This is a genomic window from Aquirufa avitistagni, assembly GCF_042715545.1.
Classification (GTDB): Bacteria; Bacteroidota; Bacteroidia; order Cytophagales; family Spirosomataceae; genus Aquirufa; species Aquirufa avitistagni.
In genome coordinates this window covers 346,029-461,371 of the sequence record NZ_JBBKXZ010000002.1, presented here as the reverse complement: position 1 = coordinate 461,371, position 115,343 = coordinate 346,029, and the positions used below count along the sequence as shown (strand labels likewise).

General features: G+C 43.2%; 105 protein-coding genes and 1 tRNA gene (2 of these 106 cut by a window edge). 47 read left to right on the top strand and 59 right to left on the bottom strand.

Annotation, left to right across the window (positions count from 1 at the left end):
• A protein-coding gene (locus U0R10_RS07790) for a cryptochrome/photolyase family protein (protein ID WP_377983399.1) crosses the window boundary here: on the top strand, positions 1-1,334 show its 3' portion. Its footprint begins 106 nt before the window's first position; 1,334 of the gene's 1,440 nt are visible here — the last part of the coding sequence; the start codon falls outside the window, past its left edge; it ends in the stop codon at positions 1,332-1,334.
• On the opposite strand, the gene U0R10_RS07785 is transcribed toward U0R10_RS07790, so the two are convergent.
• The 5 genes from U0R10_RS07785 to U0R10_RS07765 form a co-directional block, all read right to left on the bottom strand.
• Positions 1,314-2,390 carry an FAD-binding domain-containing protein gene (locus U0R10_RS07785; protein ID WP_377983398.1) on the bottom strand — a complete coding sequence of 359 codons (1,077 nt, stop codon included), beginning with the start codon at positions 2,388-2,390 and terminating at the stop codon, positions 1,314-1,316. The genes U0R10_RS07790 and U0R10_RS07785 overlap by 21 nt on opposite strands.
• On the bottom strand, positions 2,390-2,683 hold the full coding sequence (locus U0R10_RS07780; protein ID WP_377983526.1) for a TIGR03643 family protein: 294 nt from the start codon (positions 2,681-2,683) through the stop codon (positions 2,390-2,392). The genes U0R10_RS07785 and U0R10_RS07780 overlap by 1 nt, the downstream gene beginning before the upstream one ends.
• Positions 2,658-2,795, bottom strand: a complete 138-nt coding sequence (locus U0R10_RS07775; RefSeq protein ID WP_377983397.1) for a DUF2256 domain-containing protein — start codon at positions 2,793-2,795, stop codon at positions 2,658-2,660. The genes U0R10_RS07780 and U0R10_RS07775 overlap by 26 nt, the downstream gene beginning before the upstream one ends.
• Before the next feature lie 287 nt (positions 2,796-3,082).
• Positions 3,083-4,285 carry an enoyl-ACP reductase FabV gene (fabV, locus tag U0R10_RS07770; RefSeq protein WP_377983396.1) on the bottom strand — a complete coding sequence of 401 codons (1,203 nt, stop codon included), beginning with the start codon at positions 4,283-4,285 and terminating at the stop codon, positions 3,083-3,085.
• Between the two features lie 65 nt (positions 4,286-4,350).
• The gene (locus U0R10_RS07765) at positions 4,351-5,319 is read right to left on the bottom strand and encodes an outer membrane beta-barrel protein (RefSeq protein WP_377983395.1); all 969 of its coding nucleotides are present in this window, start codon (positions 5,317-5,319) and stop codon (positions 4,351-4,353) included.
• 112 nt (positions 5,320-5,431) lie between these two features.
• Between U0R10_RS07765 and U0R10_RS07760 the strand changes: the two genes are divergently transcribed.
• The 3 genes from U0R10_RS07760 to U0R10_RS07750 are packed head-to-tail and all read left to right on the top strand — an operon-like array spanning position 5,432 to position 7,877.
• Positions 5,432-6,772, top strand: coding sequence for an alpha-L-fucosidase (locus U0R10_RS07760; RefSeq protein WP_377983394.1), 1,341 nt, complete (start codon positions 5,432-5,434; stop codon positions 6,770-6,772).
• 2 nt (positions 6,773-6,774) lie between these two features.
• The gene (locus tag U0R10_RS07755; protein WP_377983393.1) at positions 6,775-7,182 is read left to right on the top strand and encodes an SRPBCC domain-containing protein; all 408 of its coding nucleotides are present in this window, start codon (positions 6,775-6,777) and stop codon (positions 7,180-7,182) included.
• 2 nt (positions 7,183-7,184) lie between these two features.
• On the top strand, positions 7,185-7,877 hold the full coding sequence (locus U0R10_RS07750; RefSeq protein ID WP_377983392.1) for a hypothetical protein: 693 nt from the start codon (positions 7,185-7,187) through the stop codon (positions 7,875-7,877).
• On the opposite strand, the gene U0R10_RS07745 is transcribed toward U0R10_RS07750, so the two are convergent.
• Positions 7,867-10,359 (bottom strand): zinc-dependent metalloprotease, encoded by a 2,493-nt coding sequence (locus tag U0R10_RS07745; protein WP_377983391.1) that lies wholly within the window; start codon positions 10,357-10,359, stop codon positions 7,867-7,869. The genes U0R10_RS07750 and U0R10_RS07745 overlap by 11 nt on opposite strands.
• Before the next feature lie 133 nt (positions 10,360-10,492).
• Between U0R10_RS07745 and U0R10_RS07740 the strand changes: the two genes are divergently transcribed.
• Positions 10,493-11,779, top strand: coding sequence for a GntP family permease (locus U0R10_RS07740; protein WP_377983390.1), 1,287 nt, complete (start codon positions 10,493-10,495; stop codon positions 11,777-11,779).
• Here the strand turns inward: U0R10_RS07740 and U0R10_RS07735 are convergent.
• Positions 11,768-12,853 carry a Gfo/Idh/MocA family protein gene (locus U0R10_RS07735; protein WP_377983389.1) on the bottom strand — a complete coding sequence of 362 codons (1,086 nt, stop codon included), beginning with the start codon at positions 12,851-12,853 and terminating at the stop codon, positions 11,768-11,770. The two genes, U0R10_RS07740 and U0R10_RS07735, sit on opposite strands and share 12 nt — an antisense overlap.
• A 104-nt stretch (positions 12,854-12,957) precedes the next feature.
• Between U0R10_RS07735 and U0R10_RS07730 the strand changes: the two genes are divergently transcribed.
• Genes U0R10_RS07730 through U0R10_RS07700 form a run of 7 tightly spaced genes read left to right on the top strand, consistent with a single transcriptional unit; the run spans position 12,958 to position 25,625 of the window.
• Positions 12,958-14,418 carry a DUF1501 domain-containing protein gene (locus tag U0R10_RS07730; RefSeq protein WP_377983388.1) on the top strand — a complete coding sequence of 487 codons (1,461 nt, stop codon included), beginning with the start codon at positions 12,958-12,960 and terminating at the stop codon, positions 14,416-14,418.
• 3 nt (positions 14,419-14,421) lie between these two features.
• Complete coding sequence (locus tag U0R10_RS07725) at positions 14,422-17,196, top strand: PSD1 and planctomycete cytochrome C domain-containing protein (protein WP_377983387.1); 2,775 nt, start codon at positions 14,422-14,424, stop codon at positions 17,194-17,196.
• Between the two features lie 4 nt (positions 17,197-17,200).
• A complete protein-coding gene (locus tag U0R10_RS07720; protein ID WP_377983386.1) occupies positions 17,201-18,262 on the top strand; it encodes an NHL repeat-containing protein in 1,062 nt (353 codons plus the stop codon).
• On the top strand, positions 18,263-19,696 hold the full coding sequence (locus tag U0R10_RS07715) for a c-type cytochrome domain-containing protein (RefSeq protein ID WP_377983385.1): 1,434 nt from the start codon (positions 18,263-18,265) through the stop codon (positions 19,694-19,696).
• 58 nt (positions 19,697-19,754) lie between these two features.
• Entirely contained in the window at positions 19,755-22,073 is a 2,319-nt protein-coding gene (locus U0R10_RS07710) for a PSD1 and planctomycete cytochrome C domain-containing protein (protein ID WP_377983384.1), read from the top strand.
• A 1-nt stretch (position 22,074) separates the two neighbouring features.
• Positions 22,075-23,526 (top strand): DUF1501 domain-containing protein, encoded by a 1,452-nt coding sequence (locus U0R10_RS07705; RefSeq protein ID WP_377983383.1) that lies wholly within the window; start codon positions 22,075-22,077, stop codon positions 23,524-23,526.
• Entirely contained in the window at positions 23,526-25,625 is a 2,100-nt protein-coding gene (locus U0R10_RS07700) for a c-type cytochrome domain-containing protein (RefSeq protein WP_377983382.1), read from the top strand. The genes U0R10_RS07705 and U0R10_RS07700 overlap by 1 nt, the downstream gene beginning before the upstream one ends.
• Here the strand turns inward: U0R10_RS07700 and U0R10_RS07695 are convergent.
• Both U0R10_RS07695 and U0R10_RS07690 read right to left on the bottom strand, forming a co-directional pair.
• Positions 25,622-25,951 (bottom strand): hypothetical protein, encoded by a 330-nt coding sequence (locus tag U0R10_RS07695; protein ID WP_377983381.1) that lies wholly within the window; start codon positions 25,949-25,951, stop codon positions 25,622-25,624. The genes U0R10_RS07700 and U0R10_RS07695 overlap by 4 nt on opposite strands.
• A gap of 1 nt (position 25,952) precedes the next feature.
• Positions 25,953-28,622, bottom strand: a complete 2,670-nt coding sequence (locus tag U0R10_RS07690; RefSeq protein WP_377983380.1) for a c-type cytochrome — start codon at positions 28,620-28,622, stop codon at positions 25,953-25,955.
• Between the two features lie 177 nt (positions 28,623-28,799).
• Here U0R10_RS07690 and U0R10_RS07685 point away from each other — a divergent pair, with 177 nt between their 5' ends.
• On the top strand, positions 28,800-30,137 hold the full coding sequence (locus tag U0R10_RS07685; protein WP_377983379.1) for a PhoPQ-activated pathogenicity-related family protein: 1,338 nt from the start codon (positions 28,800-28,802) through the stop codon (positions 30,135-30,137).
• A gap of 35 nt (positions 30,138-30,172) precedes the next feature.
• Here the strand turns inward: U0R10_RS07685 and U0R10_RS07680 are convergent, their stop codons facing one another.
• From U0R10_RS07680 to U0R10_RS07655, 6 genes are all read right to left on the bottom strand, one after another.
• Positions 30,173-31,792 carry a sodium:solute symporter family transporter gene (locus tag U0R10_RS07680; protein ID WP_377983378.1) on the bottom strand — a complete coding sequence of 540 codons (1,620 nt, stop codon included), beginning with the start codon at positions 31,790-31,792 and terminating at the stop codon, positions 30,173-30,175.
• 121 nt (positions 31,793-31,913) lie between these two features.
• Complete coding sequence (gene bioD, locus U0R10_RS07675) at positions 31,914-32,534, bottom strand: dethiobiotin synthase (RefSeq protein ID WP_377983377.1); 621 nt, start codon at positions 32,532-32,534, stop codon at positions 31,914-31,916.
• Positions 32,535-32,541: 7 nt separating this feature from the next.
• Positions 32,542-33,879, bottom strand: a complete 1,338-nt coding sequence (locus tag U0R10_RS07670; protein ID WP_377983376.1) for a dihydroorotase — start codon at positions 33,877-33,879, stop codon at positions 32,542-32,544.
• The gene (locus U0R10_RS07665) at positions 33,876-34,826 is read right to left on the bottom strand and encodes an L-threonylcarbamoyladenylate synthase (RefSeq protein WP_377983375.1); all 951 of its coding nucleotides are present in this window, start codon (positions 34,824-34,826) and stop codon (positions 33,876-33,878) included. Before U0R10_RS07665 ends, U0R10_RS07670 begins: the two co-directional genes overlap by 4 nt.
• Positions 34,827-34,832: 6 nt before the next feature.
• Positions 34,833-35,684, bottom strand: coding sequence for a DUF6671 family protein (locus tag U0R10_RS07660; RefSeq protein ID WP_377983374.1), 852 nt, complete (start codon positions 35,682-35,684; stop codon positions 34,833-34,835).
• Between the two features lie 51 nt (positions 35,685-35,735).
• Entirely contained in the window at positions 35,736-35,903 is a 168-nt protein-coding gene (locus U0R10_RS07655) for a hypothetical protein (protein ID WP_377983373.1), read from the bottom strand.
• An 83-nt stretch (positions 35,904-35,986) separates the two neighbouring features.
• Here U0R10_RS07655 and U0R10_RS07650 point away from each other — a divergent pair, with 83 nt between their 5' ends.
• The gene (locus tag U0R10_RS07650) at positions 35,987-36,898 is read left to right on the top strand and encodes a LysR family transcriptional regulator (protein WP_377983372.1); all 912 of its coding nucleotides are present in this window, start codon (positions 35,987-35,989) and stop codon (positions 36,896-36,898) included.
• Positions 36,899-37,058: 160 nt separating this feature from the next.
• On the opposite strand, the gene U0R10_RS07645 is transcribed toward U0R10_RS07650, so the two are convergent.
• On the bottom strand, positions 37,059-37,493 hold the full coding sequence (locus U0R10_RS07645; RefSeq protein WP_377983371.1) for a QcrA and Rieske domain-containing protein: 435 nt from the start codon (positions 37,491-37,493) through the stop codon (positions 37,059-37,061).
• A 117-nt stretch (positions 37,494-37,610) separates the two neighbouring features.
• Between U0R10_RS07645 and U0R10_RS07640 the strand changes: the two genes are divergently transcribed.
• Positions 37,611-37,856, top strand: coding sequence for a 4a-hydroxytetrahydrobiopterin dehydratase (locus U0R10_RS07640; protein WP_377983370.1), 246 nt, complete (start codon positions 37,611-37,613; stop codon positions 37,854-37,856).
• Between the two features lie 20 nt (positions 37,857-37,876).
• Here U0R10_RS07640 and bla read toward each other — a convergent pair whose 3' ends face one another.
• Entirely contained in the window at positions 37,877-38,575 is a 699-nt protein-coding gene (gene bla, locus U0R10_RS07635; RefSeq protein ID WP_377983369.1) for a subclass B1 metallo-beta-lactamase, read from the bottom strand.
• Between the two features lie 149 nt (positions 38,576-38,724).
• Between bla and U0R10_RS07630 the strand changes: the two genes are divergently transcribed.
• On the top strand, positions 38,725-41,148 hold the full coding sequence (locus tag U0R10_RS07630) for a TonB-dependent receptor domain-containing protein (RefSeq protein ID WP_377983368.1): 2,424 nt from the start codon (positions 38,725-38,727) through the stop codon (positions 41,146-41,148).
• A gap of 78 nt (positions 41,149-41,226) precedes the next feature.
• On the opposite strand, the gene U0R10_RS07625 is transcribed toward U0R10_RS07630, so the two are convergent.
• Positions 41,227-41,673, bottom strand: a complete 447-nt coding sequence (locus U0R10_RS07625; protein ID WP_377983367.1) for a winged helix-turn-helix transcriptional regulator — start codon at positions 41,671-41,673, stop codon at positions 41,227-41,229.
• A 23-nt stretch (positions 41,674-41,696) separates the two neighbouring features.
• A complete protein-coding gene (locus tag U0R10_RS07620) occupies positions 41,697-42,569 on the bottom strand; it encodes a sugar phosphate isomerase/epimerase family protein (RefSeq protein WP_377983366.1) in 873 nt (290 codons plus the stop codon).
• Positions 42,570-42,778: 209 nt separating this feature from the next.
• Here U0R10_RS07620 and U0R10_RS07615 point away from each other — a divergent pair, with 209 nt between their 5' ends.
• Together U0R10_RS07615 and U0R10_RS07610 are read left to right on the top strand one after the other, a co-directional pair.
• A complete protein-coding gene (locus U0R10_RS07615; RefSeq protein ID WP_377983365.1) occupies positions 42,779-43,732 on the top strand; it encodes an alpha/beta fold hydrolase in 954 nt (317 codons plus the stop codon).
• A gap of 104 nt (positions 43,733-43,836) precedes the next feature.
• Positions 43,837-45,285, top strand: coding sequence for a CotH kinase family protein (locus tag U0R10_RS07610; RefSeq protein WP_377983364.1), 1,449 nt, complete (start codon positions 43,837-43,839; stop codon positions 45,283-45,285).
• A 21-nt stretch (positions 45,286-45,306) separates the two neighbouring features.
• Here U0R10_RS07610 and U0R10_RS07605 read toward each other — a convergent pair whose 3' ends face one another.
• The 3 genes from U0R10_RS07605 to U0R10_RS07595 are packed head-to-tail and all read right to left on the bottom strand — an operon-like array spanning position 45,307 to position 46,310.
• A complete protein-coding gene (locus tag U0R10_RS07605; RefSeq protein WP_377983363.1) occupies positions 45,307-45,597 on the bottom strand; it encodes a hypothetical protein in 291 nt (96 codons plus the stop codon).
• Positions 45,594-45,962, bottom strand: a complete 369-nt coding sequence (locus tag U0R10_RS07600; protein ID WP_377983362.1) for a DUF2200 domain-containing protein — start codon at positions 45,960-45,962, stop codon at positions 45,594-45,596. Before U0R10_RS07600 ends, U0R10_RS07605 begins: the two co-directional genes overlap by 4 nt.
• 42 nt (positions 45,963-46,004) lie before the next feature.
• Positions 46,005-46,310 (bottom strand): putative quinol monooxygenase, encoded by a 306-nt coding sequence (locus tag U0R10_RS07595; protein ID WP_377983361.1) that lies wholly within the window; start codon positions 46,308-46,310, stop codon positions 46,005-46,007.
• Positions 46,311-46,533: 223 nt separating this feature from the next.
• Here U0R10_RS07595 and U0R10_RS07590 point away from each other — a divergent pair, with 223 nt between their 5' ends.
• Genes U0R10_RS07590 through U0R10_RS07580 form a run of 3 tightly spaced genes read left to right on the top strand, consistent with a single transcriptional unit; the run spans position 46,534 to position 50,055 of the window.
• Positions 46,534-47,445, top strand: coding sequence for a hypothetical protein (locus U0R10_RS07590; RefSeq protein ID WP_377983360.1), 912 nt, complete (start codon positions 46,534-46,536; stop codon positions 47,443-47,445).
• 12 nt (positions 47,446-47,457) lie between these two features.
• Positions 47,458-48,354, top strand: a complete 897-nt coding sequence (locus U0R10_RS07585) for a sugar phosphate isomerase/epimerase family protein (protein WP_377983359.1) — start codon at positions 47,458-47,460, stop codon at positions 48,352-48,354.
• A gap of 3 nt (positions 48,355-48,357) precedes the next feature.
• Positions 48,358-50,055: a GMC oxidoreductase gene (locus U0R10_RS07580; protein ID WP_377983358.1), complete on the top strand. Its 1,698-nt coding sequence runs from the start codon at positions 48,358-48,360 to the stop codon at positions 50,053-50,055.
• Here the strand turns inward: U0R10_RS07580 and U0R10_RS07575 are convergent.
• Positions 50,050-51,366, bottom strand: a complete 1,317-nt coding sequence (locus U0R10_RS07575) for a Gfo/Idh/MocA family protein (RefSeq protein WP_377983357.1) — start codon at positions 51,364-51,366, stop codon at positions 50,050-50,052. The two genes, U0R10_RS07580 and U0R10_RS07575, sit on opposite strands and share 6 nt — an antisense overlap.
• A gap of 191 nt (positions 51,367-51,557) precedes the next feature.
• Between U0R10_RS07575 and U0R10_RS07570 the strand changes: the two genes are divergently transcribed.
• From U0R10_RS07570 to U0R10_RS07560, 3 genes are read left to right on the top strand one after another with little or no spacing between them, the layout of a single operon-like run.
• A complete protein-coding gene (locus U0R10_RS07570) occupies positions 51,558-54,548 on the top strand; it encodes a PVC-type heme-binding CxxCH protein (protein WP_377983356.1) in 2,991 nt (996 codons plus the stop codon).
• A 10-nt stretch (positions 54,549-54,558) separates the two neighbouring features.
• Positions 54,559-55,896: a glycoside hydrolase family 140 protein gene (locus U0R10_RS07565; protein WP_377983355.1), complete on the top strand. Its 1,338-nt coding sequence runs from the start codon at positions 54,559-54,561 to the stop codon at positions 55,894-55,896.
• Between the two features lie 20 nt (positions 55,897-55,916).
• Positions 55,917-56,417: a cupin gene (locus U0R10_RS07560; protein ID WP_377983354.1), complete on the top strand. Its 501-nt coding sequence runs from the start codon at positions 55,917-55,919 to the stop codon at positions 56,415-56,417.
• A 129-nt stretch (positions 56,418-56,546) separates the two neighbouring features.
• On the opposite strand, the gene U0R10_RS07555 is transcribed toward U0R10_RS07560, so the two are convergent.
• Positions 56,547-56,984, bottom strand: coding sequence for a DinB family protein (locus U0R10_RS07555; protein WP_377983353.1), 438 nt, complete (start codon positions 56,982-56,984; stop codon positions 56,547-56,549).
• Positions 56,985-57,116: 132 nt separating this feature from the next.
• On the opposite strand from U0R10_RS07555, the gene U0R10_RS07550 reads away from it, so the two are divergent.
• Both U0R10_RS07550 and U0R10_RS07545 read left to right on the top strand, forming a co-directional pair.
• The gene (locus U0R10_RS07550) at positions 57,117-58,706 is read left to right on the top strand and encodes a beta-N-acetylhexosaminidase (RefSeq protein ID WP_377983352.1); all 1,590 of its coding nucleotides are present in this window, start codon (positions 57,117-57,119) and stop codon (positions 58,704-58,706) included.
• Between the two features lie 16 nt (positions 58,707-58,722).
• Positions 58,723-59,238, top strand: coding sequence for a DinB family protein (locus tag U0R10_RS07545; protein ID WP_377983351.1), 516 nt, complete (start codon positions 58,723-58,725; stop codon positions 59,236-59,238).
• On the opposite strand, the gene U0R10_RS07540 is transcribed toward U0R10_RS07545, so the two are convergent.
• Positions 59,235-59,597, bottom strand: coding sequence for a hypothetical protein (locus U0R10_RS07540; RefSeq protein WP_377983350.1), 363 nt, complete (start codon positions 59,595-59,597; stop codon positions 59,235-59,237). The two genes, U0R10_RS07545 and U0R10_RS07540, sit on opposite strands and share 4 nt — an antisense overlap.
• Before the next feature lie 197 nt (positions 59,598-59,794).
• Between U0R10_RS07540 and U0R10_RS07535 the strand changes: the two genes are divergently transcribed.
• Both U0R10_RS07535 and kbl read left to right on the top strand, forming a co-directional pair.
• Positions 59,795-60,748 (top strand): NAD-dependent epimerase/dehydratase family protein, encoded by a 954-nt coding sequence (locus U0R10_RS07535; RefSeq protein ID WP_377983349.1) that lies wholly within the window; start codon positions 59,795-59,797, stop codon positions 60,746-60,748.
• Positions 60,749-60,752: 4 nt separating this feature from the next.
• Positions 60,753-61,949, top strand: a complete 1,197-nt coding sequence (gene kbl / locus U0R10_RS07530) for a glycine C-acetyltransferase (RefSeq protein WP_377983348.1) — start codon at positions 60,753-60,755, stop codon at positions 61,947-61,949.
• A gap of 24 nt (positions 61,950-61,973) precedes the next feature.
• On the opposite strand, the gene U0R10_RS07525 is transcribed toward kbl, so the two are convergent.
• Both U0R10_RS07525 and U0R10_RS07520 read right to left on the bottom strand, forming a co-directional pair.
• Positions 61,974-62,636, bottom strand: coding sequence for a hypothetical protein (locus U0R10_RS07525; protein WP_377983347.1), 663 nt, complete (start codon positions 62,634-62,636; stop codon positions 61,974-61,976).
• Positions 62,637-62,770: 134 nt separating this feature from the next.
• Entirely contained in the window at positions 62,771-63,115 is a 345-nt protein-coding gene (locus tag U0R10_RS07520; RefSeq protein WP_377983346.1) for a GldL-related protein, read from the bottom strand.
• A 39-nt stretch (positions 63,116-63,154) separates the two neighbouring features.
• Here U0R10_RS07520 and U0R10_RS07515 point away from each other — a divergent pair, with 39 nt between their 5' ends.
• Positions 63,155-64,066, top strand: coding sequence for an alpha/beta hydrolase (locus U0R10_RS07515; protein ID WP_377983345.1), 912 nt, complete (start codon positions 63,155-63,157; stop codon positions 64,064-64,066).
• Positions 64,067-64,076: 10 nt separating this feature from the next.
• Here U0R10_RS07515 and U0R10_RS07510 read toward each other — a convergent pair whose 3' ends face one another.
• Entirely contained in the window at positions 64,077-64,478 is a 402-nt protein-coding gene (locus U0R10_RS07510; protein ID WP_377983344.1) for a helix-turn-helix domain-containing protein, read from the bottom strand.
• Between the two features lie 154 nt (positions 64,479-64,632).
• On the opposite strand from U0R10_RS07510, the gene U0R10_RS07505 reads away from it, so the two are divergent.
• The 6 genes from U0R10_RS07505 (at position 64,633) to U0R10_RS07480 (ending at position 71,885) form a co-directional block, all read left to right on the top strand.
• Complete coding sequence (locus tag U0R10_RS07505; protein WP_377983343.1) at positions 64,633-65,343, top strand: membrane or secreted protein; 711 nt, start codon at positions 64,633-64,635, stop codon at positions 65,341-65,343.
• A gap of 33 nt (positions 65,344-65,376) precedes the next feature.
• On the top strand, positions 65,377-66,003 hold the full coding sequence (locus U0R10_RS07500) for a peptidoglycan DD-metalloendopeptidase family protein (RefSeq protein ID WP_377983342.1): 627 nt from the start codon (positions 65,377-65,379) through the stop codon (positions 66,001-66,003).
• A gap of 849 nt (positions 66,004-66,852) precedes the next feature.
• The gene (locus tag U0R10_RS07495) at positions 66,853-67,443 is read left to right on the top strand and encodes a helix-turn-helix domain-containing protein (RefSeq protein WP_377983341.1); all 591 of its coding nucleotides are present in this window, start codon (positions 66,853-66,855) and stop codon (positions 67,441-67,443) included.
• 89 nt (positions 67,444-67,532) lie between these two features.
• On the top strand, positions 67,533-68,231 hold the full coding sequence (locus U0R10_RS07490) for a hypothetical protein (protein WP_377983340.1): 699 nt from the start codon (positions 67,533-67,535) through the stop codon (positions 68,229-68,231).
• On the top strand, positions 68,228-69,457 hold the full coding sequence (locus U0R10_RS07485) for a hypothetical protein (protein WP_377983339.1): 1,230 nt from the start codon (positions 68,228-68,230) through the stop codon (positions 69,455-69,457). Before U0R10_RS07490 ends, U0R10_RS07485 begins: the two co-directional genes overlap by 4 nt.
• On the top strand, positions 69,444-71,885 hold the full coding sequence (locus U0R10_RS07480) for a hypothetical protein (protein ID WP_377983338.1): 2,442 nt from the start codon (positions 69,444-69,446) through the stop codon (positions 71,883-71,885). The genes U0R10_RS07485 and U0R10_RS07480 overlap by 14 nt, the downstream gene beginning before the upstream one ends.
• A 101-nt stretch (positions 71,886-71,986) precedes the next feature.
• Here the strand turns inward: U0R10_RS07480 and U0R10_RS07475 are convergent, their stop codons facing one another.
• From U0R10_RS07475 to U0R10_RS07450, 6 genes are all read right to left on the bottom strand, one after another.
• Complete coding sequence (locus U0R10_RS07475; RefSeq protein ID WP_377983337.1) at positions 71,987-72,751, bottom strand: hypothetical protein; 765 nt, start codon at positions 72,749-72,751, stop codon at positions 71,987-71,989.
• Positions 72,752-72,776: 25 nt separating this feature from the next.
• Positions 72,777-73,550, bottom strand: coding sequence for a hypothetical protein (locus U0R10_RS07470; RefSeq protein WP_377983336.1), 774 nt, complete (start codon positions 73,548-73,550; stop codon positions 72,777-72,779).
• 133 nt (positions 73,551-73,683) lie between these two features.
• The gene (locus U0R10_RS07465; protein ID WP_377983335.1) at positions 73,684-74,538 is read right to left on the bottom strand and encodes an alpha/beta hydrolase; all 855 of its coding nucleotides are present in this window, start codon (positions 74,536-74,538) and stop codon (positions 73,684-73,686) included.
• Between the two features lie 9 nt (positions 74,539-74,547).
• Positions 74,548-75,279 (bottom strand): hypothetical protein, encoded by a 732-nt coding sequence (locus U0R10_RS07460; protein ID WP_377983334.1) that lies wholly within the window; start codon positions 75,277-75,279, stop codon positions 74,548-74,550.
• 324 nt (positions 75,280-75,603) lie between these two features.
• On the bottom strand, positions 75,604-76,473 hold the full coding sequence (locus U0R10_RS07455; protein WP_377983333.1) for a carboxypeptidase-like regulatory domain-containing protein: 870 nt from the start codon (positions 76,471-76,473) through the stop codon (positions 75,604-75,606).
• Between the two features lie 170 nt (positions 76,474-76,643).
• Positions 76,644-77,111 (bottom strand): GNAT family N-acetyltransferase, encoded by a 468-nt coding sequence (locus U0R10_RS07450; RefSeq protein ID WP_377983332.1) that lies wholly within the window; start codon positions 77,109-77,111, stop codon positions 76,644-76,646.
• A gap of 221 nt (positions 77,112-77,332) precedes the next feature.
• On the opposite strand from U0R10_RS07450, the gene U0R10_RS07445 reads away from it, so the two are divergent.
• Positions 77,333-78,640 carry a hypothetical protein gene (locus tag U0R10_RS07445; protein WP_377983331.1) on the top strand — a complete coding sequence of 436 codons (1,308 nt, stop codon included), beginning with the start codon at positions 77,333-77,335 and terminating at the stop codon, positions 78,638-78,640.
• 123 nt (positions 78,641-78,763) lie between these two features.
• On the opposite strand, the gene U0R10_RS07440 is transcribed toward U0R10_RS07445, so the two are convergent.
• From U0R10_RS07440 to U0R10_RS07425, 4 genes are all read right to left on the bottom strand, one after another.
• Positions 78,764-79,396: a hypothetical protein gene (locus tag U0R10_RS07440; protein ID WP_377983330.1), complete on the bottom strand. Its 633-nt coding sequence runs from the start codon at positions 79,394-79,396 to the stop codon at positions 78,764-78,766.
• 34 nt (positions 79,397-79,430) lie between these two features.
• A complete protein-coding gene (locus U0R10_RS07435) occupies positions 79,431-79,811 on the bottom strand; it encodes a helix-turn-helix domain-containing protein (RefSeq protein ID WP_377983329.1) in 381 nt (126 codons plus the stop codon).
• Between the two features lie 113 nt (positions 79,812-79,924).
• Positions 79,925-80,431: a GNAT family N-acetyltransferase gene (locus U0R10_RS07430; RefSeq protein WP_377983328.1), complete on the bottom strand. Its 507-nt coding sequence runs from the start codon at positions 80,429-80,431 to the stop codon at positions 79,925-79,927.
• Between the two features lie 463 nt (positions 80,432-80,894).
• Entirely contained in the window at positions 80,895-81,710 is an 816-nt protein-coding gene (locus U0R10_RS07425; RefSeq protein ID WP_377983327.1) for an SDR family oxidoreductase, read from the bottom strand.
• 108 nt (positions 81,711-81,818) lie between these two features.
• On the opposite strand from U0R10_RS07425, the gene U0R10_RS07420 reads away from it, so the two are divergent.
• On the top strand, positions 81,819-82,181 hold the full coding sequence (locus tag U0R10_RS07420) for a MerR family transcriptional regulator (protein WP_377983326.1): 363 nt from the start codon (positions 81,819-81,821) through the stop codon (positions 82,179-82,181).
• A 91-nt stretch (positions 82,182-82,272) separates the two neighbouring features.
• Here the strand turns inward: U0R10_RS07420 and U0R10_RS07415 are convergent, their stop codons facing one another.
• From U0R10_RS07415 to U0R10_RS07395, 5 genes are all read right to left on the bottom strand, one after another.
• A complete protein-coding gene (locus U0R10_RS07415) occupies positions 82,273-82,605 on the bottom strand; it encodes a carboxymuconolactone decarboxylase family protein (RefSeq protein WP_377983325.1) in 333 nt (110 codons plus the stop codon).
• A gap of 119 nt (positions 82,606-82,724) precedes the next feature.
• Positions 82,725-82,798: transfer RNA gene (locus U0R10_RS07410), tRNA-Asn, on the bottom strand.
• A gap of 76 nt (positions 82,799-82,874) precedes the next feature.
• Positions 82,875-84,254, bottom strand: a complete 1,380-nt coding sequence (locus U0R10_RS07405; protein WP_377983324.1) for an efflux RND transporter periplasmic adaptor subunit — start codon at positions 84,252-84,254, stop codon at positions 82,875-82,877.
• A gap of 105 nt (positions 84,255-84,359) precedes the next feature.
• On the bottom strand, positions 84,360-85,814 hold the full coding sequence (locus U0R10_RS07400; protein WP_377983323.1) for a TolC family protein: 1,455 nt from the start codon (positions 85,812-85,814) through the stop codon (positions 84,360-84,362).
• A 92-nt stretch (positions 85,815-85,906) separates the two neighbouring features.
• Positions 85,907-86,575 carry a M15 family metallopeptidase gene (locus tag U0R10_RS07395; RefSeq protein ID WP_377983322.1) on the bottom strand — a complete coding sequence of 223 codons (669 nt, stop codon included), beginning with the start codon at positions 86,573-86,575 and terminating at the stop codon, positions 85,907-85,909.
• A gap of 46 nt (positions 86,576-86,621) precedes the next feature.
• Between U0R10_RS07395 and U0R10_RS07390 the strand changes: the two genes are divergently transcribed.
• Entirely contained in the window at positions 86,622-87,857 is a 1,236-nt protein-coding gene (locus tag U0R10_RS07390) for a nucleoside recognition domain-containing protein (protein WP_377983321.1), read from the top strand.
• A gap of 1 nt (position 87,858) precedes the next feature.
• On the opposite strand, the gene U0R10_RS07385 is transcribed toward U0R10_RS07390, so the two are convergent.
• From U0R10_RS07385 to U0R10_RS07340, 10 genes are all read right to left on the bottom strand, one after another.
• Positions 87,859-89,301 (bottom strand): capsule assembly Wzi family protein, encoded by a 1,443-nt coding sequence (locus U0R10_RS07385; protein WP_377983320.1) that lies wholly within the window; start codon positions 89,299-89,301, stop codon positions 87,859-87,861.
• 200 nt (positions 89,302-89,501) lie between these two features.
• Positions 89,502-89,990: a UpxY family transcription antiterminator gene (locus U0R10_RS07380; protein WP_377983319.1), complete on the bottom strand. Its 489-nt coding sequence runs from the start codon at positions 89,988-89,990 to the stop codon at positions 89,502-89,504.
• Between the two features lie 3 nt (positions 89,991-89,993).
• The gene (locus U0R10_RS07375; protein WP_377983318.1) at positions 89,994-91,247 is read right to left on the bottom strand and encodes a nucleotide sugar dehydrogenase; all 1,254 of its coding nucleotides are present in this window, start codon (positions 91,245-91,247) and stop codon (positions 89,994-89,996) included.
• Between the two features lie 2 nt (positions 91,248-91,249).
• Positions 91,250-92,323 (bottom strand): GDP-mannose 4,6-dehydratase, encoded by a 1,074-nt coding sequence (gene gmd / locus U0R10_RS07370; RefSeq protein WP_377983317.1) that lies wholly within the window; start codon positions 92,321-92,323, stop codon positions 91,250-91,252.
• A 100-nt stretch (positions 92,324-92,423) separates the two neighbouring features.
• Positions 92,424-94,199 carry an AMP-dependent synthetase/ligase gene (locus U0R10_RS07365; RefSeq protein ID WP_377983316.1) on the bottom strand — a complete coding sequence of 592 codons (1,776 nt, stop codon included), beginning with the start codon at positions 94,197-94,199 and terminating at the stop codon, positions 92,424-92,426.
• Positions 94,200-94,668: 469 nt separating this feature from the next.
• Positions 94,669-96,300: an Ig-like domain-containing domain gene (locus tag U0R10_RS07360; RefSeq protein WP_377983315.1), complete on the bottom strand. Its 1,632-nt coding sequence runs from the start codon at positions 96,298-96,300 to the stop codon at positions 94,669-94,671.
• The gene (locus tag U0R10_RS07355) at positions 96,293-97,177 is read right to left on the bottom strand and encodes a class I SAM-dependent methyltransferase (protein WP_377983314.1); all 885 of its coding nucleotides are present in this window, start codon (positions 97,175-97,177) and stop codon (positions 96,293-96,295) included. Before U0R10_RS07355 ends, U0R10_RS07360 begins: the two co-directional genes overlap by 8 nt.
• A gap of 1 nt (position 97,178) precedes the next feature.
• Positions 97,179-99,038 (bottom strand): tRNA uridine-5-carboxymethylaminomethyl(34) synthesis enzyme MnmG, encoded by a 1,860-nt coding sequence (gene mnmG / locus U0R10_RS07350; protein WP_377983313.1) that lies wholly within the window; start codon positions 99,036-99,038, stop codon positions 97,179-97,181.
• Positions 99,039-99,102: 64 nt separating this feature from the next.
• On the bottom strand, positions 99,103-99,516 hold the full coding sequence (gene ybeY, locus U0R10_RS07345) for an rRNA maturation RNase YbeY (RefSeq protein WP_377983312.1): 414 nt from the start codon (positions 99,514-99,516) through the stop codon (positions 99,103-99,105).
• Between the two features lie 22 nt (positions 99,517-99,538).
• Positions 99,539-99,892 (bottom strand): YraN family protein, encoded by a 354-nt coding sequence (locus U0R10_RS07340; protein ID WP_377983311.1) that lies wholly within the window; start codon positions 99,890-99,892, stop codon positions 99,539-99,541.
• A 70-nt stretch (positions 99,893-99,962) separates the two neighbouring features.
• Here U0R10_RS07340 and lipB point away from each other — a divergent pair, with 70 nt between their 5' ends.
• Positions 99,963-100,697, top strand: a complete 735-nt coding sequence (lipB, locus tag U0R10_RS07335) for a lipoyl(octanoyl) transferase LipB (protein ID WP_377983310.1) — start codon at positions 99,963-99,965, stop codon at positions 100,695-100,697.
• Between the two features lie 17 nt (positions 100,698-100,714).
• Positions 100,715-101,428, top strand: coding sequence for a 3'-5' exonuclease (locus tag U0R10_RS07330; protein WP_377983309.1), 714 nt, complete (start codon positions 100,715-100,717; stop codon positions 101,426-101,428).
• Here U0R10_RS07330 and U0R10_RS07325 read toward each other — a convergent pair.
• Genes U0R10_RS07325 through U0R10_RS07315 form a run of 3 tightly spaced genes read right to left on the bottom strand, consistent with a single transcriptional unit; the run spans position 101,423 to position 104,446 of the window.
• A complete protein-coding gene (locus U0R10_RS07325) occupies positions 101,423-102,058 on the bottom strand; it encodes a DapH/DapD/GlmU-related protein (RefSeq protein WP_377983308.1) in 636 nt (211 codons plus the stop codon). The genes U0R10_RS07330 and U0R10_RS07325 overlap by 6 nt on opposite strands.
• A gap of 7 nt (positions 102,059-102,065) precedes the next feature.
• Complete coding sequence (locus U0R10_RS07320; protein WP_377983307.1) at positions 102,066-103,256, bottom strand: M14 family zinc carboxypeptidase; 1,191 nt, start codon at positions 103,254-103,256, stop codon at positions 102,066-102,068.
• Positions 103,256-104,446 (bottom strand): chloride channel protein, encoded by a 1,191-nt coding sequence (locus tag U0R10_RS07315; protein ID WP_377983306.1) that lies wholly within the window; start codon positions 104,444-104,446, stop codon positions 103,256-103,258. Before U0R10_RS07315 ends, U0R10_RS07320 begins: the two co-directional genes overlap by 1 nt.
• A 93-nt stretch (positions 104,447-104,539) precedes the next feature.
• On the opposite strand from U0R10_RS07315, the gene U0R10_RS07310 reads away from it, so the two are divergent.
• From U0R10_RS07310 to U0R10_RS07300, 3 genes are read left to right on the top strand one after another with little or no spacing between them, the layout of a single operon-like run.
• Positions 104,540-105,955 (top strand): DEAD/DEAH box helicase, encoded by a 1,416-nt coding sequence (locus U0R10_RS07310; protein WP_377983305.1) that lies wholly within the window; start codon positions 104,540-104,542, stop codon positions 105,953-105,955.
• A gap of 11 nt (positions 105,956-105,966) precedes the next feature.
• Positions 105,967-106,653 (top strand): tetratricopeptide repeat protein, encoded by a 687-nt coding sequence (locus U0R10_RS07305; RefSeq protein WP_377983304.1) that lies wholly within the window; start codon positions 105,967-105,969, stop codon positions 106,651-106,653.
• A gap of 6 nt (positions 106,654-106,659) precedes the next feature.
• Positions 106,660-108,162 carry a GH3 auxin-responsive promoter family protein gene (locus U0R10_RS07300; protein WP_377983303.1) on the top strand — a complete coding sequence of 501 codons (1,503 nt, stop codon included), beginning with the start codon at positions 106,660-106,662 and terminating at the stop codon, positions 108,160-108,162.
• Here the strand turns inward: U0R10_RS07300 and mscL are convergent.
• The 3 genes from mscL to U0R10_RS07285 all read right to left on the bottom strand — a co-directional run bounded on the left by mscL (position 108,159) and on the right by U0R10_RS07285 (position 109,230).
• Positions 108,159-108,539: a large conductance mechanosensitive channel protein MscL gene (gene mscL / locus U0R10_RS07295; RefSeq protein WP_377983302.1), complete on the bottom strand. Its 381-nt coding sequence runs from the start codon at positions 108,537-108,539 to the stop codon at positions 108,159-108,161. The genes U0R10_RS07300 and mscL overlap by 4 nt on opposite strands.
• Positions 108,540-108,730: 191 nt before the next feature.
• Positions 108,731-108,994, bottom strand: a complete 264-nt coding sequence (locus U0R10_RS07290; RefSeq protein ID WP_377983301.1) for a Txe/YoeB family addiction module toxin — start codon at positions 108,992-108,994, stop codon at positions 108,731-108,733.
• Positions 108,985-109,230 carry a DUF2683 family protein gene (locus tag U0R10_RS07285; protein WP_377983300.1) on the bottom strand — a complete coding sequence of 82 codons (246 nt, stop codon included), beginning with the start codon at positions 109,228-109,230 and terminating at the stop codon, positions 108,985-108,987. The genes U0R10_RS07290 and U0R10_RS07285 overlap by 10 nt, the downstream gene beginning before the upstream one ends.
• A gap of 337 nt (positions 109,231-109,567) precedes the next feature.
• Here U0R10_RS07285 and U0R10_RS07280 point away from each other — a divergent pair, with 337 nt between their 5' ends.
• The 4 genes from U0R10_RS07280 to U0R10_RS07265 form a co-directional block, all read left to right on the top strand.
• Positions 109,568-109,828 carry a hypothetical protein gene (locus tag U0R10_RS07280; RefSeq protein ID WP_377983299.1) on the top strand — a complete coding sequence of 87 codons (261 nt, stop codon included), beginning with the start codon at positions 109,568-109,570 and terminating at the stop codon, positions 109,826-109,828.
• 448 nt (positions 109,829-110,276) lie between these two features.
• On the top strand, positions 110,277-111,116 hold the full coding sequence (locus tag U0R10_RS07275) for a helix-turn-helix domain-containing protein (RefSeq protein ID WP_377983298.1): 840 nt from the start codon (positions 110,277-110,279) through the stop codon (positions 111,114-111,116).
• A gap of 98 nt (positions 111,117-111,214) precedes the next feature.
• Entirely contained in the window at positions 111,215-112,384 is a 1,170-nt protein-coding gene (locus tag U0R10_RS07270) for a helix-turn-helix domain-containing protein (RefSeq protein WP_377983297.1), read from the top strand.
• A 126-nt stretch (positions 112,385-112,510) separates the two neighbouring features.
• A protein-coding gene (locus U0R10_RS07265) for a tandem-95 repeat protein (RefSeq protein ID WP_377983296.1) crosses the window boundary here: on the top strand, positions 112,511-115,343 show its beginning. It continues 21,995 nt past the right edge of the window; the window shows 2,833 of its 24,828 coding nt (coding positions 1-2,833); its start codon is at positions 112,511-112,513; its stop codon lies beyond the right edge, outside the window.

The window sequence follows — 115,343 nt, the reverse complement described above, 5'->3', positions numbered from 1 at the left end:
CCTTCCATAAACAAAAGCTAATCTTCCACCGAGCAAGCATGCGCGCTTTCGCGGATCGCCTTCGGGCCGCAGGGAAAACCGTAGAATACATCGATGCGCAGGATCCTCGCGCTTCGGAAGTCGCACTGGTCGCGTCGATTACAGGCCCCGTTTCATTGTTCGATCCCAATGATTATTTGTTGGAACGCCGACTGCGTCGAACGGCAGACATTCGTTTATTAACAAGCCCAAATTTCCTCAATACAGACACTTCGCTCCTCGGAACCCGCAAGCCCTATTTCCAAACAGCCTTCTACACACAACAGCGAAAAGATCGCGGACAATTGCTTGAAGAAGATGGAAAACCAATGGGCGGCCAATGGACTTTTGATGCAGATAATCGCAAAAAGATACCTAAGAATACCTTCATTCCTGCGCCGTTTCCGGAGACACCGACTAATAAATACATTCTTGAAGCCATCGATTATGTTTACACGTATTTCCCGGCCAATCCTGGATCGAGCGAAAAGCCCTTTTCCGGAGCCTATTATCCCGTAACACATGATGAAGCACAGGCTGCATTGGAGCTATTTATCCGAGAGCGCATACCGCTTTTTGGGGATTATGAGGATGCGATCAAGGCGCAGGAAAAGACCTTATTCCATAGTATTTTAAGTCCGTTGATTAATGTGGGATTATTGAATCCGACTCAGGTGATCGAGCGTGTCGCGGCCTCCGCTGCGCCATTAAATAGTGTGGAAGGTTTCATTCGCCAGGTTGTGGGATGGCGAGAATTTGTGCAATTGTTGTATCGGAAAATTGGGAGCCAACAGCGCACCACGAATTATTGGGGATTCACCAACGATATGCCTGCGGCCTTTTACACAGGAACAACCGGCGTGGAACCGATCGACCAAACCATTCGCAAGCTGTTAAAAACTGGATACAATCACCACATCGAACGCCTAATGATGCTAGGGAATTTTATGCTATTGTGCGAAATCAAGCCGGATGCGGTTTACCGTTGGTTCATGGAAATGTACATCGACGCATACGATTGGGTGATGGTTCCGAATATCTACGGCATGTCGCAATTTAGCGATGGCGGTTTGATGACGACGAAACCGTACATCTGCGGGTCCAATTACATTCTGAAAATGAGCGATTATCCGAAGGGCGAATGGCAGGAAATTTGGGATGGATTATTTTGGCGATTCTTGGATAAACAACGGGTAACTTTCAAGAAAAATCCCCGTTGGGCCATGCTCATCAGTACCTGGGATAAGATGCCTGTAGAAAAAAGTGAGGCGCACCTGCGAAGAGCGGAAACCTTTCTAGCGCAACTGTTTGCTTAGTTTATTCCAAAACGAAAAGAAGCTATTGAACTCTCCTGGCAAGCCTGGAGCTAAGGATGGATGCTCCTCGCGAATACCTTGAAAATGGGCATTGATGGGGTGATCGCGGAAAATACCTTTTACATTAAGCTCCGCATATTCTCCATAAAAAACTTGAATTCCCGGGATGTTTGCCGCTAAATCCAATATGAATTGTATGGTCTTTGGCGCCATTGGATACTTCGCAAAATGACTTGGTTCCAAGACCAAAATTCGATTGCCTGCTTCACTTTCGTGGAAGGTGGGATCGAGCGTGTAATGGGTATAAATGAAGGTAGGTACTCCCTCCTGTAAAACCGGTGTTTTTGTCGGGGGTGCTGTAAAAGCTAGCTCAGCCTCCACGGAACTCCGTAAAACTTCGGGAACAGCCTGAAGAGGCAAATCCTCGTAGTCAAAATCCAAAAAAGTGTCCCGTTGGCCTGTGCCTGTGTAGGTGTTGACATTCACCTGATTCACATAATATTGTTTGTTGCTGAAGGTCCCCACGCACCATTGCCAGCTCAGCGCATTACTCGCTAAATCCCCATCCAATAAATGGTAATAGAGCCATGAAGCGGGGGCCTTCCAATGGTATTTTCCCACATTGCAGGTTATCGCTGCCAGGTACATCCGCAGGTGATTATGTAGGTACCCTGACACAGAAAAGGTGCCTAAATGACTATCCAAGGCCTTAATTCCGGTGTTGGCATCCAATACTGCCGCGGGCATTCCTGAATACAGAACCCCTTCTTGCGGATGCCGAATATCTTCAAAAATCCCATCGCCTTTTTGAAACCACGTGCGGGTGTAGAACTCGCGCCAAGCTAATTCTTGGATGAATTTCTCCGCTTGTTCTAAACCAATTCCGCGGTCTTTCAGTCGCTTAACGACTTGAGGAACGGTAATAAATCCACGCGACAAATAAGGGGATAAATAGGAGACGCCACCTTTGACAAAATTACGGGTCCGCGCATAAAGCTCAGGGTCAAATTGGTCGATGCGTTCGTAAACATCCGACAGGTTGGTAGGGAAATTCACTAGCGCTTGCTGATTTTATTCATGCTGATACTGCGTTGCAGCGTGCATTTGAAGCGCGGATCTAGGGCAACGCGTTTTTGTAGATGTTTGGTATTCCTGCCGCCCATGCGCTTACGCCACATGCGGAAACTGGACTCTTTGCTATTCAAGCGCATGAATTCGATGACCTCTTTTTCTTTCAGTCCAAACTGGAATTCGATCGCCTCAAAGGGCGTGCGATCTTCCCAAGCCATTTGGATGATTCGGTCGATGTCTTGGTCGGTAAACTTATTTGCTACGTCTGCACTTTTCACCACAATAGATGATTTGGTCCCAATTCTTTTCCCATTTCTTACGCCAGGCGAAAGGGCGGTTGCAAACGGGGCAGGTTTTGGAGGGTAAATATTGTTTTTTAACGCCTTGCATGAGGGTTAAACGAACCACAATCGAAATTTGTTTTGAGGAACTTTCTGTATTAGATTTCAATCTCGCCTCGCAAATACAATACCGCCTCCCCTGCAATCTCTACGCGATCCCCTAGTAATTTACACGTTAAGTCACCAGTGCGTTGAGATACTTGTCGGGCAGTTAATTCGGTTTTCCCAAACCTCCGCCCATGCTGGGTCGCTATTTGGAATAACTCCGCCGGCACGCATGCGTTCGAATATGCTCATAAACTCATAAAAAAGCCATCCTTTCAGATGGCTTTCCATTTATTTCACTACCGTAATCAATCCCGGAATCTCGACCATTTCATTCGCATCTGCTGCGTAATCAACGCCATCAAATCCGAAGCCGAATAAACTAGAGAAGTCCGATTTATATCCATTCAAATCGCCAATCGCTGGAAGGTTCTCTGTCGTAGCGCCTTTCCACAATTCAGCCACTTCTTTTTGAACTGCTTCATCCATTTCCCAATCGTCGATGCGGATACGTCCTTTCTCGTCCACTGGAATCGAACCATTCGTATATAAACGCGCACTGAATAAACGTTGGATCTGCTCGATGCAACCTTCATGCGTGCCTTTGGCTTTCATAATTTTATACAATAACGAGATGTACAATGGAATCACAGGGATCGCTGAACTGGCTTGAGTCACCAAAGCTTTGTTCACTGAAACGAAAGCTTTGCCTCCTATTTTGGCCAAATCATCCGTAATCTTAAACGCCGTCGCTTCTAAATGGTCTTTTGCCATTCCAATCGTTCCCTTGCGGTAAACCGGCTCTGTTACTTTTGGCCCAATGTACGAATACGCTACCGTCATCGCGCCATCGGCTAAAACGCCAGCGTCCAATAAGGCATCCATCCACATTTGCCAATCTTCACCACCCATTACTTCCACCGTATTCGCAATATCTTCGTCGTTACAAGGTGTAATCGTCACATCCGAAACAATGCCTGTGTGGAAATCAACCGTTTTGTCCGTGAACGTATCGCCAATAGGCTTCAACACCGAACGGTGCAATACACCTGTAACTGGGTGCTGGCGTACCGGAGATGCTAAACTATAAATCACTAAATCGATTTGGCCCAAATCCGCCTTGATTAAATCAATCGTTTGTGCTTTTACTTCGTTGGAGAACGCGTCGCCGTTGATGCTCTTCGCATAAAGACCCGCATTTTTTGCCGCTGCTTCGAAAGCAAGGCTATTGTAATACCCTGGAGAGGCTGTTTTGCCTTCTGCAGGTGCTTTTTCAAAAAATACGCCTATCGTCGCGGCATCCGATCCGAATGCACTCGTGATGCGAGAGGCTAAACCAAAACCCGTTGAGGCTCCGATGACAAGCACTTTTTTCGCCCCGGCAATTTTGCCTTTGGACTTCACATAGTCAATTTGATTCAATACGTTCTTCTCGCAACCTTTTGGGTGTGATGTCAAACAGATAAACCCTCTCATTCTAGGTTCAATAATCATAGTGCTTGAATTTTGTTTGTGCAAATATAGTCAAAGCCCCTAATTATCCCATAAGATGCCCTGGGTCAATTGGCCGATAAGTTGAACAAAAGCCCCGCTGCGATTTCATTTCCCCATTTGGCAGAATGTTTCAACTCGGCACGCAACATCGTCCAAGATTTCAATTGGTAATCTACGGTCAACGACTGCGAAACATCCTTCAAAGATTCCGTCAAGATAATGGCATGCGAGTCATTATAATATTCCAATCTCCCGGTGAATTTCAGCGAAGGCTTCGCTTTCCAAGTAAGAAAGGCGGCTGCCCCATGCCAAAACTTCCCTGACTCAAGCCCAAAATCCGAACTGATGGAAGCATTGAACCGATTTGAAATGGGAATCAACACATAGTTATCATAAAACACCCGCAAACCTATTCCTTCATCCCCGATAAAACCACTGGAATTAAATCGAAGGCCTTTGGCATTATCAATCGTAATCTGTGTCCCTAATGCCGGGCGGAATCGATGCATCGTTTGCCAACCCGTTAAGGCCAAAACCTTCACATTCATTCGCTGCGTAGGACTATAACTCCAGGCCAAACCCGTTTCATAATAGGGAGAATTCTCCGCGATATAACTACGGGAAAAACTCGAATTTTCCCAGTTTTTGGCAGATTCCAAGCCGATGTGCGAAGGCATAATTCCCACGATCAACTGGTGTTTAGGCGCTAATTGCACCTGCGCATTGAGTTGGTAAATATGCTTCAACAGACCCGGCTCGGAGGCGAGGTTTTTCTGCGAATAGGTTCCTAACATGAAATCCCCCCGAAGCGTCCACTTCGATTTTGACGCCGAAAACTCCACGAGTCCTAGGTTAATGGCCGGTCGGTTAAGTGATGTGTGGTTGTAAAATAAGGCCGACTTTTCTCGCGCCCGAGGACTAGCGAATGAATGCCCATAGTAGGTTTCCAAATAGGCCCCAAACGTAACCCGCAAGGTGTCCGACTGCCCAAAAGCGGGCAGACTGAGCAGACACAAAATCACTATTTTCTTCATTCTCAATGAGGCCACATTCCTAAAAAAGAGAATGGGTGGGTAAATTTAAGTTCATAATTTCAATCTAGAATACATTTTTGGTAGATTTAAACGCTCGACCTCTTTTAGCTATATGAAAAAGATTTTCCTCTTCCTCCTGCTCGGTTTTACGGCAATAGGCCAACAAACCGCCAATAAACCGGACCGCGTTAATTGGTTTCAAGACCTAGGTTTCGGGATGTTTATCCACTGGAATGTGGATGTAAGTTTGGGCGCCGTGATCAGTCACTCGATGGCGGGTGCGTCTGACGAATATGTCAATAAATACATCAAAGAACTTCCGTCCTACTTTAATCCAGAACAGTTCAAACCTAAAGACTGGGCCAAATTAGCCAAACTCGCCGGCATGAAATATGTGGTTTTCACCGCCAAACACCACGCGGGTTTCGCCATGTTCAATACCAAAACGACTACCTTCAATGTGATGAACACGCCCTTTAAACGGGACGTGACCAAAGAAATCGTCGAAGCCTTTCGAGCCGAGGGAATTGCCGTTGGGCTCTACTTTTCTCCAGACGATTTTTACTATTTACATACGCACAAGCAACCGATCGGCAGAGCCCAAGATCCCGCACATTACCCAAAAACCAATCCAGGTTTGATGGAATATGACAAGGCCCAACTGAAAGAATTGTTGACCCAATACGGCAAAATCGATATCCTATTCATCGACGGGCCTGGCGATGGTCTCCGTGAACATGCATGGTCGATCAATCCAGATTTAGTCATCACCCGGGACGCCATGAAAACCCCAGAGCAAACAACGCCGAATGCAGCATTGCCTAGACCTTGGGAGGCCTGTTATACGATGGGCACCGACTGGCAATATAAGCCAACCAACGATCCACAGAAATCAGGAACTACCGTTATTAATATGTTGGCCGAAATTCGAGCGAAAGGAGGGAACTTCTTATTAAACGTAGGTCCAAAACCAAACGGGGAAATTCAAATCGAACAAGAAGCAATCCTAGGCGAAATCGCACTTTGGAACTTCGCCTATTCCGAAGCTATTTACGCCGTGAAACCGATGCCAATCATCAAAGAAGAAGGCGTTTGGTATACACAATCGAACGATGAAAAATACATTTATGCATTCATCTTACGTGCCTCGCCGGACGACTGGAAATACGGCGAACGCAAAAATTTCGTACTTTCGAACATCCTTGGAAATGAGAAAACGACGGTGGAAACCTTAGGTTACAAAGGGGAACTTGTCGAATACAAACAAGATTTTGATGCGAAAACTTACGTCACTGCGAGCCCATTAGGTTTAACAATTAGCGCCGTCAATGGCCAACGCTTCTACACGAATAACAAATGGCCGAACGCCGTCGTATTGAAAATTGCTAACGCAAAAGGGCGTTTGCCTCAAGCCGATAAAACAAAACAAAGCTCCATGGATGGAGCCAAATAACGATGATGATTACCGTACAAACAACAATCAACGCTCCTATACATATCGTTTGGGAAAAATGGACAACCCCAGCACATATCCAAAACTGGAACTTCGCTTCCCCCGATTGGCATTGCCCGAAAGCGACCACCAACCTGCAAGTGGGCGGCGAATTTCACTACGAAATGGCGGCTAGAGACGGCTCGATGAGCTTTGATTTTTGGGGCACTTACCTTGAAATTAACCCAGAACAATCGCTCCACATTTACATTGGCGATGGCCGCAATATGCAGGTTACTTTCGAAACCATCGAAGCAGGAACGAAAGTAACCGAACACTTTGAGCCGGAAAATCAAAACCCAGAGGATCTACAACAAGAAGGCTGGCAGATGATTTTGAATAACTTCAAAAGCTATGTAGAAGCCCAATAAACATGAACCGCTCGATAGTAATCTACCTCGGATTCCTCGCCATAACAATTCTTGGCATTTTCATCGGCCATCAAACATCCTTTGAACAGGCCGAACCCCGCATCTGGAACTATGAAAATGTCTTATTCATGTGTATGGGTATTCCGTTTGTCTTCTTAATTCCAAACGCTAAAATTCCTGAATTTTGGGAAAAGACTATTTCCTTAAAAAACAAAGTCTGGATGCCTGTGCTGATTGGCTTGGCTTTTGGATTTGCCGACTTACTAATTATTGAGCATGGCTTGCATCATCCGCCGCACAAAGTACTTCCTCCCTACACGCAACCTTTCCCTTATTCGCTGTTTTTGTTCTTCTCCGGTGCTTTTGAAATTGAGGTTTTCTATCGACTAATTCCTATCACATTAGTCTTATTTATTGCAAGGCGCTATACAAACGAAAAAGCGATTCCCCCTATATTTTGGGGAATCGCCTTACTTACTTCCCTACGTGAGCCTCTTGAACAGTTCCCAAGTGGCCCGCTTTGGTTTATCATATATGCGTTCCTTTCAGGTTTTGCCATGAATTTAATACAGGCCTTTTACTTGAAAAAAAGCGGCTTCGTTTCTGCACTACTCATTCGACTAAGCCACTACTTCATTTGGCATATTTTGAATGGAGTAATCATCGAATTTTTTCTCCTAAAAACTACTTCCTAGGATTCAAAATCAAACCCACACGCTCCAAACAATCATCCAAATGGTAGCGTACTTCCTTATCCGCATACTTGCCCTTCGCCAAGGCCAAGCTTGCTTGAAGCGCTTTTAACTCACCACGAACGATCGAACGAACGTCCGACTGCGCTACTGGATAAGTCTCCCGCGCTGGGCCAAATTGACCAACCGCAGCAGGAGGCGCTGGTGCCTGATCTGTCATCAAGGCCTTCAAGCGTTCGATGTAGGCTTTTTGCAAATTCCGGCGATACCGATCGATGTTTTTACCTGAAGCTAACTCAGTCCAAATGCCTCCGCGTAAGTCTTGAAAAAGATCAATCGTCTTGTAATTATTTGACGTAGTTAAACCACTGTTATCCAAGCGTGCAAAAGTCTCTAAACTCAACATACGGTTCAACGGGCTTACTTGTAGGCTACGAATCCGATCCGTGTATCCGGCCATGTGATGCGTAACCACTTCTTTATTAATCAACCAGTCAACATTCGTGAATACATTGGTAATCAACCAGTTAACAGCGGCTTGTTGGCTCGCTTTCGGTACCGGATTGTACGATGAAATGTTTTGATTTGGTTTCGCATATTGCTCATATACACCACCCACCATCGTCGTCACGTGTCCTACATAGCGCGACCAAGAACCTAAAAGCTCATCATTTAATTCAATCAAATCTTCGTAATCATTCGTCTTTTTACTCGTCCAATCAGCCAAATTCTTAGCCACATATTTCAAGTTTTTCACCGCATACGTACTTGCGCGAATCGGGTCGTTACCGATATCTTCCGTCTGTGAACTTGGATCAAATGTCGTTCCCTGATTTCCAAAACGGAATCTTGGATCACCAGCTTTGGCCTCTATCCATTTGTCTAAAGTCGGCACTTCATCTTCTGGACGAACCGCATCCGGTAAAACACGATAGCCCCAATTCACCGCATAATTATCATACGGTCCCATTTGGCGAATGTATCGAACTCCCTGATCTCCCGGCTGCGCGATGTAATTAAAACGCGCATAATCCATAATACTCGCAGAGATTCCCTCTTTAGTTGTGAAGTCTCCCTTGCGGTAATTCTCCACCTCATACGAACTACTCGCTCCCATATTATGTGGGAAACCTAATGCGTGACCTACCTCATGTGAAATCACCATTTCCATCATTTCGCCAATGTCCTCTTCACGCGTATCTAATGTCCGAGCATTCGGATTGGACGCTCCCGTCTCTAATAGAAACCGGTTCCGATACGAACGTAAGTGGTTGTGGTACCAAATAATATCACTCTCAATTATCTCTCCTGAACGTGGATCGCTGACACTTGGCCCTGTCGCATTTCGTGTCGTACTTGCCACATAACGAATCACGGAATACCGAATATCCTCCGGAGAAAAATCCGGATCCTCAGCGGCAGTCGGTGGATCTTTACAAATGATGGCATTTTTAAATCCAGCTACCTCAAAGGCTTTTTGCCAATTCTCCACACCCTTTTTCATGTGCTTGCGCAATTTCATCGGCGTAGCTGGATCTAAATAATAGACGATCGGCTTGATCGGTTCAACTAATTCCCCACGCTTATAGGCTGCCATATCTTTGGGCTCTAAACGCCAGCGCTGGATATATGTTTTTTGATCGGATTTTAATTCTTCACTCGAATAATCATATTGCTTTTGTGTAAAATAACCCACACGCTGATCAAATAAACGCGGCTTCATCGGCTTCTCAGGCAATAAAATCATCGACTGATTCATCTGCATACTAAGTGTTTCCGTGTAAGGCGTCACCGATGGCTTCGAGGCATTAAATGTAAAATCTTGTAAGACCTCGATGTTCAACGGGAAGGATTTAATCGAACGAATAAAGCTTCTGCTCGGATCTAAATTTCTAACTTTATGAGCCTCACGTAATGACGCGTCCAAACCACTCATCGCTGGAATGTCACTGCTGTAAAACTTCGTCACATCGATTACCACGTTGCTCGAATCTTTGCTATAGGTTTCAATGTCAAACATGTACAAGGTCGGCTCATAATTATTGGCTTTCACCGACAAGCTTATTGGCAAGGAATCTGCCGCCACGGATGCGTACGATTTGACTTTAATCATGATCTTTTCCTGAAATTTCTCCCAGACAATCAATTGCTCACGTGAAGACGTTCCCGCATTGACATAGCCTCCGCCGATGCCGCTAGGAAGTTTCGCGATTTGGCTGACCAATAACATGTCTTTGCCCAAATGCTTTTTCGGAATTTCGAAGTAATATTTATCGCCTACTTGGTGCGCCGTAAATAATCCTTTTTTGGATTTAGCGTCCTTCGTAATGACCTGATCATAGGATTTAGACTTGGATGCCGGTCGCTTTGCTGCCGTGGAATCAGCAGGTTTTGCGGGTGGTGTTGCAGGGGCTTTCGCCGACTGCCCAAAACTAAAAAAGGAAGCTGCACTTAGGCAGACGATGAGTGAAAGTACTTTTTTCATAGGTAAGTTTAAATTTCAAAAAGGTAAACCAAATGTAAGGCTTCTTGTTTAATTTTTAATCTGCCTTATCGTGGGTAGAGTTGGAATATTGCAGAGGTTTTTCCAACTTCGTTATTCAAGTATTCTAAAAAATATGAGCATTTGGCTCCTAATCTGCGCGGCAATATTCGTTCTAGTGACCCTCATCTCGGTCATGAAATTGCAGCCTTTTATTGCCTTTCTCGTCGTTTCGCTTGGTTTGGGTATCGCCGCATCATTAACAACTGAGCAGACCATCGCCGCCATGCAAAAGGGAATTGGCGGAACACTGGGTTCCATTATTCCCATCATTATTCTAGGATCCATGTTGGGCAAAATGGTTGCCAAAAGTCGGGCTACCTTCGTCCTCTCCGAATATTTTGTGGGCCTCTTTGGCCCGAAAAACCTACCAATTGCCTTCATGCTAATTGGCTTTATCGTAGGACTTCCCTTGTTTTTTTCCGTGGCCTTTTTATTGCTCACCCCACTCGTACTGTCCACGGCAGAGCGCTATAATTTACCTCCTGTATATTTAGGAATTCCGATGTTGGCCTCACTTTCCATCACCCAAGGATTTCTCCCGCCACATCCCGCACCCTATTATCTAGTGACCCATTTACCCGGGGCCGAAATGGGGACGACACTAGGCTATGGTATCTTGATTTCGATTCCGGCGATGTTGGCTTCCGGTTGGCTATTTGGAAAAACCCTGAAAAATATCCCCGCCACGCCCATGTCGTTTGTGGAATCTGATGACAGCGGAAATAATCCTTCGGTGGGCATTAGCTTATCGATTCTCTTATTGCCCGTGGCACTCATTGCGATTAAATCTTTTGTCCATCTTCCGGGTATTGATTTGATCGGTGAGCCGATGGTTGCTTTGTTAATTTCCGTGTTTGCCGCAGTGTATTTTCTCGGACTAAGACGCGGAATTTCGTGGCCTGAAATCAGCAACTGGTTGGTGGATTCCATCAAAGATGTTGCCCCATTGATGCTGACATTCGGCGGAGCAGGCGCCTTCAAAGAAATTTTACAAGAGATGCATGTGGGCGACGCCATGCATGAAATGACGCAAGGTTCCGCAGTAAATCCATTGATTATTGCCTGGGGAATTGCTGCGGTATTGCGCATCGTGACGGGTTCGTCGACCGTTTCTGGCATCACGACGGCCGGATTGATATTGCCTTTATTAGCCTCCTCGGGCGTAAATCCTAACCTCCTTGCCTTGAGCATCGGGGCGGGTTCTATGGTCCTTTCGCATGTGAATGACGCGGGATTTTGGCTTTACAAAGAGTACTTCGGCGTATCTATCAAAGACAGCTTACGCACCTGGACCATCATGGAAACCATCCTCGCCGTTGTGGGTTTGCTAGGGGTACTCGGACTCGAATTAGTGCTGTAATAGTACTTTTTTGCCTGTTTTGGCTGATTCGCGTGCCGCCTCCAATATTTCTACAACCACCTGATTGATCTCGAAAGATGACAAATCCTTTTGTGGTTTAATTCGGCCTTGCACGACAGCGGCTAAATACGGAAACACATTCGAAACGTCATGTGGCAATGGATCCAACGAAAGCATTCCTTCCTGACCAAATCGATCTCCTGTCACATAGCGCATCTTATTGGTTTTATCCGCCACCAAAATTCCTTTCGTCCCATACACTTCCGTATCCTTCCGGTCAAAGGGCCAGTTCCACGACGCTTGAATAATCGCCTGGCAATCTGGATACGTCAAAATAATACTCGCCTCATCATCCACGTTCGGATACACATCCGGTTTTAATTGTTGGGTCACCGCCGTCACAGCAAGCGGCCGTTTGCCATCCATCAACCACGTCATGATATCAGCTCCGTAACATCCAAAATCAATAAGCGCTCCGCCGCCATTCAATACCGGATCTGTCAACCAGTTTAAAAACTCAGGGGCACAACCTATTTCCTGAGGTCCGCGGTGGCCATCCATAATCACCACTTTGCGAATCGTTCCCAAAGCTTTTTCTTCTTTGACCATCTGCCACATTTTGGCATGCGAAGGATACCAAGTTGTTTCGAAATTTGTCAGTAGATGAATGGGATTTTTGGCAACGAGTGCCTTCATTTGATTGAGGTGATCCATGTTGACGGCCAACGGCTTTTCCACAATGACATGGATTCCTTTGGGAGCGCAAACTTTGACCACTTCGAGGTGTTCGTAAATACTATTGAACGCAGCGATTGCCTCCGGTTTGGTCTTCGCGATCAAAGCCTCTAAGGATGGAAACCAAAGCGAATCTGGGAGATTTTGTTTCTTTAATAAGGCCAAACCTAATTCCTTGTTCGGTTCGGCAAATCCTACAATGATTACATCTTGTTGGGGCTTTTTGATCGCCGTATACACCTGACCCACATGTCCGTGCGTCATGCCTGCGATGCCCACGCGCAGCGGTTTGGCCTGAAAAATAAAAGGCAAAAAGAGAAGCAAGAGTAGCTTTTTCATCATTATGGTATTTTGGCAGGAATTTATAAAATTTAACTTACATATTGTGCAAAGTCGTATATTTGAAACTGCGGTTTATCCGCCCGTAACCTGATTCAGGCCGTATGAACAAATTAGTCCAAGAAGCAATCGAAAAAGAAGCCATTTTGGCAACGAGAAGGCATTTCTTGCAATCACTCGGTACGGGTATTGGTTCTCTCGCATTTGGTTCTGCTCTTTGGGGTTGTTCGTCGGCGACAAAAGGCCAACAAGTCTCCTCGCGAATTCCGCCTCATTTTGGTAAAGCGAAATCGGTCATTTTTGTTCACATGGCAGGGGCGCCATCGCAATTAGAATTATTCGATTACAAACCAACACTGGCTAAATTTGACGGCAAAGAATGTCCCAAAGAATTACTCGAAGGGAAAAAATTCGCGTTTATTCGCGGGGTTCCGAATTTATTGGGGCCAAAAGCTAATTTCCTCCAACACGGGCAATCGGGTCATTGGATTTCTGACCACATGCCGCATTTAGCGACACAGGCAGATAAAATTACGTTTTTGAAGGGCATGTATACGGATCAGTTTAATCATGCTCCGGCCCAATTACTCATGCATACCGGTTCCGCGCGACTCGGTCGGCCGTCATTAGGTTCCTGGGTTTCGTATGGCCTCGGTTCCGAAAACGAAAACCTACCTTCCTTCATGGTGCTCGCATCAGGCGGCAAAAATCCCGACGCAGGGAAGTCGGCCTGGGGAAGTGGTTTCCTCCCTTCCGTTTACCAAGGCGTTCAATGTCGCTCCGCGGGAGAACCCGTACTCTTCATTAAGAATCCAGATGGCGTAAATACCGATATCCGTAAGGCGAGTATCGATGCCATCAATGCCGTAAATCAGGAAACCTATGCGGAGTTTGGTGATCCAGAAACAGTCGCTCGTATCGCACAATATGAGATGGCGTATAAAATGCAAAGTTCGGTTCCGGAAGTGATGGACATCAGCAAAGAGCCTGAATACATACACCAATTATACGGTACAAATCCGGGGAAAGAATCCTTTGCGAACAACTGTTTATTGGCCCGTAAAATGGTCGAAAAAGGCGTTCGCTTTGTCCAATTATTTGATTGGGGATGGGACGCGCACGGCACAAGCAAAGATGGTTCCGTGGATTTTGGTTTACACCAAAAATGCCTGGAAACAGACCAAGCCGTTTCCGCTTTATTAATTGACCTCGAACAACGGGGTTTGTTGGACGAAACACTCGTTGTCTGGGGCGGGGAATTTGGCCGGACGCCCATGCAAGAAAATCGCGAAGGCCAAAAGCAAAGTTTCTACGGACGCGATCACCATACCGAAGCCTTCACCATGTGGCTCGCAGGCGGCGGAATTAAACCCGGCATGTCATTAGGTGAAACAGACGATTTAGGTTATTCAACCGTCTCGGGAAAAACATCTGTTTATGATGTGCAAGCGACTATTTTGCATTGCTTGGGCATCAACCATGAAGAATTTACCTACCCATTCCAAGGGCGAAATTTCCGCTTAACGGATGTATATGGCAAGGTGATTAATCCAATTTTGGCCTAGACCATGAAAAAACTCTTCATTTTTCTGGGCCTTTGCATCGCGGGAATGACCGCCTATTATGTTTCGAGCAAGCAACAAAAAGTTGATTACAGCACGCAGATCAAACCCATCTTAAATAAGAATTGCATCTCATGCCACGGGGGTGTCAAAAAGCAAGGCGGATTTAGTTTGCTCTTTCAAGAAGAGGCGCTAGGGAAAACGGAATCTGGGAAACCTGCTATTATCCCCGGACGTCCGGAACAATCAAGTTTTATCCAGCGACTTCATAGCAAAGATCCGGAGGAAAAAATGCCGTACCAACGGCCCGCTTTATCCGAAGAGGAAATCGAATTATTAACTACTTGGGTCAAAGAAGGAGCTAATTGGGGGGAACATTGGGCGTACCAGCCGCTGGAAGCGCCGAGTATCCCAACGGGCAGTTGGCTTGAAAAGGCCCTCTCTTTTGTGGGCATTCCAGCCTCCTGGGCACAAAACGACCTCGACTATTTCGTTCAAGCGGAGCAAAAAAACCAAGGACTTATGCATACGGATCGGGCCGAAAAAGCCGATTTGCTTCGTCGGCTATATTTAGACTTAACCGGCTTGCCTCCCACAGCGGCGGATTACCAAGCATTCGAACAAGATGATTCGGATCAAGCGTATGAAAAGCAGATAGACAAACTCCTGAAATCCCCTCATTTTGGTGAGAAATGGGCGGCGATGTGGATGGATTTGGCGCGTTATTCAGATACCAAAGGATATGAAAAAGATGAGGGTCGCAGCATTTGGAAATACCGAGACTATGTCATCGCATCGTTCAATCAGAATAAGCCCTATGATCAATTTATCAAAGAGCAATTAGCGGGCGACTTGCTACCAAACCCGAAAGAAAGTGACTTCATCGCAACGGCTTTTCACCGGAACACCACGAATAATGATGAGGGTGGAACGGAAGATGAGGAGTTTCGAACGGCTGCGATTTTAGATCGTGTGAATACCACCTGGGAAGTGCTGCAAGGAACTAGTTTTAGCTGTGTGCAATGTCATTCACATCCCTACGATCCCATCCGACATGAGGAATATTACAAGTACATGGCCTTCTTCAATAACTCACGCGATGAGGATATTCCAGATGACTCGCCGACCTACAGACACCATGCGCCGGCCAACGAAAAAACGATTGCCCAGTTAAAGACTTTTTTGGTTAATCAGCCGCTGGCTACCCAAAAGGCTTGGGGTCAGATGATCCGATTTGTGGAACCGAAAATCCATCCACATTGGGCGGACCAATTTGAAAATGGCGCCTTGGCGGATAACAAATATTTAGCCATTCGGAACAAGGGATCGGCGCGCTTTAAGGCGGTTCCGATGATGGGAAAAACAAAACTCTTGATTGCTTGTCGGAACTCAGGTCCAGCGCCTACCTACTTGAACATTCACCAAGGAACGAAAAAGGGACCGATTATCGCCCGCATCAAACTAGATACGACGCTGCAAGAAAAGTATGCCAAACCGAAAGGCCAGTGGGTGAAAGGCTGGGCCTATACGTTTGTTGACATTCCATCTTTACCCGGAAAGCAAGACCTCGTTTGGGAATTTTTAAATTCCAAAACAAAGCCTGAGCAGACAACGGCAACGATCGGATTTTGGGCCGTATTGCCGGAGGTACCAGGCCAGTTAAAATCCACCGATTTTGAAAAATTAGCTTTGCAAGCCATCGCTACGGAACCCGAAATCACGACACCGGTGATGTTGGAAAACCCGGCCGACTACACCCGAACGACGCGTGTGTTTACGCGTGGCTCTTGGTTAAATCAAGCCGATGCCGTGCAACCCGGAATTCCAGGTTTGTTTAAAAATGGCCCTGTTTCCAATCGCCTCGAATTAGCGAATTGGCTCGGAAGCACAAACAATCCACTCACTGCCCGCGTGGCTGTGAATCGGTTTTGGGAACAGTTGTTCGGAATGGGAATTGTGGAAACGCTGGAGGATTTAGGAAGCCAAGGGCTCGCACCTGTAAACCAGGCATTATTGGATCATTTAGCGCATAAATTTCAGGTGGATTTTAAGTATCAACCCAAGGCATTTTTGAAATACGTGGTGATGTCGGCAAGCTACCAGCAATCCTCCATCGTCGACGAAGCTACCCGCGAAAAAGATCCAAACAATCGCTACATCACCCGCGGGCCACGTGTACGTTTAAGTCCGGAACAACTCCGCGATCAGGCTTTGCTTTGGTCGGGATTATTAAGTCGAAAACTGGGAGGACCCAGTGTGATGCCGGAGCAGCCGGATGGTGTTTGGAATGCGCCTTATAGTGGCATGCAATGGAAAAAAAGCGATGGGGAAGATCAGTGGAGGCGCTCATTATATACGTATTGGAGACGCAGCAGTCCCTATCCAACCATGGTGACCTTTGATGCAGGCGCGCGTGATATTTGTCTATCGAGAAGGATCAGAACCAATACGCCGATGCAAGCATTGAACACATTGAATGATCCGGTGTTCCTCGAAGCGTCGTTATTTTTCGCCCGAAAATCCCCAGAAAATGGCCTGAAATTTATCCAAAAAGGCTATGCTGAATTATTTGGCAAAGAGATTTCATCTTCAAAAGCTGAAAAATTGAACGCCTTTTACGCCCAAACCTTAGCGTATTATCAAGGGCATCCGCAAGAACGCTTAGCATTTTTAAAACTTTGTAAGGACAACGAGATTCCGCGTGATGCGGCCAATTTGGTTGCCAAAACCTTAGTGGCCAATGCCCTATTTAATATTGACGAAAGCATGAATAAACCTTAATGACATGAACTCACGTAGAGACTTTTTGAAAAACAGTTCCGTACTCATCGGCACATCCTTGTTAACGAATAATACTATGAAAAAAATCGCACCCAAAGCAGGAGAAATCACCCTGGGCCATGGCTCATTTACGTACAAAGTTGTGCCTAATTGGGGCATGTTGGACGCAGGAAAAAATCCGGTTAATGACTGCCATGAGATGGTGGAAGATGCAAAAGGCCGACTGTTCATGCTCACCAACGAAGTCAAAAACAACGTACTCATCTACGATAAATCAGGTAAATTATTGGACTCCTGGGGACATTCTTATCCGGGTGCGCATGGATTAACGATACTCAATGAGGGCGGCGAACAGTTTCTATTGATCTGTGATAACACCCGCCATCAAGTCATTAAAACGGATTTAAAAGGTCGCGAAATTTTCAAGATTGATTACCCGAAAGAGACAGGCGTATACGAGCATCCGCATCAATTTGTTCCTACCGAAACTGCGGTGAATCCGAAAAATGGCGACATCTATGTGGCTGATGGATATGGTGCCAATTACATCATTCAATACAATTCTAAAGGACAATATATTCGTCATTTTGGCGGATACTCATCTGTCTATGACGACAATAAATTCAACTGTTGCCATGGTGTTTTAGTCGACACGCGCGATCCGAACAACTGGACTTTGTTAGTCACCGACCGTGTAAATAACAGCTTGAAAAGATTCACCTTAGACGGTAAATTCATCACGCGTTACCACTATCCGGGTTCGTTTATTTGTCGGCCTGTCCTGCACGGCGACTACATCCTGGCCGCCTGCTTCCGTAGTACGGATGCGTCGTGGGCGGGTTCCGGGTATATCCAAATTTTGGATAAGAACATGAAAGTTGTTTCGACACCGGGAGGCTCGGAGCCGATCTATAAAAATGGAGTTTTACAGAAGCAGGTCAAAGACGACGAGCACAAAGTGTTTATCCATCCGCATGATGTGTATGCTGATTCCGATGAAAATATTTACGTGCCGCAGTGGGCTTCTGGAAAAACCTATCCGATCAAATTAGAACGTATTGGCTAGATGACGATCGCGGAGGCAGGCCAATCATGGCTGATTTTTTGGGGACATTTCCATCCGATGCTGGTGCATTTGCCCATCGGGATGTTTTTCATTGCGGGAATTTTACATTTCTTCTCCAAGCAATCCGCTGATATACAGTCCGTTATCGTCCGAATTTTAATTTGGACTAGCGCGTTCGCTTGTAACTCTGCAGCCATGGGTTGGGCCCTGGGGCAATCGGGCGAATATGATCCGAACGCGTTACAAATTCACCAGTGGCTCGGCATCAGCACCTGTGTGCTGTCGGTTGGCCTTACTTACGTCCTGCGCGCAGGCATGAACCACCGCCTGACGAATAGCCTTTTTGTTTTGAGTTTACTTTGCCTGACCATCACCGGACATTATGGTGGAAATCTAACGCATGGATCTGATTATTTGTCGGCAAGTTTGCCGGGTTCCGCGCGCAAAATACTGGGCATGAAAGAAGCAGAAGCTGAGCGTAAGGAGGTGACTAAAATTGCCAACTTGCCCGAGGCGATTGTCTACACCCAACTCGTGAAACCGGTCCTCACTCAAAAATGTATCTCGTGCCATAACGATCAAAAACAGAAAGGAAAACTTCGCTTAGATTCGCCAGATTTTATCTTAAAAGGTGGAGAAGATGGGCCTATTCTAACCGCGGGTAAGCCTTTAGCAAGTGAACTTATCAAACGACTTTTACTTGATCCGAATGATGAGCACCACATGCCGCCTAAAGGAAAAACGCCTTTAAGCGAACATGAGATTGCGCTCCTTCACTGGTGGGTACAACATGGAGCTGATTTTACAAAAAAAGTAAGCCAACTCCCCGTGGATGAGAAGATTAAACCGGTACTTGCTTCGCTCGCAAACGGGGAAGTTTCGCGGGAATCTCCGGTGTTTGAAAAGACCGTTGATGCCGCCGATGAGGCCGACCTAGCCCGCATTCGTACACATGGATTATTGGCAAATCCCATTTCAAAAGACCAAAACTTCATCGAAATTAATGCCATCAATGCGCCACGTGTAACGAGTAAAGAGCTGGCTGATTTAAGTAAAATCCAAGATCAAATCGTCCGATTGAAATTGGGCAATACGGCAGTCGGCGGAGATTTTATGAAGGATATTGCCGCCATGCCCCTGTTAATTCTGCTCGATTTAAATCATACGAAAATTGCCGACCAAGATCTGGAAAGTCTGAAAAATCTAGCCTATTTGGAATCACTGAATTTGGTAGGAACCCCAATCAGTGACCGAGGCTTAGCGCATCTCGCCAAAATCAAATCCCTCAAGCGCGTCTATCTTTGGCAAACGCGTGTCTCAGAAAAAGGAGTGGCCCAACTGAAAAAAATGCGACCGGATTTAGCGATTCAATCAGGCTTCAAAGGGCAATGGCCACTGGAAATAGACAGCGCTAAATTAAAGCTGGCCGAATAGCAATTTTCAAAGAAAAAATTTAATCGTATATTAACGGCTTAAATAGAATTTCCTCTGCATGATTTTCTTTCGTAAGCGTTCTTGGCTCATTTTAATCCTGGGAATTGGAGGTATTTTCACCTATACCCAATGCACAGATACCCAAGCACAAGAAACGGCGATGCCGGATGTCATCGACTATAATTACCACATACGTCCCATCTTTTCTGATCGCTGCTTTAAATGCCATGGGCCGGATGCCAACAAGCGTAAGGCGGGCCTTCGATTAGATACTCCGGAAGGAGCTTACGCCGCGTTCAAGGATAATCCATCCATGCATGCCATAGTTCCGGGACACCCGGAAAGTTCGGATGCATTTCAGCGTTTGATTACCAAAGACACCTCGCTCTTAATGCCTACGCCAAGTTCCCACTTGACGGTTTCGCAACATGAAATTGATCTCATCGAAAAATGGATTAAGCAAGGTGCGGTTTATAAACCCCACTGGGCCTTTATCAAACCTGTGAAAGCGGCTTTGCCGGATGCCGATGAAGATTGGGTGCGCAATCCCATCGACTATTTTGTCTTTGCGAAAATGGCGGAAAAGTCCTTGAAGCCCAGTCCGGAAGCATCGAAAGAGCAGTTATTAAAACGGGTTTGCCTTGACTTAACTGGTTTGCCCCCGACGCTCGACATGCAAGATAGTTTTATGAAAGACGATAGCCCGCAGGCGTATGAAAAAATCGTCAACGAGCTTTTAGGCAGTAAACATTACGGTGAAAAAATGTCGATTCAATGGCTGGATTTGGCACGATATGCAGATTCGCATGGCTACCAAGATGATGGTCTACGCACGATGTGGCCATGGCGAGATTGGGTGATTCACGCATTTAATTCGAATTATTCCTATGCCAAATTCGTCACCTGGCAATTAGCCGGCGACCTGTTGCCTCGGCCAACGAAAGAAATGTTACTTGCCACGGGCTTCAATCGTAACCACAAGATTACGCAAGAAGGTGGGGTCATCGACGAGGAGTACCGCGTAGAATACGTGAACGATCGGACCAATACATTTTCAAAATCCTTCCTCGCGCTGACCTTTGAGTGTGCGCGATGCCACGATCACAAATACGATCCCATTTCACAAAAAGACTATTACAGTACGTACGCTTTCTTCAATCAAGTCCCTGAAAAAGGGTTGTTCGGAACCATCGATGCATCCTTCGCAGATCCTCCAAACATGACCATCACCACGAAAGATGTACAATCGATATTGAAGTTTATTCACAAAAAAGATACGGCTTCCGTGGACGTCATGGTCATGGCGGATTCGAGTAAACGTAGGCCAACCTATGTATTGTCTCGTGGCAATTACGACATGCCTGGCCCTGAAGTAGGCGTAGGAATTCCTACAAGTATTTTACCCTACTCTACCTCGAAATATGGCCAAAATAGGCTTGGTTTGGCCCGTTGGCTCATCGATCCTCAAAACCCACTCACATCCCGCGTGTTTGTAAACCGGATGTGGGCGCAGTTTTTCGGTCGGGGCATCGTGAAAACAGTAGGCGATTTCGGCATGCAAGGCGAACTGCCTACCCACCCGGAATTATTGGATTGGTTGGCCGTCGATTTCCAAAGTCACGGCTGGAACATCAAACGATTGGTAAAACAAATTGTGATGTCGGCAACGTACCAACAAGCCTCCACGGTGACCTCTTCGGCCCAACAAGTTGACCCGGAAAACATTTACCTATCGCGCATGTCTCGGATTCGGATTCCGGCTGAACAAATCCGTGATCAGGTATTGGCATCTGCAGGTATTTTAAATCAGGAAATTGGCGGACCAAGTGTGAAGACCTATCAGCCGAAAGGCTTGTGGGAAGTGGCCACCTCTGGTCGCGGATCGCTAATGAATTACATTCAAGATCATAATCAAGATTTATATCGCCGCGGCATGTATGTATTTATTAAACGTACGGTTCCTCCGCCAACCATGTTGATTTTTGATGCGAGTAATCGCGATCAATGCGAGGTGCAACGCGGTCGGACGAATACACCATTACAAGCTTTGGTGATGATGAATGACCCGCACGTATTGGAAAGTTCGCGTGTTTTGGCAAGCCAATTCTCCCGCGAAAAAGGAAGCATTGATGAGAAATTAACTCGGGCGTTTAGACGCATTGTTTGTCGGGCCCCGAACGAAAAAGAACTCGCCATGCTGAAAAAATATTACGAGGCCGAGCAAACCTCATGTGTTCAAAATCCGAAGAAAGTTCAGAAGCTGATGAAGATTGGGGAATACAAACAAGACAAAGCGGCGGTCACAGGGTCCACGGCGGCGATGATGCTAACGATTCAATTAATCTATAACATGGAGGAGGCCATCATGCGGGTTTAATATGGAAAACGAATTCTTCAAAAATCGACTGAATATTACGCGCCGGCACTTCTTTGGCCAGGCAGCTGCGGGCATCGGGGGATTAGCCTTAGGCTCATTGCTCGTACCCGATTTATTCAAAGGCGATGCCTCCGCACAATCCTTACCTTTAGGTGTCGCACACTTTGCGCCTAAAGCGAAGCGAGTGATTTACCTCTGCCAAAACGGAGCTCCTTCGCAATATGAGAGTTTCGATTACAAGCCAATGCTGAACAAAATGGCGGGGCAGGATTTACCGGATTCGATTCGCGGGACCCAACGGCTCACCGGGATGACGGCATCCCAAGATAAATTCCCACTAGTCGGGTCGTATTATAATTTCAAACAACACGGAAAATCAGGGACATACATCAGTGAAATATTCCCGCATATTGGCTCGATTGCAGATGATATTTGTGTGATTCGCACGATGAGTACAGATGCAATTAATCACGATCCAGCATTGACCTTTTTACAGACGGGTGCTCAGGTAGGGAATCGCCCAAGTATGGGTGCCTGGATGTCCTACGGCTTAGGAAGTGAGAATAAAAACTTGCCGGCATTTTGCGTGTTGCTTTCACGGGGACGAGGAAATGGGCAGGGTGTTTATTCGAAACTTTGGACGAATGGATTCTTAGATTCGACGCATCAAGGTGTCGTATTTAGTAGTTCGGAAGATCCGATTTTATACTTAAATGATTCGGATGGAATCGATAAGGCCGGTCGGCGCAGAATGCTCGACCAACTTGCCGCGTTAAATCATGAGGGCTTTGCGGAAAATAAGGATCCGGAAGTAGAGGCCAAAGTGCAACAATATGAAATGGCCTACCGCATGCAAACGGCGGTTCCTGAATTAACGGATTTATCGAAGGAGCCTGATCATATCATCAAAATGTATGGACCGGAATGTTTAGTTCCGGGCACCTATGCGGCGAATGTTTTATTGGCTCGTAAACTATCCGAATCGGGTGTTCGCTTCGTGCAAATTTATCACCAAGGTTGGGACTCCCACGGCAACTTGCCGAAAGAAATGGCGATGCAAGCAGAGGATGTGGATCGCTCTTCGGCGGCATTAATCACCGACTTGAAACAGCGGGGATTATTGGACGAAACGCTCGTGATATGGGGCGGGGAATTTGGTCGGACCAATTATTGTCAAGGAAAATATACAGTCGACAATTACGGCCGCGATCACCACCCGCGTGCTTACAGTATTTTCATGGCCGGTGGTGGCGTAAAGGCGGGAACGGTTTACGGAGAGACCGATGAACTAGGCTACAACGTGATAAAAGACCCCGTGCACATCCATGATTTCCATGCCACTGTGCAGCATTTAATGGGGATCAATCATGAGCAATTGACCTACAAACATTTAGGTCGGCGTTACCGATTAACCGACATTGCGGGCAATGTTTTACCAGGATTAATCGCGTAATGGGGAAGGTCGAAAAGATAGGGAATTTGATTTTATGGAGTCTTCAAGGCTTCCTCGTTTTCCTCTTAATTTTCCAGTCGAGCTTTGCTTTACCACTAGCAGGCATCGGCCATTTACATCCTTTAATTTTACATTTGCCTATCGGTTTTGGCGTATTGTTGCTCGGGCTTTTTAGCATAAAAAAACACCTCGCTTCCTTCGAAGTTTTAGCCGAATTCTTACTCTTAATTACCGCCATCTTCTCCACGTCAACGGCCATTTTTGGATTGTTTTTGGCCAAAGATGGAGGTTATGAAACGAGTGCGTTGGATTGGCATCAGTGGTCGGGCGTCGCGGTTTCATTTGTCTATTTTGTTTGGGTATTGCTGCGTAAAAATATACTCGTTGGTGCCGCGATCGGATTCGTCACCTTAGTGATTGCCGGCCATTCGGGAGCGAGCATTACCCATGGAGAAGATTACTTGCGTTTTGGGGAGAAGTCGACAGAAATTACTCAGGAAAGTGTCGTGTTTGAGGACATCGTCCAGCCGATTTTAAAGGCCAAATGTGAGTCGTGTCATAATGACCAAAAGTCAAAAGGTGCGCTCAAAATGAATAGCATCGCGAACCTAATGAAAGGTGGAAAACATGGGCCGATTTGGAAGGCGGGGGATGCGTTGAATAGTCATTTAGTCCAACGCATCAAATTACCGATGAGCGCGAAGGAGCACATGCCTCCGCTGGGAAAGGCGCAATTAACTCCGGATGAAATTACGATCTTGACCTTGTGGGTAAAAGAAGGGGCCTCTTTCGAAAAGAAATTAGGGGAGTTTAGCCCAGATTTTCAGAAGCTGATTCAGCCGGCAGCCATTACAATAAGCACAAAATCCTACGACTTTTCAGCTGCTTCGGAATCAGCTATCGAATCCGTAAACTCGCCTTATTGTACGGTATATCCGATCGCAAATGAGTCCCCGGCTTTACAGGCAGATTTTTATGTAGCTGCGAAGTTTGATCCCAAAACGTTGTCAGACTTATCGCAGGTCAGTGAGCAGTTGGTGGGCTTACAACTCTCCAAAATGCCCATCAAAAATGAAGACCTGAATCTAGTTTCCAAGTTCGCCAATCTAGAAAAATTGAACCTGAATTTCACGGTTATCGATGATGCGGGAATAGGCCAACTGGCAGGTTTGAATCACCTAGAACAACTATCGCTCGCGGGTACGAAAGTGGGGAAATCAGGCGTCTCCAAATTACTCGCCAAACTTCCTGCTTTAAAGGAAATTCACCTGTGGAGCACGAGTATTTCAGCGGGAGATTTGAGCGCCTTACGCAGCCAATTTCCGAAAGTGTCATTTGATGCAGGTTATATCCCGAAGGAAGAAACCTTACAGATCAATCCGCCGATTTTGGTGAATGAAAATCTGATATTAAAACCGGGTGAAAAACTTACGTTTAAACATACCTTACGTGATGTGCTGTTTCGCTACACCTTGAACGATTCACTACCAGATAGTTTACAAAGTCCATCAACTAAAGGGCCGATTGCCATCGCCAATTATGCGAAGGTTCGCATCTTGGCCACGAAGGCCGGTTGGCGCGCCAGCAATCCCATCGACGTTCGCGTCTACAAATCACAATTCATTCCGGCTCGTATGGATTTACTTGCCAAGCCAGATCCTAAATATCCAGCAGCAGGCGGGGCGAGTTTGATGGATTTTGTGATCGGAGCGCGTGAGGTGAAGGGGGTTCCTAATTTTACGTGGCTAGGTTTTAAAGATGCCGACTTAGATGTGGTCGCGAGTTTTGAAAAATCCACATCGGTTCATGGAGTGACGTTATCGTATTTAGAAAAGACGGATTCGGACGTATTTCCTCCGGTGAAGGTGGAGGTTTGGGGAGGTGAAACCCCAGATAAAATGCGTTTAATAACTACCACAAAGCCGGTACAACCTAAAGAGAAAAGTGGTTATTCGGCACGTGGCATCAACATCCCATTGACCGGCATACATGCCAAATACTTCCGCATCAAAGCGGAGCGATTGAAAAGACTACCGGCCTTTGTGGATAATAAAGGAAAGGGTGCTTGGCTACGCGTGGATGAGCTGTTGTTTTATTAATGCATTTTCCCCTTTTCAGTCAGTAAGACATACGCCTCCTCCCAGGTTGGGATGGTCTCTGACTCATAGCCGTACGTTGGCCCCGTCGCAATTTGCTTAAAAGCCTTCATGGCCTTTAGGTGTGCACCACTTCGAAGGTACTGGAGCATCATTTCGCGACTCTCCCAAGCAGTTATCGTGCATTGATATTCCTTAACTTTTTTGACATCGCAATGGAGATTCCCTTCTGCAGTTTGAGCTTGACGGAAGGAAGGAATGGCCAAAAACCAAAAGCGTATATAGGATAAAAAACCATTGGGCTTTAAGCCCGTGAGCGATATGTACATCTTATTTCTTTTTAAACATGGCATTCGATGCGTTCCCATTGGACATTAAGTACGCCATTAAGTCCTTTAATTCTTCTGCATTTAAGCTATTAATTAGTCCCGGCAACATGATGGATGCGGGAGAATACTTCGCCGAAATGACATTTTTCTTCCAAACCTTCTCCACCTGATCTGGCGCATACGGATTTTGAGAAACATAGAAAGCCGTTTTATCTTGATTCGTTAATCGGCCTATCACTGAGGTGCCATTGCGCAACATAAATTGCGTTGCGGCGTATTGATCCGAAACTGTTTTGTTGGGGTTAATGATGGCTTCCAACATATCTTTTTTCGAGAATCGGGTGCCCAAATTCGATAAGTCAGGGCCAATATTTCCACCGCCTTCACTCCCGATGGCATGGCAACGAATACAGGTTGTTGCCGCAAACATGGATTTCCCATTTTCAAAATCGCGGCCTTCTAAGGGCATATCCAGTAGCGCGACGGCCTCCTCTAATTTCCATGATTTCCCAGGTCCTTTCGGGTAGCTGATAGAGGCCATGTCGTTTCCATTCGCCGTTAATAAATCTGCTCCGCCCAATTTATCGTAATAGCTCTTTTTGGATTCAGGGACGTTCTTTAATGCCAATTTACGTGCACGATCGATGAAACCCACATAGCTACGACCACCTGAAAATTCAAAGGATTTTTTAAACCACGCGAAATATTGGTTGTGTAATTCGGGAGTCCAATTCTTGCGTGCTGCGGATAGCATCACCGCCATGTAGGTTTGCTGGGCCGGAGGCATTTTTTCCAACATCTTCGCGATGTCCGTTCCATATTCAGGATTACGCATAATCAAATCAGCAGAGGAAGTAGCCGATTCCACCCGATAGGCCGTTGCACTCGCCGTGTCTTTAGTCTGCATGATTTTCAAGGTACGTTTAATCACTTTAGGTGCCTCGAGTGGAATTAAAAGCCGACTCAACGCTCTGTCCAGATTCATGTTGTTTGCTGGAAAACGGGCATCAAATTGTGCAATGATTTGGGATGAAATCTGATCATCTGGCATCCCCAAACGCAACATCGCTAACTCATACGCACGTAGTAAGTCTAGTGTTTGTGGCTGTGAAAATGAGCGGTGATTGATCGCTAAAAGTGACCCATAAATAGCCGCTTTAAATTCAGGCTTGCTTTGTCGGATCAAGCCAATCAGCGCTTGCGTCGCGGTGACTGGATCCTTTTCTTGGATTGCTTTATCCTTCCACGTCTGTACCGGCTGATGCTCTAAGGCAAGTCGGGCCGCATAGCGAATAAACCGATCCGGATGTTTCAAATATGGCCAAACATAAGACACGGCACGCGGGTTGGGACCTTGATGAAATTGTTCGATTTGGCGCCTCAAAAGATTTAAGGAATTAGGGCTGGCAGCTACTGGCTTAGTCGTTTCCTCGGCACCCACATACGAAACTCTGTACAGGTCTGATTCAAGTCGGCGACCGCCTGTCAAAAAATACAAAGCCCCGTCTGGCCCTACAACTCCATCCGTCAATGGCAAAGGAATTCCGGAGAAAAACTCTTCGCGGTCGGCCGTAAAGGTCGCCCCCGCAGGCTTTAATTTAATGACGTGCGCAATCCCAAAAGTCCAGTCAAATGCCAAAAGTGATTGTCGGTATTTAGCCGGAAATTTAGCCTCTTGTAATGACACCAAATTAGTAGGAGAACCTTGTCCAATATTAAGTACCGGAGGTAGGTTGTCAGGATAGGTAGGCGACCATTTACTATTTCCGGTTCGCCACCCAAACTCACTACCACTGGTTGCGTGGCAAATGCGCGTTGGGCGATACCAAGGAAGGCCAAAATCCCATTCCATATCCGCGTCATACACAAACAAATCTCCTGTTTCATTGAAGGCAATATCAAATGCATTACGATATCCAGCGCTCACGAGTTCCCATTTTTTGCCGTCGGGATCTATTTTAGCGATCCATCCACCCGGAGCATACCGGTCATTGGCATGCCCACGCGGGTCTTTGATCAAAGGAAACATGTTGTCTTCCTGCCAGTTATTTGGCAATCGATAGGCATCCATCGGAGGGACATCCGTGTGATTCCCCGAGATTAAAAATATAGATTGTTTATCCGGAGATAAAATTATGCTGTGCGGTCCGTGTTCGCCATCGCCTTTGAATTCCTTTAACAACGTAATTTTGTCAAATTGGTCATCGCCATCCAGATCTTGAATGCGGTAGAGTCCACTGCCGCGCGTGCCTGAGTTGGGTTTCGCACGGGCATTCACCATGACATAAATGCTCTTAAACGCGAATAATAATCCGTGTGCATTCCCAATACCTAAGGTATCAGCACCCTTCCCAAATTTCAATTTCTCAATCATGGGTTTAGCGCTAGTTCCCAGGGGAGGTACGGTCACTCGAAAAAGGCCTCCATATTGATCCGAACAGATTAAACGACCTCGATCATCAAAGGTCATCGAAACCCAAGAGCCAATTTTTTCATCGGAGGGGCTAATGAGGTGCTCCAACTTAAATCCGGGCTGAAGCCGAATTTTATCTACTTTGGAATTTGTGCCCTCCACATGTGCAGGTTCTACACGAAATATGAGTTGATAACTGGTGCTGGCGAGTAATAGAAAAAGGATTACTGCCCCGAAATAGGTACGCGTTAGTTTCATAGGATCAGGTTTGTCGGACTTTTAAGTTGGCCGATTCGTAAAAATAAATGTACAAAAACTAGCCTTAAAATTCGCTTACCATAGCATAGAAATCAGGATACATCCCTATAAAGGCTTGACAGACATATCGTTGCATCATAAATTTCTATATATTTACCGAAACCTATTTAATCACAAATGAAGAACTTACGCTTTGGAATCATACTCTTATTGATTCCCTTTCTTGGATTTTCGCAATCCAAAATCAAACCCGAAAATGCGCTTAAAAGTTACTTATCGAATGGCGACTCAAACTATACGTGGGAGCTGAAAGATTCGGCCAACATCGGTAGTGCGAAGGCCTATCAGGTATTATTGACCTCCCAAAAATGGCGCGGAATTATGTGGAGACATCAGCTTACAATCATTATTCCATCCACCATCCAATACGATGGCGCCTTGCTTTTCATCACGGGCGGAAGCAATAAAGATGAACAACCAAACTGGAGTAAAGAAGATAAATTGTGGCCTATCTTGAATGCCATCGCATCCAAGAACAAAGCCGTGGTGGCTTTAATTAAACAGGTTCCAAACCAGCCGCTTTATGATGGAAAAACAGAAGATGAGCTGATTACGCATACCCTAAATGAGTTCCGCAAAGACAAAGATTATACGTGGCCCCTCTTATTCCCCATGGTGAAATCTGCCGTAAAAGGCATGGATGCCGTTCAGGAATTTGTAGCTAAAAAGACCAAACATTCCGTGTCTAATTTCGTGCTGGCCGGCGCCTCCAAACGCGGATGGACAACGTGGCTATCTAGCTCAATCGACGACAAGCGCGTGAAGGCCATAGGCCCTATGGTCATCGACATGCTGAACATGCCCAAAACGCTCAGCTACCAATTTGAGACGTACGGCGAATACAGTGATCAAATTGAAGACTATGTCAAAATAGGCATCCCACAAAGTACATCCAGTCCGGATGGAAAAGCGATCACGGCGATGATTGATCCGTATTCCTACAAGGAAAAACTAACGGTTCCGAAGATGATATTCGTGGGCACAAACGACCCTTACTGGACAGCTGATGCGATCAAACATTATTTCGATCAAATACCTGGTAAAAATTTAATCCACTATGTGCCCAATGCCGGACATGATTTGGCAGGAGGGAAACAAGCCTTGGAAGGGCTAAGTGCGTTCTTTGGCTTAACGCTTCAGAATAAAGAATATCCGGTGAGTACCTGGGCTGTAAATAAAACTGCGGAGGGATTTGAGCTCGCTGTTCAAGCAAATCCAAACGATTTAGTGGAAGCCGCTATTTGGGCGACAACTTCGGCAGATCGGGATTTCCGAAATAATTTATGGTTAACGCGGCGGGTAAAATATGAGGGGTCAACGGTCAAGTATACGATTCCGTTTGTGAAAAAAGGATACCAAGCTTTTTACATGGATTTAAAATACAAAGATCCAAACGGAGGAACCTATACCGTGAGCACGCGCTTGTTTACGACAGACACCGAAAAAGTTTTGTAAGGTTGTTGGGGCATTGAACGTGCCCCAACAAACCCTTAATAAAATACGGTATACAACCCGGCCACAATTCCCATGACCAAAATGGAAATGATCGCAAATTGCTTCGACACAAGGAAGTCGGCACGCTCCACTTCTAAGCCTTTTGGATTATTAATTGAGCTCCGATCTGCCAACGATATCAAGACCATCAAGGCCACCAAAATCACATAAACCCATGAGGTTACATGTAAGAATGGGATGGGATTTCCGCCGATAAATGTATGTAAGTTCTTAAACAATACGACCAAGGGAATAGACGCAACGGCCGCAACAATCGCAGCGGCTGAGGTAGTCCGCTTCCAAAATAGCCCCAAAGAGAACAAGGCAAAAGCTCCAGGCGTCAGGTAATTTGAGTACTCCTGAATGAACTGATACGCTTGTTCAAGCTGCCGTAATTGAGGCGCGATTAATAGGGCAATTCCGAAAGAAACCCAGATTGCGATGCGACCAACCCAAACTGTTTGGGCTTCAGAGGCATTCGGATTCAAAGATTTCTTGTAAATATCTAAGCTAAAAATGGTCGAGATGCTATTGCTTTTTCCGGCCAATGACGCCACAATCGCAGCAGTTAAGGCCGCAAACGAAAGTCCTTTTAATCCGGCAGGCAACAGGTTCATGAGCGTGGGATAAGAATGGTCCGGCTTAACGATTCCGGCGATGGTCATTTCATTTTGGAAAGCGCCGTTTTGGTAGAGCACATACATCGCGATACCCGGAATCACACAAATTAAGGGCATCAATAATTTCAAAAAGGCAGCAAACAAAATCCCTGAACGTGCCGTAGGTAAATCTGCTCCTAATGTCCGTTGAACAATGTACTGATTACATCCCCAATAATTCAAGTTATTGATCCACATCCCGCCAAACAAAATGGCAAATCCCGGAAGTGCATCGTAATACTTGTCGCCCTCCGAAAAGATCATGTGAAAATGGTCATCTGCTTGGGTACGCAACTCCATTAAACCGCCGAAAACGCCTCCGCTGTTAAAGCGATCAGACACCATGTCAAGGGACAAATACGTCACCACTAAACCGCCGATAATCAAGACAATTACCTGGATAAAATCCGTGTAACCGATCACTTTCATCCCACCCAAGGTGATGAAAATGGCGAACAAGGCTAGGCCAACCATCGCATATAAAAAAGGAATGGAGGTAATGCTTTCAATGGCCAAAGCGCCTAAATAAAGAATGGAGGTAAGGTTGACAAATACATACAACAACAACCAAAAAACCGCCATGATTGTCGCCACTGTATTATTGTAGCGCTGCGACAAAAACTGTGGCATCGTATAAATCTTGTTCTTCAAGAAAATAGGAACAAAGAAAATGGCCACGATAACAAGTGCTGCGGCCGACATCCATTCGTAGGAAGAGATGGCTAAGCCAATTGCGAAGCCAGAGCCCGACATGCCGATAAAGTGTTCGGCTGAAATATTAGATGCTAATAATGAGGCACCGATGGCCCACCAGGTAAGCGATCCTTCTGCGAGAAAAAAGTCTTTTGTGGAAATTTCTGCCTTCTTTTTCCGTTGGTATACCCAATATCCATAACTGGTAACGGAGACAAAATAGAGGAGAAATACAATGTAATCGAGCGTCTGTAATTGTTTCATGAATGGTTAATAGGTTCGAGGTCAAAATCTCAAGCGAGGAGATTTTAGTTTTTCAAACTTACCGAAATTCAATTAAATATTACTTGGATGCTAATTTAATTTCCACTCGCTGCTGCGCAAATTACCTTACGGGGAAATCAATAGGCAATTGTTTCACCACGTCGCGAATGGATTCTGGCGTGATCTCTTCCAAATTTCCAACCCGAAACAATACCGGCAATTGCGTATAATTTTCAATAAATGATTCCGATGCCGGATTAGGTTCGCCATTGAACACGATACCGGCGATTGGGATATTGCGATGCTTCAAGGCCTCGAAAGATAAGAGCGTATGGTTAATGCTGCCTAGGTAATTTCGCGAAACAAGTATGACGGGAATTTGGAGTTGTTGAATGAGGTCCAACAGCACATCGTTCTCATTTAATGGGACCATCAGACCACCGGCACCTTCTACCACCAAATGATTTGACGTCTGTGGAAGTGTAAAATCGGAAAGCTTAATTTGCACTCCGTCCAATGCCGCGGAAGCGTGTGGAGAAAGCGGCGCGTTTAGTCGGTGTCGCTCCGGGTGAAACACTGATTTTGTATTTGAGATAAGCGACTGAACTTTCATCGTGTCAGTCCAATGCAAATCTCCCGATTGTACGGGTTTCCAATAGTCGGCCTGGAGGTATTCAGTTACTATGGCGGAGACAAGCGTTTTCCCGATTTCAGTCCCTATTCCTGTGATAAAAAATTGCATGGTCTATTTATCTAATTTTGGCAAAGTGTAAGCGTTTCCCCGATTTTTCCGGATTGAATTTCCCTGCTTCATATACGAGCGAGCCGCTAACAAAGGTGCGGTTTATTTGATGTTGAAACGTGCGTCCCACGACCGGTGCCCAACCGCATTTATAATGCAAAGATTCCGTGGTTACGGACCAAGGATTCGAAGGGGCAACCTCCACTAGATCAGCGAAAAATCCTTCGCGGATATAGCCTCGGTCCACCATGCGGTAGCAGTCGGCCACGCGGTGGCTCGATTTAGCGACCAAGGTATTCAAGGAAAGTTCCCCACGCGCAACTAATTCAAAAAGCATTAATAATGCATGCTGCACCATGGGAGCTCCGGATTTAACTTGCATGTAGTTGCCTGTTTTTTCCTCCAGGCTATGGGGGGCATGGTCGGTCGCGATGAGGTCGATTCGTCCATCTTCGAGGGCCTTTAGTAATTCGAGTCGGTCTTCTGCCGACTTAACCGATGGGTTCCAAACGATTTTATTGCCTAACGAAGGGTAGTCGGCATCCGTAAAACATAAATGGTGAATGCATGCTTCTGCGGTTACCCGTTTTTCGGTGATTGGTCCTGGGCTGAATAATTTTGCTTCGGCGCCGGTCGAGATGTGAAAGAAATGCAGGCGATTATTATGTCGTTTTTGAATCTCGAGTACCCGTTTGGTGGCGGCTTCGCAGGCTTCAGAAGAACGAATGGCGGGGTGGAATTCTACGGGAATATTGTCGCCATAGATTTCTTGGTAATGGCTCAAATTTCTACGAATGATAGAATCATCTTCGCTGTGTAAGGCCACTAATGTCTCCGCGCGGGCAAATAATTTCTCGAGGTATTCCGGGTTATTCGCTAAGATTTCTTGCTTCTCTAGGTAGAGGCCATCGTCGGTAATACCACATACGGTTTCGTTATCTACGCAGAGTGCCTCCTCTAAATTGGCTGCTGTAACGCCCATAAAAAATGAATAATTGGCCATGGATTTTTGGGAGGCCAATTGGTATTTTTCTTCCAATAACGTTCGGGTGAGCGTATTAGGTATGGTATTTGGCATGTCCATGAACGAGGTAATTCCTCCGGCGACGGCGGCCATTGATTCGCTTTGGATATCTGCTTTATAGGTTAAGCCGGGGTCTCTAAAATGGACTTGATCATCGATCATGCCGGGAATAAGGTAATTCCCTTGGAGGTCGATGACCTGAGCATGGGCGTCTGAAATCCAGGGCGAAATTCGTTCAATACGTTCGCCGGAAATAAGTACATCCGTTTGGGTTTGTTGGCCCTCATTAACCACAAGGGCATTCGTGATTAGGTATTTCATTTGGTTGCGGCGCGATCTAAGCGATCATTAATGGTTATGCCTAAACCATAGGCAGGTAGTCTTTCGACGATGATTAAATCGAGCCCCATTTGGTCCATGGTATGCAGTGCGGCAAACAAATTTTTCGCTGCTTCTGCTAAATCTCCTGTGGGAGCTAGGACGAGATTTACGTCCACATGGATGCTCTCGATTTGTACTGATGTATACCAAAGTATACCCACTTTCTTTTGCTTGACTGTGCTGAGCATAAATAAGGGCTCATACGTGACAATCAATTCACAGGATGGGGCATAATGTTTTTTATGTTGGCCCGGAAGCGAAGCGTGTTCCGTGGCCGCAGTCCGATTTAATATACGGCCTACGCAGTCTTCGATTGATTCAATTGAAATTGCGCCGTGGCGCAGTAGGACAACTTCGTCTCCTTCAAAACCAACAATCGTTGATTCGACACCGGACTGACATGCGCCGCCATCTAAGGTATAAATAGAGGGGAAATAGGCGTCTACGTGTGCTGCCGTGGTAGGGCTAATCCGGTTGAAGGGATTAGCGCTTGGAGCGACGAGTGGAAAATCCAATTGGTTTAACAGGTTTATAGCCGCGGGGTGATTTGGGATACGAATGGCCACATTTTCCTGGTTAGCCGTCACGGCATGGCTGACCGATTGATTTTTAGGCAGAATCAAGGTTAGGGGTCCTGGCCAAAATTGTTTGGCGAGGAGATTCGCTTTTTCTGGAAAGCGTTTGACAAGTGCGCGCGCTTGGCTGATCGAAGCCACATGCACAATCAGCGGGTTGGTGGTCGGCCTTTGTTTAGTCGTGAAAATATTCGCTACGGCTTTGGAGTTGAATACATTCGCGGCAAGTCCATACACCGTTTCGGTGGGTAGGCCGATGAGCTCTCCTTGGTTGAGGCGCTCGCGAATGAGTGTTATATCGGTTGTAATCATATCAAATTAAGGGTTGCAAATATCACAATACATCGGGTCTTCTTTTTCCATCGCGTGACCAGGGGGACGGTGTTCAGTATACGTACATGCTTGGCAAGCATAAATATCTGCTTTAACGGTGCGTGTGGGATTACCACATAGGCTACAGGGTAGTCCGCGCTCTTTTTCCTTGAGGGAAAAACCGGGCGTTTGACACGTAGGACAGGTGGAATTAATTTGCTGAATTAAGGAGGCCGTCATCAAATCTAGCACGTCCATGCGTGTCATATTATGCATGGCACGCATATCGGTTTCTACGGTACATTGCCCAAACCGACTGAAGAAATACTCCACCGTTTGATGCAGCACTTGTTTATCACGAATACCTTTGACACAATCAGCCGAATCATCAGCCTGTTTCTTAACAATCAGTCCGTGCGAAGGGAATTTAGCTTGATGTAAAAAGTCCGTTAACATATCGATGGAAGTCAACGTGATTTGGCGGTAATTTGTTTTAGTCTCTAGCTTTCGGACCAAAAATTCCCAGTTATTTTTCTTATCGATCAGCAGCAAAAATTCTTCGTGCGCCGGAATAAATGGGATACTAGGATGTGGACCAAACGAACCCTCTGATGCAATGGCTAAATCTACTGATGTCAAATCCATAGCTAGCTGACATTTCTTTCGTGCCGTTTCAACTGGGCTGTCCGTTCGATCTACCTCGCCAGAAAATGTCCCCAGAAGATCCGTGTCTAGTTGGTCCGTCACGAAACAATACAAACCCAAGTCCTTCGTCAGATGTGGCGCGATTACATTTTCTTTGCCGTGCTTGGTGGCAATGACGATTTTTCTCCCCTTAAAATGGGTTAAACTATCCATGTATGATCTGAAGAAAAAATTAAGAGTTCAAAATTAGACATGGATGCGATTTTACTGAAGATGCTGAGATAAGCGCACTAAATTCAATGTAAGTAAAATAAGGATACTGACAATTAACTTATCCGTCACCGGATCCTGTGTCGTAAAGCTGATAAAAAGTCCGGCGATGATGCCTATCACATGAAGAACAATAAAGAAACTACGGTAGGCTGTTTTCACTTGTGAAAATTTAATTGCAAAGTAACGGCCGACAATTAGATAATTTTTATTTAAGTTTATAATGAAATACATTAGACCCGCTTATGAATTATACGCTGAATCAATTACAGATTTATTTAAAGGTTGTTCAAACGATGAGCATTACCAAGGCTGCCGAGGAGTTAAACTTAACCCAGCCCGCGGTATCCATTCAGATAAAAAACTTTCAAGCGCAATTTGAAATTCCATTGATTGAAATCATCGGTAAAAAAATATACGTGACTGATTTTGGCTTAGAAATTGCAAAATCGGCAGAAGGAATTATCGATCAGGTATATGCCATCAATTATAAAACGATGGCTTTTAAGGACCAATTATTAGGTCGCTTAAAAGTATCTATTGTGTCCACAGGAAAGTATGTATTACCCTATTTTCTAACTGATTTTTTGAAGTCGAATCCGGGCGTCGAGATTAGTATCGATGTAACAAATCGGGAGAAAGTTTTTCAAAGTTTGGAGAATAACGAGGTGGATTTTAGTTTGATATCCACGGATATTAATAGCCCTAGTTTTGAATACATTGACATCCTAGAAAATGAACTATATCTCGTTGGCAATCCCCAAACAGCCAAATTAAACCCCAGTTTTGCCTTTAAGGAGTTTAATCAAGAGCTCCCCTTAATCTTTCGAGAGAATGGTTCTGGAACGCGAAAAATCATGGAAACCTATTTGAAAAAACAGGGAATTCATGCGCTAAAAAAACTGGAATTGATGTCAAACGAGGCGGTAAAGCAGGCCATTATGGCGGGGCTAGGGTATTCGATTATGCCGATGATTGGGATAAAAAACGAATTGAAAAATGGCCAACTATCCATTATTCCACGTAGTGGATTACCGATCAGTACGACCTGGAAATTGATTTGGCACAAGGAGAAAAGTCCATCACCTGTTGCGAAGGCTTTCATGAACTATGTCATCGAAAACAAAGACCAGATTAAGCAAAAACACTTTGAATAAATAAAGCCGAACAAATCTGCTCGGCTTTATTGACACCCCTTTTTCATTAATTAAATATTCAACTGAAATCGCACAGTCAAATGTCTATGCTACAAACTTAACCGGGGGTGTTGATTAAAAAAAATTAATTTCATTATGCTATTTATAAAATAAATTAATGTTATTGATTTTTTAACCGAAGGGTTGATCCTGTTATTTCGACATCAAATTTGGTCAATCCACGCGTAGCAGGTCCCTGAATTAGGGCGCCCGTTCCACTAAATGTGGAGCCATGCGCGGCACATAAAAAGGACGACGTGCTATTTTTGTATTCAACGGTTGCACCCGCGTGAGGGCATACGGATGAAAATGCCGAAAAGCTCGCTGGGGTATTCCCAGTTGCTGTACGAATAACAATGTATCCGCTCCGCGCAACAAAATCGTTGACCGCTTTTATTTCAGAATCCAGGTTAATTAAAAACCCGGACGCTGGGGCTGGGTTATTGACGGCACCAGGTGCGCCATTATCCTCTTTGGAACAAGCGCTCGTCATGCAGGCAAGGCAAGCAACCGAAAAGCTTCCTGTTAATGTGGTTAAAAACTCGTTTCTTTTCATAAGAACATGTGTAGGTTTTTCAAGGCCTTAACTAAGAAGAAACCGTTTTGTTTATGGGATACATGAATTGCATGTAAAACAAAATAGCGGATACACCGTTTCCCTTTATAAAAACGTATGAGCAACTGGACAGAATCGGCGAATAGCCTAGAAAAGACATTCAAGTTTGAGACCTTTGAAGCAGCCATGTTGTTTATGCAGCAAGCCGCCATCAAAATCTCCGAACTAGATCACCATCCCACGTGGACAAATACCTACAATCGATTACACGTGGTGTTACAAACGCATGATGCTGGGAATTCGGTAACCCAAAAAGACAGAGATCTTGCACACATCTTAGATTCGCTTTATCTGGCTGAATGAAGCATGCCGGAAAGCTGAACCTATTTTTCAAATAGCTTTTGCGTGTAGTCTAACAGCCGGGAATCTCCGGCTGCGCCATGTCCGGGTACAACATGTTTCACTTGCTGGAAATTAGCTTTTACTTGGTTCACAGTTGCGGACCAGGCTTGCACATTCGCATCCCCCAAGTAACCTTTTGTGGCATTCAATTCTTTGATTAAACATCCGCCAAACAAAACCTGTTCGCTTGGAAAATAGGCAACCACATTGTCGCGGGTATGACCTTCCCCAAAGAACTTAACGAGTACTTCCTTTGACCCAACCCTCAAGGTCGTTGACCCCTTAAATCCTTGCTGCGGTTCGATTAGTTGGTTTTCTTTGGTCAATTCAATTGTTTTTTCATGCGCAATCGAGGGGATACCTGCCGTGTGAAATGCCAACAGCCCACCCAAACAGTCATTGTGAAAGTGGGTAGGAATCACAGCGACGATTTTGCAATGCAAGGAATCCTGAACTAGGCGAATCAATTTTTGGGCACTTTGATCATCTGTGGGCGTATCGAAAACAAGCGCTTCTTGACCATTGCGTACGACCAAGCCATTACAAGGAACATGTCCGAAATCGTTCGTTTGTAAATAGGAGGTATGCATAAACGTGTTTTGCGTCAACTGGGTTAAGGTCACGTCTTGCGCGTATACGCTAGGCATGATGCCAAATACTAAAAATAAAAGCTTCTTCATGAATTAATTCGTCGGGTCCTCAAAAGTACGGCTTTCCTTGTACGTGGAGTTAAAAATTCTTATTTAAAATAATTCTAAATAGAGTTGCACATCTCGAAAGGCCTCCCTACATTTGTGCTCTATTTAAAATTAGTCTAAATAAATTTTGAGTGAAAAAAGCGCTATTTGCCTTTGTATTGCTAGTTTCTTTCTCTTCCAATGGGCAATTGGGGTCGATTTCAGGGTTAATTTCCTCGGAATCAAATGAGGCGCTTCCTGGTGCAACGGTTGTTTTAGTGGGTACCGTTCGGGGAGTAGAAAGCAATCTTAAAGGGAATTATGTCCTGAAAGGCCTGAAACCCGGATCCTATACGGTCAAGGTTAGCTTTGTGGGCTATACACCAAGTACAAAAGAAGTCACCATCCTGGGTGCAGAGCAGCGTGAAGTAAATTTCAACTTAAGCGATGTGACCGAACTACAAGGGGTCTCTGTCTCCGCACAAGCTGGTGTAAAAGGCAATACATTTTTGCCACAGGTGAACGAATACACCATCACGGCTGGGAAGAAAAATGAAGTTATCGTACTCGATAACCTTCAAGCGAATTTAGCGATGAATAACTCGCGTCAAATTTTCTCTCGAACTCCTGGAATCTCGGTTTGGGAAAGCGATGGATCCGGCATTCAATTAGGCGTGGCTTCTCGAGGGCTTTCTCCCAATCGCTCCTGGGAATTCAATGTGCGCATGGACGGTTATGACATCACGCCTGACCCCATGGGCTATCCAGAAGCCTATTATACGCCACCCATGGAGGTCGTTGATCGTATCGAAATTATTCGTGGTGCGAGCTCCTTGCAATATGGCCCGCAGTTTGGGGGACTGATGAATTTCGTTTTACGTAAACCTGATTTATCTACCAAGCTGGTCGTAGAAAGTCAAAACACAACGGGTAATAATGGATTGTTTAGTTCATTTAATTATGTGGGTGGTACGTCAGGCCGACTCTCCTACACGACGTATTACCAAAAAAGACGTGGAAATGGATGGCGCCAAAACGCTTATTTCAATACCGACCACTCGCACGCTGAAGTTTCCTATGCGATATCGAACAAACTAAAAGTAGGTGGGCAGTTGACCTACATGCAAACAGAAAGCCAACAAGCCGGCGGGTTAACTGATGTGGCTTTTGCCCAAAATGCCCAACAAAGTTTGCGGGCTAGAAACTGGTTTAGCAATCCATGGTTTATCTATGCACTTACGGCGGACTATATCATCGATACGGAATCAAAGCTTAGCGTCAAGTATTTTGGCACGACAGCGGAGCGCAATTCCATTGGATTTACGCGCGCTATCACCGAAATAGATCCGTTGGGAAGTCGCCAAGTGGACCGAGATTTATACCAAACCAATGGTATAGAATTGCGCTACTTACTTAATTATAATCTAGGCACTTGGAAAAATACCGTCGCAACGGGACTTCGGTATTTTCATGGCGACATGACGCGCAAGCAGGTGGGGGTAGGCAGTGCTGGAAATGATATGAATTTTACCGTTCAGGGCTTGTACGCACGTGATTTGAGTTTCCAAAACATCAATTATGCCGCTTTCGCTGAAACCATATTACGTCCTACGGATCCCCTACTCATCACGCTGGGTGCCCGCTTGGAACAGATAGATACGCACATGGCTGGTCAGTCCGGGTTAAGTGCTGCTGGCGTACCGATAGCTACTGTTCCTAGCCGCCGAGGAAGATCCTTTGTTTTACTGGGCGCTGGTGCCGAATATAAGCTTAGTCCTAACACAAAATTGTACAGTAATATTGCGCAAGCCTATCGCCCTGTTTTGTCCTCTGATTTATTGCCTCCGGCAACAACGGATATCATTGATCCTAATTTATCAGACGCGAAAGGTTTCAATTTTGACCTAGGTTACCGCGGGGAAATAAGCAATTATTTGACCTTTGATTTAGACTATTTTTATTTGGATTATGCCAATCGCGTAGGGACTATTTCGCAAACAAATAGCGAAGGAAAAATTTACCAATACCGGACGAATCTGGGGCATTCGGTTTCAAAAGGGGCGGAAGCGTACATTGAATTTAGTCCTACAACTGCCTGGTTAAAACACCAGCGTTTGGGAAACATTTCCATCTTTGCATCGGTAGCAGCCATTCGTGCGCGTTACTTAGACTTCAAAACTACTTCCGTCGTTAGTGGCAAAATTGTGGAAGGAAATCTAGCCGGCAAACAGGTAGAGAATGCCCCCGATAAGATTAATCGGTACGGAATAACCTATTCCAAAAAAGGCCTATCGGTCAGTTGGCAAATCAGCGACATCAGCCAAGCCTTCGCAGATGCGAGCAACACCAAAACCCCCAATGCAGCAGCCACCACGGGACTAATCCCGGGCTACCAAGTTCAAGATATCTCTGGATCTTACAAGTTTAAAAAATATGCTCAATTGAAATTTGGGGTGAACAACATAACAGATGCTCGCTATTTTACTAGAAGGTCGGGCGGTTATCCGGGCCCCGGAATTTTACCGGCTGACGGTCGGACTTGGTATGTGGGTTTGAATGTGAAGTTCGTGAATTAGCCTAAGGAACGCCTTTGATAAAATGACAAAAGCCCCCAGTATAGTACCGGGGGCTCTGCAAAATAACAATACGATTTTCTAAATAATGATTGATTCTTTAAATGACTTATATTTTTCGATCATCTCGTTAATATAATTGAACTTGTCATTTTTCATTCTCGTTTTGACCACCCCTGTATACGTTTCACCTAAGTGATCATAATAAAAATCGGTCGTAAAAAGAGCGATTTCAACCATAATTGGAAATGTTTCCATCCCTTTTTCTTCCAAAAGGTAATGCACATTCTTCTTATTTATCTCTCCCTTTTTTCTGCTCAAAAATCCAAGTGATTCTAGTTTTTTTAGCCGATTTGAAAGCATTTTGCTGGGCATCAACTCAGGAGCTGCCTTGAATTCATTAAACGTAGATTTATGAAGAAACAACATGTCTCTCAAAATCAACAAGGTCCATTTATCCCCAAAAACATCCAATCCGGTTGCTACAGGGCACAATGACCTAAACTGAACTGTGTTATCATTTTCCATTAGGCGGTAAAAATACTAGAAGATTATTTAAATCCGATTTTCTCCAATCCTTTATGGCTAATCACGATCGCTTCTAATGCCGTCTCGTTGAAACACGCATCTTGCTCCACGAAATAATACTCCATGCCCGACAATTTTTTGTTGGCTAAAATACGTTTGAAATCAATCTTTCCGTTCCCAACTGGAGCAAACCGACCTTGATCATCCATATCTTTCACATGCCAAATCTTAAAACGACCTGGGTAGCGATTAAAATACGCCACTGGATCTGCACCCGCTTTAGTCACCCAGTATAGATCCATTTGGAAGTTGACATACTTAGGATTGCAATGCTCCAAAAGGTAATCGATGGTAACAATACCCTCAGCATCCTTTACAAACTCAAAATCGTGATTGTGATACAACAACTGCAAACCAGCCGCAGCACATTTCTCGCCTAATTTGTCTAGGATTTCGGCCAAATTCTTCGCGCCGCCTTTCATGGTCATCCGTTTGTTCACATTGTCAAACCCAAATAATCCCATCGGAGGAACGGGAATTACAAAGTATTTGAATCCAGCAGTTTTTAAATCGGCAATTTGCTGATCGATGTTTTCAAAATTAGCTGATCCTTGATGGGCAGAAATCGGTGTTAATTTCATTTCGGCCAACAATGATTTAAAATCAGCTGGAGATAAATTATAAAATTTGCCATTGTTATAACCCGCTGATTCAACGTTTACATAACCTGCTTGAGCTACTTTTTCTAAGGTTGCACGCGCATCTTTCATCGCATCGCGAACGGTGTACAAGGCTAAACCGCCAAAAGGTTTTTCAGATTGAATCGTTTGATTTGACGGTCCAAAAGAGAATAAGGATACGGCCATCAGGACACATATCACTACAAATGATTTCATTTTCATGGATAAAGTAGGTTAAATTCAACAAAGGCACAAGTTAATGTATTTTTTTGATAAAATAGAAATGGTCTATCGGTTAAGTAATGTTGGCCAAGCTATAATGACTTAACATTCGAAAAAGTAAACTTTGCATGGAATAATTTAATATCCCACCTATCTCAATAGAATTTAAATCCCGTATTTTTGGCCATCCAAAACGTACCCTCATGAAATTAGCTAGTAAAATCATCGGCGGCATATTCGCTTTTTTATTCCTTGTCTTAATCATCATTTGCGAAAGAGATCGGCCGGTGGACGAGTTAATTCCTTTGTATGCCAATCAGGATTCCAAGTTCATGCCCATCTTAGGGATGAATGTTCATTACCGCGACGAAGGTGTTCAAACAGATTCCGTGCCCTTGATTTTATTGCATGGCATGTCGTCCTCGTTAAATACCTGGGATAGTGTCGCCATGGGATTAAAGGCTGAGCGAAGAGTAATCAGTTTGGATTTACCGGGCTTTGGATTAACGGGTCCATCCCCTGAAAATGCCTATAACTTTACGTATTACAACAAGTTCATCGACTCATTCACCACTCGATTAAAAATCAAGCGCTTTATCCTGGCAGGTAATTCCATGGGCGGCGCCATTTCTTGGAATTATGCATTGCACAATCCACAAGGTCTTGCCAAAATGATCTTGATCGATGCAGCCGGGTATCCTAAAAAAGGCGAAAGCGGATCATTAGGTTTCAAAATTGCCTCCACGCCGGTAATCAATAATTTATTGCTTTACGCAACCCCCAAATTTCTGGTACGCAAGAGTTTAGAAACCGTTTATTACGACCCCGCACGTGTGACAGATGCGCAGGTGGAACGTTTTCATGATATAGCCATTCGGGAAGGAAACCGAGAGGCTGCTTTACAAATTTTCAAAGGTTCGTTTACGGGAAGTTCGAAACGTTTCTTGGATTCCAATGTTCCCAAAATTAAGGATATCAAAACCCCTACGTTAATCTTGTGGGGCGACAAGGATAACCTAATTGGCGTAAACAATGTGGACAACTTCTTGCACGATATATCAGGAAGCCAGGCAGAAATCTACCAAAATGTGGGCCATGTTCCCATGGAAGAAGTACCGGGGAAAGTTGTCAATTCTATGTTGAAGTTCGTCCGATAACTAAACGAATCATGGCTTTTCGTAGCACTCAGGCCGCCAAACATATTTGAAAATTAGTCCTTACCTTTGCCCAAATTTCATCCTTACTTGCACGTAAACGCATCATGCTAAAACGCCTACTTTTTCTCTCCCTGGTCATTTTCATTTCGTGTGAAAAACCTACTGAAATTCCAGTTGTTGTTCCAAAAGGAGATGATGGCCAGCAATTCGCGGTTGAAGTTGGCGAAAGCGAGGTCCCCTACCTCGTCATTACCACGGAAGGGAAAGAAGTGAAATATGGGTCAGATGTGGTGGGCCAACTGAAAATTTATAAACAAAAAAAGCTCGCACAAGAACAACGTATTTCCATTTCATACCGGGGTAAAACAAGCTTCCGACTCTCCGATAAAAAAGCATATAATTTCGAAACGATTACGCCCACGGGCGATGGCGTGGATGTGGCTTTTTTAGGTATGCCTGCAGAAGAAGATTGGCGATTGATTGGTCATATTGTCAATTTTAAGGACAAATATCAAATTGACAAAAGCCTAATTCACAACTATGTAGGGTATGAGTTCTCCCGTAAAATAGGTAAGTATGCGAGTCGTGGCCAGCTCGTTGAAATCGAAGTCAATGGCGTTTATCAAGGCGTCTATTACTTCTGTGAAAAAGTTAAACGGGATAATAACCGGGTAAATATTAAATCCTTAAATGCCACATCCACAAACCTGAGCGGTGGCTATATTTTAAAAATAGACAAAGCAGATGCTGGTCCAGAACATGATGGCAAGCCCGATAGCTACTTCATGAACAACTGGAACGATGATGCCACATATAATGAGTTCAATAGCTTCAGAAGTAAATTTGACATCTTCGCTAAGGAAATCTCGTTTCCGCCGTTTTTGGCACCCTATCATCCACAAAAATATGTAGAAACCTATTTCACCTATGATTACCCGAAAGCCGAGGAGATTACAAAAGCACAAAAGGAATACATCGCTAAATATATAGACCAATTTGAACGGGCACTGTTAGCAGACGACCTTTCAGGAAATACACGAACCTATACCAATTTTATAGCATTACCTTCCTTTGTCGATTATTTCATCATTAGTGAGTTATGCAGAAATGTAGACGCTTACCGCATCAGTACATTTCTGGAGAAAGACCGCGACGGGCGTTTAGCTATGGGTCCGGTTTGGGATTTAAATCAAGGGTTTGAAGATGGTGGGCGAATTCCCATGAATGATTGGGTGGCTAATTACAACCGCATTGTGACTAATGATGCCTGGATGGTTCCGTTTTGGTGGGATCGCTTATTAGCTGATCCACTCTTTAGAAATGCAGTAAAAGTTAGATGGCAATCCTTGCGCAAGTCTGAATTAGCCACAGCTTCCATGCATGCCATCATAGACGAAGCCGGACAAACCCTTAAAAAATCTGGCGCCGCGACACGAAATTATGCCATTTGGGACAAAGGCATATTGATCAATCATGACGTTTCGATCCAAAAACTTAAACAATTTGTCACCGACCGGTCCGCTTGGATGGATGGTAAAATCAACGCTTGGTAATTAACTAAAGCACGCCGTAGCTTAAACATGCAGAAAATGTGTCACCAAATTCGCCCATTCCTCCTCCAAGGAACACGAAGGCCGCGTTTTCTTCGCACGCGTATACCAGTAATCCGCATTCCAAATATCCCCTTCCTTGCGATGCAAATAGGCATGCACCCAGGCTGCATCTAAGCCTGGTGATTGATCCACTAAATCATGTGCTCTTTTCCAATCACCTTTCGCATCATACCAAAGGCTTTTTAGAATAGTCGAAAGCTGCGGATCGGGTGTGTCTAACGCGAAGGATTCTTTATATGATTCGATTTTCATGCTGATTTACGTAAGATTTTATCCAAGGATTTGCCTTTGGCTAACTCGTCCACAATTTTGTCTAAATAGCGAACCTGTTGGGTCAGTGGATTTTCAATATCTTCCACGCGGTAACCACAAATGAGGCCCGTGATGAGCGAAGCATTGGGGTTCAATGTTGCTTTATGAAAAAAGCTTTCAAAGTTCGCATTCGATGCAATTAGCTCGCCTACATCTTTCTCATTAAATCCCGTGAGCCATTCAATTACTTGGAGCAATTCGACTTCGGTCCGACCCTTACGCTCGACTTTGGCGAGGTATAATGGATAAACCGTTGCGAAGCTCATCTTAGCAAAACGCTCATCGTGATTATTAACTACAGACATCTAATAAATTGCTTAACGTTTTTTAAAATACCTTAAACCTATCTAGATCTGGTACATGTTTTCCTTTTTTGTCTTTATAATTAGGTCAACATCAATCAATTCCAATGACAGCACCATATCCTTCACAGCCTCTTTGTATTTCTTGAAATGGGCGGTAAGAATGTGGGATTGATAGGCTTCTTGATTCGCATATACTTCGAATATCGTTATGCTTGACGCATCTTTCTTGTCGGCAACTACCGTATAGGACAAAACCCCTGGCTCCAATTTAATCGCCGTAAGCATCTGCTCATTTAACAGGGATTTATACAAATCGAGCTGCTTGGGATCCACTTTAATTTTAGCCATTCGAAAAATTTGACTCGAATCCTGAGCGTAAATTTGACTAGTAAAAAGAAGAATTAAAATGGATAAAAATAAAGACTTCATTGGTATATGGATATTGATAAGAATTTAAATTAGATACCTGCAACTTGGCTTTTTGAAATATGAATGACTTTTGCAAATCAGACAATTGGTAAATTATTATAATTTCTTCTAATTTACTTCACAATCGAATAAAACCTAAACTATGAAATCTAAACTTTTGGCCTTTTGCCTACTGGTGACGCTCGCCGCGCAAGGCCAAATGTTAAACGATAGCCCATTCGATGCAAATGTCGCGCATCCAAAATATACTCAAGGCAAGGGTCCAAAAGTTTTGTTCGACAAAGGGCATTACAATTTCATCGTGGACATGGGTTTGGCAAAACCATTGATGGATGTCGCTACTGCCGACGGATATCAAGTGCGTGTCGATTCGATGAAATTTACCAAAGCCTATTTAGCTCCCTATAAAATGCTCGTCATCTTTCCTGCCATGCCCTTTAAGTTTGGCTCAAAAAGTCAAGTCACGGATGAGATTACCTTTACCCCAGACGAATTAACGGCATTACATGATTGGGTTTCTGAAGGAGGATCGCTTATAATGTTCGACGAACATGCGCCCATTGATAAATCGGTGACTCCTCTGTTCAATACATTCGGGATTCAATTATCGATTGGGATTGTATCCGATTCGCTCAACTATGAGACCAAATTTACGATTCCCAACAAAGAAACGCTACTTAAATTTACCCGAAGCAACGGACTTTTAAACACAGATCATCCCATTACGCAAGGCGAGAAAACGGGCGAACAAATAAACAATATCATGGGCTATGGCGGTGGCGGATTAACGGGTGCAGGCTATACCAACCTTTTCAAGCTTTCGCCATCGGCCACCATTAAAAAGTACAGTGGCAGTGCACCCTCCGGAACGGCAAATTCGCAGGGTTTGGCGGGGAAATTTGGCAAAGGAAAAGTAGTTGCCCTAGGCGATTGCAATGGATTTACGGCGATGTATGTGATGATGAAGTCCGTCAAATTTTCAGCCGGCATGCAAGTTGCAGACTACGATTGGAAGCAATTTGCATTGAATACATTACATTGGCTTTCCATTTAAATTCGAGTATTTATGACGAACCGTAGGGAATTTTTGAAGCAAAGCTCAGGACTCTTAGGCCTATCCGCCTTGGATTTCGCAGCTCCAGTTAAACCCCTTTTGTCCTTTTCCACACTCGGTTGTCCAGCTTGGACATTCTCAAAAGCTCTACAACGCGCCTCCGCAAATGGCTACAGCGGTATTGAAATCAGGGGGATCAAAGGCGACTTAGACCTTCCCAAAAATCCAATCTTTTCAGCGTCAAACTTGGCGGCTACAAGACGGGAGGCGGAGGATAAAAATCTTAAAATTGTGAACCTAGGCTCATCGGCCAATATGCATTTTCTGGATCCGAAAAAGCGACAAAGCAATCTGGACGATGCAAAGAAATACATTGATTTGGCCCAACAATTAAACTGCCCTTTTATACGTGTTTTTCCGAACGACCTTCCCAAAGATCAAGACGAAAAAGCAACTATCGGCGCCATCATTTCAAGCTTAGTTGAATTAGGCGATTATGCGAAATCAAGTGGGGTCAAAGTGTTGCTGGAATCACACGGAAAAGTCATCAAAAGCGACATGCTTTTGCATATCATGCAAGAGGCAAATCATATGAACGTTGGCCTTGTTTGGGACTTCTTTAATATGTGGTCGGTGACGAAAGAGGCGCCCGCCGACATGTATAAACAATTGAAAAAATACATTTTCCACACACATATCAAGGATGCACAATTAACCGAAAAAGGCGAAACCTATACGCTACTGGGTGAAGGAAACGCCCCGGTTAAAGAAGCACTACATGCATTAAAATCGGGTGGATATTCGGGCTACTATAGTTTTGAATGGGAGAAGCTTTGGCATATGGAAATTGCGGAACCCGAAATTGCCTTTCCACATTTCGCTAATAACTTCAACGCTTATTGGATTTAACTCATGGGTCAAAAAGATAAAAATACATTTGACGCCATCGTCATCGGATCCGGAATCAGTGGCGGTTGGTCCGCCAAAGAACTCACCGAAAAAGGCCTAAAAACCTTACTCTTAGATCGCGGTCGGGATGTCAAACACGTAACGGATTACCCGACCATGATGCATAATCCGTGGGATTCCCCCCACCGAGGTCAAGTACCCATAGACCTCAAAAAAGAATATAAAACCGCCAGCAAGAATTTCATTTTTACCGAAGCTACATCCCATTTTTTAACCAAAGACGGCGAACAGCCCTACATCCAAGACAAGCCCTACGACTGGATTCAAGCCTATCACGTAGGCGGGCGATCGCTTTTATGGGGAAGACACACGCAGCGCTGGAGTGATTTTGATTTCACAGGTCCGGAACGCGATGGCTTTGCGGTCGACTGGCCCATTCGCTACAATGACCTGGCGCATTGGTATAGTTATGTAGAAAAATTTGCGGGGATATCAGGGAACAAGGATGGCTTAGAAACTTTGCCGGATGGAGAGTTTTTGAAGCCTTTTGAGTTGAACTGCGTGGAAAAGCATTTTGGGGAAGTCGTCAAAAGTCAATATCCAGACCGACATGTGATTAGTGCGCGTACGGCCAACTTAAGTCAGGCCGATAAAATACATCATTCAGTAGGCAGAAGCCAATGCCAAAGTCGGACACTCTGTGAACGCGGTTGCCCGTATGGCGGCTATTTCAGTAGCAATTCGGCTACCTTACCTGCGGCATATCAGACAGGGAATTTGACCTTGAAACCACACTCGGTCGTACATTCGATTATCTACGACGAGAAGAAAAATAAGGCAACGGGCGTGCGTGTTATCAACGCGCTGACACATGACATGGAGGAATATTATGCCTCGATCATTTTTGTGAATGCCTCGCCTTTGGCAACGAATCTAATCCTACTAAATTCAATTTCATCTCGCTTCCCCAATGGACTTGGAAATGACTCAGGAATACTTGGAACGCACATGGCTTTCCATAGTTACCGCGGTCGAATCACAGCGGAATACGATGGGGATTTGGATAAAACAACCGGTGGCAAAAGGCCAACGTCCGGATATATCCCGCGATTCAGAAATGTCTATAAACAAGAAACCGATTTCTTGCGTGGCTATGCGAGTAATCTCACCGCCAACCGGGTCATTGAAAATGCCAAAGAGCATGTAGGCGAATCCTTAAAGCATGCCTTGTTAAACCAAAAGCTCGGCAACTGGCATATCAATGTGGGTATGATGGGGGAGACGATTCCAAAAGCTCATTCAACCGTTCGCTTGGATAATCAGCTGAAAGACAAATATGGCATTCCACAGCTTCGCGTTTCGATCGGATATGATGAAAATGACGAGAAGATGCTGAAGGATTTTCACCAACAATTCACGGAGATGTACACCGCCGCTGGCTTTCATAACATTCAGACCATCGACACGCGGCGCTTACCAGGAAATGAAAACCACGAAATGGGCGGAGTCCGCATGGGTCGCGATCCGAAGACCTCGATGCTAAATGCGTTTAATCAGCTGCATCATTGCAAAAATGTATTCGTCACAGATGGATCCTGCATGACATCGACATCGACACAGAATCCATCTTTAACGTATATGGCATTGACAGCGAGGGCAGTTGACTATGCTGTCAAAGAAAAGAAGCGCTTGAATTTATAACTTAATCCCCCACGTTTTATTCAATTTTCGGCCCAGCAATACGTTTGCATCAGCATCATTGAACTTTTCAGATTTCGGATTCCAGGTCAATGATTTATTCACTGCGTAGGCAATGTTTCCGATGTTACACACAGAGGCTGTGCGGTGACCAATCTCCACATCACAAATAGGACGCGTACGATTTCGCATTGCAGCTAAAAAGTCCTTGTAGTGATTCGTGCTTTCGTACACGTGCTTTTCATTTGGCCCGATCACACGATCCTTCAAGGCTGCATTGGATGTTTCCAATTTCTTTCTTTGTACACGTAGCGTACCCTCCGTACCCACAAACTCGATCGCGTTATTCCACTCCCAAGGCTGATGCGTCATCTTAATTCCATTCGCGTACGTATAGGTCAAAAATTCGTTTCCATTGGTTTTTGGCGCATCCACTTGAACTGGGCCACTTCCGTCCATATCGAGTGCCCATTGCACAATATCAAACATGTGAGCACCCCAATCCGTCATGCCTCCGCCACCAAATTCCTTGTATTTCCGCCAATTAGGGAACACATCTTTTGAAATCGGCGGAGCTAATTCAGCATTAAACGGTACCGCGTCATTCGGCCCGAGCCATTTGTCAAAGTCTAGGCCAGTTGGCAATGCTTCCGCCGTTAAATCATACGCAATGGGAGGAGGGCCCACATTCACTTTGATGGACTTCACTTCCCCAATATACCCATTACGAATTAACTCGGCCGTTTGTCTAAACTCGGGCCAAGAGCGTTGCATGGATCCCGTTTGAAAAACGCGATTATATTTTCGCGTCGCATCCACCATCGCACGACCCTCTTTTACGGTCAATGAAAGTGGTTTTTCGCAATAAATATCTTTACCGGCAGCAGCAGCGCGCACCGCCATGGCAGCATGCCAGTGATCCGGGCTAGCAATCACAACTCCGTCAATATTTTTCAATGCCAATAACTCTGTAAAGTCTTGGTATTGAGGTATTTCTGAATAACTACCCAGTGTAGATGATTTGGAATAAATGTCTTTTACCCGATCTAAAAACTGATTGGCCTTTGCTTGATACACCTCAGATATGGCCGCAATGCGAACCTCTCCCGTATTCAAAAATGAATTGGACAATCCTCTTGCTTGTTTTCCAGTTCCAATAAATCCTAAATTAATGAGGTCACTAGGCGCTATATAAGCAGATCCGTCTGGACGCGTTCCTCCCAAAACATGTCGGGGAACGATGAAAAAAGAGCCAATGGCAAGGCTCGATTTAGTCAGGAAATCACGTCTTTTAATCGAGGTTGAAGTTTTCATAGGTAAGGTTTTAAGGTACTGTCTGTTTAGGGAGAAAAATCCTACACAGGATTTATAGCTGCACTAAAAATCAAATCAAAATAAAATAAATGGATTACCCAAAATTTCATGGAATTATTGTTCTAGAGACTAAATGCCTCTTTGTCAAATCATTAGAAATTTATTAATTTTCAACAGGTAAAATTCCCCCCATGAAAAAATTAATGCTGGGCATAAGCTTACTCCTGTTAGGCTGCCAAGAAAAACAGCGACCCAATCTCGCCACAACTCCTGAATTACAAAAAGCCTTGCAATCCATTCAGGTCTTGGACGGATTTGAAGTGGAGCTTGTTGCATCGGAGCCTTTAGTGGAAGATCCCGTGGCCATGGAAATCGACGAAGATGGCAATTGGTACGTTGCCGAGATGCCTGGCTATCCCCTAGACCTCAGCAAAAAGGGACAAATACGAAAACTTATTGATACCAATGACGATGGATATCCAGATAAAAGCATCGTATTTGCCGACGGTCTTACGCTTCCCATGGGGGTTATGCGCTGGAAAAAAGGAATCCTTGTGGCTGACTCCCCAAATATCCTCTATTTTGAGGATACAGATGGCGATCAAAAGGCAGATAAAAGAGAGGTCGTCCTGACCGGGTTTTCTTTATCAAATCCCCAGCACAACATGAATACCCCGAAATTCGGGATAGATAACTGGATCTACTTGGGGCATTCGGGTGCTATCAACTCCTTTACGTATGAGGATATTTTTGGGGATAAGGGCAAAGAAATTACGTTCCCGAATAAACCCAATGCCGCATTTTTACCTAAAAATGGGAACGGTCGTAATGTTCGCTTCAAACCCGATTCCTATCAGATCGAATCGCTCTCAGGTGAAACGCAATATGGGCACACGACGGATCCTTGGGGCCGACGGTTTTACACCGATAACGCGAATCATTTGTTCCATGAGGTTATTGATGCACGCTATGTCAATGCGAACAAAAACCTAGTCATTGCAGAGGCGATGGAAAAAATTCCAGACCATGGAAATGCTTGTGAAATCTATCCCATTTCCGAAAATCCGAATCATCAATTATTAACCGATGTGGGGGTGGTGACCTCCAGTTGTGGAATCACGTGGTATGATGGTGGGGCTTTTGGCAAGGAGTATAATCAGGTGACGTTCGTGGGAGAGCCCGTTCACAATTTGGTTCATGCGGATATCATTGAATCCCATGGAGCCACTTTTAAGGGGAAGCGCTTAGTAGAGAAAAAGGAGTTTTTAGCATCAAAAGACCCCTGGTTTAGACCCGTGAATTTTTATGTTGGTCCAGACGGCGCTATGTATGTGGTGGATTATTACCGCCAATTAGTAGAGCATCCGGAATGGATGTCGGAAGAGGTAAACAAAAGTGGCGCCCTATACAATGGCTCGACGAAAGGCCGAATTTACCGCATCACGAAAAAGGGATCGAAGGCGATGGATTGGATGAAATCCGTGAAGTTGTCTACTAAATCTTCGGAAGATTTGGCTGAGCTACTGACGCATGAAAACGGATGGGACCGTCGGACTGCGCAGCGCTTATTATTCCAGCGGGGAGACAAATCAGTCGCGCCCCAACTAAAGAAAATTATTGCTAGAGATCAAAATTTAGGTGCCGTTCAGGCGCTTTGGTTATTGCATGACTGGGGTATGGTGGATGCTAAAGACCTAGCGAATGCCTTGGGATCTTCCACAGATGGTATACGCGAAAATGCTTTGCAGGTGGCCGATCGGCTCATTGGGAAACCGGGCTTTGCGAATAATGCCAACTTACAAAAACAGCTCATTGGCTTAGCGGATGACCCATCTGCGCGTGTTCGATTCCAATGGCTTTGTTCGTCGAGCTACTTCCGACTGCCTAATGCGGATCAATTGCGCGCTAAAATTTTAGCCAAAGATATTGAAGATCCTTGGGCGGGAATAGCCGCGATTGCCGCTTCACAAGATACGGAGGAGGCTTTGCTAAAATCCTCTATTCAGACCTTAGGCATAAGTGCCTCTAAAGGTAAATCCACATTTTTTAGCTACCTCGCAGCAACCTTGGTTAAAAAGGGGGATCCTGCCTTCTTGTCTTTAGCCATTGACCAAAATCCTTCGAATGACTGGTGGCAAGCCGCTATTTGGTATGGCGTTGCGACACTCATCAAAGAAGCAGGCGTGCCTTTCCCGCTAGAGGAAAAACATAAAGAGGCGCTGTTGGCCTCCTTCTTACAGACCAACCAGCCTGAACTTCGAAGCGCACTTCTTTCACTTTTTAAAACACTGGGACTACCTAAAAACTCAACCCAATTCGCACGCATTGAGCAGCGATTTAGCCAATCAAAAGATGCCCAATTTCAGCGAGATGCCTTATCGCTATTGGCCTTGCGGGGAGATGCAAAAACGCAATCTAATTTAATCCAATACCTGTCTTCGAAAAGCCCCGTTCACTTGCAACTGGGAGCCATCGAGTCCTTACCGAATACCTTAGCTAAGGCCGATTTACAAAAGATAAACACCTATTATCCTTCGTTATCGGAACCGGTAAAAAAGGCCTGGATTGCGTATTTACTTGCGCATGAAAATCTAGTAACCACCTTGCTCCAAGAGGTAAAGAAAAACAATATCAAACGTGCTGATTTAGCATGGCCGCAAATCGTGGAATTAATGAATTACTACGATACCGGCGTGCGTAGATTGGCTCGCTCGGTATTGGCTATATCGGAAGACCGAAAAGCCATCTTACAAAATTACCTGCCAGCGGCGGAGAAGGTTGGAGATGTGGCGATGGGCCAAAAAGTCTTTGAGGCAAATTGTACTTCGTGCCACGCGATTAAAAATCTGAAGGGGGTAGATTTTGGCCCCAATTTAAATACGTTGAAGAGTAGAAACGCGCTTTCAATCATTACGGAGATTATTAATCCCAACAATTCCATTGCCGACAAATATGGCCAGTGGGACGTGGAATTAAAAAATGGCACGCGTCTGAACGGAATCATCACTTCGGAGAACGATCAAACCATCGCGCTTAAATTAATGGGAGGTGCTGTTCAAAACATCTCCAAGTCGAACATAAAGTCTAAAAAAGACTTACGCGTTTCAGCTATGCCGAATGGTTTAGAGGCCAACATCAGTGTACAGGCGATGGCGGATTTATTGGCGTATATAAAAAAATAACTCCCTTTGTATGATCCGTTTTTTACTTGTTCTAATTGCCTTATTTTCAATCTCCATAAACACACATGGCCAGTTTAAGGTCAGTGAAAATAATCGGTTCATTTTGCGAGATGGAAAGCCATTTTTTTGGCTTGGGGATACGGCATGGGAACTTTTCCATCGATTGTCAACAAAAGAGGCAACCTACTATTTTCAAAAAAGAAGTGAGCAAGGATTTACGGTCATACAGGCCGTGGCTTTGGCAGAGTTAGATGGCCTTCATTCCCCAAATGCCAATGGAGATCTACCATTATTAAAGGATAATCCTGCTCAGCCAAATGAAAAGTATTTTGCTCATGTAGATAGCCTAATTGATATCGCCCACAGTTATGGCTTAACCATCGCCCTTTTGCCCACCTGGGGTGATAAAGTTGATAAAGCAAGTTGGGGCGTGGGTCCTGAAATTTTTTCAGCCGGAAATATCTATGCATATGGGAAGTGGATAGGTGCTCGCTATGCTAAAAAGAAAAATGTCATTTGGATTATGGGTGGAGATCGCAATCCTAAAAATGAGGCTCAAATTAATATCTGGAATTCATTAGCTACAGGTGTGGTGGAGGGAGTAGGCGGAAATGAACACGCGTTAATGAGCTTTCACCCACAACCTAATGCATTAGGATCTGCTGAATGGTTTCACCAAAGTGAATGGCTGGATTTTAATATGTTTCAAAATGGGCACTGCAGAGATCAGGAGCATTATCTTAAAATTTCATCCTTATATAACAAACTACCATATAAACCCATCATGGATGGAGAGCCCCTGTATGAGGATCATCCGGTTTGTTTTAATGCGAATGACCTGGGAACATCAAGTGCATATGATGTTAGAAAATATGCCTATTTGGATTTGTTCGCGGGGGCTTTTGGACATACGTATGGCTGCCATGATGTTTGGCAAATGTATGATTCGACACGTGTGGGAATTAATGGACCTCACTTCTCCTGGAAAACGGCACTGGATTTACCTGGAGCTAATCAAATGAAATTTGTTCGAAAGCTAATGGAATCAAAACCAGCGTTAGAGCGAATTCCAGATCAATCCTTGTTAATAGGGCCAAATGAAACGCCTAGCGAACGAATTCAAGTGACAAGGGGCAAAGAATATGTCTTTGTGTATGCTAGCACGGGTAAATCATTCGGATTAAAAATGGGAGTAATCCCCGGTGAAAAAGCTGCCTATTACTGGGTAAATCCTAGGAATGGGGAGCAATCAAACAGGTTTATTATTTCGAATTCTGGTATACAAACCTTTACCCCACCTTCAAAAGGTTATGGACTTGATTGGATTATGGTGTTAGAAACAAATTAATTTATTCAATCCCAAAAACAATGAAGACTAAAATTATACCTCATTACTTCGAGAATGACGGTTTTATTCCTAATAATAAACTACCTGTATTAATTTACAAAAATGCGCTTTATTACATCGGAGCGCAAGATTTTGAACTTTGTTTTAGCCAAAATGGGTGGACAAATAACTGGACAGATATCATTTTGCCGTATGACCATTTTCATAGCAATACCCATGAGGTTTTAGGACTAAAAAGTGGTCAGGCTCAATTAATGTTAGGCGGCAAAAATGGAAAAATTATACAGGTTGAAGCGGGGGACGTGATTATTTTACCAGCTGGTGTTGGCCATCATTCGATTGACAATTCCCTCGATTATCAATTTGTTGGGGGCTACCCAAATGGGGCAGATTGGAACTTAAAGATTGGTTTGACAGATGCAGATCGCACTTTCATTCGTGACGAAATAGCTCAAATTCCTATTCCAGATACAGATCCTGTTTATGGTGTTGATGGGCCGCTATTTGCGTATTGGAAATAGAAGAAGACGTTTGGCTTCCATTGGTTTTTACCTTCTACATATCAGGTAAAAAGTTTTGAAGGTCTGGGTGTAATTCATTGAATAACCCCTTCAATTCAAGGAGGATGCAACACATGACCGGTGCTGATACTACCCCCGCTTCAGCGTCAACCCAATTTGGCCTGCGTGATAGGAATTGTGATACAGAACGTGTGCGAATAATTTAGCCTTCGAAACGGTGCCAAAAAATGGCGTATCTATCGACTCATTCCATCCACCGGCGGGTGTATTTTCAATCAATTGCTCAAGCATCGCAAAGCCTTTGTCCAATAGGGTTTTTGTTCCTTCTACATCAGCACCTTGGCCAGTATCTGGTTGGCCCATCGTCGTGTTCGCCACATCACTCGGCATTCCGAAAAAATACCCAAACATTAGCATGGTCTCAGCTACATGTCGGTACATAAAGCCGACAGACGATGTATTTGCATTAAGCTTTAGCGCTGCATTTGCCTGATTCACTTCGTTGAAAGCAAAACTGCAGCTTAATTTATTTTGCTCGAGGAGGTCTCTAAAAATTTGTTGTTCCATTGCCATTGAATTGAATTTCAATATTAATTGGATTCTATTAACATTGCAAATGTGCTATGAATCTGGAGAAGGTATTTCAATTAGTAAACTATTTTTGGTTAATTTGATTCACCAAAACCTATTCAATCCCGTATGAAAATTTTCGCATTACTCGTTTTTATCTCGTTCGCGGGATTCGCACAAAACAACTACAACCTCATTCCTTTACCCAAAGAAGTCATACCCCAAACGGGTCAATTTGTGGTTAAAAAGTCTACAACGATTGGTTATTCACATACTGAATTTGCTCCCGTGGCGAATTTACTACAGGAGTATCTTCAAGGGGCTAGTTCTTTCCCCATCAGCGCGAAAGCGACGAAATCGGCAGTGATTCAATTTTCGCAGAATGCCAACTTAGGGGACGAGGCATACACGCTTCAGATTAGTTCGAAGAAAATTGCTATTCAAGCCAAAACAGGCAAAGGTGCTTTTTACGCTTTACAAACCTTGTTGCAATTAATGCCTGCACAAGTCTATGCTGGGTCGCCTTTGACAGGAAGCATCTCGATTCCAAACGTATCGATTAAAGATGAACCTCGGTTTTCATACCGTGGGTTGATGTTAGACGTGGGTCGTTATTACTATCCAGTAGCATCGGTTAAGCGCTTCATCGACCTAATGGCGATATATAAAATGAATACGTTTCATTGGCATTTAACAGAAGACCAAGGCTGGCGCATTGAAATCAAAAAATATCCATTATTGACATCCATTTCGTCTGTCCGCAAAGAAAGCATGTTGGGTCATTACAAAGACCAAAAATATGACGGCAAACCGCATGGCGGATTTTACACCCAAGAGGAGGTAAAAGACATCGTCGCCTATGCAACGAAAAAATACATCGAGGTGATTCCGGAAATTGAAATGCCGGGTCATTCGCAGGCCGTTTTGGCTGGGTATCCGCAGTTTGGGGCGAACGCCGACAAGCTATATCAGGTAAAAACAAAGTGGGGCGTATCGGATGATGTGTTGTTTCCGCGGGAGGAAACATTCACCTTTTTGGAAGATGTATTAACCGAGGTGATGGCCCTTTTCCCGGGTCAATATATTCACATTGGTGGAGACGAATGTCCGAAAACCCAATGGAAAGAAAGTCGGTTCTGCCAAGATTTAATCAAGAAATTGGGCTTAAAAGATGAGCATGAATTACAGAGTTATTTCATTCGTCGGATCGATAAATTCGTTACCTCCAAAGGCAAAAAACTGTTGGGCTGGGACGAAATCTTAGAAGGAGGATTATCTCCGAATGCCATGGTGATGTCCTGGCGTGGCACAAAAGGTGGAATTGAAGCGGCGAAACAAAATCACGATGTGGTGATGTCGCCTAATTCATATTTCTATTTGGATTACTATCAAGCGGATCCTAAAACGGAGCCTGTTGCCATCGGGGGATTATTGCCCTTGAGCAAGTGTTACTCATTTGAGCCGAATCTTCCCGAATTAACGGCGGAAGAAGCCAAGCACGTAGTCGGTATCCAAGCCAATATCTGGACGGAATACATCAGCAATATTGCGTATGCTGAATACATGACGTATCCGCGGGCCTTAGCACTTTCTGAAGTAGCGTGGTCGACCAAAGAGTCCAAAAATTATGCGGATTTTAAAAGGCGTTTGACGGGCCATTTGCCGGCAATGGATGCGCTGAAAATTAACTACTCGAAAGCGTTTTTGGCACAGCCATAAATGATCAAATAATAACATGGATAAGCAAACGCTCATTAACAAGCTGACTGAAAATCACCAGGAATTTATTGCCTGTGTAGGTCAACTTTCACCGGAAGAATTTAGTGTAAGTAAAAACGATAAGTGGACGGCAGGCCAACAGCTTGAGCACATTTATCTTTCTGTCAAGCCGGTTGGTTTAGCGTTTCGGTTACCCCTGTTTTTGTTAAAGCTTATTTGGGGGAAATCGAACAGAGAAGGAAGAAGCTATGACGCGCTAATCGCGCGATATCATGCCAAATTAGCCAGTGGAAGCAAGGCTACAGGTCCATTTGTCCCTAAAAAAGTGGACCTACATCAAGGCCAAAAATTGAAAGCAAGCCTAACAAATGAAGTCTTAAATCTATGTACAGCGATTGAAAAGCGTTCAGAAGAAGAGCTTGATCAGTACATTTTACCACATCCTTTATTGGGCAAACTCACCTTACGCGAAATGCTCTATTTTACGATTTATCATGTGAAACACCACGAAAAGCTAATCGAAAAATCTTAAGAAACGAATGGGTTGATTTTTTCGATTATTGACAATTTCCAAACACTATACGCATGAAATAGGGCGATAAACAAATTGCTGATGATGACGGGATTTGTCATCGTCCCCACCATGATTGGGCTTAGCAGCTTATAAATAATCTGAACCGACAGCAGCGCTATCACCATTTTGGCATCAAACTTGAAGAGCAGGGCCGCCGAGAAAATTAGAATGGTCAAATAAATCGAAAGTAGAATTCCCCTTGCAGGCGTTTCGATGCCGTAGGAATCTAGTGCCCAATTCGCTTTTAAAAGTAGCCCGGAACATACGGGAATTAGGACCAATATATTAAGTGCAAGAGATAATTTAGGTAATAGCATAGTTGAATTAGAAGATTTGAAATTAGTCCCGACGCAACGTGTAAATGCCTACTCTGTCATGAAAACATGCCGTTTTTGACTAAAAAAGGCCTATTTGACCCGCGCACCTCAAACAAATTTAATTGTTTTTGATTTAGTAGTAGCCAATTTAAATCAACATTGGTAATTTTAACTACACATCAACAAACAAAACATACATGAATAAGCTATTGGTGATTGGTGCGGGCGGCCAACTAGGCACGGAGCTCACACAATCCTTAGCCAATACATACGGTAGCGAAGCGGTTATTGCAACCGATTTTCAGGAAAGCGCACGATCAAAATTTAACTATTGTCGCTTCAAAACCTTAAATGTACTGGACAAAGAGGCCGTTGGCAAACTGCTTCAAAAAGATCAAATTACGCAGGTTTATCACTTAGCTGCGATTCTTTCTGCCACTGGGGAGAAAGACCCGATGCAAGCTTGGGATATGAATATGCGGGGATTGCTACATGTACTCGAATTAGCAAGAGAAAATAAGCTAGAGAAAATCTTTTGGCCTAGCTCGATAGCCGTGTTTGGCCCCAATACGCCTAAACAAAAAACACCTCAAGATGCCCTAAAAAATCCCACCACGGTGTATGGCATTTCGAAATTAGCTGGCGAGCATTGGTGTGAATATTACTTCAATACCTATGGGGTTGACGTCAGAAGCTTGCGATTTCCAGGGCTGATTGGATATAAATCGTTGGCCGGAGGAGGCACGACTGATTATGCTGTAGATATTTATCATCAAGCAATTCGGGAACAAAGCTTCACATGTTTTTTACAAGAGGATACATATTTACCCATGATGTACATGGATGACGCGGTCCAGGCAACCATGCAATTAATGGCGGCGCCAGCCTCAAGTATTCGGGTCCGCACCAGCTATAACGTATCAGGGATGAGTTTTTCTCCGCGTGAAATTGCGGAAAGCATTCAATCCCACCATCCAAACTTCCAGGTTCAATATGCTCCAGACTTCAGGCAACAAATCGCAGATTCGTGGCCTTCGAGTATCAATGATGACTGTGCTAGAAATGACTGGGGATGGAAAGCGGAATTTGACTTGCCTAAAATGACCACTGAAATTTTAACTAAATTACCTTCCTATATCCACAACCTATAAGTTTATGTACGAACAATATAAGCCATTCATCACCAAAGAAATTGAGTCGATTAAAGCGGCTGGATTATTTAAAAAAGAGCGCGTCATTACCTCGCCACAAGCGTCCGAAATTACGATTCAGGGCGGCGAAAAAGTGTATAATTTTTGTGCGAATAATTACTTAGGGCTTTCATCGCATCCTGCGGTAATTCAGGCGGCGAAAGACGCAATTGATACCCATGGTTTTGGGCTATCTTCAGTTCGCTTTATTTGTGGCACACAGGATATTCACAAAACCTTAGAAGAAAAAATTTCTACCTTTTTGGGGACTGAAGATACGATCTTATATGCGGCGGCATTTGATGCCAATGGAGGTGTTTTTGAGCCCTTATTAGGCGAAAAAGATGCGATTATTTCTGATGCGCTAAACCATGCCTCCATCATCGATGGAATCCGATTATGTAAGTCGATGCGCTACCGCTATGAGCACAATTCGATGGACGATTTAGAGGCGAAGTTAAAGCAGGCGGTGGCGGATGGGGCCCAACAAAAAATGATTGTCACCGACAGTGTTTTTTCGATGGATGGCACCATTGCGCAATTGGATAAAATTGTCGCCTTAGCGGAAAAATATGAAGCACTCATCATGATTGACGAGTGTCACTCCTCTGGTTTTATGGGAAAGACAGGACGTGGCGTGCACGAACTGAAAGGGGTGATGGGTAAAATTGATATCATTACGGGCACCTTGGGCAAAGCGTTGGGCGGAGCATCGGGCGGATTTACGTCGGGCCGCAAGGAAATCATCGACCTATTAAGACAGCGTTCTAGACCTTATTTATTTTCGAACACCTTAGCGCCATCCATTACTGGTGCGTCGATTGCGGTTTTTGATATATTATCTAAAACGACAGAATTGCGCGATACGCTGGAGGAAAACACGGCGTATTTCCGGGAGCGGATTGTTGCTGCTGGTTTCGATATCAAATCTGGCGAACACCCGATCATTCCGATCATGTTATATGATGCGGTTATCTCCCAAAAAATGGCCGAAAAACTCTTAGAAAAAGGGATTTACGTGATTGGTTTTTACTATCCGGTGGTGGCCAAAGGGCAAGCGAGAATTCGCGTCCAAATCTCCGCTGGGCATACTCGGGAACAATTAGATCACGCGATTGCTGCCTTTACGGAAGTAGGAAAAGAGCTGGGAGTTATTGCGTAACTTATTTTCAAAGGGGCTGAGATTTCAGCCCTTTTTTGTGTTCAAGGTACGATATAGGGCAGCTAAATTATTTTTCTGTGCGACCAAATCGCTGCCTTGAATCCGCGCTTTTTTAGCATCCCATAACGAGGGAATGGAGAACTTCCCGCGCGAAAGAGAATACATCCACGTTAAATCGATGAAGTTGAGAAAGAGGTTCGCTCGATAAAATGCCGTGGCATTTTCTATTTGGAACCCTAATTTATGCAGCGTCCTATCATTGAAAAAATACGACGTTCCCACAATCGAAACCGACTCCGAAATCTGCTTATTTTCAATTTGTGAAATTAGGTGTAGTAAGCCTTCCAAATGGTACGAAAGCAACCTATTTCTCAATTCAACACCTGGCTTTATTTTCCGTAAAACAAATAAATGGTCAAAGCTCGTTCCGCTATGTAAATCTATTTGTTTTTCGTTCGCCATATAGCCTAAAAGCATCGGCGAGTAATAGGTGTATCCGCCGGTCAACGTAAATAGCGGGGTATATAAAAATTGACTAATCGGAACGTATAAAATGAAGGCTAAATAAACGAATGAGTTGGTATACCCTTGTTCAATGATAAGAATCGCGAGGAATATCCCTGCCAAAAAAAACAATATTGCTTCAATCCAGACGAATGCTTTTGGCTGTTTGTAAAAATCGTTCATTGCTTATTTACTATGCGTAATTGAACTTAGCTTACTAATGACTTGATTCCATCTCTGAAAATCAGGAAAAGAAAGACAAGAACGCCCACAATAACTTCATTTCGATATTTGGTCAAGAATTGTTTCATCATAACTTAAACTACGCGTTTTCTGCCTATTAATAAATAAACAATCCCCGCAATGGCGCCTAAAATTCCCATAAAAATGAAGGCGATTGTCCACATGATTTTTTCATTTTTGTTTATCCTGTAGGAATTCCAAATTTCATACAAAGATGTGACCACAAATACGCCATTCGACACGATGCCCGCGATGAGCAGTTGGTCCGCACCTGGCAAATGTAAAATCTTCATCAATGCCCCTACAAGCGATGTGGCTAGGCTGATGAAAAAACTCCAAGTAACAAGCGTTCCAAGTTTCATAGGTAAAATCGGATGATGTGTCAAAATAAATGATAAACCCCTGTAAAACCATAACATCTGATTAATTATCTTAATGATCTAAACCTGATAAAACCTATGAAATCGCTATTCTTTGCCCTTATTTCCTGTCTAGCATTCACCGCTATCGCTCAAGATGGAACTATTTATCCGCTTGAAACTCCCAAAGAACCCAATGCCATTCCCTTAAACACGGGCTCCGTAAAAGACCAACCGGCGCCGGAAACGTGGTTTCGGCAGTGGGGCGATCCGATGGCTCGCAATATATCAACCGCAACATTGACGCCCTTCTTTCCAGAGAAAGGTAAAGCAAATGGCGCCGCAGTCATTGTGGCTCCGGGTGGGGGGTACCGTTGGCTTTCCATGGGAAATGAAGGCTGGGAAGTAGCCGAGGCCCTTGCCAAAAAAGGCATAACTGCCTTCGTCTTAAAATACCGCTTATTCCCAACCCCAGAAAAATTGGAAGATTTTACCGCTTGGATGAACCGCCCACGTCCCGCTCCCGTAAAAACAGATAGCGCCGCAAAAAATACGAATCCCATGGCGCAAATGGATTTAACCAACCAGCTCACAGATGCTGAGGCGGCCTATGCGATGATCATCAAAAACGCCGCAGCTTGGGGTGTGGATACGCAGCGCATTGGCATGATTGGGTTCTCCGCTGGAGCGGGTTTAACGATGCATGCAACGCTACATTCGAAAACGATGAAGCTCGCCTTTATTGGTCCGATTTATGGCGGCATGGGGCCTGTGAAAGTGCCGGCAAACGCTCCCCCGATGTTTAATGCCATCGCTTCAGATGACTTCTTGTTTAACTCCCAGTTTGGGGTGATTGAATCTTGGTTTAAAGCGGGCAGACCCGTGGAGTTTCATTTATACCAAAATGGTGGGCACGGCTTTGGCCTAGGCAATCCGAACAGAACGAGCAATAAATGGTTTGATGCGTTTGTGCATTGGTTAGATGTGAATAAGTTTTTGGTGGCGAAATAATGGCCCCAAACTACTTTCCATTCCACCCATCCATGATGCCCGATTTGATGTCTGTGTAACTCGTGAGTAACCAAATAACCAAAACAATCAGGAAAATTGTTTTCCAATGTGTTTTAAACAAAACGGTTAAGTCATGTAAGAATTGATTCATATCTGTGATTTTAAGCGTTAGATTAAACTCATAGGGTTTGGCTTCGGATGGCTTAACGCATGGAGATAAGTCGGCCTGCAATACTTCACCTAGAACTTTTACGGAATAAAGACTCGGTTTTACCTCATTGTTCTCGATTCGCTGAATCGTTCTGAGGGTTAATCCCGTCTGCTCGGAAAGTTCTTTTTGCGAGATGTTCAACCGTGTTCTTAGCTCTTTTAATCTTGCACCAAATTCCATTTGCAAATATGATTGTGTCATTAGTACGACATTTTCTGTGTCTAGGGCAATAATACAAACAGATTCCGAAAAATGAACAAGCCAATATAATTTTTCGGTATTCCCGTGTTTCACGAATGCCAAGCTATATATTTGAAAAATTATTGGGACCATTCAATCCCCTAACTAAAACACGATGAAAAAAATCATACTACTAATAGTCTGCACAGCCCTGTCAATTGGGGTTCGCGCCCAAAGCCCGGTAGGTGCGTGGGAATCCAAATCTATTTCTGAAAGCGGAGACACGCTAAGAAGTGTTGTCATTTTTGCCGATGGCTATCAAGTATTGACCATATACAATGCAAGCAACGGCAAGTTTATTCATGCCAATGGCGGAACATGGAAGTTGAATGGGGACGTAGTGACCGAAAAACGAGAGTTTCACACGGATAATGCTGCGCTTGTTGGCACAGAAGTCAGTTTTAAAATAGCCATGACCCACGATTCCCTCACCATCGTAGGCAGTAAAAGAAAATTTAGAAGAATCGATGACGGCAAGCCTGGTGTGCTTCAAGGGGCCTGGCTGATGTCGGGAAGAATCATGGATGGTAAAGTCCAAAAACGCGACACCAGTGTAGCCAGAAAAACCATGAAAATTTTATCGGGAACTCGATTTCAATGGATCGCTTACGATACCGATACGAAGCAATTCCTAGGAACTGGAGGCGGTACCTACACAACCCAAAATGGTGAGTACGCTGAGCGCATTGAGTTCTTTTCGAAAGATGAGACGAGAGTAGGCCTTCGTTTAAAATTCAATTATGCGCTAAAAGCTGGAGATTGGGAACACTCCGGTTTGTCAAGCAAGGGAGATCCCATCCATGAAATATGGAGCATACGAAAATAGGTTTTACGATACTTTGAAGGAAATTATACCCACATGATTGACCGGCTTTTTGCAAAACCCCTAACTGATAGCACAAGCGTCTCACTAGATTTAAGTGCCACGAATTTGGACTTGCTTCCATCCATCTATGGGAATGCCTCCGCGTTTAACGCGTACATCGAAGCGAAGATTGGTGATAAGATTGGTTATGGCGGATACCTGGAGCACCGGGTCATTTATGAGACCTATGCTAATTTCGAAACATCTTCAGCTGATTTTAGGAATATTCACTTGGGCATGGATTTTTGGACGACAGCAGGAACGCCCGTTTTTGCGCCATTAGACGGCGTGGTGCATAGTTTTATGGTGAATGACGGGGCGGGGAATTATGGGCCAACGATCATTTTACATCACCCGAAAGCAAATATCTACAGTTTATATGGGCACCTGTCTATGGGTGATTTAAGCCAACTGGAAGTTGGCATGCCGATAAGCGCAGGACAAAAGCTTTGCCATTTGGGAAATCAAACTGAAAATGGCGGCTGGCCGCCACATCTGCATTTCCAGCTAATCCGCGATATGCAGGGGTTTCAAGGAGATTATCCCGGGGTATGTGCGAAGCGAGATGTAGATTTTTATGCCCACAACTGCCCGGATCCGGCTTCTTTTGGAATAGTCTAATCCCAAGAGAAGAAAAAATGGCCCCTGTTTCCAGAGGCCATTGAAAATTATTTTGTAGCTGCGAAAATCCATTTGGATCGTATTGAGCCATTTTAGATTTGTCCAACAATTCCTTAGGTAAGGCAAAACAAATTCATAGTTAAATTTCTTTCTAAACTAGTACCTGAAGGTAATCATATAGAAATCCCAACTTAATTATTCAAAAAATAAAAATACTTTTTACAACTTTACGAAGTGTTCTAAATATTCAAACAAATAATGACGGAGTTATTATCAGTCCTATTTCACTTCTGCCTTGGTACATTATTTTTACTCTTTGGAATAAATTTAATCTTGAGAAAAGGGTTAATAGCTTCTAAACTATTAGGAATTCAATTTACTTTATTGGCCATTACACTCATAATCTCTTATTATTTAACTGAAAATAACATTTTAGATTACCCCTATTTTTTTAGGTCATTGTCGCCACCTATTTACCTCGTAGGCCCACTTTCAATCCTCATTCAAAAGTTTTTATTATACCCCAACCGAAAATTTAAAAGGATCTATTTTCTTCATTTCGTCCCATTTTTTTTACATACCGTCGAGTATATTCCGTTTTACTTAAGTTCAACAGAAACGAAAGTGAATGAAATAAAGTTTATTATAAAGCAAGGAAGCCTCTCAGCTTCGACAGGTAATTTTGGCTGGCTACCTATGTCAGTACATGAAAATTTAAAAGGATTATCCATAGTAATATATTCTATTTGGATAGGATTTGATCTTTACAATTACTTTAGAATAAAGGGCTTTCACATATTAAATAGGAGCAACAAAATAATCATAAAATGGATTTTAATTGATTTTATAATGAAAGTAGTCGCTGTGCTATTTATTGTATATTATTTCGTTACTATGAAATTAATAGGTATTAAATCTTCTACTGAATTAATCATTATCTACATAATATTTTCATTAAACTACCTTTTTGAAGCATTATACTTGATTATAAATCCACAAATGTTAGTAGGGCCAACACTTAGTGGATTTTTCTCCAAAAGAGAATTAGACAAGTTTTCTACAAAGAATAACAACACAAAAAAAAGTGTTCCGGAAGGCCACATCATAAAAATTCAGAATTTATTTGAAACAGAATTAGTTTTCTTAAATCCTGATTTAAAAATTATTAATATCTCTGAAAGAACAGGAATAAGTGTATCTCAAATTTCATCATCCATCAAGCAAACACATGGCCTAAGTTTTCCTGAGTTTGTTAATTCTTGTAGACTTACCTATCTAAAAGATGAATTATCACACAACCCCATTTGGAAAAAATACACGATTGAAGCTTTAGCATTTGAAGCTGGATTTAAGAATCGACAAACTTTTCACTTTGCATGCAAAAGCCTACATGGACTTTCAGCCTCTGAATTTTTATTCAAAATTAAAAACAACAACTAGTTTGTTAGATTTTTTTGGGGCTGCAAAAAAACCGTACAAAACAAAAAATTAAAAATAGTTACTTGCTCTGGATAAAATAGAGCATTAACATGAAGTACATTTCTTTGTTAAAAGTATTGCCGTTAATCGTTGTTCTAATTACTTCGTTTAGCCAAGCTCAAAATTATAAAATACAACTAGGCTCGTCAATAACAACATTTAATTATACCCAAGCCAATGGGGTTAAAGCAAATTACCTAAGGCCGTCTTCGGGTTCTCATTTTGGAATTATTTTTTCAGAGGCTGTTTTAGATACAAGTAAGAACCTGGCCAATACTAGTAAACGAAGTATATACTTTAGCCAACATCCAACCATATCGAAAATACTAAGTACTTTCCAGTACGATTTAGGGATAAATTACCTGCAAATGAATGCTGTGGGTGATCTCCAAAAAATTCACTTTGCTTATCATTCAGATTTTATTGGAACTCAAGCAGGCTTTGGTATAGAAATTCCTATCAAACTTGGTATATCAATTGCGGGAACAGGGCAATTGGGAATTTTCAAAATGATTAACGGAAACCAGTTAATCTCAAACCAATATTTTCCTCTAGTAAATAATCCACAATTCAATACGTTCCAATTCTTTATGGGTTATCGAGGGGAAATAAGCAAAAAATTGAATGATAAAACATCGGCATTTATTGCCTACCAGAAAATACAGACGACACATGCAGATAAAATTGGCGAAGCTACTTTAAACTTTGTGCCTACCAGTTTTTTGATAGGATTAAAATTTTTAAAATGAATAAGGTAGTCTACATTTTAATGTATTTGGCGATTTCATTTTTGTCCTACGGGCAAAAAAAGGGAATTAATTACCAAGCCATCATCCTAGATCCAAATCCTTTAGACATTCCTGGGAATAAAATAATGGGCCAACCATTTCAAAAAGGTAAAGTGGCCATAAAATTTACAATTAGCTCTATAAACGGTGTAGATTATACAGAAATCCAACAAGCAGAGACCGATGAATTTGGTCTCATTAATTTGACTATTGGCCTCGCTCCGACCAATGGAAGTTTAAGCTCAAATTCATCTTCAGAAACAGGCGCAAAATACAGTACATTTGACACAATTATTTGGGATGAAATTGTTAAAAACTTGGCAGTTGCTGTCAGCTTTGACAACGGGAAAACATTCACAGAAGTTAGCAATCAAAAATTAAGTTACAGTGCTTATGCCTTGTATGCTGAGTCTGTAGATTACAAAAATGTACGTGATGCCCCGACAAGATTATCCCAATTTTTCAATGATCCAGGGTATTTAATCTCAAAAGATTTAGAGCCGGTAAAAGCAGATATCAAAAATAATTCTAGTCAAATTAAAATCGCCAATCAAATCATTGATGATAACAAAAAAAGTAGTGATCAATTATTCTTGGTTATTAATCAAAGTATTACAAGTCTAGATACTAAATTGATTGAGAATTCAATAAATATAAAAGACAATCAGAGTTCCATTAGTACAATAATTACAAAACTCTCTGAGCAGCAAAATCAGATTTCTACAACCAATAACAATTTAAATTCTCAGATAGGGGGGTTAAGGGGACAAATTAGGGAAACAAACGATAACGTAAATAACCTTTCAGGAACCGCCGAGGTCGTATCAAACAAATCCACAGAAATTGATTTAGGAGGAGCTAGCCCCTCAGACCAAAAATACCCTAGCCAAAAAGCAACCAAAACCTATATTGATCAAAATATCTCCAAACTTGTCGCCGGCAACATACCTGATGCCACTACTTTAGCAACAGGAAAAATCCAATTAGCTGGTGACTTAAGTGGTACAGCCACAAATCCCACCGTTCCAGCTTTGGCCAACAAAGAGAATGTTAGTAATAAATCGACCAATATTCAAGGCGATGCTGGATCCGATAGTAAATATCCATCCGTGAGAGCAGTAAAAACGTATGTGGATCAAGCAACTATGGGAGCAGCCTTGCAGGCTACCGTAGATGCAAAAAGCTGATAAAAACTCACCTACATTTACGGGTACGCCATCCTTGCCCTCAGGAACCACCGCAATTACACAAAACTCTTCTGATAATTCGACTAAATTAGCTACAACGGCTTTTGTCCAACAAGCCACCGCTGGAATTGCTTTGCAAGCGTCTGTAGATGCTAAAGCCGACAAAAATTCACCTATCTTCACTGGTACCCCTGTGTTGCCTTCATCTACTATTGCAGTAACTCAGTCATCAGGAGATAATAGTAACAATATTGCCACGACCGCATTTGTTCAACAAGCCGCAGCGGCAGGGATTATAGATGCCAGTACAAGTCTAAAAGGCAAACTTAAATTAGCCGGAGACTTAGCCGGTACAGCTGATTTACCAGCTATATCCACAGGAGCTGTCAATTCAGACAAAATACTCGATGGAAGCATTGTAACCGCAGATTTAGCCGATGCTTCAGTGACCGATATTAAAATCACAACCATAACTGGAAGTAAAGTGACAGGAAATATTTCAGGAAATGCGGCGAATGTAAGTGGAATCGTGGCAGTGGCCAATGGAGGAACAGGAGCCAGTACTAAAATCTCTGGTTTCAACGCTTTATCACCTATGACCACCAAAGGTGATTTGATCTATGGAGAAAACTTCGGCGAAGGCACACGATTGCCCAAAGGAAATGAAGGCCAGGTGTTAACCATGAAAACAGGTGTGCCATCGTGGCAAAATCCTAGAAATAATAATTCGGATGACGACGATGATGACGACGAAGATGATGATGGTGATGACGGAACCATCCGAGATGCAGATTCAGATACCAAGGGTATATTACGATTATCTGGGGATTTATCTGGAACAGCCTCTTCTCCTGCCGTAGCCACAGGAGCCATAAACTCAGCCAAAATATTGGATGGAAGCATTGCTACCGTGGATTTAGCCAATGCTTCAGTAACAGATGTTAAAATAGCAGGAGTTGCTGGTAGTAAAGTCACAGGAAATATTTCAGGAAATGCAGCAAATGTCAATGGAATTGTGGCAGTGCTCAACGGAGGAACCGGAACAAGTACATTAACCGGTTATGTCAAAGGAACAGGGACATCTGCTTTGTCGGCTAGTAGTAGCATTCCAGTAGCTGATGTCACGGGAGCTGCCCCAATAAATTCCCCCGCATTTACGGGTACTCCATCATTGCCAACAGGGACAACAGCCATTACACAAACATCTGCCGATAACTCTACAAAGTTGGCGACAACCGCTTTTGTCCAACTAGTAACTTCAGCAGGAGTAATTGACGCTAGTGCAACTGAAAAAGGAAAGCTTAAATTAGCTGGAGACTTGGCCGGTACCGCAGATTTGCCAACCGTACCAGGCTTAGCCTTAAAAGCTAATATCACCACCTTAACTAGTTCGCTGGCCTTAAAAGAAGATGCGGCCAATAAATCGAATGCAGCATTAGGAACAAGTACCACCCTATTTCCAACCCAAAATGCTGTAAAAATATATGTTGATGCACAGAGTGTAGATGCAAGTAGTTCCGTCAGAGGCAGAATTCAACTAACCGGGGATTTAACTGGATCAGCAACTTCACCGGTCATAGCTACAGGTGCGATAAACTCAGCCAAAATTTTAGATGGAAGCATTGCTACTGGGGATTTAGCCAATGCTTCAGTAACAGATATTAAAATAGCAGGGGTTGCTGGTAGTAAAGTCACAGGAAATATTTCAGGAAATGCAGCGAATGTCAGTGGCACCGTGGGGGTGCCCAACGGTGGAACGGGAGCGACTACTCTATCAAGCAACCATGTTCTTTTGGGCAATGGAACAAATGCCATTCAAACTGTTGCGCCAGGAACCTCTGGTAATGTATTAATGTCAAACGGAGCTACTTGGGTTTCGGCTTCAAATAATTCAGATAACAATACACATGCTGTTGGCGAATTGTACGGTGGAGGAATAATTTTTTATGTTTATGATGGTGGAAAACACGGCCTTATTGCTTCAGCGAGTGATCAAAGTAACGATATCAAATGGGGTTTAGATATTGGAAAAGAAATTAGAGCTCAGGCAAATGGTATTGGTGCTGGAATAAAAAATACAACAATTATTATTTCGAGTGAAATAAGTCAACGCAATTTCAATAAAAGTGACGGGTACGATGGCGAAAATTTTGCAGCATTGATATGTAATGAATTCGTCAAAAGTGAAACAATTAACTCCTTAGAAACTACTTATGGAGATTGGTATTTGCCAAGCAAATATGAACTTAATTTACTTTATTTAAACAGAAATATTGTTGGGAATTTTGCCTCAGATATTTATTGGAGTTCAACCGAATATGATGATGAAGAGGCCTGGACAATTAATTTTAATACAAGATCAGGTTCTGCCGAATCTAAATCAGATAAATCAAGCAAAAATCGCGTTCGTGCAATCCGGAACTTTTAAAATTTAACTAAAGCAAAAAAAATTATAATTAGAACAAAATACAGGATTTGGTGGGTTTACAAATAGAAAAAATGGCCCCTGTTTCCAGAGGCCATTGAAAATTATTTTGTAGCCGTTGTATAGGCTAAGACCTTCAAAATTTGTTGCTGCGAAAATCCATTTGGATCGTATTGAGCCATTTTAGATTTGTCCAACAATTCCTTAGGTAAGGCAAAACCAATTCTATATTTCATTAAATCGTTCAATGACTTGAATACATCCCAAGTCATAATCGTCGTATTTCCTAAACTAGAACCAGAAGTTAAGCGTCTAGCAACTCCCCAGCCACCCATATTGAATTTTGACATGTTATCTCTAAAGAACGGCTTCCAAAGTGCTTTATTTTCGGCAACAAATCCAGTCATATTCGCTGGTCGGCCAAAGTTAAATTGTACATATTCTCCCGTTCCTGGTAAATCATCTTCTGTCACGAAAACATTTCGCTCATCTTTTGTCCATTTAAATGACGTGGTTAGAAGCGCTAATTCGTCCTGTTCTGATTTGCTGAGAACTTTTGCGTTGTTATTCCACCAAGCAAATTTGGCGTCTAATAATTGATCGATGTTGTTTGCGCTTTGGGCAAAAACATAGTTAAACCCATTTTCATCATCTACACCATCGATTTTTACAACTTGTAACAGAATCCATCCCGCTACATCTCCACTATTTACAGATGCTTGTGCGACTTTGGATTGCATCATCTGTGCTTTTTCAAAATTTTGAAGGTTCCCTTCCACGCGTACGGAATGTATCGCGTATACACGTTGCGCTTGTGCAACATGGATCGAAATAAGTAGGATCGCTACTAATGATAAGATCTTTTTCATTTTTGTTATTTTAAATTTTAGCTAATTATTTTTCTCTTACTTCAATTTTCCAAACGTCAGTTCTTACCATCGTTCTTGCTGCCTCAGGTAGTGGCGTTTTAGGAAATAGTCTTTTGTATGTCGACAAATATTCCTCCATAGTTATGCTATACGATTTATCCCAATCTTTAAATAGGTTTCCGGTAACATAATTGTATTCTGATCCGTCAGCCACTGGAACAATTAGTCGATTAAAATACCAACCTGTTCTATTCCCATTTTTTATAAACTCTTGATGAATGGGCTGATACACTTCCTTTTCTTGTCTTTCATATTCCCCTTCTTTCCCAGGTAGCGATTTCATAAAATTAACCTCCATATAATCCCCCTCACCGCGTAGGGCAGTAATATTCGAATAGATCTCCGTTTTTACCGGTACGCGTAATGACGTATACATATTAGCCATGCCACTTAAGGTTTTTTCGTCCATTCCTGGAAAGGCTTTTTTCATAAAGTCTGCTGTATTCGTTTTTGAAAAATCATTAATGGAACTAGCTGACTGGATAGAAACTAGGTCATAATTGGGATCTCCTGAACTTGTCAAAACACTGTAAAGTGTATAACTAGCCACATCACCCTGTTTAATTTTTTCCTTCCAAATCTTGGAAGCATACGTTTTGATTAAGCTGATATACTCAGCCGTTTTGCCTCGATCGGACTTGTAATAATTTACTAAATAAAAAGTCTGCTTTGCACTTGTTTGAGCAAATGTAAAGAACACGCTCATGAGCAAGCATGTGGTGATAATTAATTTTTTCATAGGTATTAGATTTAGTTTTTTCCTACTCATAAGGCTTTTCGGTTACGCCCCGTTTTTTAATGTGGGTGCTAGTCTCCACAGGTATCTTTTCGAAACTAATAATTTTTTTTGAATTAATTGTGTATCACGTGGTTTACTTCCTTTTATACAAGTACCACATGCAACTACTCAACATCGCTGGCACCACAGATACATGGGTTTCATCGGAAAATTCAACAAACTTGGTTTCGATATTTTTATAATGACTTTTGAGTTGATTGTCAAAATAGTGTAGATCTTCAATTCCGTCTTTGGGTTCTAAAGTACCAAAGGACAAAAAGACTCTTCCATTGTATTCATTATGTGTCGCGGCATAGTTTTTTTCAACCGTTCTAATTTCATTTTTTAACCAAAGTCGCTGAGAGGAGCTATTGATCCCAAAGCGATTAAACAACGAGGGTGTTTTAAACATTAAGTAGGCGACCATTTGACCCCCTAGCGAGTGGCCAGAAATTCCTCGATTTCCATTAAACCCATATTTGGTCTCAATAAACGGAAAAATTTGTTGGGTCAATGTCTGCAAAAACTGCTCCCCTTTACCAGAAATTAAGCTTCCAATAGGTATGTTAAAATACTTAGCTGCTCCTACATCGTTCAAGGTGTCCTTGGAGAACGTATAATCAGGCCACCGATTAATTAACCATTCACTCGTAGTTTTCTCTGGACCCGCAATGGTAACCACGATAACATCCTCAATCAGGTTTTCCAATTGAAGTGTCCGATGTGCTCCATGTGCAATAGATGCCGCATAATAGCCATCTAAAATATAATACACGGGGTATTTTTTGCTTGCATCATAACTTACGGGCAAGGATACCTCTAAGGTATATTTTGTTTTGTTGAACGTAGAGGTCAAATCAAACGTTGTCGTTAACTCTTTCGTTAGCGGGAATTGGGCATTAATCGAATGAGCAATCATGAGGACAAAAAGGAGACAAATGTATTTCATAGCTGTTCGTTAAATTAAAATTGTTGTTAATGGTAGATGGGCAAACCACATGACGAAATCACGCCAAAAGGGTAAATAGAGCATATCAAATAGGACCAACCCATGCGCGATCACATAAAGGCCTACTATCAACGGAAACACCCAGCGCGCTTTGGCTTGTTTACGTTCACGATAAATGATCCATAAAAAAACCGCATACAGGGTAAAAATAGTAGTCAAATAAGCCACAAATGGGTCGCTAATCACGCGGAACGCAAAGCGAATAAAGGCCGGTTCAATACATGCCAAACCTGTCACAATCATTCCACGCGCATGTAATTGATAATCCTTTTTGTATCGAATCGCAATGAAAAAAGCGGTCGCCAATATGATCAAATCCTTATATGAATTGAATGTCCCGACCAAATGATCATCGGTCAGCGGCCCTTGATGAGGTATGCGCGAATGGGTTAACAAAATGATCGAAATAAAGATCAGGGGAATCAGCAGGTAGCTTATTTTTCCAAGCAAGCGATGAATCGCTACTTGCTTGTTCCGAATTAAAATCGGTTGGATAATTAACAAACTCATCCAAAGAATAAGAACGGTGGCATGGAAATGAAAATAGAAGGAGAAGTTGGCAGTACCATAGAAGAACTTGGCAAAATACGATGGCCAAAAACCTAGGCAAACCAACAAGACTAATCCGAAAAAGTAATAGCCTGATAAATCAAACTGCAATTTTTTAACTGGTTTCTCCATGTCCGAAAACTCGAGAAACAAGATAGTTTATACCGCTCGACAGGCAAATATGAAACCATTTAAATGTGTTCCCAAAAAGGAAATGGGAACAAATGAGATGACATTTATCAATTAAACAAACTGCCAATCATTGGAATTTTACCTATTATTTAGGTGATTTAACTGCTTTCGGACTAGGATGATAGCTTTTCGAAAAACGAGGTCGACACGACCTCTTTACAAATCTTGCTCACCTGAATAGGCGGGGAGTATTGCAACCGTTTTCGATATTAAAAAGCCTATTTATTCCTTTGTAAGTATACGACGCCCCAAAGGAAAGTTGGACTAATCACATTCCGACAAGAAACCAAGGCTTATATCTTGCTTGCTTGATTCCCAATTGGCCATAGATTTAGCACGGTATACAAAGGATGAATTCGCGGATAGAGAAGCATTTAGACTAAAATATTTGCTAGTTGGTTTTGCTTTCTTGCTTTCAACCCATTGAATCGTGGCAGCAACAAGTCCCATATCTTTTGTCAAATAAAGATTATAAGAACGTAGGTCTAATTTAAACAATCCCACATAGCCTTCTTTTATTTCAAAAATTACATCCTTTGGCATGATTAATTCTGTGGGAACCCCATCGACTACTTGATACAAGTTCAATCTAAATTTTAGGCTAGAAAATTCATTTGAACTTATGTGCATCTGAAGTTCATTCAGAAAGCAGTCCTTTTTCACAGGAAGCAAAACTCCGGCCTCTTTACCTAATCGATCATCCACCTCTTTTTCATAAAAAGTATAAAAATTATAGTGCATGAGACCCAATCCCTTACCATTTCTTCCCAAAAACTTCTTTACTGTTTTCTTGGGCTTAATGCTTACTTCTTGTAATAATGTAGACGCAGGATATAAAAGAATATCTCCTAATGAGTTAGCCAATTGGGTTGGGGCGAACTTAAGTATTTGATATCCTAAATGCGAAAAAACGATTGAATCGGTGGCGATACTATTCCCTGAAAACTTGAGTTCAAATTTTCCATTTTCATCCGAAACTGTTCCGATGTTTTTTTGAAAAACACCAATATTGACATAGGGAATTGCTTGCTTTGTTTCAGCATCAATTATCCTGCCTATCACTTTTGTTCCTTGAGCTTTTACTGTGTTTAATACTCCTAAAAGGAGCAAAAGAAAAATCAAATATTTGTGCATGACATCCAAATAATCTTAATTGCTAATGAACGAAACAGGCTTTGTAATTAGTATAGTAAAGAGAAGAAATACCAAAAATAGTATGATTTAACATGAGGCCAAAAACTAAATAACGGAAGACGGAAGTTGATTTAGTGCAAATATAGTTGGTATGTTAGCTAAGGTCTATGTTATAAGTCAAGCGCCATTTGAATATTGCAGCGCTCATACGGTGTATGGCGTCCAAATACTTCTATAAATCCCAACTTGCGATACAGGCTTATGGCAGGTATTAACATGGTATTACTCTCTAAATAAAGCGTTTTTGCACCCACTGATCTTGCTTTGTCTTTTATGGCTTCCCCGATTAACCAACCAATCTTTTTACCTTGTGCTTTGGGTGCGACTGCCATTTTTGCCAGTTCAAAATCATAGCTAGGATCGTCCATTTTAATTAATGCACAAACTCCAACGGGCTCCTTATTTAATAAAGCTACTAAAATATAGCCTCCATTTTGCAAAATATAACTATCCGCATTGTCTAGGGCCTTATAATCAGACGCTTCCATTTTAAAATAAGCAGAAATCCATTCAACATTTAAGTCCCTAAATACTTCCTTATAAGCTGGTTCGTAGTTAACTATTTCAACATTATCCATGAGTCAAAAATAAGAATTACTTTTTCGGGTTTATATATTTTTACAATTCATTAGATCGATTTTGCTTAAAAATCATACCATAACAAAACATCAAAAGCCGATCATTTCTGATTGGCTTACTCTCCTTGCCAACGGAAGATGCAGCTTAAACTCGTATTTGAGAATACTATTATTTTTTTAAATTTATAACAACTTATTGACTAACCATAAATTGAAATAGAATGCCACTGCTAATTTTATTTTCTTGGTTCTCCATTATTATAGGATTACTATCTTCAACTAAATTGGATACAACTCAACATGTAGACTCAACCCCAAAGTTTAAATTAATCCCTGCTCCAAAAATTACATTCAATTCGTTCGTGGATTGTAATATGGCAGAGGTGTGGATTGGCGATACATTTAGAATCTTCCCTGGCAAATATGGCGAAGACCCTTTATGGGGTTATGCAAAAGATTTAAAGTATTCAGATGGAGAAAATGCAGAGGCTGTTTTTAAAAACCCTGCTAGCAAGTTCTTTAACCCAAGTATGCCTAGCAATGCACCTATAGGACAGAAAGGCTTGCATGGAGCGGTTTGGTTTGAAACTGTTTACCAAGATTCTAAAGATAAAAGTGGTAAATCATTATATGGCATTTACCATAACGAAAATTATCCCAGCACCTTACCATACGATTCAGTTACCAAAGAGGGATATAGAGATGTCCTTTGGCCACAAGGTTTGACTGGTCCAGAAAGTCCTGCAGCTGTTTGTAGAATTGGTGTGATGAAATCCATCGATGGAGGTAAAAGCTGGGATAACAGAGGCATTTTTATAGAGGATTATGACCCAAGGATGATTAGAAAGCCCATTAATACGTCAAATACTTTTGCGGGTGGTGTGGGAGACCCGTCTGCTGTAGCGAGTGGTGACTATTTGTATTTATTTTATGGAGAGTATGGTTATCCTGGTGTGTATGATGAAAAAACGTATACTGGTCAAAAAGAGTGGAGTGGTCAATGCATAAGTATCGCGCGTATCGCTTTGAAAGATCTAGATAATCCCGTCGGAAAAGCGAAAAGATGGGATGGCAAATCATTCTCTATAGCTTACGATAGCTATGGGGTTCCTGTTCGGTCGTTACAAATTCCAATCAATGAAGGTGGCGGTGGCGCTTCTTCGCCAACAGGTGGATTTCATTGGGGACCATCGGTTAGTTGGAATACGTATTTGAATTGCTGGGTAATGATGATGGGGAAAGTGGAGGGGAAATCATGGCAAGGGGATAAAATCTATATTTCATTTAATAAACATAAAGATTTAGGTATAGGATCCAATAGCCAAGATTGGTCAAAGCCTGAATTGGTCTTTCAGAAACCTGGATATATTTTATGGTACCCTTCATTACAACCATTAAATACCCCAAATGATATCAAAGAAAAAAACACATCCGTTAAACTTGGGAAGCGTGCACGTTTTTTTGTCAAAAGAATTAAACCGGGGGATGACGAATATGCGTCGGAGCATTACATTGAATTTGAAAAGTAAAAGAGCTACTGGCTTGTCCAGTGTGACTCACTTACTAGTTGGAATATTGCAGCCGTTTTCATTATTTGAACTTGCGACTATCAGGAATTTAAAGGGTTAAACTTCGTGTCAAATTGCAGGAAGCTACTTCCCACTCCAAGCGTCTATAATACCTGATTTAACATCAGTATTATTTTGATTTCTTTTTCCCCTCAAAGGAAGAAACATATTGAATGAGATAGTAGATACTTTTCTGTCAGAATTTTTGAAGATTGAATTTATCCCCCATTCATACCTAGTGCCTAAACTAAATTTATTTCCAAAATGATGTCTAAAATCAAAGAACAGAGAAGAATAATTTGTTGTTTCACTTCTTACCTCTTTAGTACCCGTTGCAGTCTTTAACTCAGGGCTAAATATATAGTTTTCCGCTACTCCAAAACTCAAATTCGACTTCTTTCCAATGTCAAACATTGGACCAACATAGAAGGCAAGATTGCCCGTTGTAAATTCTCCGCTTTGGCCAGGCATTAATGCCAAATCGCCATAATTGCGTCTTGAGCCATCAATCTCGGTATATATTGAGAACCTTTTGGATATTTTTCTGCTAAAATAAAAACCGCCTCCCACATCAACTTTATTAAAGCCCTCATTGAAACCAAAAATATTTGTAGACAATATAACGCCAAATTTATTTTTTAAAGGCTCCACATCTTGGGCAAATAATGTCCCTATTGATTTAGTAAATAGAAGGAGAAGTAAAATTGAATTCTTCATAATGTTAGTTATAATTTATAAAAGCAATAAAAAATTATTTTCCACTCCAAGCGTCCATTATACCTGATTTAATATCCGTATAACTGGTGAATAGATAAATGACTAAAATGATAATGAAAATTGTCTTCCAGTGTGTTTTTACTAATGCTTTTAAGTCGTTTAAGAACTGATTCATATCTGTGATTTTAAGGTTTACATTAAATTCATAGGGTTTGGTATCGGATGTATTCAAGAGATCAGAAGATGCTAATTCCAAAGCATCACTTATTGCTTTTACGGAATAAAGACTTGGCTTTACCTCATTGTTCTCAATTCGTTGAATCGTTCTAAGGGTTAAGCCTGTTTTTTCTGAAAGCTCTTTTTGGGAGATATTTAAACCCGTTCTAAGCTCTTTTAATCTTTCACCAAATTCCATGTGCAAATATGATACGCGTAAATGAATAATTTATTGACACAAAGGCGTCATTTGAACGACATTTTAGTGTGTCCAAAGCAAAATTACATATCGCATGTGAAAAATAAGGGGAATTAGACACTTAACTCAAACAAACTTACCGTTGCGTTATGGTAGTGCTTTGGTAAATCCGCTGTATTCGTTAATTGTGAAAGGCCTAAGAAATTGAACCCAAAACTAGTGTAATGTTCTATCAATTTCTGATTCTCGCCTACTGTATCCAAGCGGATAAACTTTTTGTTGTTTTTAACTGAATATAATTTAGCCCATTCTACAATTTGCTTTACATAAGCCTTACCGCGACAATTAGGATTTGTTGATATTCTATGGATATAGACAGATGGGTCTGCATCTTTATCGACCCAAATTAATGGGTCAGAAAAAGTAGTCGCCCAAATACAAACTATTTCTCCTTCAATTATTAATTTCCATTGTCTTTTTTCGGCAATTTCATTTGTAACCATATCTCTATCAAACTCCGGCCAATGACTAATGAATCTTTCTTTTTGATATGCTGTAGCAGACCTGTATAAATCAAATATGAATTCCAAGTCGTCTATTGTACTATTTTGTATCTCCATTTATGTCAAAATTAATTTATTAAATATAAAAACAGAAGAGAAAAAGGCTGGCTATTTTTGACTAATTACGAAACGTTTACTTATAAAAACGAAGCTCCTCTAGCTCCCTGTCAGACAAAGAGAATTTTTACAAAACCCTCTACTGACCTCGAACCACAAAAACCAACATTAAATCTTCCAGATGATTCGATAGACCACATTTCTCCTCAACCCACTGATTTAGGGTTGTAACATTTACGAAAAATGAAGTGTTAAAAATGGAAAAGTTGCAACCACAAAAAATATCTCTTTATTGAAAGTTATGGTGGTTTTTAAACAAAAAAAGAGGTCGAAATGACCTCTTTTTGATTTGTGCTCCCCTTACAGACGAAAGATGCAGCACAAATTCAATCTTTGTTTATTTAACCATTTGGAACTTAAACAGATAGACTTTATACAATTTTATAAGAAGTTCGCTATCGTTTTATAATTTGAAAAACTTTTTATTCATGTTGAATATGAAGCCATATCCCAATAACTTATTCAATAGATTGTACAGTTTGGCGTCTTTTCCTGCCATATATCTTAATCTATTTGTTCCATCTGTTGCTGCCTCATAAATGACTTTAGTAACTACATTTGTTGATGAGGCATTCTTAATCATTTGCGGAAAGGCTGTCATAATTTTACTTACAATATTTTGATAGGCACTCAACTTTTCATCATTATTAAAATCAAAAGAACGACCTGCAAAATCTGTGGCTATTGCGCCGGGCTCAATTATTTTAACTTTTCCGCCAAATTGTTCCACCTCATATCTTAATGATTCTGAAATACCCTCCACTGCGAATTTTGTTCCGTGATATAATGAGCCCAATGGGAAAGTCATTTTACCTCCCATTGAGGAAACATTCATTATTATTCCTTTTTTATTTTCTCTAAAATGAGGTAGAATTGCCCTTGTGACATCCAAAAGTCCAATAACATTGGTATTGAATTGACGTAAAATCTTTTCTCTTGGAAATGATTCTAATGGGCCGTAAGCACCATATCCAGCATTGTTGAGCAATACGTCAATTCCTCCAAACTTTTCAATCCCATTGCTTATTGCTTGGTTGATTGATTCCAAATCCAATACATCAAGTTTCGTCACAAAAACATTTTCCAAACCATTTAATTCCCTTTCCTTTTCAGGATTTCTCATGGTTGCAACAACATTCCATCCATTTGATTGAAAGAATTTGGCTGTTTCTTTTCCTATCCCACTGCTTGCGCCTGTAATAAAAATTGTTTGTCTCATTGTCTAATTATTTGTTTGAATCACAAACATATAGCCATAATTTTAAACCCACAACATTAGAGTATGGTCTATGGTTGACATTTATTTTCATTCCACTATATTTGTCACATGCTAATAAATGAACTATCAAAAAGAACGGGGCTTTCTGCACACACCATTCGATTTTATGAGAAATCGGGGTTAATTGAGGGGAAGCAGGACGATTCTATTTTATCAAATAATTACTTCCACTATGATGAAGTAAGCGTTGAAAAATTAGAATTCATTAGTGATGCAAAGTCGGTAGGCTTTACCATTAAAGAAATCGGCCAAATCATTAATGCATGGTATAATAATGCTTATACCAAAGAGCAAAAGCTTGAAATTCTAGCAGAAAAATTAGTCTCTTTAGAACAAAAAATGAAAGAGATAAAGGAGATGAAGAAACAGCTACTTGAGTTCAAAGATGACGTATTAAGTGATAGATGCTAAGATAGAAAACAAAAAGCCGATCATGTCTGATCGGCTTGCTCCCTTATTAAGTGGAATGTTGCAGCCAATAATATCAATTATAAGACTGCTACTATGATTTTTCTTTTTCGAATGCTTCTTTCGCAATCATAATGGCAGTCATTGCTTTTGGCCAACCTACGTAAAATGCTAGATGCGTAATAACTTCCACAAGCTCTGCTTCCGTCAAGCCGTGTTCCTTAGCATAGTTTAAGTGAAATTTTAGTTGGTTGGAGTGTTCTCCTGCAACCAAGGCCGCAACGGTAATTAAACTCCTCTCACGCCTCGAAAGCTCTTTGCCTTCCCATACATCTCCAAACAATACATTATCTGTGTAACCCAATAATCTTGGGGCAAAATCACCTAACATTTTTTCTGCAGCCGAAACATTCTTTTCCTCAGTCATTTTATATATAATTTTAACAAATTTAATAAAGTTGCAACCACAAAAAATTTCTCTTGACAGAAAGTTATGGTGGTTTTTAAACAAAAAAAGAGGTCGAAATGACCTCTTTTTGATTTGTGCTCCCTCTCCTGGGCTCGAACCAGGGACCCCATGATTAACAGTCATGTGCTCTAACCAACTGAGCTAAGAAGGAATATTGTTCCTATTGGGACTGCAAAAATAGGGGGCTAAATCAATATATGCAAGATAGCCCCCCGTTTTTTTTGATTTTATTTGTCAGACTTCTTCTTTTCCTCCTTCTTCTTCACTAAGTCTCCGGCATTCAGCTTCTTAGCTACTGTCGCATAAGGACCCGCAATGATTTGTTGGCCATCCTTCAATCCCGACACAATTTCAATATGCTCAAAATCAGAAATGCCCGTCTTCACCTCCACCTGCTTCACTTTACCTTTCTCCTCCACAAATACCACCTCTCGGATGTTTTCCTTGCGTTTTCTTTCTGCATTGGCATCATCCTGCGTTTTTACTGCTGCACCATCTTCTGATGGCTTATCGCCCTCCGACTTCTTCTCTGCACCCAACTCTCGAGTAGTCACAGAAGCCAATGGTACCGTCAAAATATTCGACTTACGATTCGTTAAAATTTCAACCGAAGCAGTCATTCCCGGCTTTAACGGATACGACAATTTACCCTGAATCAAATCCGCATACGAACTACGCAACACACGAATCTTTACCTCAAATTCCGTCACGGCATCATTCGAAACCGCAGCAGCCGTTCCCGATGAATTCGCCGAACTTGCTACCTCATACACAACACCCATGAACTTGCGATCCGACGATGAAAATGCATCCACATCAATCATTACCGTATCTCCCAAACTCACCCGCGTAATGTCATTCTCATTCACATTCACCCGAACCTCCATGTTATTCAAGTTCGCAATACGCAACATCTCCGTTCCTGCCATCTGTGATGTTCCCACCACACGCTCCCCAAGCTCCACATTCAACTTCGAAATAATACCACTCTGTGGCGCATAAATCGTTGTTTTTGTCAAATTCGTCTTCGCCTCTTTAAATGCCGCCTCCGCTGATTTAACATTAAAATTTGCCGCCTTTACATTGGCTTTCGCTGCTTCTAGATCTTGTTTGGCAACGATATAGGCCGACTGGAACTGATCAAAATCTGAATCCGAAATCACCTTATCCTTATGCAAACGATCATTCCGATCAAAGTCAATCTTCGCCTTGCTTAAACGTGCCTCACTCTGCGCCAATACCGCCTTGCTTTGCTCCGAACCCGCCTTCTGCGCATTGACCTGAGCCTCTGCACGCGCTAATAATGATACATAATTATCTGGGCGAATCTTCAATAACTCCTGGCCGGCAACCACTGAATCTCCCTCGGCAACATTTAATGAAACAATCTCACCCGAAACATCCGGCGACACCTTCACCTCAACCTCCGGCTGAATTTTTCCCGAAGCAGACACCTTCTCCACAATTGTTCCTCGCGCCACCTTCGTATACTCTACTTCCGTAGGCTCTACCTTACCAATCCACTCCATCTTCTTCGCAAGCGCTAAACCACCGAAGATTAAAACCACCGCAGCTCCGATGATATACCATGTTTTTTTACCTTTCATAAGCTTAATTGTTATCAGTCGCTAGTCAACAGTCGCTAGTCGTCAGTCAAGTTGTTTAATATTCTCTTTTAAATAATCTCTTAGCTCTTCGTTCTTACCTCTTAACTAAAAAGTTAGGCTCTTCCCTTGATAAAAATCTAAAATCTTCGTCCGGAATACATAGTCATATTTGACCTGCACCAAACTTAACCGCGCCTTATCCAAATTCGTCTTCTGTAAATTATAGTTGACAAAATCTATCGTTCCCGCCGAAAAGCGACTCTCCGACGCGCGAAAGCTTTCTTCCAAAGCCGACACTTGCACCGCACCCGCCTCATAGCGCTTCGCCGCATTCAACATATTGACATACGCCTGCTCAATGTTTTGACGCAAAGTTAAGCGCGCGCGCTCTGCTTCAATCTCCGCATTGCGCTGCTGCAAACCCGCCTGCAACACCCGCGTCCGGTTCGCATACTTCGTGAAAATAGGAATGTTCAAATTCAACGAAACAACTTTGTTTTGGGTATTATTCAATTGATCAAAATAGCCAACCGTTGCGCCCGATCCATATTTCGGCTGCACCGTAGATACCGGATAAGACTGTCCGCCTATGGCCACAGAACCTAAATTAACGGTCTGGGTGCCCAATAACTCAACCGTACGCAATGCGTTTGATTGGTTAGCCGACCAGCTTCCATTCAATGATAAGGTAGGTAAACGAAACGCCTTCGCCACCGAAACACTGCGCAATGCACTCTGAACCCGAAAATCAGCCGCACGAACCAAAGGTTGTAACGACAACGCTTTGGTATATATGTCATTCACTGTAACCTCATAGCCCTTCGAAGAAGGAACCGGCACCTGAATACGCGCCAAATCAAAAGCCTGAATGTTTGAATCATTCAAGAGCTGCAACAAGGTTAATTTATTGATGTCTAAGGTGCTTTGAAACGAAACGATATTCGATTCTTCGTTGGCCAACTGCGCCTTCAAATCCAGCAAACTCGTGATCGACAAAGAACCTGCATTCACCAATTTCTGCGTACGCTCAATTTGTAATTTCGTGATTTGAGATTGGGTATTGGCGATTGCTAATTGGTCTTCCGCATTCAAAATAGCCAAATAAGCTAGCACCACTTGCAACGAAATGTTTTCGCGAATCGAAGCCAAATCCTCTTGAGTAGCCTTGAGCGCAAACTCATTTTGAGCAATGGTATTCTTGAGTGCTCCGCCATTAAATAGGGTCACATTTGAATTCAAACCCACGTTGTTGTAATTGATGTTTCGCGAATCAAATCCGTTAGTAAACGGGTTGAGCGAACGTCCAAAACTGGCCGCTTGATTCATATTTCCGTTCAAAGAAGGCAATTGATTAAAACGCGATTGCTGATACGTCAGCTCCGCATTCTTTAAATTAACCTCGTACGATTTGACATTTAAATTATGTAAGAGCGCAATCTCGACGGCTTGTGCTAATGACAAATGAACTACCTGCGCATTTCCTTGAATGGCCGTTTGCGCGAATCCAGCAAAGGACCCAAGCAACACCGAAGCAAGCATGATGTATTTTCTAGTATGCATCTATTTCAATTAAGTTTGCAAATTTAGCCAAAAGCTTTTTGGCAGAACCTGATTTTTGGATAAACGGCAAGAGCTACGGATAAACCGAATAATTAGCGCACCACCTGATAGCGGCGCTTTGCTTCGCTTCGTGAAAAAGCATTGAAATGCCACCACTCAAATTCAATGCGCATAAAGCCCGCAGAAACCATGGCATCTCGTAAGATAAGCCGATTTTGATAGGCCTTTTGGCTTAATTTGCCAGAAGCCAAAAGCTCCTTTTCACGCGAAGGATAGGCTAGCTCGCCAAAAAAATCATAGGGCGTCCCCATGTCAAGTGGTTTCCCTGACGCATCAGCCACGGTTAAATCAATGGCTGAACCATAGTTGTGAATGGAATGTTCGCGCGGATCCGCCACATATTTTTGGCGTTCACTCGGAGGATACTTCGTCAAGGTATTCCACAGTTCCCACTGCTTAGACAACGGGCGCGCCGCATCGTAAATCAATAAACGAAAACCCGGATGGGCTTTGGCTAAGTGCGCTTGTGCGCGCTTCAGCTTTTCAACCACCTCTGGCTGCAAAAAGGCATGTTTTAGACATCCGTATACGTCCTTACCCATAAAATTGTCGGTCGTCGCATATTTTAATTCTACCAACACCTCCGGAATGTGTGCCCGAACTTCCAGTAATCCCTGCTTTTGCATTTCCTGCTCAAATGAGCAAGGAATTTGACCAAATACCCGAACTGACAACAAGCATAGAACCCAGAATAGACGCATAAGAACCAAAGATTTTCCCTAAATTTAGCCAAATTTCCTCGACCCTATGGCATTAAATTGGATTTGGTTTCTATTCTTCGGTGTAGCTTTTGTTGTTGCGCTTATTCAATTCGTCTTTTTTGGCAATGCTGATATCTTCAAAATTCTGGTAGATGGCATGTTTGATTCTGCCGAAATCGCCGTCATGAAAATTGCACTTCCACTCGCCGGCGTGATGACCTTTTTCATGGGTATTTTACAAGTAGGAGAACGCGCAGGTGCTATCCAATTTCTAGCGCGCCGCATTGGTCCTTTCTTTACCCGCCTCTTTCCTGAAATCCCCAAAGATCATCCCGTCCACGGTCAAATGATTATGAATTTTTCAGCCAATTTGCTAGGTTTAGATAACGCGGCCACGCCTTTTGGGCTAAAAGCTATGCAAAGTTTACAGGAAATTAATCCGGTCAAAGAAACGGCCTCCAACGCACAAATCATGTTCTTGGTGCTGCATTCAGCGGGACCCGTTTTAATTCCCTTAAGCATCATGGCACAGCGCGCTATTTATGGTGCCCAAGATGCATCTGATATCTTTATTCCTTGCCTGATGGCAACCTATGCCACCACGATTACGGGACTCATTTTTGTCTCAATCAAGCAGAAAATCAATTTATTGGAACCCGTACTTTTAAGTTGGCTCGTAGGCCTAACCGCCTTCCTCGGCGGTATCTTATGGTACTTCAGTTCTCTACCGAAAGAGGCCATTGAAATACAATCCAAAGTCATTTCAAACGGCATTTTATTCCTGCTCATCTTCTCCTTTATCGCCGCAGCGATGCGCAAGAAAATTGATATTTTCGGGACGTTTGTCGAAGGTGCCAAAGGTGGATTTGAAACTTCCGTCAAAATAATTCCTTACCTGGTAGGTATGCTCGTGGCCATTTCTTGCCTTCGCAATTCGGGCGTTTTGGGGTTTATTGTAGATGGAATTAAGTATGTGGTGGATATGTCTGGCGTGGATAACCGCTGGGTAGATGCCATGCCCACGGCACTATTGCACCCTGTTAGTGGAAGTGGATCGCGCGCCATGATGATTGATACCATGAAGACGTTTGGATCGGATTCGTTTGTTGGCCGCCTCTCTTGCGTATTCCAAGGTTCTGCCGAAACGGTCTTGTACGTAGTCGCTCTTTACTTTGGATCCGTGCAGGTACGCAATATTCGCTACACGCTTTGGGCTGGATTAGCCGCAGATTTTGTGGGAATTGTCACCGCGATACTGGTGAGCTACTTGTTTTTTGGGTAAGCTAAGGCAGCGGTAAGGCCAATGTGACGTTGCCGCCTACCACGTCTTTCTTCCATGAGCCGGTATCAAACCCTAAGTTCGCTTTCAAGAAAGCTTCTTGGCCCATGACTTGGATTGGGCGCGACCAAAAGAGGCCAACAGCATATTGTCGCTTTACGGGAACGAATTCGCGACCAAACCAACCAATCGCATTCGACATTGAACCGCGGAAAGTCACTGAATTCTGCCCAAATAAGCCTTCAATACCAATATAATAAGCCTCTACTCGGTTATTATCATATGACACATTCTTCGTGGGCGATAAATCTGTCTCTGAATCCAAGGTCAACATCGGCGTTCCCATACCCTTACCGAAATAGGTCCAGCCTGAATTATATACTCCGTTATTCAGATAGTTGTCGAAACCCCGCAAAACACTGGAGTTAGTAAACACATTTCCGCCTTGAGATGCCGTATTTAAATACTCTACTACAACTCTTACGATACCTTTTTTGGACGAACGCGCATACGAGATTCCGTGCAATCCGTCGGTGATGTTATTTAAATAATACAGCGATCCATCTTCGTAGATAGATTGACGATACATGAGTAATTTACCAATAGGCAAATCCACTTCCATACCCACATCTACCGTACCCAAATGGTTGCCTAAGCGATTCCAACCATCATTAACACCATACGTTGCGGTATCTCCGCCTTCCTTGACCCGGTTAATGCTTTGGCCAGTAATCATGTACAAATATTCCTTGGTGCCTGTCGCAATACGTCCATTTTTAGCAGAAATATTATACGGATCCGCATATTTCAAAACGCCGCCCCACTGTACCTGATGGTTAAATCCACCATAGAATTTAACTTTCCAATTCGGCTTGCCGAGTCGGCCATAAAATGATTTTTGATGCAAATAAAAGTTGCGCACATCGGCCCGACTGTTCTCAAACCAGCCGTGGGAAAAGTTACCCTTGAAGCCTACGACATCCTTTAGAAACGCAGGTGCCCAGAAATTCTTGACCACTAAATTGATGGATGGCATCGGTAGCGCATTCCCAGACCAGATATAAGACCCCGAGCTAAGTGTCGAGTCCATTAAACCTTGCAATTGGCGCTTACGTCCAAGCTGCATTTCAAATATGCCATAGCGTCCCGTCACATACGCTTCCTGAATCATCGGATCCGCTTTTGTTTCGGCCAAATTAACCCGCGCCGCAACCCCATAACTCCAGTCGGCCCGCTTACTTAACACCACTTTCCCGCGCGTTTCAAACCCAGCCGTCCCATAACTTTCCTCTGTAGGGACAGCTCCATACTGGTTTGCGCGTAACCAAAAAGGTGTATATGAACCACTTGTAACACCGCCACCTACTAGAATCGTAGGTGCTGTATTTTCTTGCCCCAAAAGACGTAAAGCCACTAAACTAAAAAGAATGATCGCGCGAAAACGCATATAATCTGGGTTTGGGGTGCAAAATACGAAAAGAAGAGATAAGAAAGAAAAAAATAGTCCGAAGGGGATTATAGTCCGGAGGGAAAGAGTCCGAAGTGGATTAGTCCGGAGGCAAAGTGTAAGTTATATTGTTTTCTGCTATAATTTCCCTTCAGACCACCCCCCTCCGGACTTCAGACTACCTCCCTTCGGACTTCGGACTAATTCCCTTCGGACTTATTTTCTATCTTCGCCACCAGCTCAAACCCCAAGCTCTCAATTTTCAACCTTACCTCGTGCTTGTTTTTAATGCCAACAACCTTGGCAGTTTGGCCCTTCAGGGCGCCGGTGTCTATCGTGATGAAATCACCTACTTGAACGGAATTACCGATCGCCTCGACTTCTAAATGCTCCGATAAGAACTGTTGGATCGCCAAAATCTCTGCGTCCTGAATGACGGCTGGCTTGCCCAACCAATATAAAAAATTAACCACCCCGAGCGTCCGACGGACAATTGGACTCTGTTTGGCCAAATCAATATTCACAAAAACATAGGAACGAAATAAGGGCTCTTCGACCCATTTTTTACGGTCCGACCACTGCTTGCGCTTTTTGCTCACAGGACAATAGGCTTCAATACCCGCCTCCTGCAAACGCAAAGCCACCTTCTTCTCCATACGAGATTTCGTATATACCGCAAACCAAGCCATAGGTTATAATCTAGCGTCTACTAAAGATTTGTCGAGAACCGATTTGATATCGAAAATAATACCATCCGCCTGCTTCAATGTGGCAAATGGCAAATTCAAAAACTCCTGATGGGCAACCGTTAACACAATCGCATCGTAAGCAGAACCAAGCTCCGAAACCAAATCAATGCCATGTTCATGCTTCACCTCAGCCGCATTCGCCCACGGATCATAGACATCTACATCCATGCCAAAATCGCGCAATTCATGGTAAATATCCACCACACGCGAGTTGCGTATGTCGGGGCAATTTTCTTTGAAGGTAATGCCCAACATCAATGTCCGCGCACCGCCAATTTTCTTACCTTTTTGAATCAACAACTTGACCAATTTATTCGCAACAAAAATACCCATGTTGTCATTTACCCGTCGGCCAGATAAAATAACCTGCGGATAATAGCCCAAACTTTCTGATTTATGCAATAAATAATACGGATCCACACCGATGCAATGGCCGCCCACTAAACCGGGCTTAAAATTCAAGAAATTCCATTTAGTGCCTGCCGCCTCGAGTACCTCCGTCGTGTCTATGCCCATGCGGTCAAAGATGAGGGCCAACTCATTCACAAAGGAAATATTTACATCGCGCTGTGCATTTTCAATCGCCTTGCTGGCCTCGGCCACCTTCAACGAAGACGCCTTGTGCGTGCCCGCCGTAATAATCGATCGATACAATTGATCCACCCACTCCGCAATTTCAGGCGTAGAACCTGACGTTACTTTTTTGATTTTCGTCAAGGTATTTACCTTGTCGCCCGGATTAATTCGCTCAGGTGAATACCCGCAGAAAAAGTCCACATTAAATGTCAATCCCGAGTGTTTTTCAAGCACCGGAACACAGTCTTCCTCCGTACAACCCGGGTAAACAGTCGACTCATAAATCACCACATCACCCTTTTTCAGCGCCTTTCCAATCATCTCAGAGGCTTTCAACAAAGGGCTTAAATCGGGCTTTTTGAAATGGTCAATCGGCGTGGGAACCGTGACAATAAACGTATTACACGAAGCTAAATCTCCGCGCTCCGATGAAAATCGCAAATGGGTCGAAGCCTTTAATTGGTCATCGCTTACTTCCTGCGTGCGATCATACCCTCGGTTTAACTCGGCAATGCGGGACGCGTCAATATCAAATCCAAGCGTTGGATATAGCTTTCCAAACTCCACTGCCAACGGGAACCCCACGTAGCCCAAACCAATAATCGCAAGGGTTGGATTCATTTTTACTTCGTAAATAATTTCACATCAGACTCCATCATATCCTTCACTAAAGCCGGCAAGTCATACTTCAATTTCCAGCCTAATTTCTCCTTCGCTTTTGTTGGGTCTCCGATCAACAATTCTACTTCCGTAGGGCGGAAATAACGTGGGTCTACCGCCACAACTTCCGTTCCGATCGCCACTTGGTAAAGTGGGTTGTTGCACTTCGCGATTTTAGCTACTTCGTTTACGCCGTCGCCGCTGAATTCCACTTCAATGCCAACCTCCGAAAAGGCCATCCGAATGAAATCACGAACCGTTGTCGTAATACCTGTTGCAATCACAAAGTCTTCTGGCTTTTCTTGTTGCAAGATTAACCACATGGCTTCGACGTAATCTTTGGCATGGCCCCAGTCACGCTTAGCATCTAAATTTCCTAAATATATTTTGTCCAGTTGGCCTAACGCAATTTGCGAAACACCCCGGGTAATTTTACGCGTGACAAACGTCTCACCACGCAAAGGCGATTCGTGATTAAACAAGATTCCGTTCACCGCAAACATATCATACGCCTCCCGGTAGTTGACCGTAATCCAGAAACCATACATCTTCGCCACCGCATACGGAGAACGAGGATAAAAAGGTGTTTTTTCTGATTGTGGAACCTCTTGCACTAAGCCATAAAGCTCTGAAGTAGACGCTTGATAAATCTTTGTTTTCTTCGTTAGGCCCAATAAACGAACTGCTTCCAAAATACGTAATGTACCGATACCATCAACTTGCGCTGTGTACTCTGGCTCATCAAACGATACTTTTACGTGCGACATCGCACCTAAATTATAAATCTCATCAGGCTGTACATCCTGAATAATACGGATGATATTCGTCGAATCACTTAAATCGCCATAATGCAAATGGAAGTTGGACGCCACATGTGGATCCGCGTATAAATGGTCAATGCGTTGCGTATTGATCAAAGAACTTCTACGCTTGATGCCGTGCACCACATATCCTTTACTCAATAACAACTCGGCTAAATACGCACCATCCTGTCCGGTGATCCCGGTAACTAACGCAACTTTTTTGTTCTGTGACATACTGAATTAAATAAATGACCCTTTGGCCTGTAAATACAAGCTTCGAAATTACGAAAAAAATGGGAGAGCTTCCCCCAATTTTTATTAAATGGGTTTTAACTTATATATACAAAGCCAAAATTTCTTTTTCGTGCTTCGCATAAATTTGCTTGCGCTTTAACTTCAAGGTCGGCGTAATTTCACCATCCTGAATCGTAAATAAACGCGGCAATAAAACGAATTTCTTTACTTGTTCGTATTTGGCAACAGCGGCCATGGCCGACTGCACTTCTTCCTCCATTTTGTTGATCACCTTCGCATTAGTAATCATCTCTTCCGGAGTTCCCGCCTCAATACCTTGTTGTTTACACCAGGCACCCAAAGCGATAAACTCAGGAATAACCAGCGCAGATGGGAATTTCTGGCCATCTCCCACCACCATACATTGTTCGATAAAAATCGACTCCTTTAACTTGTTTTCAACCAATTGCGGAGCTACGTATTTTCCCCCCGATGTCTTAAAAATTTCCTTTTTACGATCGGTGATTTTTAAGTACTTACCGTCGACCATCTCGCCAATATCGCCTGTGTGAAACCAACCTTCTGGATCAATTGCCTCTGCTGTTGCTTCTGGATTTTTATAATAACCCGGCATCACAGAATCTCCTCGAACGCAAATCTCTCCATCCTCAGCAATCTTTATTTCCATACAGTCGATAACCGTACCCACACAACCCACTTTGAAATCTGGAGGATTAATAAAAGACACGGAGATTACAGGCGAGGTTTCTGTCAAGCCATAACCCTCTGAGATAGGCACACCTGCCGCCCAGAAAACACGCGATAAACGAGGTTGTAAAGCCGCAGAACCCGAAGCAATCAAACGCACATTTCCACCCAATGCTTCTCTCCACTTAGAGAAAATCAATTTACTGTAAATCGCATATTTGATGGAATCTAAGAATCCGAGCTTCTTCATCGGATCATATTGTAAACCAAAATCAATGGCACCAAAGAAAAGCTTGCGCTTTAATCCTGTTAGCTCATTGCCTTTGGCATAAATCTTATCATACACTTTCTCTAACAAACGCGGAACGGTCGCAAACATGGCCGGCTTCACCTCACGAATATTATCCGCAATTGTTTCCATGCTCTCCGCATAGTAAACAGAAACGCCATAAAACATATACATGTATATGTCCGTACGCTCATAAATATGACATAGCGGTAAAAAACTCAATGCTCTATCGGTCCCTCGCAATTCGAAAAATTGACCACGATCTAAGGACTTGACGTTAGATACGATATTATGGTGGGTCAACATGACACCTTTCGGCCGACCGGTAGTTCCGGATGTGTAGATCAACGTTAATAAATCCGATGGTTTCACCGCATCCATCAAGGGTTGTAAAACAGAACGATCTTTTCCTTCGCCCATTTCCTTCACTTCCGTCCACATCGAGGCACCCTCAACCGGATCGAACGTGTAAATTTCCTTAATCTTTTTATTCCCTTTGGAAGCCTCCTTCGATTTCAAATACAAATCTTCCCCCTCCACAAACACATACTTCACTTCCGCATTTTCAAAAATGAAAGCATAATCCTCAACCGTAATCGTTGGATACATCGGAACCGAAACAGCTCCAATAATTTGAATCGCAAAATCGATGAAATTCCACTCTGGCCGATTACCCGAAATGATGGCAACCTTATCACCTGGTTTAATCTTGAGGGCCAATAAACCTAATGCGGTTTCGTTGATAATGTCCAACATTTCTGTTGAACTGAAATTGCGCCATTCGCCATCGCGCTTTAAATTAAATAGGTCTGATTTGTGTAACTGTTGGTATTGAGGTAATAAGTCAAATACCCGAGTGAAGTTTTCGTGAAGTACCATAGGTTATAAGCTTGCTGTTTGACTCAAAGTTAAGCAATCGATTTGAGCCAAATTGAACTTATGCTGTATTTTTTTGCACTCACTGCTCATGGACTAAAAAGTGCATTATCCACAAGTTATCCACAGCTACTATATACAAATGATGCTATTTTAACCTATAAATAATTTAAAATTTAAATAAATGTAAATTTTAAACCAATTGACTAAATATTCAATTTCTGAATATGTTGTCCACACATAAAATAAAAAGAAAAAAATATTTTAAAGATCTCTTTTTTGTTCTTCTTTATTGTTCTCTGTGGATAAGTGGATAACTAAGCTAAGTGCTTGATATATAAGTTTGTATAGCTAAGCGTTTATGTAGACAACTTATTTTTTTGCGTGGACAACATCGGACTTATACACATTTTCAACAGGCCTGATTTTTTTATCCACATTCATGCGGATCAATTGTGGATAAAATGAGGGTTTATTGGGTACTTATCCACAGGTCTGTCAACTGGAAGTTGGCCTTTATCTTTAACTTATTGGGAAAGAAATAAATTGCCTCTGGCTTCGTCTTGTCCTTGAAATTACCAATATCCCAACGGCCATTCTTATTCCGATCTTCGATGGCGCGCATTTCGTAGGTCGCCGGTTCGATATATGGAAAATTAAACGCTTTGCTTGTTTTGGTTTCGTATAACACCTCTTTTGTATCGGGATGAATCAACTGCACCACATAAGCTGTATTTGTTTTTGTTGTATTCACGGAGCCCGATATACTTCCATAGTTCTCCAAATCTTGAAATTCATAGGACTGCTTGAAGGCTTCCGACGAATCTTGTTCCACGGATACAAATGCCTTCTTTTCAATAGCCAGCGTGAATTTGGCACGTATCGGAAGATAGTCTTTCAATATGGTTAGCTCGTTGCCTATGTCATTCCAGCGGAAACCCGCGTCAGGCAAAAAACTTCGTTCGTCATCGCCTGTTTCAAAATAAACGAGCTGGGAATTAAAGCCCTGTACTGGTTTTTGTAAACGTATGCGTATCGAGTCTAGCGGGCTTAACGACTTGCCCATCGCCGGAAATACATCGTATTTATACGGAGTCTTGATCGGTTTTCCTTTGGTTACTTGCTCGCGGAATTTGATTCGAAATGTTTGTGTGATTTCACGCCCTAATGAATCGGCTAACTGCGCTTGGAATACCAGCGTATCCTTACGTTCCACGTTTCCTGCGTAAAAACGAATACCGCGATTTACTTCGATTTGATACGCCAAAGGCGATTTAGTCAAGTCGGCGCGGGATATCCCACGATTGAATTCTATCAATGCCGTCTTTGCGGTTGTTGTAGTCTTAGCAACTTTTAGGGGATCTAGGTTTTGTAGCGCCACCTGGAAATCCCGCGTTTGATTGGATTGTAAATCTATAAAGGGTTCGGTGATGAAATCAACGACTTCTTTATTCGAATTATATAGGAGGTTGTTATTCAGATCTAGAAATGCCGCCATGTAATACTTTCCGGCTGCCACGTTTTCCAGTTGGTAAACCCCCGCCGTATCCGTTTTGGTAAAATAGTACGGTTTGTTTTTTTCAATGCTCAACGTGTCTGTGTACGGATAAAGCCCAATTAAAATATTTTCTAATTTTTTATTTGTCTGCACATGGCGCACGCGACCGCTGATTTGCAGGGAATCAATCAGGTCTGAGGTGCTGAAAACGAGTTTAATATTCTTACCCACATTGCGTTCGGACACATCCTCAATCGCATTTCTGAAATTAAAGGTATAGGTTGTGTTCGGCTTCAAGGCACTATCGATTAGGATACTCAGGCCCATCGGGCGAATGCGCGTATCATACGTTCCTATGTTGGGCGTAATCAACAGTTCTTGATTGAGATTTTTGACAGTTACATATTCGTTGAATGTCAAATCCAATTTCTTACCACGAAAGTTCTTGCTTTTGTTGAGCGGAACCGATTGAATGACTTTGGGTGCCAGCGTATCTTTCTTCCCACCGGGAGGACTCGCCGTTTGTGCACAACTTTGCATCAGCGCCAAGGAAACACCGCAAGCCAAAAAGACGAGCGCCAGCGATCTCTTTAGATAATTAAACATGTTTGAACATATAAACATTGCTGGAGTAATTTCCGGTTTTTGCCCAGGCCAACGCGTTTGACCACAATCCCAATAGGAACGAATGTATCAACCGCTTGCCACCCGAGCGGTATTGGTTACTTAATAAGGCAATATAAAAACTATCAAAGATTTGGCCGCGCTGTTTCACGAGTTTAAAGCCATGTTTCTTAGCGACAAACTGAATTGTCTCTGGATTGAAATGATAAATATGACGCGGCACATCATAGGCCGCCCAATACTCCTTAAAATATCCAGCATCAAAACTCTTGGAATTAGGCAAGGCCAAAAGCAATTTTCCATCTGCCGAAATGCGCTTTTTGAAAAACTCAAAATAGGCATCCAATTCATATACGTGTTCGAGCACATGCCACAAGGTAATTAGCTCAAATTGTTTGTCCTCCGGAATTGCAGCTAAATTGGGATAGATTTTATCTTGAACTAGCGCGGCCGCACGAGCCGCCGTTTCCGGATCTAACTCCATGCCTGTAATGTTCCAGCCGGCATCCTGACAGGTCTTTAAAAAGTGGCCGTTTCCGCAGCCGATGTCTAATAGATTTTTGTTTCCCTTTTGGTCCGCTTGTATCCACCCTGCCTTTTGTTTCAAGGTGATATTTCGAACTGCGTGGTAAAGCTTATTGACCAAACCTTGTTGGGTGTCACTATGGGATATGTAGGTGTCCGACTTGTAAAAGTAGCCAGCCTCATCCGCCTTCGGTCGCGGGTTCGTGAAATTCAATCCACAATCCGAGCAAGCAACGATACCAAAACTATTTTGGGAAACCGTGTAATCTTTGGCTTCAAATTGTTTCTCAAAATTAGTTGACCCACATGCCGGGCAATGTTGTAATGTTTCCATATTAGCGGCCCATAAATAATAACAAAATGGATACGTCGGCAGCCGACACCCCCGAGATCCGACTTGCCTGACCAATCGTTTGTGGACGAATGGCTTTTAGCTTAATGCGCGATTCGGTCGACAAGGTTTTAATTTTATCGTAGTCGAATTGTGCCGGAATCGCGAGGTCTTCCATGCTCTTCATTTTCCCTACCATCAAGCGCTCCTTCTCAATATAGCTTTCGTATTTCACGACAATCTCAACTTGCTCAATCACTTCTTGTGAAAATTTCGCCTTTATATCTTGACCAATCTCATGATTTAATATCTGCTCGAAACTTAAGTCCGAACGTCTCAATAAATTCACGATTGGCGCACCTTCTTTTAGTGCGGCGGTTCCTTGTTCCACCAACCAATCATTTATCTCAGCGGGCTTGACTTTGGTTTGCGCGATGTACTGAGTTAACTCAGCCACCCGCTGTCTTTTGGCCAGGAAGGTGTCTAGTCTTTCTTGCGTCGCAAGCCCTAACCCAAATCCCTTTTCCGTCAAGCGCTCATCTGCATTATCTTGGCGCAACAATGTTCTAAATTCGGCCCGCGAAGTAAACATCCGGTACGGCTCATCGGTACCCTTATTAATCAAGTCGTCGATTAATACGCCGATGTACGCCTCCGACCTACTCAAGGTAAACGGTGTTAAATGGTGTGCTTGTTGGTGCGCATTAATTCCCGCCATCAATCCTTGACATGCCGCTTCTTCATATCCTGTCGTCCCGTTAATTTGGCCAGCAAAATATAAGCCTTTAACGCGCTTCGTTTCTAGGGTGGGCGTCAACTGTGTAGGTGGAAAATAATCGTATTCAATCGCATAACCCGGTCGGAACATTTTGGCATTTTCGAAACCGGGAATTAATCGGATGGCTTCAAATTGAATGTCTTCTGGAAGGGAGGTTGAAAACCCATTCACATAAATTTCTACCGTGTTCCACCCTTCTGGCTCCACGAAAATTTGATGTGAATCTTTATCGGCAAAGCGGTTGATTTTATCTTCGACCGATGGACAGTAGCGCGGACCCAAGCCTTTGATTCTTCCTGCAAACATCGGCGAGCGATCAAATCCTTTGCGTAAGACTTCATGCACTTTTTCGTTGGTGTGTGTAATCCAACAAGACCGTTGTTCTTGTATCGGCTCCTTGGTCATATATGAAAAGCTCGTTGGTATTTCATCCCCCTTCTGCTCTTCCATTTTGCTGTAATCTAAACTCCGACCATCCACGCGCGGCGGCGTTCCTGTCTTCATGCGGCCGGACTCAAAACCAAGTTCAACCAGCTGCTCGGTAATCCCCATGGCCATCGGCTCAGCCATACGACCTCCACCAAAATTCTTTTCACCAATGTGAATTAAACCATTTAAAAATGTTCCATTCGTCAGCACGACAGTGGGGGCAAAATACGACATGCCCATCCGCGTGATCACTCCTTTTACTTCATTATTTTCAACGATCAATTGCTGCACCGAGTCCTGCCAAAAGTCGACATTCAAATTTCGCTCCAATGCCCATCGCCATTCTTCCGCAAACTTCGCCCGGTCTGATTGACATCTAGGTGACCACATGGCCGGACCCTTAGAGCGGTTCAACATCCGGAATTGGATCATCGTTTTATCTGAGATAATTCCCGACATCCCACCCAGCGCGTCGATTTCACGAACGATCTGTCCCTTCGCCACGCCACCCATCGCTGGGTTGCAAGACATCTGGGCAATGGTCTGCATGTTCATGGTGACCAATAAAACTTTGGATCCCATTTGGGCAGCCGCATGCGCAGCCTCACAGCCTGCATGTCCCGCCCCTACCACGATTACATCGTATGAATTTTGCATATCTTTTTTTGTTTCACGTGGAACTTGTTGAGTTTTCAGCTCGTCGCGTTTCACGTGGAACGTATTAATTTCGTTTGGCTAAATAATAATCTTCCTTCGCTGTCATTAAAGATTTGTCGGCCTTCGCCTTGTCTTTATATCCACACAAGTGAAGCAATCCATGCACCATGACGCGTTGTAATTCGCTGTCGGCCGTGTTTAGTTTCGCCCCATTTTCAAGTACGCGTTCATGTGAAATAAAGATATCTCCCTCGATTAGATTCGGACTTTCTGAATTGTCAAAGGTGACGATATCGGTCAGCGTATCATGCTGCAAATAATCCTGATTAATCTTAAGCAGGTATTCGTCGGAGCAAAACACGTAGTTTAGTTCGCCTATTTTTTTCCCTTCTTCTGTTGCCACAGCCTTAAGCCATTGCTTGTGCTTGAGCTTTTCGGGCAGTTGGAATGCTAATTCTTCTGTATGGAAACTAATCATCTTCGCATATTAAACCGCGAATTTACGAAAAAGCATCCTCGAAATGCTCTATTTTAATCGCTTGTGGAAAAAAAGTGATAGCGATGCTGTCGAAGCGGATTTCTTTGTCCCAGTTTTCCTCCTCTTGGTAGCTAGCAGCTGCCTGATGAAAAAGGCTAGTTTTAGTCCTTCCGATGCGTTCTTCGGGATATCCGTGCCGAGTGTTGCGGAGCGATTTTATTTCGACAAAAACGAGAAAAATTCCGCGCTGGACGATTAAGTCTACTTCGGCTTTTCCGTTTCGATAGTTTCGTGCGCGAATACCATATCCGCTTTTCTGGAGAAATGTGGCGGCAGCTAATTCTGCTCTTTTTCCTTGCTGTAAATGTTTGGCCATTCTTGTATATTTGCTGGCCCCAAGGTGCTGGCTTTATTCCAAACAGCAAGCGCCAAAACTGATAATGTGCATGCAGAATAAAAATGTCCAGTTTGTTGATTTACATCTAACCCCCTATCAGCAGGCCTGGGATCTGCAAGAACATTTAATGGCACACACGGCGGCGGTTAAATTGGGCAACAGAAATCGATCAGAAGAATCGCTAGAGCCAACGGACAATTACTTATTATTCTGCGAACATCCACATGTCTATACGTTGGGAAAAAGCGGAGATGCAGCACATTTGTTGATGCAAGAATCTTTTCTACACACTATCGGCGCTACCTTTTATAAGACGAATCGCGGGGGTGATATTACCTATCACGGACCAGGCCAACTAGTAGGCTATCCGATTTTCGACTTGGAAAATTTCTTCACCGACATTCATCTATACCTACGCATGCTCGAAGAAGCGATTATGCGGACTTGTGCTGAATATGGGTTAAAGGCAGGCCGAATCGAAGGGTTAACAGGTGTTTGGATTAATCCCGAATCAGACGACACACGCAAAATCTGCGCCTTTGGCGTGAAAGCATCTCGCTGGATCAGTATGCACGGATTCGCCTTTAATGTCCAGCCCGATCTCTCCTATTTTGGCCACATTGTTCCCTGTGGCATTGCGACCAAAGGCGTAACCTCACTGAGCCAAGAATTAGGCCGCGAGATTAGCTTAGACGAAGTTAAACCCAAAGTGTTAGCTCACTTGCAAGACTTATTTCAGTTTCACACCCAACATGTTTCACGTGAAACATTACCCCAAGCCTAAGTTGTATGGATACCCGAATGAATTTTAAGAACACCTTATTTCTTGACATTGAAACGGTATCGGAATCCGCGGATTTTTCCCAATTGACAGAAGCTCGAAAAGAATTCTGGGTAAAAAAGGCGAAGAATTTAGTGAATCCGAATAATTTATCTGCTGAGGAATTGTATGTAGATCGTGCGGCTTTGTATGCCGAGTTTGGTAAGATTATTGTGATTGGGATGGGATTCTTATATGTGAATAAGCAGAAGGAATTAGCGCTTAAGGTGAAGACGATTGCGCATACGGATGAGAAGGTGCTGTTGGCTGAGTTTGCCGCATTTGTCGACAAGACGTATAAGTCGAAGGAATTGACGCTTGTCGCGCACAATGGAAAGGAGTTTGACTTTCCGTATTTATGCCGCAGGATGATGGTGAATGGTTTAGAGATTCCTCGCGCGCTGCAATTGCAGGGTAAAAAACCATGGGAAATCATCCATCAGGATACGATGGAGATGTGGAAATTTGGCGATCGTCGTTCGTTTACGTCGCTGGAATTATTGGCAGATTTGTTGGGAATTCGAGGTGCCAAAAGTGATTTATCTGGCGATCGCGTACATGCAGTATATTATCAAGATCAGGATTTACCGCGGATTACGGCGTACTGTATGGAGGATGTTATTGTTGTGGCTCAGCTCTACCTTCGCTTTCATTTCATGGACTTGGTTGAGCCACAACACATCGAAAAACTATAGTATTTTAGCTGGATTTCCGAAAGCTCTTTTGCTTGCAGGGATATTTTCTATCACAACACTTCCCGCTCCTACCGTGGCCCCTTTGCCTATTTTCACGCTACCTACGATGGTCGAGTGAATACCTACAAAGGCATTCTTTTCAATTTGTGCCTCTTTTCCTATGACAGATCCTGCACCGATCTGTACGAAAGATTCGATGACAGCGCCTGTTTCAACGATTGATCCAGCGCCGATGATCACATGGTCGCCAAGTTTACTCTCAGGAGAAATGATGGACGATGCGCCTATAAACAATCCATAAGCTAGGCTTTTCACATCTGCAATTTGAGCGCTGGGATGAATGGCGTGAACAGGTTTGGTACCGCGATCTTCCTCGATTAACTCAATCATTTTTTTGCGTTCCGTCGGGTTTTCCAAGGCTACATAAACGGAACAAGACTTGCCAATTAGGCCCCAATATGCATCATCTTCTGTCGTTCCTAGTACTGGAATTTCGCCGATCATCGTGTCTTTCTTTTTGATATCATCATCTAGAAATCCATATACGACGACCTCGTTTTTCTGAAAAATGTGTGCTACTTCTAAGGCAAATGGATTAACTCCGATAATGATTACGGGCAATGAAGTCATGTGTTTTCTATTTTATTTTGGCTGTAAAGGTACTCAAATCAAATGCAATTGAATTGTTTTCTGTGAAGATCAAAGAGGAGATTTCGGCCCCTAATGATACGTCTTGTCCCGCTGCTAATTTCCAGTTTGAACCATCTAACGGATGTAAGGTGTGCATGTAGCTTAAATCTCCGATTTCTTCGATGCGCCACGAATAGGCAATCTCGTCTGATGGCAGCGCAGTTTCAACTAAATTAATGCCGATATCTGCGCGGTATTTTCCTGCTGTATCCAGTGGTGCTTGCTTGATTTTGATATCGAAAATTTGGCGCTCATTGGTCTCTAGATTTGCATATAAGTCTGTCGATTCCGCTACATAGGTTTCATCTGCAATGCTCACCAAGGCGTCTAATAAAATGGCTGCATTCATGCGGCGCAAGGATTGTTTCTCCAGATCCCATCCTGCCCCACCAGCTTCCACCAGTAGCAATCCATATCCGCGGGATTGAAAGGTATCTCCAAAGGCACGGGCGTTGAATTCGTCTGTCCATTTGGCTACTTTGTTGGGTAAATAACGTTGGGTGAATCGCGTAAGGCGGTTGGCCAACTGTGCTGCCCGGGTACGCGAAGGCGTCCATGTTCCTGCCTCGTCACCAGCGGTTGCCAAGAAGGCAATGTGCGTTTGATGTGCGCTATCGCCTACGGAATAAAGCCGATTTTGATCATGCAAGTTGAACGCAAACAGTGGCTTTTTGCTGTCGGCCCAGGAAGACAACAGCCGAGCTTCCACACTATTTTGTGCTTGCGCATCGCGATTCATGTCAATGCCCAAAGCCGTTTCGCGGGTCCAACGAGCCGCCCCATCTGCATTCAAGCGCGGGATGACATACAAACTTATTTTCTGATGCAATTTTTCCCTGATTTCAATCGACTCTTTCGAGTCAAGGGATAAAAAGCGGAAGATATCAGCTAAAGCCATCGTAGCCGTTGCCTCATCCCCATGCATTTGTGACCAGGCGATTACAGGGATCGGGCCGGACCCAAAACTGACCTCATGAATCGGTCTAGCTTCGGTGGTTTGGCCGATTTGTGTGACGGTAAAATGGGGCGATGCCGACCAGCCTGCGACTAGATTTTCCCAGGTACTAGCCGCGAACCTGCGCTTGGTTAACGTGGGTTCTTGGTAATTCGGATGCTGATCATAGAAGTAGTCAAACATTAGCGATATGGGGGTTTGGGTAAATAATCAGCCCATGGCTGAACTTTAAATATGCCTTCTTTTCCCGAGAAGTAAATGACCATCAGGGTAACGAATAGATAACAGAACCATGCTTGAGGTCCGAATAATTCACAGCCAAGTAACAGACCGGTGATCGGGGTTTTAGCTAAACCACAATAAAGCGATGTGAATCCGATGGCCGCGAGTAATGGAATGGGGAAATTAATGTAGGCCGATAAACCTGCCGCCGCATGGGAGCCAATTAAAAATAAAGGTGTCGCTTCTCCCCCTTTAAATCCAAGACTGAGACTTAGCGCTGTCGCGAATAATTTAGTGGGCGCAAATTCCCACCCATCAAACTTGTCTGAAAATGGTCGGAGTAAAAATTCAGAACCCAATCCGACCGATTCTGAAAATATGGAAATTTGAAATAGGCCGAGCAAAATTAAGCCCGCCAGAATCCCTTTGAGAGCCGGCTGTATGGGTAATTTCCCGTACAAAGAAAAAATAATCAATTCTAAGCGCGTATAAATCAACCCTATCAGACCTAAAAATAGGCCAATAAACGCTAATTTGGCCCAAAATGAGGCCGAAATAGGTGGCAAAAAAACCTGGGGGTATAAAACGTGTTTTGTGCCCCACACGTGGAGACTGACAAAATTGGCCGCAAATGCGAGGACAATGCACGCAAAAAAGGAAGGCCAATGAATTTTGCCCACCTTCCCTACCTCGAGTCCGAAAAAGCAGCCGGCTAATGGAGTTCCAAAAACGGCAGCGAATCCTGCGCTCATTCCTGCGCGGAGCCAGATCGATTTTTCTTCTGAGGAGACTTGAAATTTTTCACTTAGATAGGCCGACAAGTTTCCGCCCATCATGATGGCCGTTCCTTCACGGCCGACCGATGCGCCCACGATGTGGCTGACCCACGTGGCAACTAAAATAAATGGAGTGGCCACAGGCGATGTTGTGGCTGAGGGAGAAGCAATAAATTGTTTGGTACTGATTTGCGCCCACGAGCTGGAGCGAACTACGTAAAAGAGTATACCCACGAGCGGTAATCCATATAGCCACATGGGTTGGCGCATCGAAGCAATCACCTCCAAGCCCCATAAAAACAACGAGGCCAAACTTCCCGTAGCGAAGGAAAGCAAGATTCCGATCAGGAGGCGTTTGACCCAAATTGACTGCATAGAAGCAAAAATTTGTTTCAAAGGTAGGGAATTTTATTTTGCCTACCTTTGTGCGGTCAAGTTCAGCTTGCCTGAACGAATTGAATTCCCTTTATGACTGATTTTGCATCACTTGGCTTAAACCCACAATTGCAGCGCGCTTGCGAGGCCGTGGGCTACACCTCAGCTACTCCTATTCAGGAACAGGCGATTCCCATGATGTTGCAGGGGCATGATGTGTTAGGCATTGCCCAGACGGGAACAGGTAAAACGGCAGCCTACGCCTTACCTTTATTGATGCGCATTAAATACGCCCAAGGTAAAAATCCGCGAGCCCTTATCTTAGCTCCCACGCGTGAATTGGTCATGCAAATCCATGAAGTGATGGTGGGTTTGGCGCAGTTTACAGACCTACGTTTATTGGCACTGTATGGTGGATTAGGGCCAAAGACGCAGATTCAAACCCTAGAGGCGGGGGTGGACATTTTGGTTTCTACACCCGGTCGGTTTTTAGAATTATATCGCAAAGATGCGATCGTTGTGAAAGAATTAAAGTTCTTGATTTTAGACGAAGCGGACAAAATGATGGACATGGGTTTCATGCCGCAGATCCGCGAAATTTTAGAAAAGATCCCCTATAAAAAGCGTCAAAATGGTTTGTTCTCAGCGACCTTCCCGGAGAAAGTGGAGAACCTGTCCCATGAGTTTTTGGAGTTTCCTTTACGGATTGAAGTGACGCCTCAGGCGACACCTGCTAGCCAAGTAACACAGTATGTGTTTCAAGCGGAAAACTTGAAAACCAAAATTAACGCCTTGGAATACTTCTTGCAACAACCTCAATTTGAGCGTGTTATGATATTCTGTCGGAGCAAGGACGCTGTAAACCAAGTAGAAAAATACTTAACTCGTAAAGTCTTACCCGAGGATCAAGTACGGGTGATTCACTCGAATAAAGGTCAAAATACCCGGATCAATGCCATGCAACAATTTCGCGAGGGATTGGTGAAAGTATTGGTGACGACGGATGTGGCGTCACGCGGCATTGATATTCCGAAGGTGTCGCATGTCATCAACTTTGATGTGCCGCTAATTTATGAGGACTATGTGCATCGGATTGGTCGGACAGGACGTGCGGAGCAAGTGGGGGAGTCGATCACATTTATCACCTTGGCCGAGCAATATCACTGGGCAAAGATTGAGGAAATCATCCAACAGAAGATAGAGATTGCCCCATTACCCGAAGGAATATTGATTGAAGAAACGCCTTTTTTAGAGCAGCAAGATATGTTGCGTGCGGTGGATGATCAGCGCAAGCGCGAGGATCCGGATTTCAAAGGCGCATTTCATGAGAAAAAGTGGGTCATCAAAGCCCGCGCGAGTGGAAAAAAAGTACCTACGCGCAAAGCGGTGACGAAGGCCGGACCGAAGGGGGGCGCGAAGCTTGATCCTAAGCCGGCACCGCGCAATAACCGACCAGGAAAAAATGCCAAATTTCGTCCGGGTGGTACGACAAATAAAAAGAAACGGTAGATTTGCATCCGATGAAAACACGATTACTGATACTATGCTTTTTGGCAAGCTTTACGGCACAGTCGGCCGTTCTAGACTCCTTGCAAAAAGAGGCAAAATACTTGCCATTATACGGGCAGAAAGCCCTGTCTAAAAAAGATCAAGCGGAACTAACCCAGTTTGTGGAGTCCTGTGATGCGAGTTTTGGCTCGCGGAAAGAGGCAAGCGATTTCTTCGTGGAACGCGCTTGGGAGTATGTAACCGCCGGAAAATTAGATACGGCAACCTACCGGTTTAACTTATTGCATGCCTTGAATGACCAGTCGGTGGATGCCTATTGGGGCCTCGGTGTCATCACCTTTCAGCGCAAAGATTTTCCTAAAGCCATTGAATTTTTAGAAAAAGGATTGAGTTTGGATACGGCGCAGGCGATCTTGCGTGTCGACTTAGCGGTGGTTCAATTGAGTTGTTATTTGAAGCAAATGGAATGTGGAACGTTGGATGGGGTAGAGGAGCATTTGGCGATTGCGTTGCGCCAACAACCCGGATATGGGATGGCGTGGATGAAGCGGGCGCAAGTGGCGTATTTGCAGGAGCGCTATGCGGATGCATGGACGTATTTACATACCTGCAGGAAGCTGGACATCACGCAGCTTGATATTAGTTTAGGCCAATTGTTAGCGGAAAAAATGCCTGATCCAGAGGGCGTATTTAAGTAAAAGAGTATGGGAATTCGGTCATTTTTCGCGAAACCATTTGCCAAACGCATCGTGAAACAGCATCAGCGTTCGCATGCCCAGGCGGTTCAAATTCAGGAAAATTGGTTGAAAGAAAACCTGAAGAAAGCCGAAAAAACAATCTTTGGTCAAGCCTACGAATTCGACAAGATCCGAAATTATTTAGAGTATAAAATCCGTGTTCCTATTGCGGAATATGAGGATTTAAAGACTTACATCGACGAGATGGTTTTAGGATCACCGGACATATTATGGCCTGGCAAACCGGCCTATTTTGCGAAGACATCAGGCACCACCTCGGGTGCGAAATACATACCTATTTCGAAGGAATCCATGCCTTTTCATATTGCTGGCGCGCGTGATGCCTTATTGCATTACGTACACCACTCCGGAAATGCGGCCTTTTTGGATCAAAAATTGATTTTTCTATCGGGTTCTCCGGAGTTGGAAACGAAAAATGGGATACCTACGGGTCGGCTTTCGGGTATTGTGAATCACCATGTTCCGGGTTATTTGCGCGGGAATCAATTGCCAACGTATGCAACGAATTGCATTGATGATTGGGAGGAGAAATTGTCCGCGATTGTGGGGGAGACAATAGACCAACGGATGGGATTGATATCTGGAATTCCGCCTTGGGTACAGATGTATTTTGATCGCTTGGAGGTGCAGTCGGGCCAAAAAATAGGTGATTTATTTCCTGATTTTCAACTGTTTGTGACGGGTGGGGTGAATTTTGAACCTTACCGACAAAAAATAATGGAGTCGATTGGACGGGATATTGATGTGGTAGAGACATATCCGGCGTCGGAGGGATTCATCGCATTTCAGGATTCGACTGGTGAGGAGGGTTTATTGCTGAATGTGGATGGCGGAATTTTTTATGAGTTTGTTCCCACGGAAACCTATTTCACCGCAGCGCCGAAGCGACTCTCATTAGCGGAGGTGCAGTTGGGCGTAAATTATGCGTTATTGATGTCTACGAATGCAGGTTTGTGGTCTTATTCGATTGGGGACACGGTCAAATTTGTGTCCTTGAATCCATTCCGTATTGTGGTGACGGGAAGAATTAAGCATTTTATTTCGGCTTTTGGGGAACATGTGATTGCGGAGGAAGTGGAACGCGCGATGGCTGAGGCGCGCAAGGCCTATCCCGACGTGCAGCTGGTGGAGTTCACCGTTGCCCCCCAAGTAAACCCCGAAAAAGGCGATTTGCCGCACCATGAGTGGTTGGTGGAACTATCTGGCCACTTTGCCGACAAAGCAGGATTTCAAGCCATATTAGAGGCCTCTATGCGTGCCCAAAATATTTACTACCAAGATTTGATTACGGGCAAGGTGTTGCGCGGATTGGAATTGACGATTTTGGCGCCGAATGCATTCATTGATTACATGAAATCGCAGGGTAAGTTGGGTGGCCAAAACAAAGTCCCTCGGTTATCGAATGACCGTGTCATTGCGGATGGTTTACGCGCCTTTTCGGCGAATTAATTTTTCCCTTGTTTCTTGAGTTGATCCCGAATTTCGGTCAGCAATTTGTCGGTGGAACTCAGGCTCTCATCCTTGGGTTCGTCGGTGATTTTCAATTTATTTATCCCCTTAATTGCCAAAAACAACACAAAGGCAATCATCAAAAACTGGATGGTTGCGGCAAGAGATTTGCCATATTTGACAGCACCCCAGGAAAGCTTGTCGATGTCGGCCACGCCCGCTGCATGGGTTGCCGGGGCTAATATAAGTGGCGTAATCACGTCTTCTACCAATGAATTAATGATGCTCGAAAACGCTGCTCCGATCACGACGGCCACGGAAAGTTCGATGACATTTCCTTTAATGGCGAAGGCTTTAAATTCTTTTATCCAGGACATGGGGGCAAAGGTAGGGAAAATAGTCGCTAGTCACTAGTCGTCAGTCGCTAGTAGTCAGTGGTCAGTCCGGAGGGAAATAGTCCGGAGGGTAGCAGTCTTTATTCCGAAATGTTGAGACGCGATACTTCGCGGCTACAGTCCGAAGTCATCAGTCCGAAAGATACTTTTATAAATATCTTGGCGCTCAGTTCTCAATTTTTATAATGCCCCCTAAGATTCAAGATTAAAATTTGATCCGGATGAACGCTATAAATTAGGCGGTGTTTATCTGTAATTCTTCTGGACCAAAAACCCGTTAAAACATGTTTAAGTTTTTCAGGCTTTCCGATGCCTTCATATGGGTTTTTTTCAATTGAATCAATTAGTAATTCAATCCGCTTTAAAATTGATTTTTGATTTGTGGATTTCCAATGAGCAAGATCAGTTAACGCTTGTGCAGAAAGTTTTATTTCCACAATAAATCCGGAGAGAAATTCGTGTAATTTCCATTTTCCACGTCTTTCATTCCGCCTAACACCTTGTTAACTATTTCGGCATTATATGAAGATTCAAATTCTTCAAAAGTGATATTATTATCCAAAAGCCATTTTGATATTAGCTCCAATTCTTTTTGGTCTTTTGGTAGAATTTGAATTGATTTTTTCATATTCAAATGTAATGTTTTTTTACATATAAGTTCGAGCGTGTTCATGGGTTAGGATTTAAAGTTATAACCCAAAATTACGTCTCGAAGGATGCATTAGCTATTCTGTTTTTGACTGAATGATAGATTATCAGTCCAACTAGACACTAGACGTTAGACGCTGGACGTTAGACATGTGTAAAAGTATTCTCCGGACTAATTCCCTTCGGACTGATATCCAGCGTCCAGCGTCTGATGTCTAACGTCCAACGTCTAGTTTGACTGACGACTAGTGACTAGCGACTAGCGACTTTGTTTCTTTGTCAAATTTCTGTTTTCTGCCGAATCGTTTACATAACGTATATAAATATTTCTATTTCTTTGTTTTCCGATAAGCAGAATTCGCATGAAATGTTATCGCATCCGTGAGCAATCTCGCGTGACGTTTTTGATGGGAAATCAAATTGGCTCTTCCGAATTGGAATATGACCAATTGAGCGGAAGGCTTATTATTAATTTTTTGCTGCAAGAAGGCAAAAAAATTCGGATGACACATACCTTGAATTTAGAGGATTTTCAGTTGTTTGAAATACGCTGGGAACGGTTTAAGGTATCCGACGAGATATTTTTTGACTTGGGGGAATTTACCCGAGTAATGGCTACATAAAATGTATTTTAGAACAAGGAGTAGTAGAAACCCAATCGATTTTTTCGATTGGGTTTTTTGTTATTAAAAGGTTCCTCATTACCTTCACCGCAAACAAAACAAAACAACAACACCATTGCAATATACCGTTGAATATGTTTACTATTTCGTCCTATCCACACTGCTGTGGATTTTTGGGTTCAATTTGGTACTGCGAAAAGGTCATGCTGCGTCTAAATTTTTAGGCTTCTATTTTATTGCTTTTGGTATTCGACTATTTCTTTCTTATTATGCCACAGATGGGCGTATAACGCAGTATCCGCACCTTTTTCGCGTCTTATCCCCGTTTCATTTCTTGTTCGGGCCTTTGGCACTTCTTTTTTTACGTTATATTCTAACACCCAATAAAAAATTTACACGCTGGCATTGTTTACACTTTCTGCCTTTTGTATTACACGCCCTGGAATTAATGCCGTTCTATTTGGGTCCAGTGGAAAATAAATTGGAAGAAATCCATCAGGTATTTCAGGCGCAATCTCTCGTTAACTATGTAAGTCATGCGGGTATTGTTCCAATCAAAATTATATCCCTGCTTAAGTTGGCATCTGTCGGCGGATACGCCATTGCGGGCATCATTTTACTAGCCAAATTCATCTCCCAAAATTCAAAGGCCTTTTACCAAAAAAACAAACTTATTCTTAACTGGCTCATCGCAGACGCGACGATTCGCTTCGTTTCCTTGATCTGTGTGATTGCCTATGCAACAGGAAAAATCAGTTTCAATAATCTTAATTTTTCTTATGCAGATTTATTGATGCACCTCGATGCAACCTTCAATGTCATCGTTGTTTTTCTATATCCGTATTTGTTAGACGGCCCGCAATTTACTTCGCTGGTACACCGACTGAACGATGGCGATCGGATACCGGAAGCAGATGAGAATCTACAGAAACTTCAGAAATACCAACAAATTTCCATTAATCTTGAGCAAATTTTGGAGGAAGATGCGATCTTCCTTAATCCGCAGCTGGTACAAGAACATGTGGCCAATCGTCTCCAAATTTCCGTGCGGGAGCTGTCGCGCACGATCTCGTATGTTTATGGTCTCAGCTTCCCCGATTTTATCAATACCTGGCGAATTCAATACCTCGTGGAGAAACGAAAATCAAATGATGCTTGGCGTTCTTATTCACTTGAGGTGCTTGCTGAGTCTGGCGGATTTGGCTCTCGCCAAGGATTATCTAACGCAACGAATCGCCTATACCAAACAAGCCCCGGCAAGTATTTTGGTTCAAATGAGGCAGAATAACCGCATTTATTAATTGTCAAATTTTTGTTTCGAACCAAAATTGTTACAGAAGCTATTGTCCAACTTTTGCTTTTTTGTTGGTATAATGCTTGTTCTACATGTCAAATAATATCTGGCCGCTTTATTTCTTTTCTTTGGTGAGTTCACTCTGCGTGCTCTTTGGCCTAAACTTTTTGTTGCGCAAAGGCAAGTTGATTGTTGCGAAGGTGCTGGCAGTTCAATTTTTAGTACTCGCTTATTTAGTGGTTGCGGCCTATTTTCTGTTACCAGAAAACATTATAGAAACCCCTTATTTCTTTCGGACTTTAGCACCGCTTTTTTACACGCTGCCTCCACTGAACTTTTTATTTATTTGGTATTTATTTCATCCCAATGCCAAACTCAAATGGACCCATTTCTTACTATTTATTCCCTTCCTACTTCAAACTATTGAGAACCTTCCATTCTACCTAAGTTCAAAAGCTGTCAAAATTCAGGAAATTAAATGGATGCACACACAGGGTGACTACTTTGCCTACAGCCCCCAATTTATGTGGTTCGATCCCATCATACATATTTATGCGAAGTTGGTGATGTATGTAATTTTCTACATCGCCATGGTTTACTATTACCTTATTTTCCGCAGGAAAAAGGAAAATCAAATCTTATTCCAACGAGGTATGTTTCATTTTTGGATCATTGGAATTTTGGTTTTTCGGCTGAGCACCGTGTTTTATATTTGGTATACCTTCATTTTTACGGGTCAAGGCAAGGCCTCATTTATTTCCACAGATTACCTGTTGATTGCTGAATTTGTCTTCAACCTTTTCTTCCTCGCGATTAATCCAAAATTACTGGATGTGCGCATTTTAGCGGAGCAATTACGCGGAACAGAGGAAGAGTTTGCTGCGAAACCCGCGGTTATGACGGAACAGGATGAAGAACGGTTAAAAGAACTAGCCGCTAAGATTGAGGACTATTTTAGGTCGACCGAAGTGTTTTTGAATTCGCAATTGAGCGCTGAATTATTGGGTTCGTTGACGGGGCATCCGCACCGACAAATCGGCCAAGCGGTAAAATATGTGCATAACATTTCATTTCGCGATTACTTGAATAACTATCGAATTCAATACTTAGAAAAGCGGATGTTGGACCCTAAATACGACGCCAAATCATCCATTGAAACATTAGCTGAATCAGCAGGTTTTGGATCTCGCCAAAGTTTTTACACTGCTTTCCGGAAGGCCAAAGGCTGCACGCCTAAGGAGTATTTTAGTCAAATAAATTAGTCCAACTTCTGTATCGGGCATTTTTCTTGACATATCTCCCTGTCTCATTTTTATTTCTTTGTTTGCCGTAATTTCCATTTACTGGGTTCTGCGCGCGCCACATAGTTTTAAAAATGTATGCCCCGTATGAAGGACGTTTCCCAAACAACGTTTCGTTTTGCGCTTGCGCAGGTCTTGCTTGCACTTGTACTTATATTAAATTTTAGTCCAGCTGCGTTCGCTCAGAACACGGCACCTTCTGGTGATTTTGACGGGGACGGAATCATTAATTCAATCGATTTAGATGATGATAATGACGGTATTCCAGATACAGATGAATATTGTAAATCAAGTATTGCTTTGCCCGCAACGAATACGATTGCTGGTGTTAGAGAGTTTACAGTTCCATCAGGCTGGACTATTTCGAATTCTTCTCCTGACATCGCCACGACTGCATCATCTATTTACGGCGGTTGGATTAGCGGTTGTTCAGGTGTTGCGCCAGCCGCACCTAATGGCCACACATCTTGGGTAAACTTTTATTCCAATACACAAGAAGCATTTAAAACCACACTCACTAATTTGGTGGTCGGCAAAACGTATATGCTGAAAGTGTATTATGCCCAATTTGCTGCCACAGCTGCATTAGGCCAAATAACGGTTAAATTAGGCACGACAGTCATTGATCAATATAGACCTAGCTTAGGTTGTGCCTGGGAAACGCGTTTCATCACTTTTACCGCATCGGCCACAAGCCAGGATTTACAATTTCAGAATACGGGCGTAGCATCTCCCATGCAAAATGCCAGTGTGTCTGTTTCTTCTGATGCGTTATATGAAGTTTGTGATACTGACAACGATGGCCTGCCTAACCATTTAGATCTTGATGCTGATGGGGACGCTTGTCCTGACGCTAGAGAATCAGGCGTTCCTGGAACCTTACGTAATGGAGATGTAAAAAATGGGGCTAACGGTGGAGTTGTTACAACGACAACGAGTACTACCGGTGCAGTTGCAGGCCTTGCTAATTCGTATGGTGCAAATGGATTAGCAGACGGGATTGAAACTGTAGCAGAAAGTGGAATCCTAAACTACACTTCCTCGTATTCAAATTATACTTTATCCGCTAATTTGAATACCTGTACTGGAGTGGATTCAGATGGAGATAGTGTATCTGATTTAATAGACATTGACGACGATAACGACGGAATTTTAGATGCAGCAGAATGCATAACAAAGCCGAATAATATTTTATTTGCCGGGTCCAATGAAGATTTCTCTACCATGCGGTCGAGCTTATTTAATGAGTTCAATAACAATAAGGCGCCCGGAGCCACTATCGTAGAGTCTAATATTATTGAATCAGCAACGGTTCCAGCAGGTTTCTACGATGGCTACGACATGGTAATTTTTGGTGGAGCAGCATTTAATGCCATTCATCCAAATCATTGGGCAGCCTTAACTACAGCGATTCAAAACAAAACTAGTAAATCGTTTATCATACAATCTGACAACTGTTGCGTGGCTGGTAACCAAAATGGATTGGTCAATCTATTGAATACCGTATTTGGTACAAATTATCGATTGTCGGGTTCAAATGCAGCATCAAATGAAGTCTTTCCTTTGAATCAGCAAAACAGTTATGCAAATCTAATTTCTACCGCTTCGTTGGTGGGGAACAATTATTTCCCGATGGTGAATGTTGCTGTTAGTGACATCCTATTTTATTCTCCTACGGTTAGTGGATCCGCCCTTGCAGGGATGAAGCAATTGCCGGGGACAACAGATAAAAATCGTTTTGTTGCTTGGTTTGTGGACGGCACCATAACACAGGGGGCACCTTGGTATCCAACCAATCAGAATAAAATCGCCACGATTTTTAATGACGTTTATAATGCGTCGACTTCGCTTAATTGTGATACGGATAATGATGGCGTTTTCAACCACCTTGACCTAGATTCAGATGGCGACGGCTGTCCTGATGCCACAGAATCAGGTGTTTCGGGTACCTTAAGTCCAGGTTCCGTGAAAAATGGCATTAGTGGAGCCGTTACCTCTACCAATACACTACCCGGCGCGATTGCCGCAGGCCCCTACGGAACAAATGGACTCGCAAACGGTGTCGAAACGGTTGCGGATAACGGAGTTATAAATTATCCAAATAATTATAGCCTATATGCGCTAAATAACAGCTTTACTGTTTGTGCGGATACGGATGGAGATGGGATCAAAGACGTTTCAGATATTGACGATGATAATGATGGGGTTTTAGATGCCACGGAATCTCCATTTTGTTTTTATACATCAGGTGAATGGCTATCAGCTGCACGATCAAGCATTCGGGTTTCTACACCCTTAGCGATGAATGCCTCTTATAATTCCCCCAACAACTTAGTGGACGGGGATAATGGGGTAGGAGGGTCGAGCTATGCCGTTATTTTTAACGCGACAACAGCGGCCGCCCGACCTGTTTATTCGTTCAGCATGCCCATGCCCGTGGAGCTGAAAACCATTTATGTTGGCTATGTGAATGCGAATACCCACTTTAATGCAAATACTTTATTGCGTCTCGAAGGCTCAAATGATAATTCTTCATGGACCGTATTAAGCGGAAACACCTATGGTGTTGTCACCGCCGTTCCCGGTGTAACAGGAACCATTAATGCGAATACGTTTACCGTAACGCAAAATTCCGGCAAGTACATGTACTACCGAATTTATTGGGTTTCTGGAGGAGGAATTAATGCGAGTGGTTATGCGAATGAAGTGTATTTTGAAACCCCGCCAACTTATCAAGCCAGCTTAAATCCGAAAGTCTCTTGTACAAATGACACGGATGCGGATGGCAAGTTAAATCATTTGGATGCCGATTCAGATGCTGATGGCTGTAGTGATGCATTGGAAGCAGGGGCGACGACGAGTAATACGGCCAACTTCCAATTCTCCTTTGTGAGCCCAACGAATGATGCGAATAATAATG

Excerpts from the sequence above, each read along its gene's own strand:
- U0R10_RS07775 (WP_377983397.1), bottom strand. The coding sequence starts at position 2,795 with ATGCAAGGCGTTAAAAAACAATATTTACCCTCCAAAACCTGCCCCGTT.
- fabV (WP_377983396.1), bottom strand. The coding sequence starts at position 4,285 with ATGATTATTGAACCTAGAATGAGAGGGTTTATCTGTTTGACATCACAC.
- U0R10_RS07765 (WP_377983395.1), bottom strand. The coding sequence starts at position 5,319 with ATGAAGAAAATAGTGATTTTGTGTCTGCTCAGTCTGCCCGCTTTTGGG.
- U0R10_RS07760 (WP_377983394.1), top strand. The coding sequence starts at position 5,432 with ATGAAAAAGATTTTCCTCTTCCTCCTGCTCGGTTTTACGGCAATAGGC.
- U0R10_RS07755 (WP_377983393.1), top strand. The coding sequence starts at position 6,775 with ATGATGATTACCGTACAAACAACAATCAACGCTCCTATACATATCGTT.
- U0R10_RS07750 (WP_377983392.1), top strand. The coding sequence starts at position 7,185 with ATGAACCGCTCGATAGTAATCTACCTCGGATTCCTCGCCATAACAATT.
- U0R10_RS07745 (WP_377983391.1), bottom strand. The coding sequence starts at position 10,359 with ATGAAAAAAGTACTTTCACTCATCGTCTGCCTAAGTGCAGCTTCCTTT.
- U0R10_RS07740 (WP_377983390.1), top strand. The coding sequence starts at position 10,493 with ATGAGCATTTGGCTCCTAATCTGCGCGGCAATATTCGTTCTAGTGACC.
- U0R10_RS07735 (WP_377983389.1), bottom strand. The coding sequence starts at position 12,853 with ATGAAAAAGCTACTCTTGCTTCTCTTTTTGCCTTTTATTTTTCAGGCC.
- U0R10_RS07730 (WP_377983388.1), top strand. The coding sequence starts at position 12,958 with ATGAACAAATTAGTCCAAGAAGCAATCGAAAAAGAAGCCATTTTGGCA.
- U0R10_RS07725 (WP_377983387.1), top strand. The coding sequence starts at position 14,422 with ATGAAAAAACTCTTCATTTTTCTGGGCCTTTGCATCGCGGGAATGACC.
- U0R10_RS07720 (WP_377983386.1), top strand. The coding sequence starts at position 17,201 with ATGAACTCACGTAGAGACTTTTTGAAAAACAGTTCCGTACTCATCGGC.
- U0R10_RS07715 (WP_377983385.1), top strand. The coding sequence starts at position 18,263 with ATGACGATCGCGGAGGCAGGCCAATCATGGCTGATTTTTTGGGGACAT.
- U0R10_RS07710 (WP_377983384.1), top strand. The coding sequence starts at position 19,755 with ATGATTTTCTTTCGTAAGCGTTCTTGGCTCATTTTAATCCTGGGAATT.
- U0R10_RS07705 (WP_377983383.1), top strand. The coding sequence starts at position 22,075 with ATGGAAAACGAATTCTTCAAAAATCGACTGAATATTACGCGCCGGCAC.
- U0R10_RS07700 (WP_377983382.1), top strand. The coding sequence starts at position 23,526 with ATGGGGAAGGTCGAAAAGATAGGGAATTTGATTTTATGGAGTCTTCAA.
- U0R10_RS07695 (WP_377983381.1), bottom strand. The coding sequence starts at position 25,951 with ATGTACATATCGCTCACGGGCTTAAAGCCCAATGGTTTTTTATCCTAT.
- U0R10_RS07690 (WP_377983380.1), bottom strand. The coding sequence starts at position 28,622 with ATGAAACTAACGCGTACCTATTTCGGGGCAGTAATCCTTTTTCTATTA.
- U0R10_RS07685 (WP_377983379.1), top strand. The coding sequence starts at position 28,800 with ATGAAGAACTTACGCTTTGGAATCATACTCTTATTGATTCCCTTTCTT.
- U0R10_RS07680 (WP_377983378.1), bottom strand. The coding sequence starts at position 31,792 with ATGAAACAATTACAGACGCTCGATTACATTGTATTTCTCCTCTATTTT.
- bioD (WP_377983377.1), bottom strand. The coding sequence starts at position 32,534 with ATGCAATTTTTTATCACAGGAATAGGGACTGAAATCGGGAAAACGCTT.
- U0R10_RS07670 (WP_377983376.1), bottom strand. The coding sequence starts at position 33,879 with ATGAAATACCTAATCACGAATGCCCTTGTGGTTAATGAGGGCCAACAA.
- U0R10_RS07665 (WP_377983375.1), bottom strand. The coding sequence starts at position 34,826 with ATGATTACAACCGATATAACACTCATTCGCGAGCGCCTCAACCAAGGA.
- U0R10_RS07660 (WP_377983374.1), bottom strand. The coding sequence starts at position 35,684 with ATGGATAGTTTAACCCATTTTAAGGGGAGAAAAATCGTCATTGCCACC.
- U0R10_RS07650 (WP_377983372.1), top strand. The coding sequence starts at position 35,987 with ATGAATTATACGCTGAATCAATTACAGATTTATTTAAAGGTTGTTCAA.
- U0R10_RS07645 (WP_377983371.1), bottom strand. The coding sequence starts at position 37,493 with ATGAAAAGAAACGAGTTTTTAACCACATTAACAGGAAGCTTTTCGGTT.
- U0R10_RS07640 (WP_377983370.1), top strand. The coding sequence starts at position 37,611 with ATGAGCAACTGGACAGAATCGGCGAATAGCCTAGAAAAGACATTCAAG.
- bla (WP_377983369.1), bottom strand. The coding sequence starts at position 38,575 with ATGAAGAAGCTTTTATTTTTAGTATTTGGCATCATGCCTAGCGTATAC.
- U0R10_RS07625 (WP_377983367.1), bottom strand. The coding sequence starts at position 41,673 with ATGGAAAATGATAACACAGTTCAGTTTAGGTCATTGTGCCCTGTAGCA.
- U0R10_RS07620 (WP_377983366.1), bottom strand. The coding sequence starts at position 42,569 with ATGAAATCATTTGTAGTGATATGTGTCCTGATGGCCGTATCCTTATTC.
- U0R10_RS07615 (WP_377983365.1), top strand. The coding sequence starts at position 42,779 with ATGAAATTAGCTAGTAAAATCATCGGCGGCATATTCGCTTTTTTATTC.
- U0R10_RS07610 (WP_377983364.1), top strand. The coding sequence starts at position 43,837 with ATGCTAAAACGCCTACTTTTTCTCTCCCTGGTCATTTTCATTTCGTGT.
- U0R10_RS07605 (WP_377983363.1), bottom strand. The coding sequence starts at position 45,597 with ATGAAAATCGAATCATATAAAGAATCCTTCGCGTTAGACACACCCGAT.
- U0R10_RS07600 (WP_377983362.1), bottom strand. The coding sequence starts at position 45,962 with ATGTCTGTAGTTAATAATCACGATGAGCGTTTTGCTAAGATGAGCTTC.
- U0R10_RS07595 (WP_377983361.1), bottom strand. The coding sequence starts at position 46,310 with ATGGCTAAAATTAAAGTGGATCCCAAGCAGCTCGATTTGTATAAATCC.
- U0R10_RS07590 (WP_377983360.1), top strand. The coding sequence starts at position 46,534 with ATGAAATCTAAACTTTTGGCCTTTTGCCTACTGGTGACGCTCGCCGCG.
- U0R10_RS07585 (WP_377983359.1), top strand. The coding sequence starts at position 47,458 with ATGACGAACCGTAGGGAATTTTTGAAGCAAAGCTCAGGACTCTTAGGC.
- U0R10_RS07580 (WP_377983358.1), top strand. The coding sequence starts at position 48,358 with ATGGGTCAAAAAGATAAAAATACATTTGACGCCATCGTCATCGGATCC.
- U0R10_RS07575 (WP_377983357.1), bottom strand. The coding sequence starts at position 51,366 with ATGAAAACTTCAACCTCGATTAAAAGACGTGATTTCCTGACTAAATCG.
- U0R10_RS07570 (WP_377983356.1), top strand. The coding sequence starts at position 51,558 with ATGAAAAAATTAATGCTGGGCATAAGCTTACTCCTGTTAGGCTGCCAA.
- U0R10_RS07565 (WP_377983355.1), top strand. The coding sequence starts at position 54,559 with ATGATCCGTTTTTTACTTGTTCTAATTGCCTTATTTTCAATCTCCATA.
- U0R10_RS07560 (WP_377983354.1), top strand. The coding sequence starts at position 55,917 with ATGAAGACTAAAATTATACCTCATTACTTCGAGAATGACGGTTTTATT.
- U0R10_RS07555 (WP_377983353.1), bottom strand. The coding sequence starts at position 56,984 with ATGGAACAACAAATTTTTAGAGACCTCCTCGAGCAAAATAAATTAAGC.
- U0R10_RS07550 (WP_377983352.1), top strand. The coding sequence starts at position 57,117 with ATGAAAATTTTCGCATTACTCGTTTTTATCTCGTTCGCGGGATTCGCA.
- U0R10_RS07545 (WP_377983351.1), top strand. The coding sequence starts at position 58,723 with ATGGATAAGCAAACGCTCATTAACAAGCTGACTGAAAATCACCAGGAA.
- U0R10_RS07540 (WP_377983350.1), bottom strand. The coding sequence starts at position 59,597 with ATGCTATTACCTAAATTATCTCTTGCACTTAATATATTGGTCCTAATT.
- U0R10_RS07535 (WP_377983349.1), top strand. The coding sequence starts at position 59,795 with ATGAATAAGCTATTGGTGATTGGTGCGGGCGGCCAACTAGGCACGGAG.
- kbl (WP_377983348.1), top strand. The coding sequence starts at position 60,753 with ATGTACGAACAATATAAGCCATTCATCACCAAAGAAATTGAGTCGATT.
- U0R10_RS07525 (WP_377983347.1), bottom strand. The coding sequence starts at position 62,636 with ATGAACGATTTTTACAAACAGCCAAAAGCATTCGTCTGGATTGAAGCA.
- U0R10_RS07520 (WP_377983346.1), bottom strand. The coding sequence starts at position 63,115 with ATGTTATGGTTTTACAGGGGTTTATCATTTATTTTGACACATCATCCG.
- U0R10_RS07515 (WP_377983345.1), top strand. The coding sequence starts at position 63,155 with ATGAAATCGCTATTCTTTGCCCTTATTTCCTGTCTAGCATTCACCGCT.
- U0R10_RS07510 (WP_377983344.1), bottom strand. The coding sequence starts at position 64,478 with ATGACACAATCATATTTGCAAATGGAATTTGGTGCAAGATTAAAAGAG.
- U0R10_RS07505 (WP_377983343.1), top strand. The coding sequence starts at position 64,633 with ATGAAAAAAATCATACTACTAATAGTCTGCACAGCCCTGTCAATTGGG.
- U0R10_RS07500 (WP_377983342.1), top strand. The coding sequence starts at position 65,377 with ATGATTGACCGGCTTTTTGCAAAACCCCTAACTGATAGCACAAGCGTC.
- U0R10_RS07495 (WP_377983341.1), top strand. The coding sequence starts at position 66,853 with ATGAAAGTAGTCGCTGTGCTATTTATTGTATATTATTTCGTTACTATG.
- U0R10_RS07490 (WP_377983340.1), top strand. The coding sequence starts at position 67,533 with ATGAAGTACATTTCTTTGTTAAAAGTATTGCCGTTAATCGTTGTTCTA.
- U0R10_RS07485 (WP_377983339.1), top strand. The coding sequence starts at position 68,228 with ATGAATAAGGTAGTCTACATTTTAATGTATTTGGCGATTTCATTTTTG.
- U0R10_RS07480 (WP_377983338.1), top strand. The coding sequence starts at position 69,444 with ATGCAAAAAGCTGATAAAAACTCACCTACATTTACGGGTACGCCATCC.
- U0R10_RS07475 (WP_377983337.1), bottom strand. The coding sequence starts at position 72,751 with ATGAAAAAGATCTTATCATTAGTAGCGATCCTACTTATTTCGATCCAT.
- U0R10_RS07470 (WP_377983336.1), bottom strand. The coding sequence starts at position 73,550 with ATGAAAAAATTAATTATCACCACATGCTTGCTCATGAGCGTGTTCTTT.
- U0R10_RS07465 (WP_377983335.1), bottom strand. The coding sequence starts at position 74,538 with ATGAAATACATTTGTCTCCTTTTTGTCCTCATGATTGCTCATTCGATT.
- U0R10_RS07460 (WP_377983334.1), bottom strand. The coding sequence starts at position 75,279 with ATGGAGAAACCAGTTAAAAAATTGCAGTTTGATTTATCAGGCTATTAC.
- U0R10_RS07455 (WP_377983333.1), bottom strand. The coding sequence starts at position 76,473 with ATGCACAAATATTTGATTTTTCTTTTGCTCCTTTTAGGAGTATTAAAC.
- U0R10_RS07450 (WP_377983332.1), bottom strand. The coding sequence starts at position 77,111 with ATGGATAATGTTGAAATAGTTAACTACGAACCAGCTTATAAGGAAGTA.
- U0R10_RS07445 (WP_377983331.1), top strand. The coding sequence starts at position 77,333 with ATGCCACTGCTAATTTTATTTTCTTGGTTCTCCATTATTATAGGATTA.
- U0R10_RS07440 (WP_377983330.1), bottom strand. The coding sequence starts at position 79,396 with ATGAAGAATTCAATTTTACTTCTCCTTCTATTTACTAAATCAATAGGG.
- U0R10_RS07435 (WP_377983329.1), bottom strand. The coding sequence starts at position 79,811 with ATGGAATTTGGTGAAAGATTAAAAGAGCTTAGAACGGGTTTAAATATC.
- U0R10_RS07430 (WP_377983328.1), bottom strand. The coding sequence starts at position 80,431 with ATGGAGATACAAAATAGTACAATAGACGACTTGGAATTCATATTTGAT.
- U0R10_RS07425 (WP_377983327.1), bottom strand. The coding sequence starts at position 81,710 with ATGAGACAAACAATTTTTATTACAGGCGCAAGCAGTGGGATAGGAAAA.
- U0R10_RS07420 (WP_377983326.1), top strand. The coding sequence starts at position 81,819 with ATGCTAATAAATGAACTATCAAAAAGAACGGGGCTTTCTGCACACACC.
- U0R10_RS07415 (WP_377983325.1), bottom strand. The coding sequence starts at position 82,605 with ATGACTGAGGAAAAGAATGTTTCGGCTGCAGAAAAAATGTTAGGTGAT.
- U0R10_RS07405 (WP_377983324.1), bottom strand. The coding sequence starts at position 84,254 with ATGAAAGGTAAAAAAACATGGTATATCATCGGAGCTGCGGTGGTTTTA.
- U0R10_RS07400 (WP_377983323.1), bottom strand. The coding sequence starts at position 85,814 with ATGCATACTAGAAAATACATCATGCTTGCTTCGGTGTTGCTTGGGTCC.
- U0R10_RS07395 (WP_377983322.1), bottom strand. The coding sequence starts at position 86,575 with ATGCGTCTATTCTGGGTTCTATGCTTGTTGTCAGTTCGGGTATTTGGT.
- U0R10_RS07390 (WP_377983321.1), top strand. The coding sequence starts at position 86,622 with ATGGCATTAAATTGGATTTGGTTTCTATTCTTCGGTGTAGCTTTTGTT.
- U0R10_RS07385 (WP_377983320.1), bottom strand. The coding sequence starts at position 89,301 with ATGCGTTTTCGCGCGATCATTCTTTTTAGTTTAGTGGCTTTACGTCTT.
- U0R10_RS07380 (WP_377983319.1), bottom strand. The coding sequence starts at position 89,990 with ATGGCTTGGTTTGCGGTATATACGAAATCTCGTATGGAGAAGAAGGTG.
- U0R10_RS07375 (WP_377983318.1), bottom strand. The coding sequence starts at position 91,247 with ATGAATCCAACCCTTGCGATTATTGGTTTGGGCTACGTGGGGTTCCCG.
- gmd (WP_377983317.1), bottom strand. The coding sequence starts at position 92,323 with ATGTCACAGAACAAAAAAGTTGCGTTAGTTACCGGGATCACCGGACAG.
- U0R10_RS07365 (WP_377983316.1), bottom strand. The coding sequence starts at position 94,199 with ATGGTACTTCACGAAAACTTCACTCGGGTATTTGACTTATTACCTCAA.
- U0R10_RS07360 (WP_377983315.1), bottom strand. The coding sequence starts at position 96,300 with ATGTTTAATTATCTAAAGAGATCGCTGGCGCTCGTCTTTTTGGCTTGC.
- U0R10_RS07355 (WP_377983314.1), bottom strand. The coding sequence starts at position 97,177 with ATGGAAACATTACAACATTGCCCGGCATGTGGGTCAACTAATTTTGAG.
- mnmG (WP_377983313.1), bottom strand. The coding sequence starts at position 99,038 with ATGCAAAATTCATACGATGTAATCGTGGTAGGGGCGGGACATGCAGGC.
- ybeY (WP_377983312.1), bottom strand. The coding sequence starts at position 99,516 with ATGATTAGTTTCCATACAGAAGAATTAGCATTCCAACTGCCCGAAAAG.
- U0R10_RS07340 (WP_377983311.1), bottom strand. The coding sequence starts at position 99,892 with ATGGCCAAACATTTACAGCAAGGAAAAAGAGCAGAATTAGCTGCCGCC.
- lipB (WP_377983310.1), top strand. The coding sequence starts at position 99,963 with ATGCAGAATAAAAATGTCCAGTTTGTTGATTTACATCTAACCCCCTAT.
- U0R10_RS07330 (WP_377983309.1), top strand. The coding sequence starts at position 100,715 with ATGAATTTTAAGAACACCTTATTTCTTGACATTGAAACGGTATCGGAA.
- U0R10_RS07325 (WP_377983308.1), bottom strand. The coding sequence starts at position 102,058 with ATGACTTCATTGCCCGTAATCATTATCGGAGTTAATCCATTTGCCTTA.
- U0R10_RS07320 (WP_377983307.1), bottom strand. The coding sequence starts at position 103,256 with ATGTTTGACTACTTCTATGATCAGCATCCGAATTACCAAGAACCCACG.
- U0R10_RS07315 (WP_377983306.1), bottom strand. The coding sequence starts at position 104,446 with ATGCAGTCAATTTGGGTCAAACGCCTCCTGATCGGAATCTTGCTTTCC.
- U0R10_RS07310 (WP_377983305.1), top strand. The coding sequence starts at position 104,540 with ATGACTGATTTTGCATCACTTGGCTTAAACCCACAATTGCAGCGCGCT.
- U0R10_RS07305 (WP_377983304.1), top strand. The coding sequence starts at position 105,967 with ATGAAAACACGATTACTGATACTATGCTTTTTGGCAAGCTTTACGGCA.
- U0R10_RS07300 (WP_377983303.1), top strand. The coding sequence starts at position 106,660 with ATGGGAATTCGGTCATTTTTCGCGAAACCATTTGCCAAACGCATCGTG.
- mscL (WP_377983302.1), bottom strand. The coding sequence starts at position 108,539 with ATGTCCTGGATAAAAGAATTTAAAGCCTTCGCCATTAAAGGAAATGTC.
- U0R10_RS07285 (WP_377983300.1), bottom strand. The coding sequence starts at position 109,230 with ATGAACACGCTCGAACTTATATGTAAAAAAACATTACATTTGAATATG.
- U0R10_RS07280 (WP_377983299.1), top strand. The coding sequence starts at position 109,568 with ATGAAATGTTATCGCATCCGTGAGCAATCTCGCGTGACGTTTTTGATG.
- U0R10_RS07275 (WP_377983298.1), top strand. The coding sequence starts at position 110,277 with ATGCCGTTCTATTTGGGTCCAGTGGAAAATAAATTGGAAGAAATCCAT.
- U0R10_RS07270 (WP_377983297.1), top strand. The coding sequence starts at position 111,215 with ATGTCAAATAATATCTGGCCGCTTTATTTCTTTTCTTTGGTGAGTTCA.